Raw genomic sequence first — 115343 nt, 5'->3', positions numbered from 1 at the left:
CGACCACCGAGGTCTCGACCACCGCGGGATGGCCGGCGAGCAGATTCTCGACCTCCAGCGGGAAGACGTTCTCGCCACCGGAGACGATCATGTCGTCGTCGCGGCCGTCGACGAACCACAATCCGTTCTCGTCGAAGTGGCCGGTGTCCCCCGATGACAGCAATCCGTCGACGGACTCCTTGTGACCGCCGTCGGTGTAACCGGCGAAACTCAGTCCGCTGGAGACGAAAAGCGTTCCGCTACGACCGGGTTCGGTGATCCTGCGCCGCTGTTCGTCGTATGCGGCTAGGGTGCAGCCCACTGGCGGTCGGCCCACAGTACCTGGCGCGCTTCGTAATTCGCGCGGCGTGGCGACGGCCGCGACGGCGACCTCCGTCGAACCGTAGAGGTTGTAGAGCACCTCCCCGAAGGCGTCCATCGTGCGCCGGCACAGGTCCGGCGACAGCGCCGATCCCGCGGCGAACACGACGCGCAACGACGACGTGTCATAGCGCGCCAGGATCTCCGGACCGAGGTCCAGGATCCGGGTGAGCATTGTGGGGACGACGATGAGTGCACTCACGCGGTGCCGTTCGATTGCCGCGAGCGTCGCCTCCGGATCGAATCGCCGCGCGAGCACGACGCGGTTGCCGAGCGCCAAACCCAAAGAGCAGGTGGCCAATCCAGTGGCATGGAACATCGGCGCCGCGACGTAGTAGGCACCACGGGACGGCCACGGGATCCGGTCCAGCAGTTGCGCGGACTGCAGCGGGCTGACCTTGGCGCGTGGCGCACCCTTCGGCGTGCCCGTGGTGCCGCTGGTGAGCAGCACCATGCCGCCGACCGAGGCCGGCGCGGGCAACGCCGCCGTCGACCGGCCAACCGCCAGTCCACGGACGCCGGACCAGCCGACGATGCGGTCGACCTCGAACGGCAGCACGTCGATCAGTTCGGTGAACTCGTCATCGGCGATGACCGCGGTGACGTTCTCCCGACGGCACACGTCGGCGAGTTGCGGCGCCGCGAAACCGGTATTGAGCAATACGACTCGGGCGCCGACTTTTCCGGTCGCGAAGAGCGCCAGGAGCAGCGCGCGGTGGTTGCGCACGAGCAGGCCGATCACCGAACCCGCGCCGATCCCCCGGTCCGAGAGCCCCCGCGCCAGCGCGTTGGACAGCGCTTCCAGCTCGGCGAAGCTCAACGTCCCGTCCTCGTCGGTGAGTGCGGCCGCATCGCCGTAACGCGCCGCGACGTGCCCCACCAACCCGCCGAACGATCCGTAACGGCGCAAGCCCCGGGAAGCCGATATCGCGTCCAGTGGCCGACAGATGTCCACCAATCCCCGGCGATGCAACACGATTGCGGCCTCAACCACATCACGCAACTGCCTTATAGACGACATCACGCTGTCGCTCCGATCTTGACCACGATCTGGGCCACCGCGTCGGGATCGTCGAGTTGCGGGCAATGACCGGATCTAGGCAGCACGATCAGCTCACTTCCTGGAATTTGTTGATGCAGAATACGACTCGAATCCACCGGAATGATCCGGTCGCGGGCGCCGTGCACCACTGTGGTGGGGCAGCCGACGCTGACGCCACGATGCCCGCCCCGGGTTTCCCGTGCGTATTGGAAGGCGTAGCGGCCAAGCGAGGCCACCGCGGCCTGACTCTCGATGGCGTCCGTCCACTGCTCCAGCACCAGCGGGTCGGCGGTTGTCCGGCGGCCGTAGAGCAACCGGGTGACCCCTTGCCGCGCGACCCAACGTAACACGTTGTCAGGCATAGGAATACAGCCCACGCCGCGCCAGAAGCGGACTGGGATATCCCGCGACCTGACGAGGCGGGCCAGCCAATGACGAGCGTTGAGCGGATCGTCCAGCGCCACCAGCCCGGTGACCGATTCGGGATGGCGGGTAGCTGCGCGCACCGCGGTCGCCGAGCCAAGCGAGTTTCCCACCAGGATTACCGGTCCGTGCTCGGCGAGCAGCGCGTCGGCAAAGGCGTCGAACTGCGGCAGCAATGGACCGGGACGGCGCCGATCTGCCCGGCCGAAGCCGGGCAGATCGACCGCAAAGGCATTGCGTCCCATGGCCTCCAGTCGCGTGAGCACCTCACGCCAGGTATCGGCGCTGTCGGCGTAGCCGTGTAGCAGGACCACGGGAATCCCGTCGCCCGATACCGACAACACCCGGGTTTCCACGCCGTTGTAGGTAGCCCGGGTCTCGGCGATCATCCGGCGAGGAGTCCCTTCGCGATGTGGGTCACTTGGACCTCATTGCTGCCGGCATAGATCATCAGCGACTTGGCGTCCCGAGCGAGTTGTTCCACCCGGTATTCGGCCATGTAGCCGTTGCCGCCGAACAACTGCACCGCGTCCATGGCCACGTCGGTCGCGACCTCTGAGGAATACAGCTTCACCGCGGACGCCTCGGACAGCGATGGGATCTTTCCGGCCTGCACCTTCTCCAGCGTCTGGAACACCATGTTCTGCACGTTGATTCGCGCGATCTCCATCTTGGCCAGCTTGAGCTGGATCAATTGGAACTGGCCGATGTTCTGGCCCCACAGCGTGCGGGTCTTGGCGTAGTCGAGGCAACGCCGGTGACATTCGTTGATGATGCCCAGCGCCATCAGCGCCACTCCCAGCCGCTCGGCGGCGAAGTTCGCGCGGGCGCTTTCGCGACCGTCCCCGCCACCGTGATCTTCGGTCTCACCGAGCAATCGGTCCGGCGTGATGCGCACGTTGTCGAAGAACAGCTCACCCGTCGGCGAGGACATCATGCCCATCTTCTTGAAGGCCTTGCCCTGTGTGAGGCCCGGCATCCCGGCTTCGAGCACGAAGGTGAGTACTTTGCGGTTCCGGCGATCCGCATCGGGATGACCTTCATCCAACTTGGCGTAGACGATCAACACGTCAGCGTCGGGGCCGTTGGTGATGAAGGTCTTCTGGCCGTTGAGGATGTAGTCGGCACCGTCACGTTTGACGTAGGTCTTCATGCCGCCGAAGGCATCCGAACCCGCGTCGGGTTCGGTGATGGCCCAGCACGCGATCTTCTCGAGGGTTACCAGCTCGGGCAGCCACCGCTCCTTCTGTGCCAGCGTGCCGCGGCTGGCGATGGTGGCCGCACCCAGGCCGAGGCTGACGCCGAGGGTGCTCAGCAGCCCGATGCTGACGCCGGCCAGTTCGGACACCAGCACGGCGGCCATCGAAATCTGACCACCGAGATCGCCCATGCCGCCCGACGACCGCTCGCCCTTCTCCGGCTTCGGCTCGCCCGCGGCGAGAGCAGCCGCTTTGGCCCTTTCCTTCTCCAGCATGGTCTTGATGGCCTCGGCAGCCACCGCGTCAAGACCGAACTCGCTGAACAACTTTCGGGCGATCGGATACGGCGACACCTCGCCGCGCTCCAGGCCGTCGCGATGTGGCTCGAGGTACTTGTCGATGAACTCGCGGACGCTCTCGCGAATGAGCTCGTCGGATTCGGACCACTCGATCACGACAGCCTCCCCGCGATGTCGTCGATCTCCCACAAACCGTCGGTCTCGATGGTTGTCAGGTCGTGCCAGCCACCGAGCTCGGAGATCGCACCGCCCTGCACTGCGAAGACCTTGCCGGTCAGCGGGCACTTCTCCGTTGCCAGGTAGGCCACCAGCGGCGAGATGTTCGCCGGGCTGAACAGGTCGACCTCGCCGTCGTCGGGCTCCGCCATCAGGGCGCCCATGCCGGGGGTGGCCAAGGTGAGCCGGGTCCGGGCGATCGGTGCAATAGCGTTGGCTCGCACGCCATAGCGTTCCAGCTCCTCGGCGGCGACCAAGGTCATCGCCGCGATGCCGGCCTTGGCCGCACCGTAGTTCACCTGCCCGGCGTTCGGGACGGTGAGGCCCGATCCCGATGCCGTGTTGATCACCGCGGCGTTCGGCTGGTTGCCGGCCTTGCTCTGCGCCTTCCAGTACGCCGCGGCGTGCCGGAGCACCGAGAAGTGGCCTTTGAGATGAACCGAAACCACGGCGTCCCATTGGGATTCATCCATCGTCGGGATGAAACCATCACGCAAGATCCCGGCATTGTTCACCACCACGTCCAGACCGCCGAACTCACTGACTGCCTGTTCGATCAGGGCCGCTGCCCCATCCCAGGTGGCGATGTTGTCGGTATTCGCGACGGCCTTGCCGCCGGCGGCAACAATCTCGTCGACGACCTCTTGCGCCGGCCCCGCGTCTGCCCCCTCGCCGGTGTTGCTGCCACCGAGGTCGTTGACGACCACGCTGGCACCCTCCCGAGCGAACAGCAGCGCATGCTCGCGGCCGATGCCGCGCCCCGCGCCGGTGATGACGGCGATCCGTCCTGCCAAAGCTCCCATGTCTGAAGTCCTTTCAACTCAATTAGTCGGCGAATACGGCCAGGCCGTCGGTGATGGCGAATTCCTCACCGGCACTGCCGTTTCGGACGGTCTCGAACGCATATCTCGTCGTGTGGCTGCCGCGGCCGGCCTGCCAGATTCGGGTCTCCAGGTCATCGCCGGGAAACACCATCTTGGAGAACCGGACGGCAAATCTCTTGAGCCGGTTGACGTCTTCTCCGCCGACCTCGGTCAGCAAGGCCCACGACGTGAAGGCCATGGTGCACAGGCCGTGGGCGATGATGCCCGGCAACCCGGCATCCTTGGCCACCTCCTCATCGAGGTGGATCGGCATCGGATCCCCCGATGCCGGTGAGTAACGGAACGTCTGGTCGACATCGACGTGCTGGACGACCTTGGCCAACGGGGGCTCGTCGCGCAGTGCGGTGTCGAACTTGTGGCTCGGACCCAATTCGCCGATCTTCTTGCCGGCATTGAACCCACGGAAGAAGCAGGTCACGTACTGCTCGTTGACGAGGTCACCGTCGTCGGTCCGGCATTCCAGGTAGACCGATGCGCGCGTGCCGTTCTCGAGTCCTTCGTAACCGAGCATCATGCCGCGCGACACCAGCTTGTCACCGGGATAGATCGGCCGGTGGAAGTGAAAGTCCTGCTCCCCGTGCACCACCCGGGGAATCAACTCCACCGGTGCCACATCGACCGTCGGGGTCAGCAAGGATTCGAACACCGGCACGATCGCGAAGATCGGCGGGGCCACATCGCCGGCAAGGTGCGCCGGGATCGGATCGTTGGTGGCCTTCGCATAGTCGATCAGGTGCTCCCGGGTGACCTCGAAGTGGTCGTCGTCGGTCCACTTGTTGAGCCCGGCGTCATCGAAAACCAGTTCCTCGTCGGCCATTTCAGACCGCCGCCGCGGCCAGCGCGTCGAGCTGCTCGAGAGTCTTGTCGAGTTGCTTGGCGCCGTCCTTCTCCACCGCCTTGGCCAGTGCACCCTTGACCAGCGCGCCTTCGAAGTCCCCGGCCACGGTGAACTCCGAACCCTCACCCGACGGTGCGACGGTGAACTCGAAGAGTGCCTTCACTCCCGCCATGCCGGTGCCGGACAACGCGAAGGTGGTGGGCGCATCCATCTTCTCGATCTTCCATTCGATCTTGTTGGCCATGCCCAGCATGACGATCTTTGCGGTCAACGCAGTACCGGGCGTGATCGTGGGCGGCACGTCGCTCAGCCACTTCTCGTGGACGGTGAACCACTTGTCCCAAGTGGAGAGGTCCGAGACGATCGCCCAGATTGCTTCCGGCGAGGCCGACAGGGTCTTGGTGGCTTCGATGTGTCCCATGGTTGTACTCCTTGTTCCTGTTGATCGGTTGTGTTGTGTTCGTTGACGGTTCGGTTCAGCGTTCGGCGCGCTGGTAGGCGGTGACGACGGCGGCCCCACCCAGGCCGATGTTGTGCTGCAGGGCTGCGGTGACGTTTTCCACCTGACGCTTGTCGGCGGTGCCGCGCAGCTGCCAGGTCAGTTCGGCACATTGCGCCAGGCCGGTGGCGCCCAGTGGATGTCCTTTGGAGATGAGCCCGCCGGACGGGTTGACCACCCAGCGTCCGCCATAGGTGGTGTCGCCGTTGTCGATCAGTTTCGCGGCTTCACCTTCGCCGCACAGGCCCAGCGCTTCGTACAACAGCAGCTCGTTGGCACTGAAGCAGTCGTGCAATTCGATGACCTGGAAGTCTTCGGCACCGAGTCCCGACTGTTCGTAAACCTGCTGGGCAGCAGCGACATTCATGTGATGGCCGATCAGCGCCTTGCACGTGCCATCGAAGCTGTTCTCGAAATCGGTGGTCAGCACCTGCCCGACGATTTCCACCGCACGATCGGCCAGCCCGTGCCTGTCGACGAACGCCTCGCTGGCCAGGATCGCCGCGCCGGAGCCGTCCGACGTCGGCGAGCACTGCAACTTGGTCAGCGGGTCGTAGATCATCCGCGCGCCGAGGATGTCGTCCAGGGAATACTCGTCCTGGAACTGCGCATACGGGTTGTTCACCGAATGCTTGTGGTTCTTGTAGCCGATCTTGGCGAAATGCTCAGCGGTGGAACCGAATTGCTTCATGTGCTCGCGGCCGGCCGCACCGAACATCCATGGCGCCGGCGGAAACAGCACCTCCGAGATCTCGGCCAAAGCCAGGAAGTGCTTGGCCATCGGCTGCTCGCGATCGTCATACGTCGCGCCCAGCGAGCCCGGCTGCATCTTCTCGAACCCGAGCGCGAGCGCGCAGTCCGCCAGGCCACTGCGCACCGCCCGTGCGGCGAGATACAGCGCGGTGGAGCCGGTCGAACAGTTGTTGTTGACGTTGACCACCGGGATGCCCGTCATACCGAGCTCGTAGACCGCCCGCTGCCCTGACGTCGACTCGCCGTAGACATAGCCGACGTACGCCTCCTGGACTTCGCGGTAGTCGATCCCCGCATCCTGCAACGCCTTTGAGCCCGACTCGCGGGCCATGTCCGGGTAATCCCACGCCGATCCGTCCGCGTTGGTACGAGCGCCGGGCTTCTCGAACTTCGTCATCCCGACGCCGATCACGTACACCTTGTTGGGCATGAACCCTCTCTTTCTGTGCGATGCCAGAAACATACCAACCTGTTTGTATCTTAACAAGAGGGTAGCCAAAACCCAGTTGAGTCAGGACTGATCAATTGCCCGTAACGACCCGAAAAAGACTGGTCAGGAAGAGATTTCGGCGTTGATGGGATTGCCGTCGAGGGCTTCGACAAACATGCCACGAAGCTGCTTACACACCCGGTTCCAGCGCTTCTTGGCCAATTTCGTATCCCGGTCCACAAAGCTCAACAGGAGAATTCCGCGCAGTGCATCCATGGCGGTGAACGCCAGGTCGCGCAGGTCTTTTTGCGCGGCGCGATCCGGAATCAGCTGCGCCAGCGCGCCGATCAGCGCACCGGTGACGATGGGTTCGACCCGCTCGACATGCTCGGCCAGCACCGGGTCGGTGCGCGCTGCCACCCAGAGTTCGAGCGTCGCAACAAGAATCGGCCCCTGGTGCGATTCCCAGAGATAGTCCAGCATCGTCGACACCGGATCGGGTTTGGCCGCCGTCCGCCCGAGATCGCGGACCGCGGCCTGGACCCGCTGCTCGGCCAGGTGCTCGACTGCAGCCGCCACCAGGTCTTCCTTCGAGCGGAAATGGTGGACCTGGGCGCCGCGCGTGACACCGGCGATCTCGGCAACCTTCTGCGTCGTGGTTCCGGAGTAACCGTAGGTGACCAGGCATTCGACCGTGGCATCCAGCAGCCGAGTTCGCATGGCGGCGGTGCGCTCGGCCTGCGTACGCCGCCTGGCCCGCCCGTCCACACCTGCTGTCACCACCGTTGCATGGTACGTCGTCACATTGCGAAATCTGGAGACATACCGTTCCAATCGGTATGTAAATCGCCCGCCCGACGTTACGTCGGACAGCGCCTCACCACACCAGGCTGACCTGCTCGGCCCAGCCCAGTAGGTGCTGGACCGCCACGGTCCGTCCATCGTCGGTGCGAATGCGTCCGTCGTAGTGGCCGAAGCACTGATGGGTGCCGGGTGACGGATTGCGGTCGTGGAACGGCGTGAAGACCAGGTCCACCTCATCGGAGCCGGGTGTGCGAATCGACCACGGCGCGAGGTAGTCGCCGTAGGTCCAGTCCAGCTCCGTGCCGATCTTGGTGAGTCGGCCGTCGACGCAGAGGGCGTTCTCGGTCATGCCCGTGCCGACCGTCCACTTGCCGCCCAGTTGCAGGCCGACGACGTGGCCGTCGGTGTGGCCGGACGCCGCGCCCCAGTTCCATCGGACCAGCGCCGGCCAGCGGCCCCGGCCGTGGTCGAGGACGCCCCAGCCTCCCGTGAAGTCGTAGTTCTGTTCCCCGAGGCGCACCGTGCCCGTCGCCGGTCGCGCGGTGTGCTTGGCGGTGTACTGGAATTTGCGGTCGCTCCACGGCACGACGACCCCGAGCGTCTCGTGCCCTGGCGGCAGGGCCACTGTCAGGTCACCGGTCAGCGGGCCATCAGCAGTGTTGCAGGAGAACTGGATTCGGGTGCCGTCGGGACCATCGCTGAGATCGATGGTTACCGCGCCGCGCGCGCCGCTCGGGCCGTCGCCGAGGCTCGTCGGCAATGTCACCCCGTGAGCCAGCGGCAGCACGCTGTTGCGGTTGAACTCGCGCCCTCCGTATTCGAGAAAGTAGATGTTGTTGACGCCGACGTAGTCGAGGCTGGAGACGGTCACCGCGACCAGATGCGTCGGCGTCGTGACGCACCAGTACTCCCACCGCTTGGTGCGGCCCCAGCCGCGTAAGTTGCAGCGGTGCAACGGCGTTCGAGTCCAACCCACGGCATCCGGGTTGAGTCGGCCCGACGACGAGCACAGGTCGACGGGCTCGGTGATCTCGCGCTCACGGGTGGCCATGCGCCGTTACAGTGTCGCCGGACGCAGCACCACGACGCTGCTGGTGCGTTTGGGCCCGTCCTCCAACAGGGCGATCACGCGGCCATCGGCAGCGGTCGCGGCGTAGGTGCCCTCGATGCCGGCCGGCGCGAGGGCCCGGCCATGGCGCGTGTCCTCGGTCTCGGCGTCGGTCAGGTCCCTGCGCGGGAACCCCAGCAGGCAAGCCGCATCCAGCGAGTAGCTCAATTCGGCGGCGTCGGTCAGCTGCTCCAACGTTCGCGCTTCGTCCAAGCCGTAGCGACCAACCTTGGTGCGCCGCAATGCCGTCAGGTGCCCGCCGACACCGAGCGTCGCGCCGACGTCACGGGCCAGCGCCCGGATGTAGGTGCCCGACGAGCAGTCCACGGTCACGTCGACGTCGACGAATTCCTCGACGCGCCGCACCGCGTCAACAGTGAACCGAGAGATCCGCACCCGGCGCGCCGCCAGTTCCGGCGCCTTGCCTTCACGCACCAGCTTGTACGCCCGCTCGCCGTCGACCTTGATGGCACTGACCGCCGACGGCACCTGATCGATCTCGCCGCGCAACGCCGCCACCGCGTCCTCGATCTGCTCGTCGGTCACCTGCGCGGCGGAAACCGTCTGCAGCACTTCACCTTCGGCGTCCTCGGTCGACGTGGTCTGACCGAGCCGGATGGTCGCGATGTACGTCTTGTCGGTGGCCGTCAGCAGGCCCAGGATCTTGGTGGCCCGCTCGATGCCCACCACCAGGACACCGGTGGCCATGGGATCGAGCGTGCCGGCATGCCCGACCTTGCGGGTGCCGAACAGCCGCCGGCACCGGCCGACGACGTCGTGGCTCGTCATACCGGCAGGCTTGTCGACGATCACCAAGCCGGGTGGTGGGGCGGGCTTCGACGCCTTCACAACGAGATCGCCGTCAGCACAAGCCCGTTCGACACGGTGAAACGCCCGGGCAGTTCGATCAGCGGTGGCCCGGATTCGGCTGCTGGGTCGATGAGTATCCGGGACAGGAACGTGCCCGCACTGCCCGTCGAATCCAGCGTGAAGGTGATGTGCGCGTCCTCGAATCCCAGCCATCGGTGCGTCAGCGGGAACCAGGCCTTGTACGTCGCCTCCTTGGCGCAGAACAGGATTCGGTCCCAGTGCAGGTCGCCCTCCAGCGTCCCGATGGCGCTCTGCTCTTCCGGCAACGCCACAGCGCCGAGCACGCCCTTGGGCAGCACCCCGTGCGGTTCGGCGTCGATGCCGACAGACCGCACCTGTGTGGACCGCGCCACCACCGCGCCGCGAAAGCCCTCGCAGTGCGTCAGGCTGCCGACGATCCCGTCGGGCCAGCACGGTTCGCCCTTCTCGCCCTTGAGGATGGGGACCGGGCCCACATCGAGCTTGCCCAATGCCTCACGGGCGCAATGCCGGACGGTGATGAACTCGTTGCGGCGCTTGGCCACCGACCGGGCGATCAGCGGCTCCTCCTCGGGCAGCGGCACGAGATCGACTGCGTCGAAATACCTCTCGGCAGTGGCCACCACGTCGGGCAGCACCTGAGTCAGCAGGGCGTCGCTCACAGTGCCGCCCGGTTCTTCGCGCAAGCGCTCATCACAGTCGCCTCGAATTGATTCGGTCCTGCATCTTCTGTGCGTGCTCCCGCATTTCTTGGGTGATCTCGAAGTGGCCACCGAAGTCGTTGAGGTAGCCAGGTGGGTACTGGGGGTCCGGCAGGATTTGGCGCATCCACCGGTAGGGCTTGCGGCGCCGCCACTCTCGCGGGTAACCGACGGAGACTTCCTCGAACCGCACCCCGTCGTAGTAGGTGGTGCGCGGGATGTGCAGGTGGCCGTACACCGAGCAGATGGCGTTGTAGCGGGTGTGCCAGTCCTTGGTCGCGGTGGTGCCGCACCACAGCGAGAACTCCGGATAGAACATGGCGTCGCAAGGTTCACGCACCAGCGGGAAGTGGTTGACCAGAACCGTCGACTCCATCCAGTCCAGGTCGTCGAGCTTCTTACGGGTGATGTTCAGCCGGTCCCGGCACCACGCGTCCCGAGTGGCGTAGGGCTCGCTCGAGAGCAGGAACTCGTCGGTGCCGACGACGTTGCGTTCCTTGGCCAGCGCCAGGCCCTCGGCCTTGGTCGCGGTGCCGGCCGGCAGGAAGCTGTAGTCGTACAGCAGGAACATCGGCACGATCGTCGCCGCGCCGCCCGGGCCGGTCCACACCGGGAACGGATGCTCGGGGGTGACGATGCCCATCTGGTCACACATGTCGACCAGGTAGTCGTAACGGGACTTCCCGAAGATCTGCATCGGATCCCTGGCGGTGGTCCACAGTTCGTGGTTGCCCGGCACCCAGATGACCTTGGCGAAGCGCTTGCGCAGCAGGTCCAGTGACCACCGGATGTCGTCTGTGCGCTCGGCGACGTCGCCGGCGACGATCAGCCAATCGTCCGGCGAGGCCGGGTGCAGCGATTCGGTGACCGGCTTGTTTCCGGTGTGCCCGATGTGCAGGTCACTGATTGCCCAAAGGGTCGGCTGGGTCGACACAAAAATCCAGGGTACTTGGGTGGTAGCAACCCCCGCTGTCGTGCCAACCGTCCCGCGCAGTGGGAGAAACTAGAACAGGTTCTCCCATCCAGTCCGGTGTGACCCAGGCGACTTGTAGACTCCCCGCAGTATTGCTCAGAGTTAAGAGGGGTGTCATGGCAGCGATGGCCAGAAAACTGCGTCTGGTGTCAGCGCTGTGTGCGCTCGCGATAGCCGGCGTGGTGGTCACACAGACCAACCCCGTGACGCCCACCGGCGGCGACGCCGTCGAGCTGCGGTCCACTTCCGCTCCGATGAGCGTGACCAGCAGCATCAAGTCGCCCATCATCTCCACCACGAACCCGAGCCCGTTCGATCCGTGCGATCAGATCCCGCTCGACGCCATCAACGCCATGGGCCTTGGCTTCACCCCGCCCGACCATGAAGACGGCCTGCGTTGCCACTACGACGCCGGTAACTACCAAATGGCAGTCGAGCCCATTGTCTGGCGGACGTACGAGCAGACGCTGCCGGCCGACGCCGTCGAGCTGAACATCGGCGGCCACCGTGCCGCGCAGTACTGGATCATGAAGCCGACCGACTGGAATGACCGCTGGTGGGTGACCTGCATGATCACCTTCAAGACCAGCTACGGCCTGATCAACCAGTCGATGTTCTACTCGCCGATCGAGTCGCCGGACCGGCCGGACTGCCTGCAGACCAACCTGCAGCGCGCCAACCAGCTGGTGCCGTTCTACAAATTCTGATCGCGAGACGTCGGGCCGTGTGTAGCCACACCTAGCTGGACTCGAGTGCTGATCGGACACCCGTGTGCCCGAAGTCATCGCCCTTCCACAACAATGGCTCGCGACGGTCGATCGCCAGCGCATAAGCGAAGCAGTCACCGAAGTTGAGGCCCGCGGGGTGGCCACTGCCTTTCCCGAAGTCGCGATAGGCCTGGCGGGCCAAAAGCGCCTGACGCTCCGTGACCGGCTCGATGATGACCCCTGCGGTGCCCAGTAGCTCGTCCAGCTTGGAACTCAGCACAGGGTCTCGGTCCCGGTCCACGATGATGCCGCATTCAACGTAATTTCCGGCCGAGAGCCTTCGGGGCGCACCGGCCACGATCGCACGCGAGTACACGGCCGCGTCGTTCTCGTCGCGCAGGATGGCGATGATTGATGACGTATCGATGATCATCTGGGAAGTCCCAGTTCGTCATACAACAACTCCCCGTGGTCGATGAGCATTGTTTCCTGACTCATTCGACTGGCCGCGTCCCGGCCGATCGCCAGCAAGCGTTCGGCTAGATCATCGGCTTGCAGTCGTCGGAGTCGGTCGTTCACCGCTGCCGCCACGGCCTGCGCCTGCGACTCGCCGGTGATCCTCGCGATCTCCTTCACCGCCTCATGGACGGCCGGGTCTTTGATGTTCAGGGCCATGATTGGTACCTTTCTACCTCTTTGATGGTACCAATGAGCCAACACGACGGTCATGCCGTATTCGCCCGGCGCGGCCGCGCCCGGTCGTACGCTGCCGCAAACCGAGCCCATTGCGCCCCGCTCGGAGGGACAGCAGCGTAGCTGCGGTCCGTGCCACACGCCCTCTGGTGCAACCAATTCAGGACTTCGTCGAAATCTGCGTCCTCCAGCGCAGGGAGTCGCAGCATGCCCCCACACGCGGCGAGTTGCTCCTCGTAGCGGTCCTCCCAGCATTCGGTCCGCCAACCGCTCCACAATTTCGGCAGTGCCCGGAACACACCCATGACGTCGGCGGTGTTCCATACCCCGACCGCATTTCGCGGCACATCGATGTGCACTCCCCCTTCGGGGATCTTGTCGAGGCGCAGTTGCTGGACGCCTTCGCTAGGCAACTTGTCGAGCAGTGCCGGCCCGTGCCATGCCTTGCTGTCGCCCCACCACAACGGCCACATCCGCAATACCCCCACCTCATCAACGACGGAAACCAAGTGACACAAGGCGTTTCGCGATCTCGCCAGCTTTGGCGCAGAGAGGACATCTAGTGGCGGCAGGTCAAACTTCTTCCCGACGTAGCCGCCAATTTCGGCGGTGCCGTCATAGGCGTAGCGGATCTCATAGCCCGGCCACAGCTCGGCGAGCGCCGCCAGGATGGTGCGCCGGAACGGCATGTCCACCATGAGGTTGTCACCGAAGAAGACAACCCGCCGCCGATCGAAGTCGAAGACCGCACCACCGTCGCACCACAGCGGATCAGTCCACCAGTCGTGGGACTGCCGCCGCCCCAGCGATTCCAGGAATTGCAAGGCCAGGTCCGGCCCGCCGATTAGTAGGTCCACCATGCGGCAGCCCTCGCAATGCGAGTAAACGTACTGCCACTCTTGATCTTTCACGACAACAATGTTCGCTCGATTGCCCATCGAACAACCCCCAGCTCGTTGGGTGCGGACATGTGCCGCACCAGTTGCGTCCGGTCTACTCCGAGGGTCTGACAGATTTTTCGGTGCGCGCCGCCAGAGTCGGACACCATCGCGGCCGTCACGGTCCCCAGCAAGTCGGTACCCTTCGAAAACGTGAGCTCCCGAATCGCCCGTCTCGGCTCCCGGTTGCTGAGCCGCGTCCTCGACGTCCCGCCTCCGACGACGGACTACACCGTCAGCCGCGTCATCACCCCGATGCGTGACGGCGTCGACCTGGTCGGCAGCCACTACGCCCCCACCGGAACCGCCAAGGGCACCCTGCTGGTGCGGTGCCCCTACGGCCGCGGCTTCCCGTTCGGCCCGGTCTTCGGCGCGACGTACGCCCGCCGCGGCTACCACGTACTGCTGCAGAGCGTGCGCGGCACGTTCGGCTCCGGCGGCGACTTCGAACCGATGGTCAACGAGATCGCCGACGCCGTGGACACCGCCGCCTGGCTGCGGGACCAGCCGTGGTTCACCGGGTCGTTCGCCACGATGGGGTTGTCGTACCTGGGCTTCACCCAGTGGGCGCTGCTCACCGATCCCCCACCTGAGCTGAAGGCCGCGATCATCACCGTCGGCCCTCATGACTTCGCCGAATCAACCTGGGGCACAGGCGCATTCACGCTCGACAACTTCCTGGGCTGGAGCGACATGATGGCCCACCAGGAAGACGCGCGGTTGGCCGTCGGGGTCCGGCAATTCCGGGCACCGCGCCTGATCTCCCGCACCCACGGCCACGCGCCGGCCGGCGCCGCCGGACGTCAGCTGCTGGGTTCCGGAGCGACCTGGTACGAATCGTGGCTGAGCCACCCCGACGGCACCGATCCGTTCTGGGAGAACATGGCCCTCGCCGACACTCTCGACAAGGTCGACGTGCCGGTGCTGCTGATCGGCGGCTGGCAGGACCTGTTCCTCGAGCAGACCCTGGCCCAGTTTCAGCACCTGCACCAGCGTGGCGTGCCCACCGCAGTCACCATCGGGTCGTGGACCCACAGCCAGGTGATGACCCGCGGCGGCGCCATGGTGCTGCGCGAATCACTGGCCTGGCTCGACACCCATCTGACCGAGAAAACCCCCGCCCCTGAACGCCCCGCGGTGCGGGTCGAGGTCAACGGGCAGGGCTGGCTGGCCATGCCGGACTGGCCACCGGTCGCCACCGAACTCGAGTTGCACCTGCAGCCCGCGCATCGCCTCGGTGCCACCGCGCCCGCCGACACCGCGCCGCCGTCGCGATTCACGTTCGATCCCGCCGCGCCGACCCCCACGCTCGGCGGCCGGCTGCTGTCGTCGGCAGCGGGCTATCAGGAGGATTCCGCGCTGAGCCGGCGGCCCGACGTCGTCGACTTCACCGGTGAACCGCTGGCCGAGGACCTGTACCTGATCGGCAACCCGGTGATCGAACTGGCGCTGTCGTGCGACAACCCGAACCGGGATATCTTCGTCCGGCTCAGTGAGGTCGACGCACAAGGCAAGTCCCGCAACGTCAGCGACGGATTCCGCAGACTCGCAACACCTTTGGGTGAGCCTGAGACACTGCGGCTCGAGCTCGACGCCGTCGCGCACCGCATCCCGGCCGGGTCCCGGCTGCGAGTGATGGTCGCGGGCGGTTGCCACCCCCGGTACGACCGCAACCTCGGCACCGGCGAGCCAGTCGTCTCCGGTGAGCGCATGGTCCCGGCGACCCACACGGTGCATCACGGCGCGGGCGGACTGTCCCGGCTGCTGCTGCCGAAGGTGGCGCTGTCAGCCGACTGAGTCACGCACCCGTTGCGCGATGGCGGCCAGCGACGCGTCGTCGTACACCGACGGGCCCCACTCGGGAGTGACGGGCACGTCCACCCAGCTGCGGCAGCCCGCGTAGTCGGGGGTGCGGGGCAACCGAATTGGCGCCACAAGGGGTTTCGCCTGCACCACCAGCACCGTCAGCCGGTGCCGGGGCCGGAAATCCAGCCGGTCGTTCTGTACGGATTCAGCAGTCCAGATGTGCAGATCGGCGATGGCGTCCAGGTGCTCCGGGTGCTCTACCGCCACGGCGGCAACGACTTTCGCGCCGCCGCGCAGCAGGATGTCGGTATCGGTGCTGTCCCCCGCCGCCCGGTCCAGCAGGTCGCTGAACTCGGGCCGGACCCGTGCCGCGTGGCTGTGCTCGACCGTCGGGAAGAACACGAACTCCGGCGCCGATACCTCGAATCGCTTCTCCCCGATGCCGCCCTTGCGCAGCAGTACCGTCTGACGGCCGTCGAGCAGGGCCTGCACCGCCGCGCCCCACTCCTTGAGCGCGGGCGAATTCACTTGGCGGCCAACCTCGCTTGCACCTCGGGCCGCCGCAGCGGCGGCACCGTCTTGGGTGGCTGCCGACGGGCCGGCAGCTGGCTCAGCAGTTTCTCGGTGACGGCCGTGACCTCGGCGACCGCCGCTTCGAAGGCGTCGACGTTGGCGGCGGTGGGTCGGGTGATTCCGCTGACCTTGCGGATGTACTGACGCGCGGCGGCCTCGATCTCCTCGGCCGTGGCGGCCGGTTCCAGGCCACGCAGTTCGGTGATGTTGCGGCACATGGCCTCCACGATAAGCCCGTTCGGGCCGCAAGTTACGGTGTCGGTGGGTGACCGCCAAGCAAGGAGCCAACGTGACCGACGTTCTACTCATCGACACCACCGACCGGGTACGCACCCTGACGCTGAACCGGCCCAAGTCCCGGAACGCGCTGTCCTACGAGCTTCGCGATGCCTTCTATGGCGCGCTGCGCCAGGCCGAGGCCGATCCCGATGTCGACGTGGTGATCCTGACCGGCGCGGATCCGGTGTTCTGCGCCGGCCTCGACCTCAAGGAGCTCGGCGAGGGCGCGGACCTGCCGGACATCTCGCCGAAGTGGCCGAACATGACCAAACCCGTGATCGGCGCCATCAACGGCGCGGCCGTCACCGGTGGCCTGGAGCTGGCGCTGTACTGCGACATCCTGATCGCCTCGGAGAACGCCAAATTCGCCGACACCCACGCCCGCGTCGGGCTGCTGCCGACCTGGGGCCTGAGTGTGCGACTGCCGCAGAAGGCCGGCATCGGACTGGCCCGCCGGATGAGCTTGACCGGCGACTACCTGTCGGCTGCTGAGGCACTGCGGGCCGGGCTGGTCACCGAGGTGGTGCCGCACGACGAGCTGCTCCCGACCGCGCGCCGCGTCGCGGCCTCGATCGTCGGCAACAACCAGAACGCCGTGCGCGCGCTGCTGGATTCGTACCACCGCATCGACGGCTCGCAGACCGACGCCGGGCTGTGGATCGAAGCCGCATCGGCCCGCAAGTGGATGGACTCCTCCAGCGGCAACGACATCGCCGCCAACCGCGACGCCGTCATGCAGCGCGGCCGCACTCAGGTCTAAACCGCCGAAGGTGAAGTAGATCGCGAAGAATCTCAAGATCCTCGCGATCTACTTCACGTTGGGCTGGACTCGTACAGCCAACGGCCGGACAGGGCACGCCAGCCGACGAAGACCAGCCGCAGCACCAGGAAGGTGCTCAGCCCGGACCAGATGCCAGCCAGGCCCCAGCCGAAGGCCAGCGACAACCAGATCAGTGGCAGGAAGCCGACGAGCCCGCTGATCAGCGTGGCGTTGCGCATGAACTTCGCGTCGCCGGCGCCCAGCAGCACCCCGTCGAGCGCGAAAACGATTCCGGCGATGGGCAATTGGGCCACCATGAACCACCACGGAACGCCGATCTGAGCCCGCACGGCGTGGTCGGCGGTGAACACTGCGGGCAGCACGCCGGAGCCCAGCGCGAACACCGCAGCCAGCACCGCCGCGGCGGCTGCCGAATACACCGTCACGCGCCACGCCACCGTCTTGGCGTGACCCGGCTCCCCCGCCCCGAGAGCCGCGCCGACCAGCGACTGTGCCGCGATCGCCAACGAATCCAGTACCAGTGCAAGGAAATTCCACAGCTGCAGCACCACCTGATGCGCGGCGACGGCAGCCGCACCGAACCGGGCTGCGACCGCACCCGCGGACAGGAAGCACACCTGGAAGGCCAGGGACCGCAGCACGAGATCGCGACCCATGGTCAGTTGAGCGCGCAGCACGTCGGGCCGTAGCCGCAGCGAAACCCGTTCGGACAGCAGCGCATACCCGAACAACGCCGCGGCGATCCACTGCCCGATCAGGTTCGCCACCGCCGAGCCCGTCAGGCCGAGCCGCGGAAACCCGAGCCATCCGAAGACCAGCAGCGGACAGAGCACCGCTGAAATACCCACGCCGACAAGCACATACCGCAGTGGCCGGACCGTGTCCTGCACGCCGCGCAGCCAGCCGTTGCCGGCCAGAGACATCAGGATGGCCGGTACGGCCAGGATCGCGATGCGCAACCACGGCAGAGCCGTTTCGGCGATGCCGCCACCAGAGCCGGCAATGGCCGTCAGCAATACCGGCGCCAGCGCCTCCACCACAACCACGATGAGCACGCCGAGGGCCAGTGCCAGCCACGTGGCCTGAACACCCTCCCCGACCGCACCGGCGCGGTCACCCGCACCGAAGCTGCGGGCCGAACGCGACGTCGTGCCGTACGACAGGAATGTCAGCTGCGAACCGACCAGGCTCAGGATCAGCCCGCCCACCGCCAGGCCGGCCAGCGGCAGCGCGCCCAACCGGCCCACCACGGCGGTGTCCAGCAGGAGATAGATCGGCTCGGCGGCAAGCACCCCGAGCGCTGGAAAGGCCAGCCCCGCGATGCGCCGACCGGTGACCCCGGTGGTCATGACGCGCACACCCGTCGGCCGTGAGAGGCACATGAATGCACGCCAAACACGGCATGTCGCCGTACAAACACGGCCGCTCGCGGGGAGAGGGACAGCACTAACTCAGTGCGGCGATGAGGGCCGCGACGACGTCGTCGGCAGTTCCGGTCGGTGAGTAGCCTGCCGCGAATCGGTGGCCGCCGCCGCCGAACGAACTGGCCAGCACCGACACGTCGACCTCGGTCTTGGCGCGCAGGGACACCGACCAGCCGCCGGGCTCGATCTCTTTGAGCACCGCGGCCACTTCGGCCTCGGATGTGGTCCGCACGATGTCGACGATGCTCTCGACCTCTTCCGACCGCGCACCCGCGTACTCCTGGTGTGGCACAACGGCATACACCAGGCCCTTGCCGCCAGCGGCATCAGGGACGAGGCACGCCGACGACAGCACCCGGGACAGCATGGGCAGCCACGAATACGGATGGGTGTCCAGGAGCGCACGACTGATCGCGGCGTTGTCGACGCCGATGTCGAGCAGTCGCGCCGCGAGCCGGTACGCACGGGCACTGGCCCAGCGGAACGAACCCGTGTCGGTGGTCAGCCCGGCGTACAGGCAGTGCGCCACCGGCAGTTCGATCGGCTTGCCCCAGGCGTCCAGCAGCTCGGCCACCAGCATGGTGGTCGAATCTGCTGACGGGTCAACGTAATTCGCGGAGCCGAACAGCCGGTTCGAGGCGTGGTGATCGATCACCAGCACCTGCCGCCCGGGATCCGCCAGCTTGGCCAACGACCCCAGCCGGTTCACACTCGGGATGTCAACGGTGACCACCAGGTCGGCATCGGTGCGCATCTGGTCCGGCGGCACCAAGAGGTGCCCGCCGGGCAGGGTCTGCAACGAGTCCGGCACCGCCGCGGGTGCGGCGAAGCCGACCTGCACGTCTTTGCCACACTCGTTGAGGACCAATGCGAGCGCGAGGCCCGCCCCGATGGTGTCGGCGTCGGGGTACACGTGGGCGACCACGCTGACGCTGTCGACCGCACCGAGTAGATCGGCCGCACCGCGCGCGTCAACCCGCGCGCCCTGCGGCCGAATCTCAGTCGTCGGTTCGATCGCCGTCACCTACGTCCTCGGAATCGCTCTCCCCCACCACACGGTACGGATCGGCATCACCGGCGTGCGTGGCACCCTCGCGGATCCGCGCCACATCCTCGTCGGCGGCACGGGCCCGGGCCAGCAGCTCCTCCATTTTCAGAGCCGCATCGGGCACGGTGTCGCGCTCGAAAGTCAGTGTCGGGGTGAAGCGAACTCCGGTCCCCGCACCGACTCTCGTGCGCAACGCACCCTTGGCCTTCTCCAGGGCAGCCGCGACGCCGGCATAGTCCGGCTCCTCGTCGAGGCTGGTCCCGATGACGGTGTAGTACAGCGTGGCGTCGTGCAGATCACCGGTCATCTTGGCATCGGTGATCGTCACGCCGTCGAGCCGCGGATCCTTGATCTCGTACTCGATCGCCGAAGCGACGATCGTCGAGATGCGCTTGGCCAATCGCTTGGCGCGTGCTGGATCGGCCATCGCTTACGTACGAGCCTTCTCGACGAGTTCGTACGTCTCGATGACGTCGCCTTCCTTGATGTCGTTGTAGGTCAGCGTCAGACCGCATTCGTAACCTTCGCGCACCTCGGTGGCGTCGTCCTTCTCACGCTTGAGCGAGGACACCGTGAGGTTCTCGGCGATGACGATGTTGTCGCGCAGCAGGCGGGCCTTGGCGTTACGCCGCATGAGGCCCGACTGCACGAGGCAACCAGCGATGTTGCCGATCTTCGACGACCGGAAGATGGCGCGGATCTCGGCGCGGCCGAGCTCCTTCTCCTCGTAGACCGGCTTGAGCATGCCCTTGAGCGCGCTCTCGATCTCGTCGATGGCCTGGTAGATCACCGAGTAGTACCGGATCTCGACACCCTCGCGGTTCGCCAGCTCGGTCGCCTTGCCTTCGGCACGGACGTTGAAGCCGATGATGATCGCGTCCGAGGCCGAAGCCAGGTTGACGTTCGTCTCGGTGACGCCACCGACACCGCGGTCGATGACGCGCAGTTCCACCTCGTCGTCGATCTGGATGCCCATCAAGGCCTCCTCGAGCGCCTCGACGGTGCCCGAGTTGTCGCCCTTGAGGATCAGGTTCAGCTGGCTGGTTTCCTTCAGCGCCGAATCCAGGTCTTCCAGGCTGATGCGCTTGCGCGAACGTGCGGCCAGCGCGTTGCGCTTGCGCGCGCTGCGCCGGTCGGCGATCTGGCGGGCGATGCGGTCCTCGTCGACGACCAGCAGGTTGTCGCCGGCGCCGGGCACCGAGGTGAAGCCGATCACCTGGACCGGACGTGACGGCAGCGCCTCGTGGACGTCCTCACCGTGCTCGTCGACCATGCGACGGACGCGGCCGTAGGCGTCACCGGCGACGATCGAGTCACCGACCCGCAGCGTGCCGCGCTGGATCAGCACCGTGGCGACCGGACCGCGACCGCGGTCCAGGTGCGCCTCGATCGCCACACCCTGGGCTTCCATGTCGGGGTTGGCCCGCAGGTCAAGCGAGGCATCCGCGGTCAGCAGCACTGCTTCGAGCAGACCGTCGATGTTGGTGCCCTGCTTGGCCGAGATGTCCACGAACATGGTGTCGCCGCCGTACTCCTCGGCCACCAGGTTGTACTCGGTCAGCTGCGCCCGGATCTTCTGCGGATCCGCGCCTTCCTTGTCGATCTTGTTGACCGCCACCACGATCGGCACATCAGCGGCCTGAGCGTGGTTGATGGCCTCCACCGTCTGCGGCATGACGCCGTCGTCGGCGGCGACCACCAGGATCGCGATGTCGGTGGCCTTGGCACCACGGGCACGCATGGCGGTGAACGCCTCGTGACCCGGGGTGTCGATGAACGTCACCAGACGCTCGTTGCCATCCAGCTCGGTCAGCACCTGGTAGGCGCCGATGTGCTGGGTGATGCCGCCGGCTTCGCCCTCGCGGACGTTCGCCTTACGGATGGTGTCCAGCAGTCGGGTCTTACCGTGGTCGACGTGGCCCATGACGGTGACCACAGGCGGCCGGCTGGCCAGGTCGTCCTCGTCGCCGGCGTCCTCGCCGTAGGTGAGGTCGAACGACTCGAGCAGCTCGCGGTCCTCGTCCTCCGGGGACACGACCTGCACGACGTAGTTCATCTCGCCGCCCAGCAGCTCGAGGGTCTCATCGCCCACCGACTGGGTGGCGGTGACCATCTCGCCCAGGTTGAACAGCGCCTGCACCAGCGAAGCCGGGTTGGCGTTGATCTTCTCGGCGAAGTCGCTCAGCGACGCGCCGCGAGCGAGGCGGATGACCTCGCCGTTGCCGTGCGGCAACCGCACGCCACCGACGATCGGGGCCTGCATGTTCTCGTATTCGGCGCGTTTCGCGCGCTTCGACTTACGGCCACGACGGGGCGCGCCACCGGGACGCCCGAAGGCACCCGCGGCACCGCCGCGCTGACCGGGACGACCGCCGCCACCACCGGGGCCACCGCCACCGGGAGCGCCGCCGCCACCGGGGCGACCACGGAAGCCACCAGCAGCACCTGCGCCGGCACCAGCACCACCGCCGGCGCCACCGCCGCGGTAGTTACCGCCGCCACCGGCACCGCCGGGACGAGGGCCGCCTGCGCCGCCACCCGGACGGGGACCGCCACCGGGGCGCGGACCGCCCGGACGACCGACGGCACCCGGACGGGCACCCGGCGGACGCGGAGGCATGTTGCCCGGCGTGACACCGGGACGCGGGCCGCCACCCGGACGGGGGCCACCGGCGCCGGGGCCCGGACGCGGTCCACCGGGACCGGCCTGCGGACGCGGTGCCGGCCGGTCGACCGGCTGCTGGGAAGAGAAGGGGTTGTTGCCGACGCGCGGAGCCCGCGGGGCCGGCTTGGGTGCACCGGGTCGCGGACCCGGAGTGGCACCCGGGGTGGCCGGACGCGGCTGGGCCGGAGCCGCCGAAGCGGCGGGCGCTGCCGGCTCCGGCGCGGCCGGTGCCTGGGGCTGCGGAACAGCAGGCTTGGGCGCACCGGGCTTGGGTCCACCGGCGGCGGGTGCCGACGGTGCGACGACCTCTGCTGCCGGAGCTGCGGCCGGCGCTGCCGGTGCAGGTGCGGCGGGAGCCGCGACGGGTGCCGGCTTGGGTGCGCCGGGCTTCGGGCCACCCGACGGCCGGGCGGCCGCAGGCGCGGCCGGTGCCTCGGACTTGGCGGGCTTGCCGCCGCCGAACGCCTCACGCAACCGGCGTGCGACGGGCGCCTCCACAGTGGAGGACGCAGATTTGACGAATTCGCCCTGTTCGCTCAGCCGAGCGAGTACTTCCTTGCTGGTCACACCGAGTTCTTTGGCCAACTCGTGTACGCGTGCCTTACCTGCTGCCACTTCTCTCCTCATCGTGAGGCGTCAGCGGTAGTAGGCCGCGCCTCGGTTTAGCTATGACGCATGGTCATCGGGACTTCACGGTGTGCTCATGTTCTTCGCTACCTGTTCTGGTTGCTGTGGTGTTCAGGGCCCATCAGGCCGGTATGGCACTGAAGAACTCTTCGACCGCAGAGGTGTCCGGCGAACCGGTGATGCGCAACGCTCGGGCGAATGCTCGCCGCCGAACTGCCGCGTCGAGGCACTGCTGAACGGGGTGCAACCACGCACCCCGACCCGGCAGGTTACCCGCTGAATCGACCGAGACGGCGCATTTACCGTCCCCGTCGCGTACAGCTGCCACTCGAAGCAAGTCGACGGCCAGCTCTCGTTTCCGGCAGCCGATGCAGGTACGCACCGGGGCTGTCGGAGTCTCGCGCTGGATCACAGTGCAGTCTACCGTCTCGGGGCCCTTGAACTTCAATCGCGGTCGCGGCCCCGACACGCCGCCGGTAACTGCGGGTTCTCGCCTCAGCGGTCGCGGCCACCACCATGGCCTGCCGACCGGCCGCCGGCGTCCGCCTCCCGACCCCCCGCCGGCGCACCCGCACCGTCGGCGTCGCTGCGGATGTCGATACGCCAACCGGTGAGCCGCGCCGCCAGACGCGCGTTCTGGCCCTCCTTGCCGATCGCCAGCGACAGCTGGAAATCGGGCACCACGACCCGCGCCGCGCGCTGCAACTCGTCGATCACCGTCACCGACACGACCTTGGCCGGCGACAGGGCGTTGGCGACGAACTTCGCCGGGTCCTCGTCGTAGTCGATGATGTCGATCTTCTCGCCCGAGAGCTCGCTCATCACGTTGCGCACGCGCTGACCCATCGGTCCGATGCAGGCGCCCTTGGCGTTCAGCCCCGGCACCCGCGACGCGACGGCGATCTTGGACCGGTGTCCGGCCTCACGTGCGACGGCGACGATCTCCACCGACTCGTCGGCGATCTCGGGGACCTCCAGCGAGAAGAGCTTGCGCACCAGGTTCGGGTGGGTCCGCGACAGCGTGATGACGGGTTCGCGGGCGCCGCGGGCCACCCCGACGACGTAGCAGCGCACCCGGTCGCCGTGGACGTAGGTCTCCCCCGGCACCTGCTCGGCGGCCGGGATCACGCCCTCGGAGCCCTTGGCCTCGGTGCCGACCCGGACCACCACGAGGCCGCGGGCGTTGGCCCGGGCGTCGCGCTGGATCACGCCGGCGACGATGTCGCCCTCGCGGGCCGAGAACTCGCCGTAGTTCTTCTCGTTCTCGGCGTCGCGCAGCCGCTGCAGGATGACCTGCCGCGCGGTGGTCGCCGCGATCCGGCCGAATCCCTCTGGGGTGTCGTCCCACTCGTGGATGACGGTCCCGTCGGTGTCGGTCTGACGCGCGATCACCCGCACGATGCCCGACTTGCGGTCGATGTCGATGTACGCGTCGGGCTCGTGCCCTTCGGTGTGGCGGTAGGCAGTCAGCAGCGCCGTCTTGATGGTGTCGACGACGACGTCGACCGTGATTCCCTTGTCCGCCTCGATGGCATGTAGTGCCGCCATGTCGATGTTCATCCCTCGGCCCCCTCTCCGGTCATACCCGCCAGCTCCAGTTCCCGGCGATTGGGTGGTGAAAATTCAACCTGTACAACAGCTTTCGTAATATCCGCGAGCTCGACGGTGGTCACCGACAGCACGCCACGGTTGGCGACGACCAGTTGGATCGCGCTGCCGTCGTGCTCGCCCAGCCGGCCCGTCAGCGACTTGCCGTCGGCCAGGGTCAGCTCGACCTTGCGACCACGGGCGCGGCGGTAGTGCCGCTCCGCGGTCAGCGGACGCTCCACTCCGGGCGAGGTGACCTCCAGCACATAGGGCTCGGAATCGGCGGTCACCTGGTCCAGCAGCTCGGCTGCGACGCGCGACAGGTCGGCGACCGCATCCAGGTCCAGACCCGAGTCACCGTCGGCCACCACGACGATCCGCGGGGGGCGTGCGGCGGCGTCCACCCGCACGTCCTCGATGTCGTATCCGGCGTCCGCGAAAGCACTGCTGAGCAGCTCAAGCACCTGGCCTGTGGTCGGTAACCGACTGGGTAGCAGCGGTTGTTCCGGCGTGTCCCGGGCCACGGCGAGCTCCTCATCTTGAGTTGTGCGGACAGGGCCCCAGAAGGGTGAACCCGGTACCAACGATACGCCAGCAGCGCATGGCCGAATGGCAATCGCGGCTGCGGCGCCGGAGAACATCCAGCCGGACGGTGCCGGGCAGCCGGTATCGGCAATGGCAGGATGTGGCTGTGCCGCACACCGAAACCACCGTCAGCCGACGGCGTGTCCTGCTGGGCACGGCCGCACTGGCGCTGCTCGGCGGCGCAGTGTCGGCTTGCGGATCGGCACCGCAGCGCGATCCCGCCCTGGACATCCTGAACGCCGAGCTCGACCGGGCCCGCAAGGACAGTCAGCTGGCCACTTCCGCCACCACCGGCGTGCCGCCCCAGGTGGCTGCGGCGCTGACGGCTGTCGCGGCACTGCGGGACGCGCATGCCCGGGCACTGGCCGACGAACTCACCCGGATGGGTAGCCCGCCGCCGGCCGCACCGTCGTCCACCACCGAGACGTCGGCGACCCCGGCCGCGACCACCGGCGCCACGCCTCCACCGGCGCCCCCGACACCGCAGGAAGTCGTTGCGGCGCTGGAACAGGCGGCTGACAGCACGGGCCGTGCCGCGGCCGGTCAATCCGGTTACCGCGCCGGGTTGCTGGCCTCGATCGCCGCCGCCTGCACCGCGGCACACACCGTCACGCTCGCCGGGCAGGCGCCATGACCAGCCCGCAACCCACCCCCACTCGGCCCGGCAGCCCCGCCGACGCCGCGCTGTACGACGCGGTCGCGGCCGAGCACGGCACCATCTACGGCTACGGCCTGGTGTCGGCGCACACCACACCGGACGTCAATGATCTGGTCGCCCAGGCCATGGCCCAGCATCGGGCGAACCGCGAAGCCGCCATCACCGCACTGGCTGGACGATCGGTGCCGGCGCCACTGCCCGCCGCGGGTTATCAGCTCCCGATCGATGCCAACAACCCCGGCGACGCGGCCAAGCTGGCCCTGCAGATGGAAGAGGAGACCGCCGTCGCCTGGCGCGCGGTAGCCGAGCAGGCCACCACCACCGAAGACCGGACCCTGGCCGTCAAGGCCCTCACCGACAGCGCGGTGCTGGCCGCACGGTGGCGCGCGGTGCTCGGGGTGACGCCGGCCGTCGTGGCATTCCCCGGCGGCACCGAGTAGTCCACTCACTGCGCCGAGTGGCCAGTTATCGCACGGCTTTTCCGCAGAACGCGTGCAACAACTGGCCGTTCGGCGGTCGGGCTATCCGGCCAGTGCTGCCGTGATCGCGGCCGCGGCGCCGTCTGCCGGAACCTCGGTCTTCTCGCCGGTGTGCCGGTTCCGCAGCTCGACGGTGCCGTCGGCCCAGCCGCGGCCGACCACGACGATCCACGGCACACCCAGCAGCTCGGCGTCCTTGAACTTCACGCCCGGCGAGGCGGTGCGGTCGTCGAACAGCACGTCGAGGCCGAGCCGGTCGAGTTGGCCGGCCAGCTCGGTCGCGCCGGTGCGGGCTTCGGCGTCCTTGTTCGCGATGACCACGTGCACGTCAAAAGGCGCGACGGAACTCGGCCAGCGCAGCCCGAGCTCGTCGTGGTGCTGTTCGGCGATCACCGCGACCATGCGCGACACCCCGATGCCGTAGGAGCCCATGGTCAGCCGCACCGGCTTGCCGTTCTCGCCGAGCACGTCGGCGCTGAACGCGTCGGTGTACTTGCGGCCCAGCTGGAAGACGTGCCCGATCTCGATGCCGCGGGCCGACACCAGCGGCCCGGCACCGTCGGGTGACGGGTCGCCGTCGCGGACGTCGGCGGCCTCGATGGTGCCGTCGGCCACGAAGTCACGGCCCGCGACCATTCCGACGATGTGCTTGTTCGGCGCGTCGGCGCCGGTGATCCACGACGAGCCGTCGACGATCCGCGGGTCGACCAGGAAGCGAATGCCGTTGTCCAACAAGGCTTTCGGACCAACATAGCCCTTCACCAGGAACGGGTTGGCGGCGAAATCGGCGTCATCGAGCAGCGCGTACTCCGCGGGCTCGAGCGCCGCGCCGAGGCGCTTCTCGTCGATCTCGCGGTCACCCGGCACACCGATGCCGAGCAGTTCCCACTCGCCACCCGGCTGACGCACCTTCAGCAGCACGTTCTTCAAGGTGTCGGCGGCGGTGATCTCGCGGCCCAGACCGGCCGTGTTGGCCCAGTCCACCAGGGTGGCGATGGTCGGGGCGTCGGGAGTGTCGTGCACGACGGCCGCGGGCTGGCCGTCGATCGGCAGCGACTCGGGCACCGCGGTGACGACAGCTTCGACGTTGGCCGCGTAGCCGGACTGCACGCAACGCACGAAGGTGTCCTCGCCGACCTCGCTCTCGGCCAGGAACTCCTCGGAGGCACTGCCGCCCATGGCGCCCGACACCGCGGACACGATGACGTACTTGACCGCCAGCCGGTCGAAGATGCGCTGGTAGGCCTCGCGGTGCGCCTCGTAGGCGTCCTTGAGTCCACTGTCGTCGATGTCGAACGAGTACGAGTCCTTCATGATGAACTCGCGGCCGCGCAGGATGCCGGCGCGGGGACGCGCCTCGTCGCGGTACTTGGTCTGGATTTGGTACAGCCGCAGCGGGAAGTCCTTGTACGACGAGTACTCACCCTTGACCGTCAGGGTGAACATCTCCTCGTGGGTGGGTCCCAGCAGGTAGTCGTTCTTGCGGCGGTCCTGCAGACGGAACAGGTTGTCGCCGTACTCGGTCCATCGATCCGTGGTCTCGTAGGGCGCCCGCGGCAGCAGCGCCGGGAACAGAATCTCCTGGGCGCCGATGGCGTTCATCTCACTGCGGACGACGGCCTCGATCTTGCGCAGCACCTTCAGGCCGAGCGGCAGCCAGCTGTACAGGCCGGGCGCGATCGGGCGGACGTAGCCGGCCCGGATCAGCAGCTTGTGGCTCGGCACTTCGGCGTCGGCGGGGTCGTCGCGCAGGGTGCGCAGGAACAGCTCGGACATGCGGGTGATCACGGGAGGCCAGCCTAGTCGCGGCCCTGCCAGGTACAGACACACACCTCATTGCCTTCGGCGTCGGCGAGCACCCAGAAAGCGGGGGCCGCCCCGACACTGAGCAGCACACCGCCCGCGGCCAGCGCCGCCGCGATCCGCGCCGGGGCCTCGTCGTGCGGAACGTCGACGTCGAGATGGATCCGGTTGCGCTGCGGCCGCGGGACGTCCATCTGCTGGAACCACAGGGCCGGGCCGCGACCGGTCGGGTCGACGAGTCCCCCGCTCAGATCCGACGGACCCGCTTCGTCCACATAGCCGGTGACGGCCTGCCAGAACGGGCGGACCGCGGGGATGTCGAGGGCATCGATCGCGATCTCGAGGGCCTGCACCGATACCCCGCCCGGCGTGGTCGTTTCGCCGCGCGCGGCAAGGCACTCCGAGATGCGCCGCGCCAGCGCGATGTCGTGCTCCGTGACGCCCTCGGCCGAGCGCACTCGCAGCACGACGCGGTCGGCACGTACATCGATGGTCAAGTGCCCCTGCGACTCTGAGCCGGTTTCCTCGGCCACCGCCGCCGCCAGCGCCGCGGCAGCTGCCAGGCCGGACGTCAGCACCTCGGCGTACACCGCACCCAGCACCAAACGCCAGCCCAGCGGACTCACCGCATCGGAAATCTCTTGGCGCAGCATCATGATTCGGTCCCCGCGACCACGTCGCACCCCCTGGCAGTCATGCCTCCTGCATAGCACTGCGGTGCCGGGTGCCGGTCAGATTCGCGCGCTGTCGGCGGTCACTCTCAGAGCAGCGCCTGGTTCACCACGCGCTCGTAGGCACTCTTGTCCGCCGCGGTGACCGACGGGCCGAACTGCACCACGATGTTCATCGCCTCGAAGGTGCTCGGCGTGGCGCCGGAGTAGCTCGCGGCGGCGCCCGTGGTGGAGAACACCAGCACCGTGACCGTGTCCGTCTCGATGGCCTCGATGCATCTGATGTCTGGACATTTCTGCTTGGCCACGTCCCGCGGGTTGGGCACGGCCAGGCCCGCCGCGCCCATGTCCTTCACCACTTCCGCAGCGGTGACGGTGTTGAGCATCGGGGCCCCCGACAGCGCACCTGCCTGTGGGCCGGGAGCCGGTGGCCGCTGGCACGCGGTGACCGCAGTGGCGGCCAGCACAGTCGCGATGAGCATCGTCCGAGCGCCAGTAGCCGTCATACGCCATGTGTAGCAGCGGAACCTGGAGCCCCGACCACCGGGCGAGGATGACGACCGGCTAGAGCCTCGGAGCGGCGTGCGGGCCGGCCGCAGTCGTCGGGCCCGGGGTGTCGGGCCTCGCCGGCGTGCCGGGCGCACTCCCAGCCTTCGGCGTCCCGATCTTCCCCGCGACCCACGGCAGCGAATCAGCGAATGACTCGTTGGCGAAGCCCCAGTCGTGCAGTCCGAGGAGTGCCCGAACCTCGGCGTTGATCCCGTGCTGCTGGGCAATCTCGCAGAGAGTGCCCGCGGCGATGTCCTGGCCCTCGGGGTTCGCACGGGCATCACGCGGGACGCCGGGGCCGGGTGCATTGCACGCGGCGGCGGTGCCAGGGATCTCGAACAGGCCGGAGATGCCGTGGTAGCGGCCGTACTGTCGCATCACGGTGCTCGGATCGAACTCAGCCCATTTGGCTGCGTCGCCGCCATACAGCCGCGCGATGGTCTGGTCCTTGGTGCCGATGTTCGGGCTCAGATCGCCGGCGATGTCGACGAACGCGCTGAAAAGGTTGGGATGGCGCGTGGTCAGCTGCACCGCGCAGGTGCCGCCCATCGACCAGCCGACGATGCCCCAGTTCTCAGGCTTGGGGCTGACGCCGAAGTTCGAGATCAGGTAGGGCACCACCTCTTTGGTCAGGTGGACCGACGAGTTGCCGTGGCTGCCGTTGACGCATTCGGTGTCGTTGTTGAACGAACCGGTGGCGTCGGCGAAGACGAACACCGGCGCCTCACCGCCGTGCGCCGCCGCGTAGTTGTCGATCGTCGCCTTGGCGTTGCCCGCCCAGATCCAATCCGCCGGGGTGTTCAGCTGCGAGCCGATCATCATGACCGTCGGCAGCGGCGGAGGCGGATTGCTGGCGAACCACGCGGGCGGCAGGTAGACGAGTTCGGCGCGGTGCGTGAAATTCGATTCTTGCGAGCTGGTCGAGACCGGCACCATCACCCCGCGCGGCGGCCGGATGCCCTTGAGCTGCATGGCCGTCACCGTCCAGCGGTCGACCTCGTCGGGCACCTTGCCGACGGTGAACTTATGCCACGCCACGTACGCCGTCGGGAAGTAGCCGACCCACAGATTCAGCATCAGCAGCGCGCAGACGACGCACAGCGGCACGGCCACCAAGGCCATTCCGCGGCGCCGCCAGTGGGACCCGCGCCAGCCGAGGATGAGGACCGTGGCGGCGAACCCGCCGAGCGCCGTCCAGATCCACAGCCCCACCGGCGCCGGGTCACCGGCGATACCGAGCGAGGTGATGTACCAGTACAGGGCGCCGGCGGACGCGGCGCCGACGGCCAAGGCCACGGGCAGACGCCTGACGCGCCATTGCGGAGACCGTCGCCCGACCGCGCAGCACAGTGCCGCGAAAGTCAGCAGCTGGATGGTGAAAGGCAGCCACCCATGCGTCAGCGACGCATGGGTGACGAACGAAGGCACGCCGAAATTATCCAGGAAGAAACTGCGCGGGCTTAAAGCTCTCCCGCGTCCAGCGCTTCCTTGGTGTCCTGCGCCGCCGCGACTTCGTCGGCGGTGTAGGTGATGAACAGTGCCACCACACCGACGATCACTGCCACCGCGGCGACCCAGAGCAGGCCGTAGGTGTAACCGTGGTCGAGGGCGGTGTGCTGCGCCTCATTCATCTTGGCGACCGGACCGGTGGTCCCGCCCAGGTACAGGGTGCGCGAGGTGATGACGGCCTGGATGATGGCCAGCACCACCGGGCCACCGAGGTTCTGCAGCATCAGCGCGATGGCCGAGAGCGGGCCGATGTCGCTGAGCGCCACGCCGGCGATGGCCGACACGGTCAGCGGCACCACGATCATGCCGATGCCGAAGCCACCGACGGTGATCGGGATGACCAGGTTCGGGAAGTACGGGATGCCGCCGTTGAGGGTGGAGCCGTAGATCATCGCGGCGAGCACCATGACGCCACCGGCGATCACCAGCACTCGCGGCGAGAACATCGCCACCAGCTGCGAGGACAGACCCAGCCCGATGCCGAGGGCGATGACGAACGGGATGAAGCCGATGCCCGCCTTCAGCGCGCTGTAACCCATGATGTCCTGCACGTACAGGCCGATCAGCACGGTCAGCGTGAACATCACGCCACCGGCCAGGAAGACGGCCGCGAAGGTCGCCACGCGGTTGCGGTCCCGGAACAGGTTGAACGGAACAACCGGGTGCTCGGCGGTGCGCTCGACGAACAGGAACGCCAGGAACAGCACGGCAGCCGCGGCACCGGAGCCCAGCGTCAGCGGGGACATCCAGCCCTTCTCCGGGCCCATCGAGAAGCCGAACACCGCCGCGGTGCAGGCCAGGGTCGCCAGGATGGCGCCGGCCGCGTCCAGCTTCATGCGCTCGCGGTTGGTCTCGGTCAGGGTGGTGCGGGCCAGGTAGATCATGATGATGCCGATCGGCACGTTCACCAGGAATGCGTAGCGCCACGAGAAGACGGTGAGGGCACCGCCGACCACGAGTCCCATCACCGAGCCGACGCCGGTCATGGCCGCGAAGATCGCGGTCGCGGCGTTACGGGCCGGGCCCTTCGGGAACGTGGTGGCGACGAGCGCCAGGCCGGTCGGCGACGCGATGGCCGAACCGACACCCTGCAGCAGCCGGGCGGTGACCAGGGTGGTCTCGTCCCAGGCAACGCCGCAGAGGATGGAAGCGATGGTGAAGAGCGCGACACCGACGATGAAGGTGCGCTTGCGGCCGATGGTGTCACCGAGGCGCCCACCGAGCAGCATCAGACCACCGAAGGTCAGCACATACGCGGTGATCACCCAGCTGCGGCCGGCGTCGGAGAGGCCGAGCTCGTCCTGAATCTTAGGAAGGGCAACGATGGCGACAGTGCTGTCCATCGTGGCGAGCAGCTGCATGCCACCGATGGCAATGACTGCGGAAAGGAAGCGGGGCGACGGCAGCCAAGCTGGATACCAGCTCTTTCGCTCGTCCTCGGTTTGTCCCACGTGCATGGAGAGCGGTTCCCGGCGGCTGTTTGCCATGGCGGTTCGCTCAGCGTCGTTGAGAGCCGTCATGAAAAGCTACCTTACAGTAATCTTAAGATTTCTTTAACCCTGCGAACGCCGCGACGTCCCCGATCACGATGATTGCGGGAGGTCGGATGCCCTCCGAACGGATGTCTTCCGGCGCGTCGGCAAGCGTGGTCTGCAGCGTCTGCTGTGCCGCTGTCGTCCCGTGCTGGACCACGAGGACCGGTGTTTCCGCAGGTCGGCCGCCTTGCAGCAGCACCTTGGCGAAAAGTTCGATCCGCTCGACGGCCATCAGCAGCACGATGGTGCCGCGCATCGCGGCCAGTGCGTCCCAATTCACTAACGATTCCGGGTGTCCCGGCGCGACGTGGCCGCTGACCACCACAAATTCGTGCGTCACCGCCCGGTGGGTGACCGGAACGCCGGCCAGGGCCGGAACTGCTATGGCACTGGTCACACCGGGTACGACGGTCACCGGAATGCCCGCATCGGCGCATGCCAGCACCTCTTCATAGCCGCGCGCGAAGACGAACGGGTCGCCGCCTTTGAGCCGGACCACGAACTTGCCTTCCCTGGCCCGGTCGATCAGGACGGCGTTGATGGCGTCCTGGGCCATCGCCCGGCCGTAGGGAATCTTGGCGGCGTCGATCACCTCGACGTGCGGGCCGAGTTCGGCGAGCAGCTCCTGCGGGGCCAGCCGGTCGGCGACCACCACGTCGGCGTGGGCCAACAGCCGGCGGCCGCGGACGGTGATCAGCTCGGGGTCCCCCGGCCCGCCGCCGACCAGCGCCACTCCGCTGTAGCTGTCGGGTTCGGTGGCGTCGCCGATGGCGCCGCGCTGCAGGGCCTCGCGGATGGCGGTGCGCAGCGTCGCCGAGCGCCGGTGCTCGCCGCCGGCGAGCACGCCGACCGTCAGGCCGTCGTACTCGAAGGACGCCGGGGTCACCGCCGAGCCTTCCAGGCCGGCGTCGGCGCGGACGCAGAAGATGTGGCGCCGGTCGGCCTCGTCGGCCACCGCGGCGTTGACGGCCTCGTCGTCGGTCGCAGCGAGCACGTACCAGGCACCGTCGAGGTCGTCGTTCTGGAATTCCCGCGACGTGAGGGTGATGCCGGTGCCGTCGGGGTTGTCGACCAGCGCTTCGACCACCGGGGTGGCGACGGGCGCGACGACGTGCACGTCGGCGCCACTGGAGATCAGCAGCGGCAGGCGGCGCTGGGCGACGCTGCCGGCGCCCACGACCACGACCTTCTTACCGGTGAGGCGCAGGCCGACGAGGTAGGCGTTCTGAGTCACTCGGCGAGTTTAGTTGCCGCGGATACGAACCGACGCACCGAGTGCGGGTGCGCGGCCGGATGGGTGTGCAGGTAGCCGGCGTGCACGCCGCCGCGGACGGCCCCGTCGTGCACGGTGGTCTGTCCGGCGCCCCGGAAAACCCAGGCCGGCGGCTGCTCGGCGGTGAATTCGACTGTGGTGCGGTGAAATTCATGGCCGGTGACGCGTTCCCCAGCGGCGTGCATGCTGGAGTCCACCATCGCGACAGCGTCCCGGTAGCCCAGGGTGAGCCGCTCGGTGAAGCGCGCCGAGCCGGGCAGCACGCCACACATGGGGTGCCCGTCGAGGTCGTCGACCAGGTAGGTCAGCCCGGCGCACTCGGCGTGGACCGGTGCGCCCGCGGCGGCCAGCGCGGCAATCTGTTCCCGGACAACGGCATTGGCGGACAGTTCGGCGGTGAACTGCTCGGGGAAACCGCCGGGGATGACGAGCGCCCGAGTCCCGTCCGGCAGCGGGTCGGTCAGCGGGTCGAAGGCCGCGACCTCGGCACCGGCCATGCCGAGCAGCTCGGCGTGCTCGGCGTACCCGAAGCTGAAGGCCTTGCCGGCGGCCACAGCTACTGTCACAGCCGCGGTGGCGCTCGATGTCGGCTCCAGTTCAGGAACCCATGCCGGCGCCAACGCCCCGATGCCCGCGCACCCGACGATGGCTTCTATATCGACGTGGCGGGCGACGAGCTCGGTCATGACGTCGACGGCCTCGTGCGCCCGGCGGCCGTGCTCGACAGCGGTGACCAGCCCGAGGTGCCGGGACGGAATCTCCAGTCCGCTGTCGCGCGGGATCGCGCCGAACACCGGGACACCCGCCTGCTCACAGGCCTGACGCAGGACCTGTTCATGCCGCGGTGATCCCACCTTGTTGAGGATCACCCCGGCGATCCGCACCGCCCGGTCGAACGTCGAAAAGCCGTGCAGCAGAGCGGCAATGCTCTGGCTCTGGCCGCGCGCGTCGACGACCAGCACCACCGGCGCACCGAGCAGCCCGGCGACGTGGGCCGTCGATCCCGGCGCCGGGGACATCGGCTGATCGGTGATGCGCCCGTCGAACAGGCCCATGACGCCCTCGATGACGGCGATGTCGGCGCCCGCGCTGCCGTGCCGGTAGAGCGGGCCGATCAGGTCGTCACCGACGAGGACCGGGTCCAGGTTGCGGCCAGGCCGGCCGGTGGCCAGCGCGTGGTAACCGGGGTCGATGAAGTCCGGTCCGACCTTGGCTGCGCTGACCCGGTGCCCGCCGCGGCGCAGCGCACCCATCAGGCCGGTGGCCACAGTCGTCTTGCCGCTGCCCGACGCGGGCGCCGCGATCACCACTGCGGGTACGGGAGCGGTCACACCACACTCACCACTCGATGCCGCGCTGGCCCTTGCGGCCGGCGTCCATCGGGTGCTTGACCTTGGTCATCTCGGTCACCAGGTCGGCGGCGTCGAGGAGCTGCGGCGGGGCGTCGCGGCCGGTGATCACCACGTGCTGGGTGCCGGGGCGGGAGGTCAGCGTCGACACCACCTCGTCGATGTTCAACCAGCCCCACTTGAGCGGATAGGTGAACTCGTCGAGGACGTAGAAGTCGTGCTGCTCTGCAGCCAGCCGGCGTGAAATCTCGGCCCAGCCTTCGACGGCCGCGGCGGCGTGGTCCTCATCGGAGCCCTGCCTGCGGGTCCACGACCAGCCCGAGCCCATCTTGTGCCACTGCACTGCTCCCCCGACGCCCTGCTCGTCGTGCAGCCGGCCGAGCGCCTGGAACGCCGCTTCTTCCCCGACCTTCCATTTGGCGCTCTTGACGAACTGGAACACCGCGACGTCGAAGCCCTGGTTCCAGGCGCGCAGCGCCATGCCGAAGGCCGCGGTGGACTTCCCCTTGCCCGGGCCGGTGTGCACCGCCAGGATCGGCGCGTTGCGGCGCGCTTTGGTGGTCAGCCCGTCGTTGGGGACGGCCGACGGTTGTCCTTGTGGCATAGCGTTTCTTCCTGCCGAATTCTCTTACGCCGCGGCTTGCCCGGCCCGGACCACTCGGGCCAGGCTGTCGGCGCGCAACTGCTCCAGTTGCACGGCGGGCGCACCCAGTTGACCGGCCAGCTGCTGCGCCAATCCCAGTCGAATATAAGAGGTTTCGCAATCGACGACCACGGCGGCCGCCCCCTCCGCGACCAGGAGTCCGGCAGCGGTCCGGGTCCGGCCCAGCGGATCGGGTCCGCCCGTCGCCCGGCCGTCGGTCAGCACAACCACCAACGGCCGACGGGCACGGTCGCGGGTCTTCTCCCGCAACACCACGTCGCGTGCGGCCAGCAGTCCTTGGGCCAGTGGGGTTTTCCCGCCGGTGTCGAAACGGGCCAGGCGCCGGCTGGCGATGTGCACCGACGAGGTCGGCGGCAGCAGCAGCGCCGCCTCGGCCCCCCGGAAGGTGACGACGGCGACCTTGTCGCGGCGTTGATAGGCGTCACGCAGCAGCGACAGCGTCGCCCCGCTGACCGCTGACATGCGGTCCCGCGCCGCCATCGAGCCTGAGGCGTCGACGACGAAGATCACCAGATTGCCTTCGCGCCCTTCGCGAATCGCGTGCCGGACGTCGGTCGGCGCCACCTGCAGGCGGCCCGGCTGCGGACGACGGTCCGCCGCGGCCAGCAGGGTGCCGAAGACGTGGACACCGTGCCCGGCCTGGGCATCGTCGGTGGCCGAGATCGGGGTGCCCGTGCGGTTGCGGGCCCGGGACCGACGGCCCGGGGCGCCCTCCCCGACGCCGGGCACGACGAGCGCCCGGGTCCGGAACGTCGCCGACGGTGGGGCGCTGGGCCGCGACGCGCTGCCGGGTCCGGCCGAGTTTCCTTGCGGTGCGGCCTCTTCCGAGCCCTCCGCGGAGACCCCGCCACCCGGCGGATCGGGATCGGGATCGGGTTCGGTCTGCGCCTGCGCATCGGCCTGGGCCATCGCGTCGTCGAGCTGCTGCGGGTCCAGGCCCGGGTCGTCGAACGGATCGCGCCGGCGCCGGTGCGGCAGCGCGAGTTCGGCCGCGACCCGAATGTCTTCCTCGGTCACCTCGGCGGCACCGCGCCACGCGGCATGTGCGACGGCCGTGCGGGCCACCACCAGATCGGCGCGCATGCCGTCGACGTCGAACGCCGCACACAAGGCCGCGATCCGGCGCAACTCGTTGTCAGGCAACAACACTGCGGCCACCGCGGCGCGGGCCTTGGCGATCCGGCCGGCCAGCTCGACATCGTCGGCGGCGTACCGCTCGCTGAACCCGGCAGGGTCCGCTTCATAGGACATCCGGCGTCGGATCACCTCGACCCGGACGTCGACGTCCCGGGAGGCGTAGACGTCAACGGTCAACCCGAACCGGTCGAGCAACTGCGGACGCAGCTCGCCCTCTTCCGGATTCATGGTGCCCACCAACATGAATCGAGCCTCGTGCGAATGCGAAACACCGTCGCGCTCGATGTGGACCCGGCCCATGGCGGCGGCATCGAGCAGCACGTCGACCAGGTGGTCGTGCAGCAGGTTCACCTCATCGACGTAGAGAACGCCGCCGTGCGCGCGGGCCAGCAGGCCCGGCGAGAAGGCATGTTCGCCGTCGCGCAACACCTTCTGCAGATCGATCGAGCCGACCACGCGGTCCTCGGTCGCACCGATCGGCAACTCCACCAGGCGTGCATCGGCATCCACGGCCGCCAGCACCTCGGCGAGACCGCGCACCGCCGTCGATTTGGCCGTGCCCTTCTCGCCGCGGATCAGCACACCGCCGATGTCGGGGCGCACGGCGCACAACACCAGCGCGAGCCGCAGCCGGTCCTGCCCGACGAGGGCACTGAACGGGTACGGCGCCGTCACGGCACTCACCGACTCTCCGATCCGTGCCGGACCATCGGCACATGGGGAATACCGTCTTCGAGGAATTCCTCACCGTCGCGGACGAATCCGAGCCGGGTGTACATCTCCTCGAGATAGGTCTGGGCGTCGATTCGGCAGGGGTAGCTGCCGACCTCGGCGAGGGCCGCCTGCATCAGCCGGGTGGTGTGCCCCTGGCCGCGGGCGGTCCGTTTGGTGCACACCCGGCCGATCCGGAACACCTTCTCCCCGCCGGGATGCTCTTCCATCAGGCGCAGTGTCGAAATGACCTGCCCGTCAGGGCTTTCCAGCCAGAAGTGCCGGGTCTCGGCCAGCAGGTCGCGGCCGTCGAGTTCGGGGTACGGACAGGCCTGCTCCACCACGAAGACCTCGACCCGCAACTTCAGTAGCTCGTAAAGCGTTGCGGCATCGAGATCCTTGGCCCAGCTGCGCCTCGGCGCGACGCTCACGCGACCACCTGCGGATCAGGCCGGCTGGTCGAGTTTGAGTGCCTTGGTTCCCCAGTCCCACACCTCGCGGTACAACTTGGGTTCACCGGACAGGTCGACGCCCAACGAGGGCACCATCTCCTTGAGCTTGGGCAGCCAGGCCTGGTAGCGGTCACCGAAGCAACGCTCCAGCACCTCGATCATGGCCGGCACCGCGGTGGAGGCACCCGGCGACGCACCGAGCAGACCGGCGATGCGGCCGTCCTCCGCGGTCAGGACCGTGGTGCCGAACTCCAGCACGCCACCGATGCCCTTACGGCGGATCACCTGCACGCGCTGGCCCGCGACGTCCAGCTCCCAGTCGGAATCGACTGCGCTGGGGGCGAATTCACGCAGCGAATCCACCCGCTCGCCCTCGCTGAGGGCCAGCTGCTCGAGCAGATACTTCACCAGGCCCAGTTCGGTGACGCCGACGCCGAGCATCGACGCGAGGTTGTTGGGCTTGACCGACAGCGGCAGATCGGTAATCGAGCCCTGCTTGAGGAACTTCGGCGACCAGCCGGCGAACGGACCGAACAGCAGCCAGGACTGGCCGTTGATGATGCGAGTGTCCAAGTGCGGCACCGACATCGGCGGGGCACCGACCGACGCCTGGCCGTACACCTTGGCCTGGTGCGCCACCGTCAGGTCCTGGTTGTCGGTACGCAGGAAGGCGCCGCCGACCGGGAACCCGCCGAAGCCCTTGGCCTCCGGGATGCCGGCCTTCTGCAGCAGGTGCAGCGCGCCGCCACCGGCGCCGAGGAACACGAACTTGGCGTTGATCTTCTGCCGGTCGCCGCTGCGCCGGTTGACCACGTTGAGCTTCCAGCTGCCGTCGGACTGCTTGCTGAGGTTGGTCACCTCGTGCCCGAACATCGTGGTCATGCCCCGCTGTGCGGCGAACCCGATGAGCTGCTTGGACAGCGAACCGAAGTCGACGTCGGTGCCGTCGGTGGTCCAGTTCAGTGCGACCGGCTCGGCGAAGTCGCGCTGCTCGGCCATGAACGGCAGACGACGGGCGAACTCGTCCTTGTCGTCGATGTACTCCATGGTCGAGAACAGCGGGTTGGCGACCAGCGCCTCGCGACGCTGGCGCAGGTAGTCGAGGCTGTCGGCGCCGTGCACGAAGCTGACGTGCGGGATGGGGTTCAGGAAGCTCTTGACGTCCGGCAGCACACCGTTCTCGACGGCGTACGCCCAGAACTGCCGGGTCACCTGGAACTGCTCGTTGACGTGGACGGCCTTGGTGATGTCGATGGTGCCGTCGGCGTTCTGCGGCGTGTAGTTGAGCTCACACAGCGCCGAGTGGCCGGTGCCGGCGTTGTTCCACGGGTCGCTGCTCTCGGCGGCGGCGCCGTCGAGGCGCTCGATCATGGTGATGGACCACTCCGGCTCCAGCAGCCGGATCAGGGCACCGAGGGTGGCGCTCATGATTCCCGCGCCCACGAGGACGACGTCGGTCTGTGTGCTCCCAGCTACGTTTGCATTCGACACGTGATCGCTCGTCCTTCGCACTCGGGTTACCCGCCGGTATTAGCGGATGCTCGGTGCTCAAGGTTATCGCGACCGAGTTCGCCGCTGACGCGGTATCTCCTCCCATCGACCATGATGTTGGTCGCAGTTAGGGTTGAGCATGTGACGCCGCAGGAGCCACAGGGACAACCCGAGTGGCAGCTGGACGTGCTGCCCGGGTACTGGCAGCAGACCATCGCACTGGGTCCCGACCCCGACGGAGAGGGTGACCTGGTCGCCACCGTCGTGCGGCGCGGGCAACCCGGGCGGATCGCGCACGCGGTCTTGGTCATTCATGGCTATACCGACTACTTCTTCCACACTGAGCTCGCCGACCATTTCGCTGCCCGCGGAATCGCGTTCTACGCGATAGACCTGCACAAATGTGGACGGTCGCGGCGCCCCGGGCAGACCCCGCACTTCACCACGCACCTCGCGTCGTACTACGACGAGCTGCGGCGGGCGCTGCAGCTGATCGCCGCGGACACCGGCGGTGCCCGAGTGTGCCTGTACGGCCACTCCGCGGGCGGGTTGATCGCGACGTTGTTCGCCGATCAGCTACGCCGTGACGGCACGTTGCCGACCCACCACGTCACCGGTCTGATCCTCAACAGCCCGTTCTTCGATCTGCACGGGCCGGCGGCGCTGCGCTCGGCGGCGGTGTCGGCTGCACTGACGGCGATGGCCCGGTTCCGGAAGCTCGCGGTGATCCGCCAGCCGACCGAGGGCGGCTACGGCACGAGCCTGCACCGCGATCACGGCGGGGAATTCGACTACAACCTGGACTGGAAACCGTTGGGCGGCTTCCCGGTCACCATCGGCTGGATCAACGCCATCCGCCGGGGGCAGCTGCGGCTGCATCGCGGGCTCGACGTCGGGGTGCCGAACCTGATCCTGCGGTCCGACCACACGGTGGCCGAGACCACCACCGCCACCGGGATGGACCGCGGTGACGCGGTGCTCGACGTCGAGCAGATCGCCCGGTGGGCCGGCTGCGTCGGCAACCGCAGCACCATCGTCCCGGTCACCGACGCCAAACACGATGTGTTCCTGTCGCTGCCGGCGCCGCGCGCCGCCGCGTTCGACGAGCTGAACCACTGGCTGGACGGGTACCTCACCCGGTCGGGCTCCCCCACCACGCATCATGAACAGGCCTGACGTCATGCAGCATTACGACCTGACCATCATCGGAACCGGCTCCGGCAACAGCGTTCTCGACGAGCGGTACGACGACCTGAAAGTCGCGATCTGCGAGCAGGGCACGTTCGGCGGCACCTGCCTGAACGTCGGCTGCATCCCCACCAAGATGTTCGTCTACGCCGCCGACGTGGCCCAGACCATCCGGCACAGCGCCACCTACGGCGTCGACTCCCACATCGACGGCGTGCGTTGGCCGGACATCGTCAAGCGCGTCTTCGGCAGGATCGATCCGATCGCGTCGGGCGGCGAGGACTATCGCCGCAGCCTGCCGAACATCACGGTGTACGGCAGCCACACCCGCTTCGGGCCCACGCTGCCCGACGGCCGCTACACGCTGCGGACCGCCGCTGGCGACGAGTTCACCTCCGACCGGGTGGTCATCGCCGCGGGTTCGCGCAGTTCGGTTCCTCCGGCGATCGCCGACTCCGGCGCCCCGTACTTCACCAGCGACGACATCATGCGAATCCCGTCGCTGCCCGAACATCTCGTGATCATCGGCGGCGGCTTCATCTCCGTGGAGTTCGCGCACGTGTTCTCGGCGCTCGGGTCGAAAGTGACCATCGTGCTGCGCGGCGACCGGCTGCTCAAGCGCTGCGACGAGGAGATCTGCCGGCGCTTCGGCGCCGTCGTCGCGAAGAAATGGGACGTGCGCACCCATGAGAACGTGGTCGGCGCCCGCCAGGACGGCGACGTCGTCGTGCTGGAGTTCGACGACGGTGAGACCCTGACGGCCGATGCCCTGTTGGTCGCGACGGGCCGGGTGCCGAACGGCGACCTGCTCGATGTGCAGCTGGCCGGCGTAGAGCTGGACGACGACGGCTACGTCGTGGTCGACGAATACCAACGCACCACGGCGCGTGGGATTTTCGCCCTCGGTGACGTGTCGTCGCACCATCAGCTCAAGCACGTGGCCAACCATGAGGCCCGCATCGTGAAAGAGAATCTGCGGCACGACTGGGACGGCGAGCTGGTCGCCAGCGACCACCGGTTCGTGCCCGCCGCGGTGTTCACCGATCCCCAGGTCGCGATGGTCGGCCTGAACGAAGCCGAGGCGCGGGCAGCCGGTTTCGATGTTGTGGTCAAGCTGCAGGATTACGGCGACACGGCCTACGGCTGGGCCATGGAAGACACCACCGGCGTGGTCAAACTCATCGGCGAGCGCGGCACCGGCAAGATTCTGGGCGCAACCCTCATGGGCTATCAGGCCTCGTCGCTGATTCAGCCGCTGATCCAGGCCATGTCGTTCGGGCAGACCGCGCAGGACGTGGCCCGCGGCCAGTACTGGATTCATCCGGCGCTGTCCGAGGTGATCGAAAACGCGCTGCTGGGGCTGGTTTAGCCGTCTGCTGGGCTGAGCCGGGCCGTCCACTTCTCCTCGATGCGGCCCCACCGCCACACCAGCAGCGCCACCAACCAGGTGACGACGAACAGTCCGACGATCGCGAATCCGACGGTGTTCAGGTCGATTCCGCCGATCCAGTCCCAGACGCCACCGGACCAACCGAACTCCTCGGCCAGCAAGCCGAGCAGCTCGATGGTCCCGATCACCAGGGCCACCATGACCGACAGTCCGGTGATGGTGATGTTGTAGTACACCTTGCGCACCGGCCGGGCCAGCGCCCAGCCGTACGCGACGTTCATGAACGCGCCGTCGATGGTGTCCAGCAGGCTCATCCCGGCCGCGAAGAGCACCGGCAGACAAAGGATTGCGTACCACGGCAATCCGGCCGAGGCGCCGGTCCCGGCCAGCACCAGCAGCGCCACCTCGGTCGCGGTGTCGAAACCGAGGCCGAACAGCGCGCCGAGCGGATACATCTGCCAGGACTTGCTGATGGCACGGGTGAACCGGCGCAGGATGCGGTTCATGAAGCCGCGATTGTTGAGTTGATGTTCGAGTGCGGCCTCGTCGTACTCGCCGCGGCGCATCCGCATGAACACCTGCAGGATGCCGACCAGCACAACGACATTGATGGCGGCGATCAGGTACAGGAAGAAGCCCGAGACGCCGGCACCGATCAGCCCGGTGTACCGGTGCAGCATCGACGAATCGTCCTGCAGCGGGCCGACGAGCGACGTGATGCCCAGCGACAGCAGCAGAGCCAGGCCGAACACGATGGTCGAATGCCCAAGGGAGAAGAAGAATCCCACGCTGAGCGGCCGGTTGCTGCCGCGCCCGTGCCCGGCGACGGCGCTGTCGGCCATGAGCTTTCGGGTGGTGTTGTCGATGGCGGCGATGTGGTCGGCGTCGAACGCGTGCCGCAATCCCAGGGTGTAGGCGGTGAGGCCGATCCCGATGCCGAGCGCCGTCCCGCCGACGGTGTGATGCTCCGGCACGACGACCAGGATCAGGGTGCCCCAGCCGATGACGTGCAATGCGGCGATGACGCCGAACATCGCCGCCAGTCGCCCCCAATCCTGACCGGTCAACGAAAGCCGCATGCGGTTCAGTCTCCCTCAGCTGAGCAGTTCGCGAATGTCGGAGGCGGTGATGGCGGTGCCGAACATGTCGCCGTCGTCGATAACCGCCGCGAACAGGGCGCGTTTGCGCTCCTGCAGCGCGATCACTTTCTCCTCGATGGTGTTCTCGGACACCAGCCGATAGACGTTCACCGGGCGCTGCTGGCCGATGCGGTGCGCGCGGTCGACGGCCTGCGCTTCGGCCGCCGGGCTCCACCACGGGTCGCACAGGAAGCAGTAGTCGGCGGCGGTGAGGTTCAGCCCGAAGCCACCGGCCTTGAGGCTGATCAGGAAGACGTTCGTCCGGCCTGAGCTGAAGTCGTCGATGGCCTCCGCCCGCCTGCGCGCGTCCACCGACCCGTCCAGGTAGCTGTACGGGATGCCGGCGGCGTCCAGACGGTCGCGCAGCATCGCCAGAAATCCGGTGAACTGACTGAACACCAGCGCACTGTGGTCCTCGGCGACCAACTGGTCCAGTTGTTCGATGAGGAACTCGACCTTGGTGGAACCGGCCTCCATCGCGTCGGGGTCGACCAAACCGGGGTGCAGGCTGAGCTGGCGCAGCAGGGTGAGCGACCGGAAGATCTGGAAGCGGTTCTTCTCCCACTCCCCCAGCAGCCCGAGCACCTTCTGCCGCTCCCGCGCCAGCCGGGTGTCATAGATCTTCCGGTGCTTGGCCGACAGTTCGATGGCCAGCACCTGTTCCTGCTTGGGCGGCAGCTCCTTGACCACCTGATCCTTGGTGCGGCGCAACAACACTGGCTTGATCCGCTGCCGCAGTACCGCCAGGCGTCCCGGTTCGCCGTCGGACTCGATGGGCTTGCGGAAGTAGCGTTCGAAAATCTTGGGGCTGGGGAACAGCCCGGGCACCGTGATCGACAGCAGCGACCACAGTTCCATCAGATTGTTTTCCATCGGGGTGCCGGTGATGGCCAGCTTGAACGGCACATCGAGGCGACGCGCGCACTGGTGCGTCTTGCTGTGATGATTCTTGACGAATTGCGCCTCATCGAGAATCAATCCGGCCCAGGCGATTTCCCGATATCGGTCGTTGTCGATACGCAGCAGCGTGTAGGTCGTGACGACGATGTCGGCCGCGGCGACCTGCTCGGCGATGGGCACCGCACCGCGGGCCTCGGTGCTCGACACCACGACGGTGGTGAGGCCGGGCGCGAACTTCGCGCATTCGGCGGCCCAGTTGCCGGCCACACTGGTCGGCGCCACCACCAGGAACTTGCCCGCGCCCTGCTCCACCGCGCGGCTGATCAGAGCCAGGGTCTGGACCGTCTTGCCCAGACCCATGTCGTCACCCAGCACACCGCCGATCCCGTTGTCCCACAGGAACGCCAGCCAATTGAGCCCGTCGCGCTGGTAGTCGCGCAGCTCGGCCCGCAGTCCGGCAGGCGTGGGTACCGGAACGGGAGGCTGCGCCGCAGCCAGCCGGGCCATGTTGTCCCGCCACTGCGCGAGTTCACGGTCGACGACGCCGAGGCCCAACAGCTCGTCCCACAACGTCGCGTTCATGGACGACGCGTTCACCCGGTCGCCGTCGAGCTCCCCCAGCGCCTGGGCTTCTTCGATCAGGGCCCGCAGTTTCAGCAGTTCGGGGGTGTCGAGCCGGAAGTACACCCCGTTCGACAACAGCATGTGTGTTGCGCCCGACGCCAATTCGGCGATGACGGCAGACAGCGCCACCGGGTAGCCGTCGACATCGATGGCGATGTGCAGGTCGAACCAGTCCTGCGCCGGCGCCTCGTCGGAGGACGCGGTACCGAACCCCAGTTGCGCTCCGGCAACCGAGCGGCGGAACGTCGCGACCCGCTCGTCGATTTCGATGATCAGCTGTTCGTAATCGGCGAGCTGCGGCAGCACCTCGTGGCACAGCACCGCGATCTGGGTCAGGGACAGCCGGCGCGACAGCAGCAGCGAGGCCAGCGGGTCGTCCGCTGCGGACAGTCCGGACACCGCTTCCAGCGCCGGCGCGACCGCCCGCCACATCGCATCCTCGGCAGCGGTGTCCCGGATACCGCTCGTGCGTGTGACGCCCACGGCGTCGAACTCCTGACGCTGCCCGTTGACCTCGTACCGGGTCCGCCACTTCACGAGGCCATCGATCTCATCGGCCGTGATGGTCAGTACCGGGATCGGCCCCACGACGTCCGGCTCCGCGAACAGTCCCTCCACCATGTCGACGGCGACGGTCCGACGCAGCCGCGGCAACATGTCCACCGCGAAGTCGGACAGCGCCTCGGGCGGAATCTGCACTTTCTCGTCGTTCGCGATCAGCTTGAGCAGCGTGGGACCGGGCACCGGCGCGAAGGCCCCGAGATGCAGGATGCCGTCCACCAGTTGATGGATGCCATGCGGTGTGGGTGTGCCCACCAGCCCGACACCGTCGGGCGCCCGCGGTTCGCCGTCGACGACGAGCACCGCCGACATCTGGGCGCCACCGGTGTCGGAGACGGTGAAGTCCAGCCGCAACTGCACGTCCTTGGCGATCTGCACGGCCCTGATCCCGGCGCCGGGCAGCAAGGTGAGGCCCGCCGCCACCGCCAGGTCCAGGTCACCCCAAAAGCTCTGACCCACACCGGAAAGCACCAATTGGTCACTGCTGTAGGGGTAGTAGCCGGGCACGCCGAGGACGAGCGCTCGCAGCGCGCTGTACTGCCCTCGGTCGAACTCGCCCGGGTCAGCCGCATCGAACAGGCGCCGCCAGGTGATCCCGGTCTTGATCCAATTGCCGCGCTTGCCGACCGTCAACGGCCGCAGCGTCGCGATGGGCGTCGTGTGGTACCGACCGGCCGGCAGCATCCCGAACTCCAGGGCCAACGGATTGCCGGTGGTGTCGGTATCGGTGTCGGTCATCTCGTCCAGCAGCGAACCCAGCACCACTTGCCAGCGTTGCGGGGCCGCCCGGTCGGGTGCGCGCGGAATCGCCGCCAGCAACAGGGCAACGGCATGCTTGCAGTAGCGCCCCACCGGGCAGGTGCAGACCGCGTACTCGATCTCCAGGCTGGTGCGGGCACCGGACAGCGCCACTTCGACCTCGTAGTACTCGGATGTCGAGCCCAAGCAGGAGCCGGTGAGCGTCCCGTCGAGGGGGGCGTACCTGGCCGTGACGACGCGCCCCTGGTTCGCATAGGTCTCGCCGCGGGCCAGCGTCTGTGCGTTGAACGCACGAAGCAACTCGTGTGGCGCGAGCGCTAGCCCGGCTGTCGAGTCCGTGCCGTCCATCTCGTCACGATAACGGCCAGGACCGACAGGGGCCTCTCCCGTCGTTTCGCTCGCCCCGAGCGGCCCTTCACCAGGTGCTGCTGCGCAGCACGATCTCGTTGGCCACCTGCGCCGTGAACTCGTCGGCGCTGCGTCGGCCCACCAGCTCGGACAGCCGGAATTCGCCGTAGATGAAGCGCTGTCCGGCCTGTGCCCGCGCCCGCGCATCGGCACTGGTGACCACGACGGTGGTGTTGATCTCCACCGGCGGGCACACGTCGCCCGTCTCCTCGGTGGCTCGCGGATGGCTGCCGTCGATCGCGACCAGGGCGGTGAACCGGTCCAGTCGGGTGGCTGCCAGCCGCCAGGCCAGCTCGCCCGCGCCGCCGGCGGCGAACAGCAGGGCCCACTTCACCCCGAGCGTATCCAGAATGCCGACAACCGAATTCACGGTGAGCCGGTCGTCGGCCTCGATCACCACGGTGCGCAGTGACGCGGTGTGCAACAACTCGCAAAGGGCTCCGTGGCCGGCCGTTGCCTGCTTCGTGACGAGCATGACGACGGTCGTGGCGTTGTCGGGGCCGGACACGTCGACGGTGGCGCCGAAGCCGTCGACGGTCGGGATGATTGGCATGACGCCACCGTAGCGAACGCGGCGGGACCGCAGGTACCGATATTCAGCAGCCGCCTCCGCCACAGCCCCCGCCACCGCCGCAACCTCCACCACCACCGCAGCCGCTGGAGCCACCGCCATCCGAACATCCGGACCCACCGGCGCCCCAGCCGCCGTCACCGGAGCCGGCGTAGCCGTAGCCCGCGCCACCGGCCATCCCCGCTCGACGCCGCGTGCCCGCGCGACGGGCGGGCTGTCGCCGGCCCATCAGGATGGCCATTCCGACGATGATCCCCACGACCCCGAAGCACACGAGCATCGGAATCCAGGACGATTGCTCGCCGGCGTTGGCCGCCAATCCGGTCGCGTTGACCGCGAGTACAGCGTTCATGATCTGCTCCGTTCTCTCGTCTCTCTCGTCGCTCAGGCCGTCGGCCGCGAGGTCAGGTCCCGGTACGCCCGGCCGACCGTCGGCGCTGTCCCGTGCCGGTGCTGCCCGTCCTGGCACTGCGTGTGCGCCATCACGGCGACGTCGCAGGAATGGCCGGTCGCCACGGAGTCCGACGCAGGCATGAATTCAGTTGCGCTCCAGGAAGACCCGAGAGGGCCGAGAGCGACCACGGCGGCTGCCATAACGGAGACCGTCGCCCGGGTGAAATGGGTGTTCGGGTACATCGTGACCTCCTCAGTTGTGTTGATGAGCACATGTTTCCCTGCACCGAGCGGACGGGAATAGGGCTCGGCCCGCGCCGGGTCTTTCCTCGCACGATCCTCAGATTCATGGCGAAATCGGCAGTTCCCGGACATGGCCACCTACCATCAGGCGCATGCGCGTGCTGCTCGTCGAGGACGACCAGGGTGTCGCGGCTGCGCTCGTCGAGCTGCTGGAACAGACCGGGCTCACCGTCACGCACACCGCGCGCGGCGACGACGCCCTCAATCGCGTCAAGGGCTGTGACCTGGTGTTACTGGATCTGGGCCTGCCCGACATGGACGGGCTGGACGTGCTGCGCACGTTGCGCCGGGCTTCGACGGCGCCGGTGATCATCATGACGGCCCGCGACAGCGACGGCGCGGTGGTGCTGGGGCTGCGCGCCGGGGCCGACGACTACCTGGTCAAGCCGGTGCGCAAGGCGGTGCTCCTGGCGCGGATCGAGGCCGTCATGCGGCGGGTACAGCGCGGCGCCGGTCCGGTCGCCCACCCGTCCGTCGTTGCCGGGCCGGTGACGATCGACCGCGACCGCCACGAGGTCACCGTCGGGGGCCAGGTGCAGCCGCTGACCAAGACCGAGTACCAGATTCTGGCCACGCTGGCCGCCCGCCAGGGCGAGGCGGTCAGCCGCGAAGAGGTCATGCTCGAGTGCTGGGGCACCGCGGTGGTGGGCCGGTCGCGGTCGCTGGATTTCTTCGTCGGCCAGATTCGGGCCAAGTTGACCGGGATACCGCTGCACACCGTGCGCGGTTTCGGGTACCGGTTGGACCGCTGACGTGGGGCTGCGGGTTCGTGCGCTGCTGATGACGCTGCTGCTCATCGCGACGGCGGCGTTGGCGATCCCGCTGGCGCTGAGCCTGGCCGATCACCGCACCAACGTCCTGCACACCGAACGCGAGCGGCAACTGGCGACGCTGGCCGACATCGCCGCCACCGCGGACGCACCCGACACGGAGCTGGTGGACCGCTACCACCAGGTGTACGGCGAAGGCGCGTTGATCGTCGATGCGGACGGCCGCACGATGGCTGCCAGCGGGCTGACCGCCACTGATCCGGGGGTGACGACTGCCGCCGAGCGCGCGCTGTCCGACGCGCCCGACGCGCCCCGGGCGCGGATCATGCCGTGGGACCGGCGGTCGATGTTGGAAGCCAAGGGAATTCGGCGCAACGGTGAGCTGGTCGGCGCCGTGGTGCTGAACGTCGACCCGACCGTGGCCGCGCGCGACATCACCACCGACTGGTTGTGGATCGCGGCGGGCTGCATCGTGCTGCTCGGGCTGGCGGCCGTCGCCGCCCAGAGCCTGACCCGGTGGGTGCTGCGGCCGCTGGTCGGGCTCGAGCGCGCCGTCGAGGACATGGCCGGCGGCATCGCCGGCCAACCGGCTCAGGTGTCGGGACCGCCGGAGCTGCGCCGGTTCACGTCGGCGTTCAACGCGATGGCGCAGGCGGTGCACGCCTCCCTCGATCACCAACGCCGACTCATCGCCGACGCCTCCCACCAGTTGCGCAACCCGCTGGCCGCCATCCGCCTGCGCGCCGACACCCTCGAAGACCACGTCGCCGAATCCGGACGACCGACCTACGATTCGCTGTCGGCCGAGCTGGACCGTCTCGAGAATCTGCTGGCGCAGTTGCTCCGGCTGGCGCGCGCCGAGCAGGCCAGCCACAGCCACAAGTCCGGTCTGGTTGCGGCAGTTCATGATTCGACGGATCTGGACAGCGTCGCCGAGCAGCGACTGGACTTCTGGCAGGCCACCGCCGACCGCAATGATCAGCGGCTGCGCTTCGACCCGGCCCACCCGCATCTGGCGGTGCAGATGCCGCGCCACGATGTCGAACAACTGCTGGACATCGCACTGGACAACGCGCTGCGCTACTCCGGTACCGGCACCACCGTCACGGTGTCGACGGTCCCCACCGACAGCGGCATCGATCTCACCGTCAGCGACGACGGCCCGGGCCTGCCCGCCGACACCATCGCCAACGCCGCCACCCGGTTCTGGCGCGGGCACACCGACAGCCAGGGCACCGGATTGGGACTGGCCATCGCCACCGAGATCGCCGCCGCACACGGCGGACTGGCGTCGGTCACCCGGTCCCCCGACGGCGGCCTCGCGGTCCACTATCACCTGCCGGCGAGCGCATCATGATGCTGACCCGACGCGCATTCCTCGCCTCCGCGGCAGCGACCGTCGCGGCGGGCTGCCTGCCGAACAGCACGCAGGGCACCATCCGGCTGGCCGCGGGCGACCGGGGCGGACTGTATCTGGCGGTCAGCGAGTTGTTCGCCCAGCGCCTGCGGGTCCGCTATCCCGGCATCACGGTCACGGTGCAGTCCACCGCGGGCAGCGTCGACAACATCAATCGACTGAGGTCGGGCGAGGCCGATATGGGACTGGCCCAGGCCGACGTCGTCGAGCAATATCTGCGAGCCGAACCCCCCGCCGGCGCGCCGCTCGCGGTGGCCAGAGTCTACGAGAACTACGTGCAGCTGGTCGTGCCCGCAGACAGCCACGTTCGCCAGCTGAACGACCTTGCGGGACTGCGGGTTTCAACAGGACCGTCGGGTTCCGGTGTCGCGGTCGTGACCAAGGTGCTGTTCGACGCGGCGAAGTTGACCGACCGGATCCTCCGGGTCGATCTGCGACTGGGCGACGCCATCGCCGCACTGCGCAACCACAGCATCGACGCCATGGTCTGGTCGGGTGGGATACCCACGCCGGCCCTCGCCGAACTCAATGCCACGCTGCCGTTGCGCATCATCGACCTGACGCCGTGGGTCACCGCGATGTCGGAAATGGCGTCCTACCCGTATCTGCTGCAGCGCGCGCCCGCCGGCGCGTATGTGCCGGCCGATGTCAACACCATCGGCACGCCCGACCTGCTGCTGTGCCGACCCGACCTGCCGAACTCGTTGGCGGCCGCCGCAGTCGACGTATTGGCAACGGATGCAACGCAGCTCATGCCACCCGAAGTGCGTGGCCTGCAGTACCTGCAACCGCCGTCGATGGTCCAGACCGGCCGAATCCCGCTGCACCCCGGCGCGATCGAGGAATATCGCGTCCTGCACGGCTGAGCGCGCACCGCTGCGTCGTCGAATCGACCGCACCAGTTGGCCAGCGCGAACCCCGGAGGCAACCTATTGTTCTTCAGCATCCGGGGCGCCTAAGGAGGCCGCAGTGCCAGAAGGACACGAAGCACTTACCGAAGACGAGCTGCTACTCGCCAAGCTCGGCTACAGCCAGGAGCTGCAGCGCTCCTGGTCCGGTTTCAGCAATTTCGCCATCTCGTTCTCCATCATCTCCATCCTGTCGGGATGCTTCACCTCGTTCGGCCTGGGCTGGAACAACGGCGGACCCGCCGCCATCGCCTGGGGCTGGCCGATCGTTGCGACTTTCATCCTCGTCATCGGCCTCTGTATGTCCGAACTGGTGTCGGCCTTCCCGACCTCCGGCGGAATCTATTGGTGGGCAGCAAAACTCGGCGGAGCGAAGGCCGGCTTCTATGCGGGCTGGCTCAACCTGATCGGCCTGGTGGCCATCCTGGCATCCGTGGCCTACGGCTGCGCGACATTCATCGACCTCACCTTGGGCACCCTCAGCGCCGACTGGTTGGCCGGGTACAGCCTCACGCGGACGTTCGTCATCTTCGTGGGCATCCTGGGCATCTCGGCGCTGATCAACATCTTCTCCAGCCACCTGCTGGCGATCATCAACAACGTCTCGGTGTGGTGGCATGTCTTCGGCGCAGCCGCCGTCATCGGGATTCTGATCTTCGTGCCGAGCCACCACGCGAGTTTCTCGGACGTCTTCGCCAAGACCATCAACAACAGCGGCATGTTCGGCGGCGCCACCTCGGGCGCCGGCTGGCTGTTCGTCGTGCTGCCGATCTCGGTGATCCTCACGCAGTACACCATCACCGGCTACGACGCGTCGGCACACCTGTCAGAGGAGACCAAGAGCGCGGCCGGCGCAGCCGCCAAGGGTATCTGGCGGTCCATCTTCTACTCGGCCGTCGGCGGCTGGATTCTCTTGTTGGCCTTCCTGTTTGCGGTCCAGGATGCTGACGCGGTATCCAAGGGCGGCGGCGCCGTGGCCGCCATCTTCAACCAGGCGATGAGTTCCAAGTGGGCGGTGGTGGTGCTGTTCATCTCGACCGCCGGTCAGTTCTTCTGCGCCGTCGCCTGCCAGACCAGCGCGTCCCGGATGTTGTTCGCGTTCAGCCGGGACCGCGCGGTACCCGGCCATCGGTGGTGGTCTGAGGTCAACAAGCACCGGGTGCCGACGCACAGCGTCACCGTCACCGCCGTCGTGGCCGCCGCACTGACCCTGCCGGCCCTGGTCAAGGTCGACATCAACGGCACACCCACCCCGGTGGCGTTCTACGCCGTGGTCTCCATCGGAGTCGTCGGGGTGTACCTGTGCTTTGCGGTGCCGATCTACTACCGCTGGCGTGCCGGCGACGAATTCGAAACGGGCAGTTGGAATCTGCGCGGCCACCACCGGTGGATGGCACCTGTCGCACTGGCCGAGATCACGATCACCTCGATCATCGCGATGTTCCCGACGTCGCTGGGCGGGGTGCCGTGGGACCCGAGTTTCGAATGGAAGTTCGTCAACTACACACCGTTGCTGGTCGGTGGCGTCCTGCTGCTGTTGTACATCTACTGGCACGTGTCGGTGAAGAACTGGTTCACCGGCCCCATCAAGCAGGTCGAGGAGCCGGTGGCGTCAGTAGAGCCGGTGGCCGAGCCCGGCTGATCACGGCAGCAGGCTGTTGACGATGATCGGCCGCTGCGGCGCACCGGATTCGACGAGCTTCAGCACCGCGCCGACAAGCGCACGATGGCTAGACGACACCATTTCCCGCGCGCGAAGCCGACACAGTCTGCAGCGATGGCTCTTGAAGGAGCCAGTCGACAAATGTTAGGTGTCGGAATTCGTATGCCAAGCCATTCATTCGCAGTATGCCGGTTCCGTGGCACCAGTCCAGAAACGCTGCAGGCCGCGGTGAGAATCGGTTGTTCATTTTGAAATTCAACGAACCAATTATGTTGCGCCAGAACGACGATGAGGTTGCAAACAGGATGGCGACCATCGCACTGATGCCGTAGATCGTGGCGGTGACAAGTACGTAAGACAAGTCCACGTTCATTGCCCCCAGTGGCGCTGAGAACGTCTCGCCACCGCGACTCGCGGCGATGAATGGTCCCGCAAATCCGACGGATGCACAGAGGATCACCGCCAGTACGCGGTAAGCGCGACGCGACAGTCGATAGAGGCCAAACGCCAGAGGCATGAGCAGACCAGTGGTAACGGAACCCACAATCGAGTCTCTGATGGTTTCCGACAAGCTCGGTTTCGACATCTTGGCGGCATAGCCGTAGGGCTCCGGCGTTGGGATGCCATGGGGCCACCACCCTGGTCCGTGGGCACCAAATGACGATGCCGGCTGGTACCAAGAATTCGAGGCGACGAACGCCATCGTCACGCCAACAAGCATGGCTCCGAAAATGCAGTAAGTCAGGCCTGCGATCAGGTCATCAATGAGCAGGCGCTTGGCGGTACTGCCCGCCGCCAACCGCTCCGAGTAAGTAGTTCCGAATCGAGCTCTGACCCAAGCGAAGAGCGCAGCCACGGAGCCGAATGGGGTCCCGATACCCATCACTATCCCGACGGACGCGAAGAATGCGCCTACCGCGACAGCCCAACTGCGGAACGGCAGCGTCACGACTCCGACTGGCCAAAAGACCTTAACTACCAACAGGAGCCAACCGGCAAAGCCAAACACGGTACCCACGAGCCACAGCGCGCGCCGGGCGTGATCCAACCCACGACGACGCCTGACATCTTCCAGCTCGATCATCGGTAGTCGCCGCCATACCAGACCGGGTGAGAACGGAGAGGAAGCCCGTGGCTGCGCCAAACATAGAACTACGAACAGCACCATGCCGATCAGAGAAGGCACAGGCATCTGAGACCAGGCGTCGCCGAGAAAATTGATGAGCGGCGGACGCAGATCGATGAAGCGCGCGCCTATGTGACTGGTGAGCCAACCCAACAGATAGATGATTGCAAGCGCGAGAAACCAGTAGACAAAGTTGACGTACTTGGCGCCGGCCAACGTCCATATTCGATCCACTCCGATCGCGCCTTCTCCTGGCAGACGACGATCGCTGGAGTCGCTCCCAGTCGGATGCGGACGCACGACAGACGAAGCCAGGTTGCGCAGCCAGCCTTCGATCCGCGACGCATCGGCATCCCTGGGACGGTTTTTTGTTGCCGTCTCAGCCAGCGCCGCGGGTACGACGGAGCGGAACAGGTACTGCTCCACGGCGTTCACATCCGTACAGTTCGCTAGGTCCTCGGCGACGGAGGATCCACCGTCTGAATGAACCTGAGCGCCACCACGCAACGCTGCGATCGTCAACGTCACCATCCACGGAGTGGTTAGGGTGCGGCTGAGCACAGACGCCGGATCGCCAATCGAGTTGAGCACCGGCTCCCACGCCGACTCGTTCGTGTCAGGTGCTGCCCGCAGAGACTCATGCAGAAGAGTTGCGGTATCTGCCGGTGTCAATCGCTGGATTTCGATGACCTCGGAATTTCGAAGCCCACGTCCCGCGGCCTGCAGCTGCGCATATTCATCTGACCGGCATGTCATGGCCATTGGCTGCGTGTTCCATGGAGGTGATCCGTTGAGCAGTAGCAGTGCCGAACTTGCCCACGAATCATTTCCAGTTTGCCCAGATTCGGACCGGCTGAGCTCATCCAAACCGTCGATCAGCGGAAGTATCCACCCTCGGTCAATCAGGGCATTTCCGACACGGGGATGCACCTTATGTTCGACAGCCAGTCGGTAGACGATCCACTTCGTAATGTCCTGGGTGCCATCCCATCCCGAGGCGTTTATTCGCACTGGGATGGGTGTCACAACGGCTACATCCGCACGCCTTTGTACGTAGTACACGTTGTGCAGCTCATCCAAGATGAGTCGGATAGACAGAATCGTTTTCCCGGCACCTGGAGCACCCAAAATCACCAGCCGCTTGGTTCTCGTGCGTTCGATGTTTCGGAAGTACTCCCCGACCTCGCCCAAGTGATATTCGCGGCTCGAGTGTGATCCGCCATTCGATACAGGGACCATCTTGAAGACCGCTACGTGATCGACGACTGATTGGTCGGAGCCCAACTGGTAACCGCCAAGCTCGCGGAGAGCGCGCAACTCCCGTTGGCGCACTGAGTCGGCCAATGCATCCGCATTCGATAACAGCGTCCGTGGAGACACTGTCGGCCAAAACCAGCGCCACAGCGACCCAATAGCTTTAAATATCGACGTCAGATTGCGGGGTAACGACGACACGTGAACTGGCATATCTGTTCGGTTGGTCCTGTCTATCCTCCAGCCGAAGCAAATAGCGACCGGCGCAGCGGAGCGTATCTCGTTGCGATTCCGCGCGCTGGGCAAACTCATCGATCTCGTCGACGCGATTCGGACGAGCGCATCGTGCTGCAGGAAGCACGCAACGCCTACCCCATCGGCCATGTCGCCGCTACATGTGTTGATGCACGATCACAGGCCGCTGCGGCGCACCGGATTCGACGAGCTTCAGCACCGCGTCGATATCCACATGTGCGGCAAGCAGATCGGCCATCACGTCGAGCTGAGCATCGCGCAGCGCAGCGACGTTCACGTCGTCGGCCACCACGAAACCGTCCCTGCCGCAGCTCGCCGCCACCTCGGCGAGCCAGGTCCGGCGCACGGCGTCGTTGTCCAGCAGCCCGTGCCAATGGGTGCCGTACACCTGCCCCCGCCGGATGCCCACACCCAGCCAGTCCGGTTCCGCGCAACGCGCGACGCGACCGTGGTGAATCTCGTAGCCGTACAACGGGGCATCCCAGTGCTTCAGGGTCTTGTCGGCGTCGAACTCGATGTCCGCGTCGAGCAGGCCCAGCCCCGGTACCCGGCCCGCCCCTGATTCGACGGTGTCGTGGATCGTCGTGCACAGCATCTGGAATCCGCCACACACGCCGAGCACAGCCCGGCCGGACCGGGCATGTGCCGTGGCGGCCTCCGCCAGGCCGCGGTCGCGCAGCCAGTTCAGGTCGGAGACCGTTGCCTTGCTGCCGGGCAGCACGACCACGTCGGCGCCGGCCAACTCCGCCGCGGTGTCGACCCAGCGCACGTGCACGCCGGGCTCGCACGCCAAGGCCTCGACGTCGGTGGAGTTCGAGATCCGTGGCAGCCGTATCGCGGCGACGGTCAGCGCTTCAGCACCCCGCGGCGCCAGGGGCCGGCCCAGTTGTCCGCGCGGCGTCACCGACAGCGAGTCCTCGGCATCGAGCCACAGCTCGTCGCAGTACGGAATCACGCCGTAGGTCGGGCGTCCGGTCAGCGATTCCAGTTGCCGCAGACCGGGTTCCAGCAGCGCCGGGTCACCCCGGAACTTGTTGACCAGGAACCCGGCGATCAGTTTCTGATCCTCGGGCTCGAGCACCGCCACCGTGCCGTACAGGTGCGCCAGCAGCCCGCCGCGGTCGATGTCGCCGACCACGACCACCGGCAGATCCGCGGCCCGCGCCAGGCCCATGTTGGCCACGTCGGTGGCGCGGAGGTTGATCTCGGCGGGCGAGCCCGCGCCCTCACAGATCACCACGTCGAATTCGCTTCTCAATGAGGCCAATTCGTCGGCCACCACGCCGGCCAGCTGGGTCCGCCGGGTGAAGTAGTCCCCCGCCGCCACCGTGCCGGCGACGACGCCGCGCACCACGAGCTGCGAGGTCCGGTCCCCACCGGGTTTGAGCAGGATCGGGTTGAACCGCACACTCGGCGCCAACCCGGCCGCACGCGCCTGCATAGCCTGGGCCCGGCCGATCTCACCGCCTTCGACGGTGACGGCCGAGTTGTTTGACATGTTCTGCGCCTTGAACGGCGCTACCCGCACGCCCGTGCGCGCCAGCAGGCGGCACAGCCCGGCCGCCACCATCGACTTACCGGCGTCCGACGTGGTGCCCGCAACCAGCAGTGCGCCGGTCACGTCACGGCAGGGTCAGGATGTCGGCGCCGTCGTCGGTCACCACGAGGGTGTGCTCGAACTGCGCCGTCCACTTCTTGTCCACGGTCGCGACGGTCCAGTCGTCGTCCCAGATCTCGTAGTCCAGCGAACCGAGATTGATCATCGGCTCGATGGTGAAGGTCATGCCCGGCTCCAGCACGGTGTCGACCTCGGGCTTGTCGTAGTGCAGCACGATCAGGCCGTTGTGGAACGTCTCACCGATGCCGTGGCCGGTGAAGTCGCGAACCACGTTGTAGCCGAACCGGTTTGCGTACGACTCGATGACCCGGCCGACCACCGACAGCTGCCGCCCCGGCTTGACGGCCTTGATGGCCCGCATGGTGGCTTCGTGGGTGCGCTCGACCAGCAGCCGATGCTCTTCCGACACGTCGCCGGCCAGGAAGGTGGCGTTGGTGTCGCCGTGCACGCCGTCGATATAGGCGGTGACGTCGATGTTGACGATGTCACCGTCTTGGATCACCGTCGAGTCGGGGATGCCGTGGCAGATGATCTCGTTCAGCGAGGTGCAGCAGGACTTGGGAAATCCCTTGTAGCCCAGCGTCGACGGGTAGGCGCCGTGGTCGAGCATGTACTCGTGCGCCACCCGGTCCAGGTGGTCGGTGGTCACCCCTGGTGCGACGGCCTTGCCGGCCTCGGCGAGCGCCTGGGCCGCGATCCGGCCGGCGACCCGCATCTTCTCGATCACCTCAGGGGTCTGCACCCATGGCTCGCTGCCTTCGCGCACGGTCGGCTTCCACGCGTACTCCGGACGCGGGATCGACTTGGGCACCGGCAGAGTCGGAGACACCTCGCCGGGGCGAAGCGCGGTACGAACAGACATCGTCCCAGGGTAGCGGGCGCGGCTAGGTGCGGTCGCCGCGCCCGAACCACGTCCGGCGCGGTCCCCGGATGTCGACCGACCCGAAGACCACTCGCCCGGTCAGGATGACGTGCGGGGTCCCGTCGGCGGGCGCGTCCTTGCGATGGTCGGTGGCGCTGCCCACGGCCACCTCGACGTCGTCGATGGACGCGCTGGCGCCCTCCGGCAGCCGGAGGTCCAGGGAGCTGAACTTGAGATCGAGCTCGATGACCACGATGGGCCCACCGAACCGGGCGCGGGTCAGGTCCAGGTCGATCGAGCCGACGCGGCGGACCAGCGCCAGCCGGGTCGGCACGACCCATTCGCCCTGGCGCTTCAGCGACCCCATCACCCCGCGCAGCTCGACGCGATCCGCCGAGCCCGTGACGATGGCGTTGGGCGCGGGCAGGTCACCGACCAGCACCGCCAGCTCGCCCTGTTGCCGGGCCATCGCAACCAGCGCGGAACGCTCAGAGAACTCGTTCATGTCGATGAGCCCGAGCGCCACCGCGTTGTGCAGCCGCCGGAGCGTGCCGTTGCGGTCCGCGTCAGAGACGCGCAGGACCGCGATCTCGTCGCCGTTGGTCATCCAAACAGGCTACTCAGGCCGGGTTCGGTGGGCAGGAGCGGAGCGACCCGGGTCGGGCGAGGTTCGTTGGGCAGGAGCGGAGCGACCCGGGTCAGGCCAGATAATCGGGCGGCAGTCCCTTGAACATGTCGCGGCACATGCGGACCGCGGTCTCGGACCCGCCGCCGCCGACGATCAGGGCGGCGAAGGCCATGTCACCGCGGTAGCCGGCGAACCAGGCATGCGAGCCGCCGGAGAATTCGGCCTCGCCGGTCTTCCCGCGCACATCGCCGCTGCCCCGCAGGTCCTTGGCGGTGCCGTTCGTCACCACCAGCTGCATCATGGGCCGCAGGCCGTCGAGCATCTTCGGGCTGATCGCCCCGCTGTTGCCCGACACCGTGGTCGGGCGGCCCTCGATCAGCTGCGGCAGTGGGGTCTTCCCGGCCGCGACGGTCGCCGCCGCCAGTGCCATCCCGAACGGGCTGACCAGGACCTTGCCCTGGCCGAAGCCGTCCTCGGTGCGCTCGGCGAGGTTCACCGTGGGCGGCACCTTTCCGGTGACGGTATCGATCCCGGCGACCTGATAGTCGGCGCCGATGCCGTACTGCGCCGCGGCGTTGGTGAGGGCGCGCGGCGCCATGCGGCTGGCGAGCTCGGCGAACGTCGTGTTGCACGAGTTCGCAAAGGCCCTGGACATCGGGACCACGCCGAGGTCGAACCGGTCGTAGTTCGGGATGGTCCGCTGCCCGATGTCGATGGTGCCGGGGCAGCCCAGCAGCGTGTTGGGTCCGGCCATGTCCGATTCGATGGCGGCGCCTGCCGTGACCATCTTGAAGGTCGACCCCGGCGGGTACAGGCCCATGGTGGCGGTCGGGCCGTCGGTATCGGCGGCCGCGTTCTGCGCCACGGCCAGGATTTCCCCGGTGGACGGCTTGATCGCGACGATCATCGCCTTGCGGCCCACCATGTTCACCGCATCCTGGGCGGCGTTCTGCACGTTGCGGTCCAGGCTGATGGTGATCGACGGGGCCGGCTTGCCCTGAACCTCGTTCAGGATGTCGATGTCCGCGCCGTTCTGGTTGACGCTGACCACGCGCCAGCCGGATTGGCCGATCAGCTGGTCGGCCACCTGCTTCTTGACCTCGGTGACGATGGCCGGCGCGAACCGGGGATCGGTGGGCACCATCTCGGGCTGCGGGGTGATCACCACGCCGGGCAGGTGACCGAGGGCCCCCGACACCTTGTCGTTGTCCTCGCGGCGCAGGGTGATCAGGTTCAGCGGTCCGGTGGACGAGCTGGCCTGTTCGGCGAGCCGCTGGGCGTCCATGGTGTTGTCGAACTGCCGCAGCACGTCGGCGACCACGCGGGAGGTCCGCATGAGGTCACCGGCGGCGGAACGGGCATTGAGCGCATAGTTGTAGTGGTACCCAGGTACCAGAACGTTCGTGCCGCCGAGCTCGTTGACCGAGGCCCGGACGGGCTGGTCGGCGCGCAGCTGGAAGCTCTGGTGCTCCCCCAGGTTCGGATGCAGATCCGTGCTGCCCCAACGGACTTGCCAACGGCCGTCCTGCCGGATCATGTTGAGCTGCCCGGTGTAGGCCCAGGTGCGGTCCTTGGGCAGGTGCCAGGTGTACCGATAGGTGATCTTGCCGGTGTCCTGGGTGTACTTGGAGCCGAGCACCTGCGCGTCGAGCTTGGTCGCCTGCAGACCGGACCAGGCCTGGTTGATCGCGGTACGTGCGTCGTTGGGTTTGTCGGACAGGTCGGCGGCAGCACCGGTGTCCCCGCGGCCGAGGGCAGCGAAGAACGCCTGTGCGGTCGGCTCGGGGCCATTGGGCTTCGGGGTGCAGGCCGTCATCGCTCCTGCGACCGCCACGACCGACAACAACGCGGCCGAGCGTGAAACGGATGATGTGTGCGTTGCCATTGGGACTGATGTTAGAAGTGTGACAAGCCGGTCTCGGGGAGGCACACCGAGACGCAACCGTGACGTTTTTGTGAGAAAGCGGACGCCCGAACACTCGTGTGTGGCAACCCGCCCGGCTGAGGTCAGTCGAGCAAGACCGTGGCGTAGGTACCCAACTGGGTGAACCCGATGCGCCGGTAGATCGCGCGCGCCGGGCCGTTGAAATCGTTGACGTAGAGGCTGGCGGTCCGGCCGCTGCGCAGCACCGCGGACGCCAAGGTCGCGGTGCCCGCAGCACCCAGACCACGGCCACGCCAGTCCGGATGCACCCACACGCCCTGAATCTGACCAACCCGCGACGTCTGCGCCCCGATCTCGGCCTTGAACACCACCTGGCCGTCCTCGATCCGCGCCCACGCCCGGCCGGCGGCGATCAACCCCGCCAGCCGGCGACGATAGCCGCGGCCACCGTCGCCAAGACGCGGGTCCACACCGACCTCGCCGATGAACATGTCCACTGCCGCAACGACATACGCGTCCAACTCGTCCATCCGGACCGGACGCACCGCGGGATCGAGCGTGCACTGCGGGGCATCGGACAGCGTCAGCAGCGGCTGGCAGTCCCGGACCTCGCGGGCCGGGCCCCACACCTGCGCCAGTTGCTGCCACATCGGCAGCACCAACTCCGCGCGGCCCACCAACGACGAACACCGGCGCGGGGCACTCATCACCTTGTCGGCGAAGACCATCATGTCGGCCGCGGTCCCCCGCATGGGGATCAGATTCACCCCGGCGAAGCACAGCGACTCGGTGGCCTGGCTGCGGGTCCACAGCTCGCCGCCGATGGCCACCGGATCGAGACCGTGGTCAGCCACCCGGGCGGCCACCATGCAGGTGCCCACTGGATCCTCGTCGAAGACCTGCTGCACCTGGGCGACTTCGCGCACCACTGATATCCGGCGCGCATCTGCGATCCGGAAAAGTGGAGGTGCCGACATTCACCGACCTTCTTGCGAGTGTGACCTGATCTACTGGTGAGGCTTGCCCGTGACCGCGATCACAAGGCTGTGCTCAGCTTACGGTTACGACGGGCGAACCGCTCGCATCGGTGCCGGACTCGGCCGCGATTCGCATCGCCTCTTCGATCAGGGTCTCGACGATCTGAGATTCGGGGACCGTCTTGATCACCTGGCCGCGGACGAAAATCTGGCCCTTGCCGTTACCCGACGCCACCCCGAGGTCGGCCTCACGCGCCTCACCCGGGCCGTTCACCACACAGCCCATGACGGCGACGCGCAGCGGCACGTCGAGCCCGTCGAGCCCGGCCGACACCGCGTTCGCCAGCTTGTAGACGTCCACCTGGGCGCGGCCGCAGGACGGGCACGACACGATCTCCAGGCCGCGGGGCCGCAGATTCAGCGACTCCAGGATCTGGTTGCCGACCTTGACCTCTTCGACCGGCGGTGCGGACAGCGATACCCGGATGGTGTCGCCGATGCCCTCGCTCAGCAGCGCGCCGAACGCGACGGCGCTCTTGATGGTGCCCTGGAACGCCGGACCGGCCTCGGTCACGCCGAGGTGCAGCGGATAGTCGCACTTGGCGGCGAGCTGGCGGTAGGCCTCGACCATGATCACCGGGTCGTTGTGCTTGACGCTGATCTTGATGTCGCCGAAGCCGTGCTCCTCGAACAGCGAGGCCTCCCACAGCGCCGACTCGACGAGCGCCTCCGGCGTGGCCTTGCCGTACTTCTCGAGCAGTCGCGGGTCGAGCGAACCGGCGTTGACGCCGATGCGGATCGGGATGCCAGCGGCGCCGGCAGCCTTGGCAACTTCCTTGACCCGGCCGTCGAACTCCTTGATGTTGCCCGGATTCACGCGTACCGCGGCGCAGCCGGCGTCGATGGCCGCGAAGATGTACTTGGGCTGGAAGTGGATGTCGGCGATCACCGGGATCTGGCTGTGCCGGGCGATCTCGGCCAGCGCGTCGGCGTCTTCCTGCCGCGGACAGGCCACGCGGACGATGTTGCAGCCCGACGCCGTCAGCTCGGCGATCTGCTGCAGCGTGGAGTTCACGTCGTGCGTCTTGGTCGTGCACATCGACTGCACGGAGATGGGGAAGTCGCTGCCGACGCCTACGTCGCGCACCATCAGCTGTCGGGTCTGGCGACGCGGCGCCAGGGTTGGGACTGGTGGCGCCTCGCTGGCGCCATCTCCGATGCCCGGCATGCCCAAACCGATGGAGGTCATCACGGTCTCCTACTGGAAGATTCGAATGGGGTTCACAAGATCTGCCGTGACGGTCAGCAGCATGTAGCCGCCGATCACCACCAGGACCACATAGGTGGCCGGCATCAGCTTGAGGTAGTTCACCGGAGCCGCGGCGACTTTGCCGCGGGACGCGCGAATCATATTGCGGAGCTTCTCGAAGACCGCGACCGCAATGTGTCCGCCGTCGAACGGCAGCAGCGGCAGCAGGTTCACCGCGCCCAGGACGAAGTTCAGCTGCGCCAGGAAGAACCAGAACATCACCCACAACCCGTGGTCGACGGTGTCGCCGCCGATGATGCTCGCGCCCACCACGCTGATCGGGGTTTCCTTGTCGCGCTCGCCGCCGCCGATCGAGTGGATCAGCGCACCCACCTTGGTCGGGATCTTCGCCAGCGACTTGCCCAGTTCGACGGCCAGGTCACCGGTGAAGGTGAAGGTCGCGGGCACAGCGGTCAGTGCGTTGTACTGCGTCGGTCCGGGCTGCGCCGCCGCGGTGACGCCGATGGCGCCGACGGTCGCCGCGGTGTCGGAGTCCTTGACCGTGAATCGCTGGGTCTGCTCGACGTTGACGGTGGTGGTGAACGTCTGGCCGCCGCGTTGGTAGACGACCGGCACAGTGCCGCTGAAACCGCGGATGGCCTTCGCCATCTCCTCGAACGTGCTCACCGATTTGTCGCCGACCTTGACGACGGTGTCCCCGGCCTTCAAGCCGGCCGCGGCGGCGGGACCGGCCCCCGGATGCGGGCACGGACCGAACGGGTTGTCGCCCGTCTTGGCGATTTGCGGTGCCACACAAGCGGTCTCACCGATCACCGCGGTCGTCGTCTGGTGCAGATTCGGCAGGCCCCACGTCACCGCGATGCCGTAGATCAGCACCAGTCCGATGATGAAGTTCATCGCAGGTCCGGCGAACAGCACGGCGACGCGCTTCCACACCTTCTGCTTGTACATCGCGTACGGCTCATCCGCGGGCGCGATCTCGTCGACCGACGTCATGCCCGCGATATCGCAGAAGCCGCCCAGCGGCACAGCCTTGAGGCCGTATTCGGTGGTGCCGAGCCGGTTGGGCCGGTGCGTGGACCACAGCGTCGGGCCGAAGCCGACGAAGTACCGCCGCACCTTCATCCCGGTGGCCCGGGCCACCCACATGTGGCCGCACTCGTGCAGGGCCACCGACACCAGAATGGCCAGCGCAAAGAGCGCAATACCGATCACGAACATCATCGGGCGGGCACAACCTCCTGTGCGATGGTGCGCCGCGCCCGGTCCCGGGCCCAATCCTGCGCATCAAGTACGTCTTCCACGGTAGCGGGTTCGGCGGCCCATTGATCCGCAGCGCCCAGCACGTCGGACACGGTCCGCACGATCGCCGGGAACCCGATGCGCCCGTCGAGGAACGCTGCCGCTGCCTCTTCGTTGGCCGCGTTGTACACCGCGGTCAGGCAACCGCCGCGGGTTCCGGCCTCGCGGGCCAGCCGGACCGCCGGGAAGACGTCGTCGTCCAGTGGCTCGAACTCCCAGGTCGAGGCCTTGGTCCAGTCGCAGGCAAGGGCGGCGCCCGGGACGCGGGCCGGCCACCCCAGGGCCAGCGCGATGGGCAATTTCATGTCGGGCGGGCTGGCCTGCGCCAGCGTCGAACCGTCGGTGAACGTGACCATCGAGTGCACGATGGACTGCGGGTGCACCACGACGTCGATGCGGTCGTAGTCGATGCCGAACAGCAGGTGGGTCTCGATGAGTTCCAGCCCCTTGTTGACCAGCGACGCCGAGTTCAGGGTGTTCATCGGCCCCATCGACCACGTCGGGTGGGCACCGGCCTGCTCGGGGGTGACGTCCTCCAGGTCCTTGGCCGCCCAACCGCGGAACGGGCCGCCCGACGCGGTGAGCACCAGCCGGGCCACTTCGTCACCCGTGCCGCCGCGCAGGCACTGGGCCAGCGCCGAATGCTCGGAGTCGACGGGCACGATCTGCCCGGGCTGTGCGGCCTTGAGCACCAGCGGTCCACCGGCGACCAGCGACTCCTTGTTCGCCAGTGCGAGCCGGGCACCCGAATGCAGCGCGGCCAGCGTCGGCTTCAAACCCAGCGCCCCGACCAGCGAGTTCAGGACGACGTCGGCCTCGGTGTCCTCGACGAGCCGGGTGGCCGCGTCGGCGCCCGCGTAGGTGACGTCGCCGATGCGCTCAGCTGCGGCGACGTCGGCCACGGCGATATTGGTGACGCCCGTCTCGGCGCGCTGCCGAGCCAGCAGTTCGGCATTGCCGCCGCCGGCCGCCAGGCCGACGATCTCGAACCGGTCGGGGTTGGCGGCGATCACCTCCAGGGCCTGGGTACCGATCGACCCGGTACTGCCGAGCACCAGGACTCGTAGCCGCTCACTCACCTCTCTATTGTGCCGCCCCACCCGGCCTTCGGCGTCGGTGGTGGCACATCGGGATCAGCGGCGACGGAACCAGCCGGCGATCCGCGTCAGGCGGGCACTGCTGTGGCGCGCCGGATGGCGATGTCGCCCGAGGCGGTCCGGGCATGCACGGCCAACCGACGGTCGTCGCCTTCGGGGCCGGCGGCGGGGGTCAGATCGCTGTGCACCTTCCCGGACCGGCTGTCCAGATCGAGGTTCGCCGCGGTCCCCTCGGCGACGCCGACCTCGACGTAGCCACTGGCAGTGGCCACCGACACCGATCCCGATTCGGCGCCTGCCACTGTCAGCGATCCGGACGCCGTCCGGCTGTGCACGGCTCCGCGCAATGCCCCGACGGTGGCCGAGCCGCTGGCTGCCTGAAACTTCAGGTTGCCGTCCAGATCGTCGATCGACAGGTCTCCCGAGGCCGTGGATACCGTGGCGTGCCCCAGCACCCGGCGGGCCGCGATATCGCCGGATGCCGTGGCGGCCTTGATGTTTCCCTGTACCGAGTCGAGGACAGCGCTGCCGCTGGCGGCGTTGAACCGGCAGTCCGCGACCGCGCCGTCGACCTGTAGATCAGCTGACGCCACCGAGACCGAGAGCCTGGACAGTGCCGGCAACGCGATGTCGACGTTGACGGCACCGCGGGACAGCGACAGCAGCTTTCTGCCGACGATCACCGTCAGCGCACCGTTCGAGAAATCGATGTTTGCCTGCTCGGCCGCCCGGACGTCGGCGGCCCGCAGCGGGTCACGTGGCGTGACACGCACCTCGGTGTCGGTCCGGTCGGCGGCGGCGATGCGTACAGCGCCGGCCGCGAGTTCGATCGTGGCGGTGATGGGGTCTGGCGTCGGAAACGTTCGCATGGTGCTCTCCTGTCGGTGGGTGGGGTTTCTTGTCTGCTGTTTTCGTCAGCGGACCCAGCCGCTGATGGTGTTGCCGCGCTGTCGATCGCGTGGCGCCGGCCCGCCGAGCGCGGCACCGACGGCGCGAACCAACCAGGCGTTGACCGATAGCCCGTCGCGCCGCGCCGCGGCGTCCACACCGCCGCGCAGAGCCTCGGGCAACCGCAGGGTCACGCGCCAGGTGCCGCCGTCGTCGCCGGTCGGAGCGCTGACGGCGCCGTCGGCCAGGTCCGCATCGGCGGCGACCGGCGGTTCGGGATCCGCGTCGGCCGGGGTCCCGGTCACGACGAATTCCGGGTCGCGACCGCGCAATCGCACGTCGACCGACGCCGGCGCCAACTCACGCGTGATGTGTTCGGCTGCCTCGGAGAGCGACTCGAGCAACGCCAGGCGAAGTGCGGAGTCGAGCGGTGCGCTGAGTCGTTCGGCGAGTTCAGCCGCCTCGGCGCCACCGGCCGCGGCGGCGATCTCCAGCTCGATCCGAACTCCGTCGACGTAGGGTTGCAGGTCCATGACACCACTATGACATCACTTTGGTGTCACCGCAAGCGTCAAGATGACGCCACGCCATGTCGCCCACGCGCCACCTACCGCCCGTCGCGCGACTACGACCGACTTGTCGCACTCCTCAACGCGTCTCGTCCCTCGGCGCTAGATCGTCGCGCGACTACGACCGAGCGTCGTATGCAAGAATGACCGCAATCCATCGGATCGTTAAGGAGTAGCCGTGGCCACCACCGAGGTCGAACGAAGCACCGGCGTCGATGTCGAGGACGTCCCCTCGGCCGAGTGGGGCTGGTCCAAGATGAACCGCGGCGTGATTCAGGTCGGCGGCATCCTGTCCGCCCTCTTCCTGCTGGTGATGCTGCGCGGCAACCACGTCGGCCACGTCGAGGACGCCTGGCTGATCGGGTTCTCCATCCTGCTGTTCGTCATCGTGATCCGCGGCTGGTGGCTGCGCCGTCGCGGCTGGATCCGCTGACCTCAGTCCTAACGACAAAGGCCACGAACTCGTTCGAGTTCGTGGCCTTTGTCGTTGCCGGGTTTCAGGCGGTGGGCTCCCGGTGCCGCCGGTCCGAATGGAAGAACGTGACGAGTGTCGTTGCGCCGCAGATCAAACCGACCGTGCCGATGAGCTGCGGCCCGGTGATCCGGTCGGCCAGCCCACCACCCACGGCCGCGCCGATCATGAACGACGACAACAAGGCCAGGTAACCCAGCCAGTCGTAGACCGTGCCGCTGCCACAGATGTGGCGCTCCAGCCCCTGCCCCAGCTTGACGACCGTTCCGGTGACGTAGCTGAGCGGCACCGCCACTTCGCCGCGCTTGACGAAGCTGGTGTTCAGGGCACCCACCGCGAAACAGATGATCAGGATGCCGGTGAAGTTGACGTCCTCGTAGTACCAGCCGTCCTCGTACAGCTCGACCACGGACGCCACCAACAAGCCGATGGTGACCAGCGCGGTGGCACCGTGCGGATGGTTCTGCCAGTACCGGCGCCGCAGGAACGACGCCACGAAGACGCCCGCCAGGAAGCAGGCCATCAACGACAACGCCGCCAGCGGCCCCGCCCCGGACACCTTCTGACGTTCCGCGACATCGAACCAGCCGAGCACGGCCCGTTCGGTGTTGCCCGTCATGAAGGTGACGAAGTATCCGGCACTGTGCAGGAACGCGACCGCACCGATCATGCCGGCCAACCACGACAGCAGCCACGACAACCGCGCCTCCGGTCCGATGGCGTCTTCCTTGCTCACAACCCTGTCGGGTGACTGCTGATCCACCGGCACATTATGTACGGCGCGGATCGACGGACGGCTCAGATCAGTCCCGGCGCGGTCACCGGCCTTGCGGCCGGCAGGTGAAGCTGAGCCGGAACTTGCCGATCTGGATTTCGTCACCGCTGGTGAGTGGGAGCGACGGGACCTGGACTCCGTTCACAGACGTGCCGTTCAGGCTGCCGACGTCGACGATCCAGTATTCGCCATCGAGCCAACGGATTTCAGCGTGCTGACGACTGACGGTGATGTCGTCGAGAAACACGGCACTGTCAGGATGCCGGCCGGCGGCGACAACATCGTCGACCAGCAGGAACTGGCCGCCAGGACCGGGGCCGCCGGTGATCACCAGGACCCCCGAGCCCGGGTGTACCTCGGACACCCTCTGGTGCCCAGCATGCCCTGTGGCACCTTCGCTGATTACGCGGTGGATCGCGGTGGTGTGGACGGTGACGTCGTCGCCGAGGCGCGCGTGATCGGCCAGATTCATATCGGGTTTCCTTTGCCTGTCTGGGTTTTCGAAGCGCTACTTGATGGTGTGGCTGCGGGCATGGGCGATGGCATCGTCCAGCGTGTCGATGAGATGGTTCTCATGACGCAGGGATTCGATGATGCCGACGCCCGCGAGAAGGTCTCGGTGCTCGGGCCGGACACCTTTGATGATCACGGTGATGCCCCGCTCCTCCAGGTCTTCGACGATTTGCGTCAGCGTGTGCGCGCCGGTGGCGTCGAGCATGCCGAGTTGCGACAGCCTGATGATGACGACCGCAGTGTCGGGATGTTGGCCATCGGTGATCGCGGTCGAAATCCGTTCGGCCGCACCGAAAAACATCGCCCCGTCGAGCCGCAGCAGGGCGATACGTTCGTCGCCGGGCATATAGGGCCCCGGCAGATCCTCGCGTGTCACGCTGCTGCGCCGGGCCAGTGCGCGCAGCGCAAACAACGCCGTTGCCGCGATACCGATCTCGACGGCCTGGATCAGGTCGAAACAGACAGTGACAATTGCGGTCAGCAGAAAGGTCACCGCGTCCGAACGCGTGGATCGCAGAATCCGCGTGACCGTGTGCGGTGAGATCATCCGGAACGCCGTCACCATCAGCACCGCCGAGAGCGCCGCCAGCGGGATTGTCCCGACCAGTCCGCTGACCAGGTACACCACGGCCAGCAGCACCACCGAGTGGACGATCGCCGCGACGCGGGTCCGCGCGCCGGAGCGTACGTTGACCGCGGTGCGGGCAATGGCCCCGGTGGCCGGCATGCCGCCGAACATCCCGGAGGCGACCGAAGCCAGTCCCTGCCCAACCAGTTCCCGGTTCGGGTCGTAGGGCCCGGTCGGGGACATCGTCGCCGCGACCCGCGCCGACAGCAGTGACTCGATCGCAGCCAGTGCGGCGATCGCCAGTGCCGCACTGAACAGGGAGTGCAGCACCGCCAGATCAGCGTGTGGCCATACCGGTGTGGGCAATCGCGAAGGCAGCGCGCCGATCCGGGTCGCCGGCAATCCAGTGCCCACGACCATGGCCGTAGCCGCTACAACCGCCACCAACGACGCCGGCACGGCGGGGTGCAGCCTGGGCAGCACGATCATCAACACCGCCACCAGTGCCGTGACGACCAGCGCCGGCCGTGCCGCCCCCACGTCGAGGTGCGAGACGACCAGGCCTGCGGCCACCAGCGGGGGCCGCCCGGCTGGTGCCGCCTGGCCGAACGCGGCCGGCACCTGCTGCAGAAAAATGATGACGGCGATGCCGAGGGTGAATCCTTCGATGACCGGCCACGGAATGAAGGTCACCGCGCGCCCCACGCCGGTGATGCCGGCCACCACGACGATGACCCCGGCCAGGATGGTGACCGCGGCGACGCTGCCCAGTCCGTACTGGGCCACGATCGGCGCCAGTACCACCGTCATCGCCCCGGTCGGCCCCGATACCTGAACATGCGATCCGCCGAACACCGCGGCCACCAGCCCAGCCACGACTGCGGTGACCAGACCGGCCGCCGCGCCGACACCCGAACTGATTCCGAACGCCAGCGCGAGCGGCAACGCGACCACCCCGACCGTCACCCCGGCGAGGACGTCACGCCGCCACGAGTGCCTCAGGCCGGCATAGTCCTTGCGCGACGGCAGCAACCGGGCAATGCGATCGCCGGCGAATGTGGTCATCGGCTGGTGCCGATCGGCGGCAGTGAGCCGACGGCATCGAGCTGATCCCGTTGCGCGGCAAGGGTATCGGCGAGGAACGTCCGCGCGATGAGCAAGAGTTCGGCGATCTTCGGATGCGCCAACGTGTAGTACACCGCGTTGCCGGCCCGATACCCGCTGACCACGTGATGCCGTTTGAGCACGGCCAGATGCTGCGAGAGCAGCGTCGGTTCGATATCGCTGGCCGCGAGGATGTCGCTCACCGGCGTCGGGCCATCTGAAGTCGACAGGATCTCCAGCACCCTGATGCGGGCCGGATGCGCGAGTGCTTTGAAGAGGTTCGCCTTGATCTCGTACAGCGGTCGTTCGGGACCATCGAGCACGCTGTCGACCATCTGCCACACCCCTAATTGATGGATTGAGGAAATTCTCAATCCATCATAGCGCGCCGGGCTCGCCCGACAGATTCCCCAGATCAGCTTCTGCCAGACAACACACAGGCTCGCGAAGCGAAAGTTTGTGGGCTCGGTAACATTCGCGCCATGGCCGTAGCCGACAACACAATCGATCTGGGAGACCAAGCCTCCTTCACCGGCTTACGGGCGCTGGGCCGCGGCCCGCTCATCCAATACACCTGGATCTACGAACATCCTGTCGACCTCGATGGCCTGCGCCGCCTGCACCGCAATCTGGGTAGCGGCGGCCTGCTGGGCCGCCGGATCGAACGGTCGCCGCTGCCGTTCGGGCGGCACCGGTGGGTCCGCTCGACCGGACCGCTCGGCCTCGACATCGGCACCGGGACGCGGCCCGTCGCCGAGTTGAACGACTGGGTCAACGAACGCGGCTACATTCCGGTGGACCCGGAACATGGCCCGCCGTGGCACCTCGGCGTGCAGCAGCTCGAAGGCGGCGGTGCGGCCGTGTCGCTCGTGGTGTCGCACACCGTCGGGGACGGCCTGGCCATCGCCGAAGCCGTCGCCGACGCGGTCAACGGCGAACCCCGCGACCTCGGCTACCCGATACCCGCATCCCGGACCCGGCGCGAGGCCCTGCGCGAAGACCTCCGCCAGACATTGCGCTCGGTACCCAGTTGGTTCAAGGCCGTGGTCGGGGCCGCCAAGATCGCCCGCGATCAGAAGGGCGACCTGGCGGCGTCGGCCAAATCGGTGACGGCGGCGGTGTCCAGCGGGATCACCACGCCGGTGACGCCGCCGTTCGTCACCATCCACATCGACATCGACGAGTGGCACCAGCGCGCGAAAGCCCTTGGCGGGACCAGCAATGTGCTGTTCGCCGCCCTCGGCGCCCGGGTCGGCCAGGTGGTGGGACGGCTGGGCGACGACGGCCGGGCCATGCTCTCGTTCCCCGTCAACATCCGCACCGAGGGCGACACCCGGGGCAACGCGCTCAGCACCATCACCGTGATGGCGGACCCCGAGAAGGTCAGCACCGACCTCAGCGAACTGCGGGGCGAGATCAAGCACGAACTCGCCGGTGTCGACGAGTGGACCCGGATGATGCTCACGCCCCTTCCGCTCACTCCCCTGGTGCCGAAGTTCGCGGTGCGACGGCTGGAGAAGATGGTGCTCAAGGTCGGCAAGCCGATCGGCTGCTCGAACCTCGGCCAATTCCCGCCCGCGTTCAACCGGCCCGACGGGACCGACGCCGACAACTTCCACGCCCGCCTGGTCGAGCCGGGACTGACCCCGGTGGACCTCGAGCGACTCAACGGCCACCTGTTCCTCGTGTTGTGCCAGACCCCGACGTCGATGATCGTGACGGTCACCGCATGGGAACCGGGCGAGACGAACACCAAAGCGGCACTGGCAGATTCCACCCGCAAGGCGCTGGCCGAACTCGGGCTCACCGGAACCGTCGACTAAGTTACCGGGTAGTACCATCGGTATCGTGGACAGTACCGCGAGCCCCGAGGGCGGCTCCGTCGAGGACGCCTCGACCCCGAGCCGAATCCTGGTGGCGACCGCGGAAGTGCTTGCCCGTCAGGGACAAGCCAAACTCAGCCTGTCCGAGGTCGCGATGCAGGCGGGGGTCTCCCGCCCCACGCTGTACCGCTGGTTCGCTTCCAAGGAGGCGCTGCTCGAATCATTCGGGCGGTACGAACGCGAATTGTTCGTCGACGGCATGAGCGCGGCCACCGAAGGGCTGCGGGGCAACGAAAAGCTCGATGCCGCACTGCAATTCATCGTGCGGTACCAGAAGACCTATTCCGGTGTGCGAGTCATCGACATCGAACCCGAAGTCGTGCTCGCCCAGCTGCCGAACGTCCTCCCGATCATGCGGAACCGCCTGCAGAAACTGCTCTCCGGACCGAACGCCGAACTGAAGGCGGCCACCGCCATCCGGATCGCGATATCGCATTACCTGGTCCGCAGCGACGACACCGACCAGCTGCTGGCGCAACTGCGCCATGCCGTCGGCCTGCGCGAGCCGAGCAGCTAGCCATCAGCCGCCAATTGCCCACACGCAGCGGCGATTTCACGACCGCGGGTGTCGCGCACCGTGCACGACACACCGGCGGCCTGCACCCGGCGCACGAACTCCCGCTCGACGGGCTTCGGACTCGCGTCCCACTCGCTGCCCGGGGTCGGGTTCAAGGGGATCAGGTTCACGTGCACCAACGGGCCCAGCTTGTTACGCAGCTTCTTGCCCAAAAGGTCTGCCCGCCAAGGCTGATCGTTGACATCGCGGATCAGTGCGTACTCCACCGACACCCGGCGACCGGTCACGTCGGCGTAATACCGTGCGGCGTCGAGGACTTCGGAGACCTTCCACCGGTTGTTGACCGGCACCAAGGTGTCACGCAACTCGTCGTCGGGGGTGTGCAGTGACAGCGCCAACGTCACACCGAGCTTCTCGTCGGCGAGTTTGCGGATCGCCGGCGCCAGCCCGACGGTCGAGACCGTCACCGAGCGGGCACTGATACCGAAACCCTCCGGCGGTGCCGCGATGATCCGGCGGACGGCGGCCACCACCCGGTTGTAATTGGCCAGCGGCTCGCCCATGCCCATGAAGACGATGTTGGACAGCCGGCCGTCGTGCTCGTTACGCATCGCGGCCGACGCCGCGCGCACCTGCTCCAGGATTTCGGCGGTCGACAGGTTGCGCTGCAGACCGCCCTGTCCGGTGGCGCAGAACGGGCAGGCCATGCCACAGCCGGCCTGCGACGAGATGCAGACGGTGTTGCGCTGCGGGTAGCGCATCAGGACCGACTCGAACGTCGTGCCGTCGACGGCGCGCCACAGGGTCTTGCGCGTCTCCCCTGCGTCGCACTGGATCTGTTTCACCGGCGAGATGAGGTCGGGGAACAGCGCCGAGGCCACCTGATCGCGCACCGAGGCGGGCAGATCGGTCATCTCGTGCGGGTCGGCGATCAACCGGCCGTAGTACTGATTGGCCAGCTGCTTGGCCCGGAATTTCGGCAATCCCAGCTCGGCGACGGCCGAGGCGCGGCCGTCGGCGTCGAGGTCGGCAAGGTGCCGCGGCGGCATGCCGCGGCGCGGTGCTTCGAAAACCAGAGGAAGGGAAACGGCCATAACGGGCTTCAGTATCGCACCGACTCGCCCCTGCAGACGAAAATCATTGGACCTGGCGCCGCCGACCACCCACCATGGCCCCATGCCACCCCGCCCCGCGTCGCTTCTGGCCTTCGTCTACGCATTGGGTTATCCCATTGGTGCCCTTGCCGTTTCGGCCCTGACACCCATGGCGACGCTGGTCTTCCGGTTCGGCCTGGCGGCCGCGATCCTGACCACGTGGGCACTGGCGGCGCGTGTGAAATGGCCCACTGGTACCCGACTGGTGCACGTGGTGATCAGTGGTCTGCTCACCCAGGCCGTGCAATTCATCTGCCTGTACCTGGCGCTGATGCACGGCGCTCCCGCGGTGCTGGGCGCCGTGGTCATCTCGATGAACCCCGTCGCCACGGCCCTGCTCGCTGCCGTGTTCCTGGGCGAACGGCTGACGCCGATGCGCGTCGTCGCGCTGGTCCTGGGTGCGCTGGCGGTGCTCGCCGCGTGTGCCCAGCGGCTGCTGATGGTCGGCGGGGTCGACGCGGTGATCGTGCTGCTGGTCGTCTCGCTGCTGGCCCTGGCCGCGGGCGGCGTCTATCAGCAGCGGTTCTGCCGGGGCGTGGATTTCCGTGCCACCGCGGCGCTGCAGAACGCGGCGTCGTTGCTTCCCGTGGCGGTCCTGGCCGCCGTCATGCCGTGGACCGTGACCAACCTGCACACCGCCGTGCTCGCGGTCGGCGCGGTGGTGCTGTTCAACGCCACGTTGTGCATGACGCTGTACGTGCGGGCGATCGATCGCTACGGCGCCGCCGCGGTGGCCATGCTGTTCGCCGTCATCCCGGCGATCGCCGGCGTGCTGTCCTGGCTGCTGCTGGGCCAACGGCCCGACCTCGGTGTGGTGGTCGGCCTGGTGCTCGGCGCGCTGGCCTGCTGGCTCAATTCGCGCGCCGTGGCGCGGACTGTCAGGCCAGCAACTCCAGCACCAGCCACGCCGCCACTGCAGACGGCAGAATCGAGTCGATCCGGTCCATCAGACCGCCGTGACCAGGCAGCAGAGTGCCCATGTCCTTGATCCCGAGGTCCCGTTTGACCTGCGATTCGACCAGGTCGCCGAGGGTGCCGGTGATGACGAGCATGATGCCGAGAGGCACGCCGACCCACAGCGGCCGGTCGGCCAGATAGTGCACCGACAGCACCGAGACGACGATGCTGAACAGCAGTGATCCGCTGAAGCCCTCCCAGGACTTCTTCGGGCTGATCGCCGGCACCATCGGATGCTTGCCGAACAGCACGCCCGCGGTGTAGCCGCCGATATCGGAGGCCACGACGCCCAGCATCATGCAGAACACCTGCATGGCGCCTTCGTGGTAGCCGCCCTGGTGCGGGTAGATGAGCAGCGCCGTGAAGGCGCCGAACAGCGGCACCCAGGCGGCCAGGAAGATCGTCACCGAGACGTCGCGCGTGTAGTTGACCGGCGCGGCTTTCAGACCGCCCGACAGCAGCCGCCAGATCAGGCACAGCGCGACCGTGGCGCCGAACGCACCCAGCGCCCCGGCTTCCCGGAAGGGCACGGTCAGCCAGATCATCGCCTGGCCACCGATCAGCAGCGGAATCACCGGGACGGCGTAGCCGCCTTCGCGCAGCCGGCGCACCACCTCGTGGGTGGCCAGGGCGACGGCGAGCGCCACCAGTGCCACCCACAGCTGCGGGACGAACAGCAGGGTGGCGATGACGGTGCCGCCCAGGAGGGCGCCGACGGAGATGGCGGCGGGCAGGTTGCGCCCGGCGCGCGAGGACTTCTTGGGCTCCCCGGTGGGGGCGGTTTCGGTGGCCACGACTGTGTGGATGCGGACAGCTGGAAGGTCGTCAGACCTCCAGCAGCTCGCCTTCCTTGTGCTTGACCAACTCGTCGATCTGAGTCGTGTAGGTGGCGGTGGTCTTGTCCAGATCCTTTTCGGCGCGGGCGACTTCGTCCTCGCCGGCCTCGCCGTCCTTCTTGATCCGGGACAGCTCGTCCATCGCCTTACGACGGATGTTGCGCACAGACACCTTGGCGTCCTCGCCCTTGCCCTTGGCCTGCTTGACGAGTTCCTTGCGGCGTTCCTCGGTCAGCTGCGGGATGGAGATGCGGATGACGGTGCCGTCGTTGCTCGGGTTTACGCCGAGGTCCGAGTTCCGGATGGAGTCCTCGATGGCCCTGAGCTGGTTGGCCTCGTAGGGCTTGATGACCACCAAGCGCGCCTCGGGGACGTTGATGCTCGCCAGCTGGGTGATGGGCGTCATCGAGCCGTAGTACTCGATGTTGATCCGGTTGAACATGCCGGGGTTGGCCCGGCCGGTGCGGATCGACCCCAGGTCATCACGGGCCACCGCGACGGCCTTGTCCATCTTCTCTTCGGCATCGAAGAGGGTTTCCTCGATCACTTCATATTCTCCCGTCGCTCGCCCGGCCACCCAGCTCTAGCTGGAGACCAGCGTTCCGATCTTCTCACCCGCGACCGCGCGCGCGATGTTGCCTTCGGTCAGCAGATTGAAGACCAGCATCGGCATGCCATTGTCCATGCACAGGCTGAACGCGGTGGCATCGGCGACCTTGAGGTCGCGTTCCAACACCTCGCGATGGGTGATGCTGGTGATCATCTGGGCGTCGGGCACCTGGCGCGGGTCCGCGGTGAACACACCGTCGACGGCCTTGGCCATCAGGACGACCTCGGCACCGATCTCCAGCGCGCGCTGCGCGGCGGTGGTGTCGGTGGAGAAGTACGGCAGGCCCATGCCGGCGCCGAAGATGACCACGCGGCCCTTCTCCAGGTGCCGGCGTGCGCGCAGCGGGAGGTACGGCTCGGCGACCTGCCCCATGGTGATGGCGGTCTGCACGCGGGTGTCGATGCCTTCCTTCTGCAGGAAGTCTTGCAGCGCAAGGCTGTTCATCACGGTGCCGAGCATGCCCATGTAGTCGCTGCGGGTGCGCTCCATACCGCGCTGCTGCAACTGCGCACCGCGGAAGAAGTTGCCGCCACCGATGACGACCGCAACCTGGGCGCCGGCCCGCACCACCTCGGCGATCTGCCGGGCGACCAGAGCGACGACATCGGGGTCCAGACCCACCGCGCCGCCACCGAACATCTCGCCACCGAGCTTGAGCAGCACCCGCTGATAAGCCGGCCGGATCAAACCCTGGCCACCGTTGTCTGCCTCGGCCATCAGACTCCTTCGGTCCCCACATGTCACAGCTGCCCCGGCGATCGGCAGCGGCTCCATCCTGCCTCATGACGATCGGTCCGGCGGCAAGGAGGGTGGAACCCGCCGGCGTGCGGCCTAACCCAGGTGCGCCTGCAACAACCACGCGCGAACCGATTTGAGTCCGCTCGGCTCGTCCCTCACGTCGAGAGCGGCGAAGCCCGCGCCGGGTGCCGAGTCGGCGCCGGGCGCCGTGAAGCCCGCCGGCATGTTGCCGTGAATACGGGCCGGGGAGATGTCGTCGATCACCCAGTACTTGCCGACGACATCGCGCAGCTCGTCCTCGGTCACCGGGTTGGCCGGGCCGGCGGGCATGCCGCCGCGGTCGAAGACGAGGACGATGTAGGTGGCGCCAGGCGCGGCCGCCCGCACGATCGAGCGCTGGTAGCCGTCGCGGAGCTCGACGGGCATGGAGTGGAACAGCGTGCTGTCGATGATGGTGCCGAAGCGGCCGTCGTATCCGGTGAAGTCACTGATGTCGGCGACCTCGAAGCTGGCGCTGTGCGCGCCGCGCCGGGCGGCTTCGTCGCGGGCGAGTTCGATGGCGGTGGCCGACTGGTCCAGGCCGACCGTGGTGAAGCCGCGCTCGGCCAGATAGATCGCGGTGGCGGCCTCGCCGCAGCCGGCATCGAGCACTTCGCCGTGCACCTTGCCCGCTTCGATCAGCGCGGCGATCTCGGGCTGGGGCGTTCCGATGCTCCATGGTGGCCGGGCGCCCATCTCAGGAGCCTCGCCGCGGTACGCGCTTTCGAACATGGCATCAGTCGGTCTGGTCATACCTCCGGTCTATCAACGCTGTTGATATATGTCAATATAGTTGACATGTTCGAAGGTGAAGACGCTCCCCTGGGCTATCTGCTCAACCGCATCGCCACCGCGCTGCGCGCCAACATCACGGCCGATGTCCTTGAGCCACTGGACCTGACGTTCCCACAGTTCGTCTGTCTGCGCATCGTCGACAACCGGCCCGGCATGTCGAATGCCGAGATGGCGCGATTCATCGGGGTATCGCCACAGGCGATGAACATCGTGGTGCGCGCGCTTCAGGACCGCGAACTGATCACCCGGCCGTCGACCGTCGCCGCCGGACGGTCCCGGCCCACCGAACTGACCCGGGCCGGTCGCACCCTGCTGAGCAAGACCGTCGCCGGCATCCGCGCCGCCGACGACGCTCTGCTGGCCGGCCTGACCGCCGCCCAGCGCCGGGAGTTCCGCGAAACGCTGACCAGCCTGCTGCCGCCCGATTAGAGGCGACTAGAGAATCGCGGCAGCCACGATCAGGCCGAACGCCAGGTACGAGGCCGCCACATCGAGCACGATTGGTGAGAACTTCTCCTGCTCGAGCATCTCGCCGATGTCGAGGCCCTTGACGGCGCCGATCAGGCGCACCGAAAGTGCCTGCGCGGCAATGCCGACGAGGCCGAAGACCACGGTCTTGATCAGGCCGCTCGCCAGGTCACCCGACGAGCTGTAGATGGCGAGCACCACGATGAAGGCCATCGACACCACGCCGGAGGCGGCCACCGCCGCGGCGTTGGGCCGGCCGGTGCGCACCAGTTCACGCAGCGGCCCCGGCGTGGTCCAGTCGATCACGAAGAAGCCGAGGATCATCAGCGCACCGCCGACGATCGCGTACAGCGCGATCGCCGATGCGCCATGTCCGACGATCGACCAGTAGTCGTTGCCAAGTGCGGTGAGGGTCATGAAGTTCGTTTCCTTCCGGTCACTGCGGGATGCGATGGGGCACAAAGGCTGCGCCGTTGTCGGTGACCAGACCCGAGGTCTCTCGGATACCGAGTCCAGCCGATTCGTCGCCGACGATCCACGCGCCCAACGCGGGGCGCATGTCGTCGAATTGCGGTAGTGGGTCGAGCAACTGGTAGACGTAGCCCTCTTCGCCGTACACGCCGCCGGTCTGCGTTTCGTATCCGGCGCCGACGATCGTGACGTTCGCGCCCTCACGCCCCAGCTTGGGCTTGCGGACGTATTCGGTCAGCTCGTGCGGGTCATCGATGTACGCGGGCAACAGATTCGGGTGCCCCGGGTACATCTCCCACAACACCGCCAGGATGGCCTTGTTGCTCAGCAGCGACTTCCACAGCGGCTCGATCCACATGGTCTCGGGCAGGGATTCGGCTGCGTACTTGCCGAATTCGTCATCGAGGACCCATTCCCAGGGATAGAGCTTGAACAGCGTCGAGATCGGCGCCTCTTCCAGGTCGACGAACCGATTCAGATCCCGGTCCCAGCCCAGCTGCTCGATGGCCAGGCCCACGGTGTGCAGTCCGGCCTCGGCGGCGCACTCCTGCAGGTAGGCCAGCGTCACGTTGTCCTCGCCGCTGGTGTCGGCCGACGACCAGGTGAAGTGGGCTTCGTTGCCGGGCAACTGATCCTGGATCTCCTTCCACCGTTCCACCAGTTTCTCGTGCAGCGAGTTCCACTGGTCGTCGGCGGGAAAGACGTCGGTCTTCCAGTACCACTGCAGGATCGCGGCTTCGAGCAGCGACGTCGGGGTATCGGCGTTGTACTCCAGCAGCACCGGGGGCCGGCGGCCGTCGTAGCGCAAATCGAAGCGGCCGTACAGGTGCGGATCGCTACGCCGCCAAGACTTCTCGATGTGCGGCCAGCTCCACTCCGGGAGCCCGAAGTCGCGGTAGCGCTCGGTCAGCACCACGTTCTCGACGGCCTCCAGGCACATCGAATGCAGCACCTCGACCGAGGCCTCGATCGAGAGCACCTCGTCCATTTCGAACACATAGTGCACCGACTCGTCCCAATACGGGCGGGCATTGCCGTGCGCATCGGCGGCAGGGGTGTCGAAGCACATGCCCTGGCTGGCAATGATCTGCTGCCACCCCGGCCGCGGGGCGTGATGTTCGCGGCGCATCAGCTACCGGAGCTTCCGCTACTCGACGAGCCGAAGCCGCCGCGGGACACCGATGAGCCGCCCTTGGAAATCGAGGTACCGGATTTCGTTGTCGCCGTGGTGCCTTTCGGCAAAGTCAGGGTGCCGCCGCGCGCGATGCTGCCGACTCCTGTGTTGGAACCGCCGTAGTAATAGCGGTATGGCGACCCCATATACAAGAACGTGCTGCCGCCATGGCTGGTGCCGCTGCTGCAGTAACTGTCCGGCACCACTTCGTTGGAGCCGTCCTTGACGCACGAGGCGCTGACTCGCTCGTCACGGTGGAAGATCGCGTAGCCGGCGGCGACGACAGCCACCACACCGACGCCGACCGCCGAACCGATCAGGACTTTCTTGCCGGTGGCCGCGCGCTTGCGGGCCTTCTCGGCCTTCACCCGCTCGATCTCTTCTTCGGCTTCGCGCGCCTTCTGCGCCTTGTCCCGGGCCCGTGCCTCGCCGATGGTCGGCTGCCGCGGCTTGGCGGTGGCCGGGTCCTGCCAGCGGACCGAACCCTGGGGTTCTTCCGGTGGCGGACTCGGCTGAAATGCCGGAGTCGGATTCGGCGTGGGATCGGCCGGCGGCACCGGCGGCATGCTCGGTCCGGCCCCCGGGACGGGGTCGGGCCCAGTACCTGGCGCCGACGCTTTCCACGGCTGCCTCTGCGCCCCATCCTCGGGCCCGACAGTCATGCACACCCCCAATTGACGCAACCTGTGAGACAGCATAAGGCTGGCTGGCCGGCGAGGCGGCCGTTGGCGCTGCTTCCGTACTGCAAAAGTAGCCGCCGTCCGCCTCGCACGGTCACCGCGCCGCGAGCGACGGCCATCCGATCTCCCGCTCGAGCTCGAAAGCCAAGGCCAGCAGCGCGGCCTCCTGCCCCGCTGCCGCGCCGAACATCATGCCGACCGGCAATCCGGAGGCGGACTGGGTCAGTGGCAGCGAAACCGCCGGCGCTCCGCTGGCATTCTGCAGCGGCGTGAAGCCGACCCAGTCGATCAGCCGCGAGATGATCTGGTCGTAGTCGGCGGTCGGGTCCAGGTGTCCGATCGGCGGCGTGACCTCGCTGAGGGTCGGGGTCAGCACCACGTCGTAGTCGCGGGCCAGCCGCGCCGGGATGCGCCGCGACGCGGCCAGCCGGGCGATGGCGGCCGGCACCCGATGCAGGTTGCGAGCCGCCTTCCGTTCCAGCCCCAGGGTCAGGTTGTCCAGCTTGGCGCGGTCGAAGGTGGGCCCGAAGGTGTGTTTTCCGCCGCGGACCAGAGCGAATGCCAGGAAGGCCCAGTACAGCAGGAAGTCGTCGCGGAACCGCTCCGGCGCCGGGTTGCCGATCTCGGTGACCCGGTGGCCGAGCTGTTCCAACCGGGCCGCGGTCTGCATGGTCAGCTCCCGGATCTCGGGGCTGGCGTCGCGGCCGATCGAGCTGGTGCACACGGCGATGCGCAGCCGGCGCTGCCCGGGCGCGGTGACGTCGCCGATCGCCGGCAGTTTCGGGTTCCGGTAGACGCGCTCGGCCTCCCGGTAGAACGCCGCGGTGTCCCGGACACTGCGGGTCAGGACACCGTTGGCGACGATCTGCAGCGGCATCCGGGTCTCCCGGTCCAGTGGCAGCCGGCCACGCGTGGGCTTGAGACCGACCAATCCGTTGCAGGAAGCCGGAATTCGGATGGAACCGCCACCGTCGTTCGCGTGCGCGATGGGCACCACGCCGGCTGCGACGAAGGCGCCCGACCCGGACGACGACGCGCCCGCGGTCACCGTGGTGTCCCACGGATTGCGCACCGGGCCGAGACGAGGGTGCTCCGCCGAGGCGCTGAAGCCGAACTCGGACAACTGCGACTTGCCGAGCGCCACCAACCCTGTCGACAGATACAGGCGCGCCCATTCCCCGTCCGCCGGCATCGGCCTGGGCGCCCACGCGTCGGAGCCTTGCATGGTCGGCCAGCCGCGGACCGCGACGTTGTCCTTGATGAACGTCGGCACACCGTCGAAGAAGCCTCCGAACGGTCCTGGTGCGCTTGCCTTTTCGACCGCCTGCTCGAATGCTTCGTACGACATGCCACCCAGTTCGGGCTGCGCCTTCTCGGTACGGGCGATCGCCGCCTGCACCACCTCGACCGCCGACACCGCACCGCCGCGGATCGCGTCGGCGACACCGACCGCGTCGAGGTCACCGAGGGCGTCGTCACCGAATGTGCTGATGCGTGTCATGGCACCCACGGTACCAAGCAGTACCACCAATCTGCCTTACCCCCAGATTTCACATTGTGAGTCCGGACACCGACTTCGTGCACCATTGAACGTGCTGCGTAAACGCCTAGTTTCCCCGACGTAACTTTCCATTTGGACTAGTGCCATATGGAAGTAATTGGTGTTAGCTTTCGTCCGATCCGGCTGCTGCAGGTCGCGGACCGGTCCGGTCATCGGCGCCCGCATTCGACCTGCTTGCCTGATGCCTTGCAGCACTGGCGCTTACGACGGATTCGACAGGACATGCTTCATGACTACCGAGCAATCCATAGACGAGGTTAAGGACCATCCGATAGCCGGGGCGCGCGTCGGCCCGTGGTCCCGCTTCGCCACCTGGGCAAGCCAAGACAACATCGAGGACTTCTCACTTCGCTACGCGCCCAAGTCTTTTCGTAAATGGTCACCGATGGCGTGTGCCGTGGCCGCCCTGGGCGGCATCGCCTATCTCGCGGACTACTCCATCGGGGCCTCGATCGCCGTCACTCACGGTGCGGCCAACGCAGTCGTCGCGATCCTGGTTGCCGCCGTCACCATCTTTCTCACCGGCATCCCGATCGCCTATTACGCCGCAAAATACAACATCGACATGGATTTGCTCACTCGCGGAGCCGGTTTCGGGTACTTCGGTTCGACCCTGACCAGCCTCATCTACGCCAGCTTCTGCTTCATCTTCTTTGCGCTCGAAGGCGCGATCATGGCGCAGGCGATGAAGTTGGCGTTCGGCCTTCCACTGGCGGTCGGCTACATCGTCGGCTCGCTGATCATCATTCCGCTCGTGCTCTACGGCATGACAGCGCTGGCCAAGTTTCAAGTCTGGACCCAGCCGTTGTGGCTGATCCTGTTCGTCGCTCCGATCGCCTTCATCGCGACCGCGGATCCGGCAGGCTTCCACGGGTTCCTGAGCTGGGCAGGCAATGGCGGCAGTGAGCAGGTGACCGCTATCGGCGTCGGTGCGGGTGCCGGCGTGGCACTGTCGCTCATCGCCCAGATCGGTGAGCAGGTCGATTATCTGCGCTTCATGCCCGAGAAGTCGGAAACACCGCCACTGCGATGGTGGGGCGCGGTCCTCGCGGCCGGACCCGGCTGGGTGATCCTCGGCGCGGCCAAACAGATTTGCGGCGCCTTCCTGGCCTTCTACGTCGCGGGCAAGGTCGGTTTCGCCGCCGCGACAGAACCCATCGAGCAGTTCCTCGGCGGGTTCGGTTCGGTCATCCACAACGATGTCGCCGCCCTCGCACTGGCGACGCTGATGGTGTTGCTGTCCCAGGTGAAGATCAATGTCACCAACGCATACTCGGGCTCGTTGTCGTGGTCGAACTTCTTCAGCCGGGTTCTGCACGTGCACCCGGGCCGGGTGGTGTACCTCGGTCTGCACATCGCCATCGCGTTGGCGCTCATGCTCAGCGACATGTTCACCGTGCTCAACACCATCCTGGGGTTCTACTCCAACGTCGCGATCGCCTGGGTCGGCGCGATCGTCGCCGACCTGGTGATCAACAAGCCGCTGCTCAAGCTCAGCCCGTCCTACGTCGAATTCAAGCGGGCCTATCTCTACAGCATCAATCCGGTCGGATTCGTCTCCATGCTGGTGGGTTCGGTGTTCTCGATCATGGCCTTCTATCACGCTTTCGGCGATTTCCTCGCGGCCTGGTCGCCGTACCTGGCGCTGACGTTGGCGTTCGTGCTCTCCCCGGTGATCTGCATCGCGACCAAGGGCAAGTACTACCTGGCGCGGCGCAATCCGCTTCGCGAGGAGATCGAGAAGGAGCCGCTGTGGGCGGGTCAGACGCTGCTGGACGTCGTCGACCAGAAACGGTACGAGCTGCCGGATATGGTGCACGACTGCCCTTTTCATCACGGCACCGTGTCCTCGCTGACCTGCACCCTGACCAAGGACTGCCATGACATGTGCAAGAAGGAGGAATACGACGATTCGGTGAGCGTGGATCTACTGAAAACCGCGACGACACCGCAGTCGAGCTGATGAACCGTCATGACCCCGCCCGCTTGGCCGGACGGGGTCATGACCGTCGGTCATGGAGTCAGCTCGACGATCACGTCGAATTCGAGTTCGTCGGCGCTGGCGAGGTACACCGGTTGACGAGTATGAGCACCACGCATGACCACCTCGCCGCGCGGCCCCTGGTACGCGACATTGGAGCGCGCCCGGTCGATCGCGGCCACCTCAAGGCTGCGGGCCGTCTGCGCCAACGCCGTCAGCAACAACAGTCCCTCATAACAGGATTCACCGATGTTGTTCAACGCCGGGGCCGCGCCGCCGAATCGCTGCTGATAGTGCGAGCCGAACCCCATGTTCACCTCGGTGGGCAGGCTCTCGAAATAGCCGCATGCCGTGTACAGGCCGGTGGTCGCCCCACGTCCGCTGGCGCACAACACATCCTCACCGATCATCAACGACAGGCGCACGACACTCTGGTCCAGACCAGCTCTGGCGAACGCGCGATTGAATGCCGCGTTGTCCGCACCCACCATCAACACCAACACACCGTCGGCCTCCGAGCTGCGGATGACGTCGAGCATCGGCCGAAAATCCCGCCCACCCAAGGGAACGAAGGCTTCACCGACGAATTCGAAGCCCGATCGCCACATGTACTCCTTGGTCACTCGGGCCGTCTGCCGGGGCCAGATGTAGTCGTTTCCGACGATGCACCAGCGTTTCAGCCCAAGGTGCTCGCGCAACCACGTCAACGCCGGAAACAGTTGCTGCTCTGGGGTTTCCCCCACCATGTACACACCGTCGGTGCTCTCCCCGCCCTCATAGAAGGTGGTGTACACATAGGGCACCCGTCCGGCCGTCTGCGGGGTGATGACCCGCCGCGCATTCGACAGGTGCCAACCCACCACGGCGTCGATCCGCTCCTGGGCAACCAGGCGGCCCAGCTCGTCGGCCAGATCACTCAATGGCGCCCCGGCATCGACCGGATGAATCCGGACCGGCCGGTCCAGGATGCCGCCGGCCGCGTTGATGTCCTCAGCGGCCAGCTCGGCGCTGGCCTCGCACGATGGTCCGAACATCCCGGCGGGCCCGCTCAACGGCACCACGAGCGCGATATCGACCACATCCCGGTCGGCGCGCACGGGAATCGTCGCAAAACTCGGATCCACCATCACCTCACCTCGGGACACCGACCCAGCTACGCCACACCGATCGCGACGACCACGACGTCCATCGCCCGGGTGACCAGAATTCACTTGAACATACCTGCCGATCAGCGCTGTTTCACGGCGAGACGACAGCTCCGATCACGGTAGGCTGGGCGCCACCATGGACATCAAGCCCGGCGGCCGTGCCGACACCATCGAGGAACTCGCTCGATTGGTGAAGTCGGTCGCCTTCGAACTCGACCGCGTCGTGACCGAGCAGCTGGCCGGCTTGACGGTGCGTCAGTGGCACGTGCTGGCCGCGCTCGAGGGCGGTGTCGGAAAGCCGATGACCGCGCTGGCCGAGGCGACATTGTTGCCCGGGCCCAGTCTGACGCGGCTCGTCGACGGGATGGTCGACGACAATCTGGTGCTGCGCAAGGCCGATGTGGTGGATCGCCGACGGGTGCTGGTCTACCAGACCCGCCGCGGCGGTTCGTTGTACCGCCAGATCCGCGAGCGGCTGGGCAAGTCCGAGCAGCTGACCGCGCTGTGCAGTTCAAGCTCACTACCGGCAGACACACTGACCGAACTACTGAGCGCCCTACAGGTGCCGGCCACCCCGGCGGATCTCCGCGGCTGACTGAACCCGCCAAACGGCCAGTCCCCCAAGGAAATCGAGGAACTGGCCGTCGGCTGCGGGATCAGAAACTGGCGTGCGGCGCGCCCATGCCGGGATCGATCTGGTACGGCCCGGACGCCGACGGCGCCACCGGGAAGTCGAAGATCGCCGTCGGGATGTACACCGTCGCACAGGAATTCGGGATGTCCACCACTCCGGAGAGCCGCCCCTCGATGGGTGCGGACCCGAGCAGCAGGTAGGCCTGCTCCGGGCTGTACCCGAATTTCGTGAGGTAGTCGATCGCATGCAGACATGCGCGCTGGTAGGCCAGATCCGAGTCGAGGTACTTCTGCTCGCCGTCGAGTGTCACCGAGGTGCCCGAGAAGGCGAGCCATTCCGAGTACTGCGGGTCGGTGTTGCCCGGCATGAATATGGCGTTCTCATGCACGCCGTAGGTGTCCATGCCGCCCTTGATCAGATCCACGTGCAGGTCCATGAATCCGCCCATCTCGATGGCCCCGCAGAACGTGATCTCGCCGTCGCCCTGCGAGAAGTGCAGATCGCCGAACGACAGGTTCGCACCGGGGACGAACACCGGATAGAACACCCGGCTGCCCTTGGTGAGGTTCTTGATGTCCTGGTTGCCGCCGTTTTCGCGCGGTGGCGCGGTCCGGGCCGCCTCGGCGGCCGCTTTGGCGAAGGCGTCGCCCTGCAACGAACCGAGGATCGCGTCCTGCGGCTCGGGTGGCAATGCCAGCGGCGGCACGCGGTCGGGATCGGTGGCGATCAGCGCACCCTCGCGGGCATTCCACTTGGCCAGCAGGGCCGCCGACGGTGCGGTGCCCATCAGGCCGGGATGCACGATGCCGGTGTACTTCACCCGGGGCACGTGCCGTGACGTCGCAGTCTGGCCGGAGAAGTCCCAAATCGCCTTGTAGGCATCGGGGAACTGATCTGTGAGGAATCCGCCACCGTTCTGCTTGGCGAAGATGCCGGTGTATCCCCAGCCCTGTCCCGCCAGCGGCCCCGAGTCTTCCTGCGGAATCGGGCCGACGTCGAGGATGTCGACGATCAGCAGGTCACCTGGTTCGGCCCCCTCGATCGCGAACGGTCCGGACAGGCAGTGCACGCCCTTGAGCGGGGCGTTGAGGATGTCCTCAGCAGAGTCGTCATTGCGGATGGCGCCGTCGAACCACTCCCGGCAATGCGCCCGGAAGCTGTCCCCCGGCTTGACGGTGACCGCCGGCGGGATGTCCGGGTGCCATCGGTTGTGGCCGACGATCTGTTGGTCGGTGAACTTCTTCGTTGAATCCAAGGGGAACAGCAGTTCCGGCACGGTGACCCTCCTAGCGACACAAACACTTGCTTCCGAATGGAAGTATTCAATAGTGAAGGTGTCTCGTCTGCGGTTCGGGCAAGTTACATCCGGATGACGTTGACGCAGAGGGCTTATGGTGTCGTTGTGCCTACCTACGTATTCCGGTGTGGACAGGGTTGCCCGGACTTCACCGAACAGCATTCGATGGCCGTCGTGCCCGACGACGTCCCCTGCCCGAGCTGCCGCAGCCAGGCCAAACGCCGAATCGGAGCGCCGGCGCTAGGTGCCGGCAGCTCGTCGGGGATGCGGATCCAGGACGCCACCCGCGCCACGGCCGACCGCCCCGATGTCGTCGGAAGCCTGCCTGCGAGCCGCCGCCGCGCGCCGGTGACCGCGAATCCGTTGCATCGCAAGCTCCCCCGGCCCTGACCCGGACAAAGCAAAACCCCGCGCACTCCGGGATCGCCGGGTTTGTGCGCGGGGTTTTGTCAGTGAGCAGCGGGTGGGCTGCTCAAGTTCTTACTGCTGGCCGACCTCGAACCGCACGAAGCGGGTCACGGTGACGCCGGCCTCGTCCAGCAGCGCCTTCACGGTCTTCTTGTTGTCGGACACCGACGGCTGGTCCAGCAGCACGACGTCCTTGTAGAAGCCGGTGACGCGGCCTTCGACGATCTTCGACAGCGCGGCCTCGGGCTTGCCCTCTTCCTTGGCGGTCTCCTCGGCGATGCGACGCTCGTTGGCGACCAGGTCGGCGGGCACGTCCTCACGAGTGAGGTACTTGGCCTTCAGCGCGGCGATCTGCAACGCGACCGCGTGAGCGGCCTCTTCCGAAGCACCGTTGTACTCGACCAGCACGCCCACGGCCGGCGGCAGATCCGCGGCACGCTTGTGCAGGTAGGTCTCGACGGTGCCGTCGAAGTAGGCAGCACGACGCAGTTCGAGCTTCTCGCCGATCTTCGCGGACAGGTCCGCGACCAGCTGCTCGACGGTGGTGCCGTCGACGGTGGCGGCCTTGAGGGTCTCCACGTCGTTGGCCTTGGCCGCGACAGCAGCGGTGAGGATCTGATCCGCGAGATCCTGGAATTCGGCGTTCTTGGCGACGAAGTCAGTCTCGGAGTTCAGCTCGATCAGGGCGCCGTCCTTGGCGGCGACCAGGCCCTCGGCGGTGGCGCGCTCAGCGCGCTTGCCGACGTCCTTGGCACCCTTGATGCGCAGCACCTCGACGGCCTTGTCGAAGTCACCCTCGGTCTCAACCAGTGCGTTCTTGCAGTCGAGCATGCCGGAGCCGGTGAGCTCCCGCAGTCGCTTTACGTCAGCAGCGGTGTAGTTAGCCATCTCAGCTTTCTGTGGTGGTGGTTTCGGTGGCGGCTTCGGCCTCGGTGCTGGTGGTCGCACCGGCGAGCAGTTCCTGCTCCCACTCGGCGAGCGGCTCGGCGCCTTCGGCCTCGGTCTTGGCACCCGAGCGGGCCTGCAGACCCTCGGCAACCGCGGAAGCGATCACCTTGGTCAGCAGCGCGGCGCTGCGGATGGCGTCGTCGTTACCCGGGATCGGGTAGTTGACCTGGTCGGGGTCGCAGTTGGTGTCCAGGATCGCGAGGACCGGGATACCGAGCTTGATGGCCTCAGAAACGGCCAGGTGCTCCTTGTTGGTGTCGACGACCCAGATGGCCGACGGAACCTTCTGCATATCCCGGATACCGCCGAGGCTGCGCTCGAGCTTGTTCTTCTCACGCGTCAGCATGAGGATTTCCTTCTTGGTGCGACCCTCGAAGCCACCGGTCTGCTCCATCGACTCGAGTTCCTTCAGGCGCTGCAGGCGCTTGTGGACGGTCGAGAAGTTGGTGAGCATGCCGCCCAGCCAGCGCTGGTTCACGTAGGGCATGCCGACGCGGGTGGCCTCGTCAGCGATGGACTCCTGGGCCTGCTTCTTGGTACCGACGAAGAGCACGGTGCCGCCGTGGGCAACGGTCTCCTTGACGAACTCGTACGCCTTGTCGATGTAGGTCAGCGTCTGCTGCAGGTCGATGATGTAGATGCCGTTGCGGTCGGTGAAGATGAACCGCTTCATCTTGGGGTTCCAGCGTCGGGTCTGGTGCCCGAAGTGCGCGCCGCTATCCAGCAGCTGCCGCATGGTCACTACGGCCATGGTTGTGCCTCACTTGTTTCGGTTGTCGTCCGGTATCGGGTGATGCCGGACCCTGACGCCTGCTGCGTGCCGGACCCAACTCGGTTGTCCGAGGTGGGACCGCCCGGCATGCGATTGCGACCCGAGATCGAGCCGCTGTGCAGGCGCGCGAAGTCAACCCACGAATGCGGATTGCAGGGGGAAGTTTACACGCTTTGCAGGGTGCTCTTGTCCACAGAGCGTTGGTTATCCACAGATCCGGGTTCTCGGGCTACCGAAGCCGACGCCGAGGCGCTGAACTGGGGTGATGCGCATCGGCCTGCTGGTGGGGATCGCCGCGGTCTGCTCGACCGGCGTGGCGCACGCCGCTGACGGCCGGCTGGACTGGCCGTTGCGGCCGCGGCCGGCCGTCGTGCGCACGTTCGACGCACCGCAACCCAATTGGCAGCGCGGGCATCGCGGCGTCGACCTGGCTGGGTCGGTGGGTCAGACGGTGTACGCGGCGGCTCCGGGCACGGTGGTGTTCGCCGGGGAGCTCGCGGGCCGGCCGGTGGTGTCGGTCGCGCATCCCGGCGGGCTGCGCACCAGCTATGAGCCGGTGCGTGCAGCGGTACGTCCCGGCGCCGTCGTCGCCGCCGGTAGTGCCCTCGGCACGCTGGTGCCCGGGCATCCCGGCTGCGGCAGCTGCCTGCACTGGGGCGCGATGTGGGGTGCGTCGTCCGATGCCGACTACGTCGATCCCCTCGGCCTGCTCACCACCACCCCGATCCGCCTCAAGCCCCTCACCTCACCCCGAACGTGAGCTTGTGTGCCAAAAATCGCGCAAAGTTCGCACACAAGCTCAGCTTCGGCGGGGAGTTACGCCCGGGGATGGGCCTGGTCGTGCACGGCACGCAGCCGAGCCACCGTCACGTGCGTGTAGAGCTGAGTGGTCGCGAGCGACGAATGCCCCAGCAGCTCCTGGACCACGCGCAGATCGGCGCCGCCCTCGAGCAGATGGGTGGCCGCGCTGTGACGCAGGCCGTGCGGCCCGATGTCGGGGGCGCCGTCCACTGCCGAGATCGTCTGGTGCACGACGGTCCGCGCCTGGCGAGGGTCGAGGCGACGCCCCCGCGCCCCGAGCAGCAGCGCCGGGCCGGAGGTCGCGACCGCCAGCGCGGGGCGACCGTCGGACAGCCACGCCCGCAGCGCATGAAAGGCCGGCTCACCGAAAGGCACGGTGCGCTGCTTGTCGCCTTTACCCAGGACGCGCAGCACGTGGCGGCTCTGGTCGACGTCGTCGATGTCCAGGCCGCACAGCTCGCTGACGCGGATACCGGTGGCGTACAGCATCTCGACGATCAGCCGGTCCCGCAGGGCCATCGGATCACCTTGCTCCGCACCGGAACTCGCGGCGGACATGGCGTCGACGGCCTGGTCTTGACGGAGGACGGCGGGCAGGGAACGACGGGCCTTGGGGGTTTGCAGCCGCACCGCCGGGTCGGTCTCGAGCAGGCCGCGTCGCACCGCCCAGGCGGTGAAGGTCTTCACCGCCGATGTGCGACGGGACAGCGTGGTCCGGGCCGCGCCATTGCCGGCCTGTTCGGCGAGCCAGGACCGCAGTGTCATCAGGTCCAGGTCGCCGAGGGCCGCGTCGTCGCCGAGGAATTCCCCCAGTGACCGCAGGTCGCCGAGGTAGGCGCGGCGGGTGTGCTCGGAACGTCCGCATTCGAGTTCGAGGTACTGATCGAACTCCGAGAGGACCGCCTGGTGCACTCCCCTACGGTCCCAGAACCGCCACCCCAGCGCCTGTCGCGCCACCCGTCAGTGGCCGAGCTGTGACCTCAGACGTCGAGACGCCTCCCGGCACGCTCGGCAAACGCATCTAGTGCGGCCAGAACTTCTGGTGATCGCCACACGCGATTGCGGCGCCCAGCGGTCGTCTCGATGATCACGCCCGCCTCCACCAATGGACTCAGCACTCGCTGGGCGTGCGCGCTCTGGGCAACAATGCCCGTGCCAACCAGCAGTGCGGCGTTGATCACCGGGCGGCTGGTCAGTAGATCGGCCACCTTCCACGCGCCTGAATCCGTGCGCGCGGTGATCCTGTCGCCCCAGCTGGCGCGGATGGCGCGCAGGTCCGTCACCAGCTGCCGTCCGTTTACCGTCGCACGCACGCTTGCCTCGGCAAATCGCTCCACTATGGGCGCCGCGCTGCCCTCTCGGTATGCAGTAAGTGCGGCGATGTATCCGCCGGTATCCGCCAGCAATCCCGCCGACACAGGCACGGTGATCTGACGGGTCAGTGCCTTATTGCGCAGCATTGCCTGTACCAGCGCACGCCCGGTACGCCCGTTGCCGTCGGTGAACGGGTGCAGCGTCTCGAACTGAGCGTGGGCCACAGCGATGAGCGGCAGCACTGGCGCGTCGGTGCGCTTCGTGAATGCGATGAGGTCGTCAACGGCGGCGGGAATGAGTTCATGTCGCGGCCCGACGAACGTCGCTCCGATCGGTGTCGAGCCACGACCGATCCACACCGGCTCGGTGCGCCACTGCCCCGGGGTGTGTCGCGGCTGGTTGACCATGAGCGCGGCGTGCATTTCCAGGATCGCTGCGGCGTTGACAGTGCCGGAGAGAGCCAACGCAGCCTGCATTGCGGCAGTGTTGGCGACAATGTCTGCGGCGTTGCGCTTGCCCGTGCCGCCGACGAGCTCCTCCTCGGCGATAGATCGTGCCGATGCCGAGAGATTCTCGATCTGCGAGCTGGCGGCGGACTCTGACCGCAGCAGGACCGAAGCGAACGGTGCGATCTCGCCGCCTAGTTCGGCGTCGAAGCGGGCAATCTCCCGGCTCGCCGCTTCAGCCTTGGCCAATACCGCGTCGGGCAGCGCCAGGTCGAGTTCGGCAATACTTGCTGGTACGGCGGGGTGGTAGGTGCCGTACTTAGGCGGCATACCTGCGTAGCGAACTTGCGGTTCCCAGCGCACATCCTCGTAGGTGACCGCACTAAGTGGATGCACATCCCAACCTTACATCCATTTACTACTTAAGTGGATGTAATGGAAATCCTTGCATCCACTTATCAAGAAAGACGCGCGTCAACGCGCCTCGACGCGGCGCAGCGCGTCCGGGGTCAAGTCCGCCAGTGAGCGGTAGCCGTCGATGGCCATGGTGAGGTCGGTCTCGGCCAGCAAGGACCGCAGCACGTGCACGACGCCGGCCGTGCCGGCCAGTGCCATGCCGTACGCGTACGGCCGGCCGATGCCGACAGCCGTTGCCCCCAGCGCCAGGGCCTTGACCACGTCGGCGCCGCTGCGGACGCCGGAGTCGAACAGCACGGGCAGGCCGTCGGCTGCCGCGACCACGCCTGGCAGGCAGTCGATGGCCGGAATCCCACCGTTGGCCTGCCGGCCGCCGTGATTGGAGCAGTAGATGCCGTCGACCCCGGCGTCCCGCACGCGCCGCGCATCGTCGGGATGACAGATGCCCTTGACCAACAGCGGAAGCTTCGTCAGCGACCGCAGCCAGGCCAGGTCGTCCCAGGTCAGGGAGTTGCCGAAATCCTGCACCCACTGCATCACCACGCCCTGCGGATTCTGCTCGGGCGGCGCGGGCAGCTTGGCCCGGAAGACCGGGTCACTGGTGTAGTTGGACAGGCAGTGGCCACGCAACTGCGGGAAGTTGGCCGTCGACAGGTCGCGGGGGCGCCACCCGGGCACCCAGGTGTCGAGGGTGACGACGATGCCCTGGTACCCGGCAGCTTCGGCCCGGCTGATGAGGCTGGCCGCCAGGTCCCGGTCTTTCGGGGTGTACAGCTGGAAAAAGCCTGGGGTGTCACCGAATTCGGCGGCGACACCCTCCAACGGATCGCTGGTGAGCGTCGAGACCATCATCGGGACGCCGGTCTGGGCGGCGGCCCGCGCGGCGTGCAGGTCACCGTGGCCGTCGCGGGCACAGATGCCCATGACGCCGATCGGCGCGAGGAACAGCGGCGAGGGCAGCTTCAGGCCGAACAGATCGACCGTCAGGTCGCGCTCGGTGGCCCCGACCAGCATGCGCGGCATGAGGCCCCAGCGGTCGAAGGCGCTGACGTTGACGCGCTGCGTCCGCTCGTCACCGGCGCCGCCTGCCACGTACGACCAGATCGATGGCGGCATCGCGGCCTGGGCGCGCTCCTCGAGTTCCGTGAACGAGATCGGCAGCGTTGGGACGACACCGCCCAGACCTTGCAGGTAGATCTCGAGTTGGTAGTCACCGAACGCCATCGGGCCCGCCCTTCTGTTGCAACTTCGGCTGAGATTCGCACATTAGCGTCGGCCCGCGCCTCGGCTTTCGGCTATGCCTCGGCTTCGGCCTTGGCCAATTCAGCCTTCCACTGCCGGAACGTCTCTTCGGTGCGACCCCGGCGCCAGTAACCGGAGATGGATGCCCATTCGGCGCCGACGCCGCGCTCCTTGCGCAGGTACGGCCGCAGGTTGTGCATGACGGCCTGCGCCTCGCCGTGGACGAACACCTGGACCTGGCCGGGCAGCCAGTCAGCCGCCCGCACCGCTGCGACGAGTGGCGCGTTGTCGCCTGCCTGGTCGTCGGACACCAGGTCGGCGCGGCCGCCGCGATGGATCCACTGGATCTTCACGCCCGCGGGCGCGGTCAGGTCGAGCTCGTCGTCGGGTCCGTCGACCTCGATGAAGGCCTGGCCGATCGCGCTCGGCGGCAACGCTTCCAACGCCGTGGTCAGTGCCGGCAACCCGGCTTCGTCGCCGGCCAGCAGGTGCCAGTCGGCGGCCGGGTTCGGCGAGTAGGCCCCGTTGGGCCCCATGAGATACGCCGGGTCGCCGGGCGCCAACGACGCCGCCCACGGTCCAGCGACTCCGGTATCGCCGTGCACGACGAAGTCGACGGTGAGTTCGCGCTGCTCCACGTCGACGCGCCGCACGGTGTAGGTCCGCACGGTCGGGCGCTGGTCCGCCGGCAGCTCCTCGAAGCTGTCCAGGGTCAGCGGCTGCGCCAGGCCAGCCACCTGTACGCCCGCGGGCACGATGGCGAACTTGACGTAGGAATCGGTGAATTCCTTCGGACTGAAAGTGTCGAACCCGTTGCCGCCGAACACAACACGAATCATGTGCGGGGTCAGGCGCTGGGTGCGGAGAACTTCGAACGTATGAATCGGACGGCCTGCCACGCCTCGACTATACGAGCGGCGCGCCCGCCGTGGTGGGCTACCGGGCCAGCACCGCCGCGGTGAACTTGGGCTTCCAGTCCGAGGTCAGCAACGCGCCGAAGTTGGATTCGAGGTCGTCGCGTTTGGTGGTGTCGGTGTCGCGGACCGCGAAGATGAACGCCGGTCCGCTCCAACCGGCCCCCGCCACGCCGGCCAGCACCTGCAGAATCTGACGCGCCTGTTCGTCCTGGCTGACGCCGCGGGCCTGCGGTGCGCACGTGGAGGCGCCGAGTTCGGTCATCCACACCTTCTTGTCGCCGTCGCCGTTGACGGTCATCAAGTCGTGCACGCGCACCAGATCCGACCAGCCGTTGTCGCCGTCCTCGGCGATGCCGCCCGGGAACACGTACGGATGCATCGCGGTGGCATCGAAGAACTTCCGTGCGCCACTGGCGTACATGTCGGCGAGGAATTTCGTCGGTGCGTCCGGGCCGGTGGCGCGACTCAGTCCGGCGGCGATGACGGTGGCGTCGGGTTGAACAGCCTTGATCGCGGGATAGGCCGCCTTGAGCAACTCGGTGTAGACGGCGGCCCGGTTGGTGGTGAACCCGAAGAACAGCGGCAGGTTCGGCTCGTTCCAGATCTCCCAGTTGGCGACCCGGTCGCCGTAGCGCTGCACGACGGCGGTGACGAAGGCAGCGTAGTCCGCCGGATTCACCGGTGGCGCACTGAAATACGAACCCGGAGCCCGCGCCCAGGTGGGACTGTAGGCGATCAGCCCGAGTACCTTCAGCCCCCGCTTCGTGGAGCCGTTCACCCAGTGATCGACGTAGTGCCAGTTGTATTGACCCTTGACGGGTTCGACGATGTGCCAGTCGATCAGCACCCGCATCCACTCCGCTCGGGTGCGGGCCACGGCGTCGAGTTCGCGGTCGGCGTCTGCGTCGGTCATCCAGGACTGAGGCGCGCCGACGCTGAAACCGTAACCGCCCTCCGGCACCACCGGCGTCGCTTGCGGCGATGGACGCACCCAGAGACAGCCGCCCGCCGTCAGCGCACCAGCCAGCCCGAAGACAACTGCGAGCCGACGAAATCGGCTGGTCACACGGCGGGCCATGACAGCAAACGTACCTGGCGAAATTCCTGACACCGCCGATGTGCGGCACCCGACCAGGCCCTGCCGGTCATCAGCTCTTGCCGTGAGCGACCTTTGTCGAATCGGCCTTGGCCTTCTTGTCAGCCGAAGCCGTCGTTGGCTTGATCCTGTTCTCGCGATGAGTGGACGTCGCCGACTTGGCGTCTACCGTGGCATCGGGCCGTGAAGCATTGTTGGCGAGGGTCTTTGGCGATTCTGCCGTCGGGCCGTCCGCGGCAGCTTGAGAAGAACCGTCGACCGCGACTTTCACCGCGTCCGGCTCGATCGGGTGCGCGGGTGTTTTGGCGGCGCCGGCCGTGACTGTCCCCAAAGGTGTTGCGCGGGAAGCCGATGCACTCTTGGGTGCCGTCGGCGCGAGACGCGCAGCCGCCTTCACCGACGCTGCGCCGACAGCAGCCGTGGAGGTGATGCCCGGGGGTTCGGTGGTCACGCCGCTAGATCCGGGCGGCACGCTGATCGGATCGGCTTTTGCGGGCGGTCCTCCGAAGTTGCTTGCGATAGCACCGACCAGGTTGTTGACGGCGCCGACCGGGATGTTGACCAGGCCTGGAACGACATACCGAAGCGCGGCCACCGGACCTCCGGACTGGTACGCGTTGGATAGCCCTGTCACGAAGCGTTGGATCAAAGGAAATTCCAGTGTGAAACCTGTGCGAGTGAGTACGGAGTGGGTAACCAGCCACTGGCCGTTCACTTTTTCATAGTTGTCGGCGTAGTGGCCGTAACCGTGGATCGTGACAAGGCCGGCGATGGACAGCCTGTCCTGCATTGTCCAGACGGCACTGGCAGTTGTATCGGACGTCAGGTCGATCTGCGGGTCATAACCTTGGTGGCGGGTGTTGATCGCACTGAGCGTGAGTGCGGTGAAGACGATGAACGAATCCCGATTGGGGAACAAGGGCCCGAGCGAGCCAGTGGTGTCCACCACCGCATCGGGGGCGAAGAGTTGACGCAGCGCAGCCCAGTTCTTTGTGTCGACATCATTGAAGTACGTCGCCTTGAGCAACTCCACTGCTGCCGTCTCAGCGGCCGGATCGGTAACGCCTGCGAGCGGCGATACCGTCGACGCGGATGACGGCGCCGGACCCGCTGACGCGGCGTGGGCAATCGGGGCGCCCGCAGCACTGAGTGCAACGGCAGCTCCGAGCGCGATAGCGGCGCGCAACATCCGCCGTTCCCCCACCATGGCGCGGCAGCGTCCGGCCTGTTCGTCTTCGCGCATCGTTCGCTCTCCTTTGTGGGTAGAAACTCACCGACCGAACCGAGACCGGACCAACTCAAGTCCGCGCAGCTGAACCAAACTCGTTCTTTCCCAGTGCAGTTGCGGCCGAGGACAGGTCGATCCCAGAAGCCAATAACATTCGACTATTCGACCAATGAGTTTGATTATACGAAATATAGGCGAATCGACAGTGGACGTCAACGGCCGCCGGACCGCCCCTCACGGGGACACGAACGGTCAAGGAGGTTGCTTGACCGCGAACCACCCGCTCTTTAGTGTGTTGATTATACGGGCCTCAAGACACCGACTATTCGATGATATTGAGCCTGGTCGATAAGTTGGGCGAACGCAGGGAGCGCGCATGAACAACGTTGTCTCATCTTTATTCTGTTGCCGCGCAGGGCAATCCACGAGCGAGGCGTCGATGCCAGCACGTACCCTCGTCGTCACCAACACCTACGGACAGATGACGAGCGATAAACAGTGAACAGCGGCTCGTCGCAGAAAGTTCTGGTTATCGGCGCCAGTGGTTTTCTCGGATCACACGTCACCAGGGCCGCGGCGGCCAGCGGAGCTGACGTGCGGGTCATGCTGCGCCCTTCAAGCCTGACCCGTGGCATCGATGACATCGACGTCGAACTTCGTTATGGCGACATCTTCGACGATGTCGCGCTACGCGCCGCCATGTCCGACCGCGACGTCGTCTACTACTGCGTTGTCGATGCCAGGATGTGGTTACGCGATCCAGCGCCGTTGTATCGCACCAACGTCGACGGACTCCGCCACGTCCTTGACGCTGCCGCCGAAGCCGAGTTGCGGAAGTTCGTATTCACCAGTACCACAGGAACATTGGCGGTCAGCTCGAATACCCTGGTTACCGAGGACGATCCGCACAACTGGACCGCAGGCGGCGCCTATCTCGAATCACGGCTGGCCGCGGAGCAACTCGTCTTCGACTACGCAAAGAACAGAGGGCTGCCGGCCGTAGCGATGTGCATCTCCACAACCTACGGACCTGGTGATTGGCAGCCAACGCCACATGGCTCATTGATCGCCCGGGTTGCCGCGGGTGCTTTCCCCTTCTACTTCGACTTCGCCTCGGAGGTGGTCGGGATCGAGGACGCGGCACGCGCCATGCTGCTCGCCGCGGACCATGGCCGTGTCGGCCAGCGCTACATCGTCTCCGACCGTTACCTGCACACCCGCGATGTCCATCGAATCGCCGCAGAGGCCGTCAACGCCAGGGTCCCGCGCATCAAACTCTCATTGCCCCTGCTGTACGCCGCCGCCCACGCCAACGACCTCGCCGCGAACCTGTTGCGACGCGACCTTCCCTTCGCCGTGGCCGGAATACGGATGGCCGAATTCATGTCGCCGCTGGACCACGAAAAGGCCGAGCGTGAACTCGGCTGGACGCCACGGCCAGTCGAAGAGTCCATTGCCGCGGCGGCCCGCTTCTTTCGCGGCGCACGCTGAGCGGCCGAACCAATCCGGCGACGCCCGTCCAATTTTCGTCAAGCGCGTTCGATCCCACCCACGAAGGAGAAAGACATGTATGTAGCTTCCTGCCGTTGGAGCCCGCCCGGTTCCGCGCGGCACCGAGTCTTGCGCGCAGCGCTCGGTTTCGGAACCGCGACAACGATGTTGTGCTGTGTGGACATGACGAACGCCAACGCCGACCCCTTGCCGCTCCCGAGTCTGTGCACCTACTCGACCCCCCAGTCGGACTCAGGCCCCGAGATCGATGCGATCAAGCAACTCAAGACAAACTATTTCGCCAATGTCGACGCCAAGAACTGGGATGCCTTGCGTAACCTGCTCGCTCCCAACGTCACAGTGGACACCCTGTGCAGCGCCGGGCCCGTCTTCGCCGACAGAGACTCGTTCATCTCTTTCCTGAAGCTCACGCTGGGAGGCGCGAAGACTCACCACCAAGGTTCCGAACCGAGCATCCACCTGACCTCCCCGACGACCGCCGAGGGCCTGTGGACTTTGCAGGATGTGTTGATCTTCAGCGACACAGTGGGCGTGCATGGATACGGCCACTACAACGATAAGTACCAGAAGGTCAACGGCCAGTGGGTCGAAACGTACTCCAAGCTGACCCGCACCCGCATCGATCTGATCAAGCCCGACGGCACCGTGATCCAGGCAAACGCTCCACTCGACCAGGTCGCGACGTTGGTCAAATCAGCTCTGGGGCAATAGCTTCGAGAAATTTGCTTCGGTGAGTGGGCCCGGCCTGATTGTTGGCGCCCCAGCTCTGGGTGGGGCCCACTCATTTCGGTCTTACGCAGTGTGTGCACCGATGGTCGCAGCAGCCCGGCAAATCCTGCGACCTACTTGTTCAATCTTTCGCGACGTGAGATTGGTGAACGGGTGCACGGAGATGCTGTGCGTGACCCGATCCGAGTGGTCGAACACCGGCACGGAGATGGCACCAACATAGTTGCGCTGACCACGCGGTTTCGCCGGATTCGTTGCCGCACCGGTCATTTCGAGTAGCACACTGTCAATATTGTCGCGCATCGAATCCGACAGCGCTTCGGTCTGAAGCTTCGTCATCACCGGGACTGCCGAGACCATTTCGGGGCTCATGCTTTCTACGCTGAAGCCCTGGCGCGCGGTGTCGTCGAGGAACTGTTCGAGGTGGACTCGAAACGCCCGACTGGCCACGCCACTGCGCTCAATCCAGGCGAGGCGCTCCTCGCGAGGTTCCCAGGCGGCGTAGGCCGGCCCGAATGGCGCCGCAAACGGCAGCCGATCGCCAACCGCGGCGTGCCACTGGTCGTCATGCCCGGTCGGTGCAGCGATGAAGGCCGTAATGGCAAGCTGATGTCCCATTCGCTCAGACACTGAGACGGCGTATCCGTACTCATCCGCCAGGGCTTGAGCAACGGCATGCGCAGCGTGCACGACGGACTGCGAATGATCGATCTGCTCGGCCAGCCTGGCGAGTGCCCCACCAACCGAAAATGTCTTGTCCACCGGGTCCCGGGTAACCCAACCGGCGGCGACGAGCTCTTTCATGATCATGTGTGCGGTCGCCTGATTGAGGCCCAGTGCATTCACGATGTCGCTCAGCCGAGCAGGCACGTCACCGCGTTCGACGAGTAGTTCGACGATCTCGACGACCCGGCGGGTGGGTGGAGAGGAACCCGGCACGACACGCACTCCCTGACTTGGAAAGTTGACTATGCGAATCCTAGCCGTCGGATATCCCGGCAGACCGTCAGTCCGCGAAGGTCACGCCGAAGGCGGTAGCGCGGGCAGCGATGCCACGCTGACGGCACCAAATTCACTCAGGCGACTGCGCCATCAAGACCAGGAAGCGGTCGCTGACAGATCTGATGCGCTTCGTCGGCGGGCAACCCGAACAGTCGTAATACGTCTTCGGTGACCCGATCTGCCGCCGCAGCGTCGTCGCGTTCGGGCTCCTGTTGCAGAAGCTTGCCGAGCCCGAGGAGTGCCCCGGCGGCGACGGCCAAGGCCAATTTTGGATCGTCGACGGCGAATCGGCCGGCGGCGACGGCGGCCGTGATGTCCCGTAATGCGCGTGGGCCCAGGCCGCGGTCCGAGCCCATGAGACTGAGGCCATTGACCAGCAGTATCTGACTCTCCTGCGGGCGACGCCGGAACATTCGGCCGGTGAGCCGAAAGCTGAAGGCAAACGCTTCGGCCGGGTCGTCGATCGACGCGGTGAGTCCATCGAGCAGCGCGCCATGGTTGTCGAGCACGTCGGCCACCGCCGCCTCGAACAGCGCTTCCTTGCTGTCGAAGTGGTTGTAGAACGAACCCATTCCGACGTCTGCCGCCTGCGTGATTTCCAGAACCGGCACGTTGATCTTGCCCTCGGCGATCAGCGTCTGCGCGGCCTGGATGAGGGCCGCACGGGTGCGCTGTTTCCGCCGTTCCAGGCGGTTGGCCGGCTCGTCCTGCAATGCACTCACCGCCTCAGAATAGCAGCATCTATCAGTTTTGAGGATTTCGTCAGAACCTATTGACTGAGCATCGCGTCGTATGTGACGATTTCGTCAGAACGAAAGGGGTCAGGGATGAACGACCTGGTCGGCGCACACAACGAGCTCCACAGCGAGCAGGGCGCCTTGAAAGGCGAGCATTGCGGGCGTTCACGCAACCCCGTAATCAAGGTGGCTGACATCGCCTGGCTCGAATTCGAGAAACCGGACCTTCAGCGGGCCGAGGCATTCGCGCTCGCATTCGGTTTCACCACCTCCCTGCGCACCGACGAGGAACTGCATCTGCGCGGCAGCGATTCGACCGCTCCGTGCGTGATCGTGCGCCGCGGAAGCCGCAGCAGGTTTCTCGGCGTCGCGTTCACCGCGGCCGACGAGGCGGACCTACTGCGGCTAGCCACCGCGACCGGTGCGCGGGCCAGACCATTACCCACAGCCATCGGCGGCATGGCGGTTGATCTGATCGACCCGAGCGGTGTGCCGGTGCGTGTGGTGGCGGGAATGCACTCCCTCGACGCGTTGCCGTCGCAGACTCCGCACCGCTACAACATGGGACACGAAATTCGCCGGATCAACGCCACCCAACGCCCGCCTCGCGAGGCGACCACGGTGCAACGGCTCGGTCACCTCGTCATGCAGTCGACGAGATACCTCGAGACGCTTAACTGGTATCTCGACACGCTCGGCATGATCGTCAGTGACTTCCTCTATTTCCCGGGCCAGCGCAGCCGGGGACCGACGATGAGCTTCATTCGATGCGACCGTGGGTCGACGCCCGCTGATCACCACACGCTGGCGCTGGCCCTCGGACCACAGAACCGCTATGTGCACTCGGCCTATCAGGTATGCGATCTCGATGCGCTGGCCGCCGGCGGCGAATACCTCACGGAGCGAGGCTATTTCCGATCCTGGGGCATTGGGCGACACATCCAGGGCAGTCAGCTCTTCGACTACTGGCGTGACCCCGATGGCTTCATGGTTGAGCACTTCACCGATGGCGATCTGTTCGACTCGACCCTGCAACCGGGTTGGGCACCGTTCACCGCCTCGGGCCTGGCTCAATGGGGACCACCCGCGAGCAAGGATTTCCTCGGCACCAACCCGAAATCCCTACCGCACGAAGCACAGTCGATCTTCGCAGCCCTGCGAGGCGACAACGAATTCGATATCAACCGCCTCGTCGGCCTGCTGAAAGTAGCGAACTCATGACCATCTCCGTCCTGCGCACCGCCGACGCCTGGTGGGTGCACACCGCCACCGGTGCCGCCAAGATCGCCACCGACGCCGCCACGACCGGCGCGCTGCTGGCCGACCGCGCCGCCATCGAGGCCGCCGTCTCCGACAGCGCCGCGGTGCCTGTCGACAGCCTCGATCTGCTCTCCCCCGTGACCGCACCCTGCCGCGTGGTGGCCCAGATGACCAACTTCGCCTCGCATGTCAAAGACTCCGGCATGGACCCAAAGACCATCCCGCTCACCTTCTTTCGCAAAACATCGGGTTCCATCAGTGGGCCGTTCAACGACATCGTCAAGCCGCAGCACGTCAAGTTTCTCGACTACGAGGTGGAGATCGGTCTGGTCATCGGACGCGAGCTTCCTGTCGGCACCGAGGTCACCGAGGCCAACCTCGCCGACTATGTCGCCGGCCTGGTCGTCACCAACGATGTCTCCGCCCGGGACATCCAGCTCCCGCAAACGCAGTTCTACGAAGCCAAGTCGTACCCGACGTTCACGCCGGTCGGCCCGGCGCTGGTCCTGTTGACCGCTGACGAGCTAAAGCGGTTCGGCGACCTGCGCCTGGAACTGCGGGTGAGCGGCGAGGTTCGCCAGAACATGCTGGTCGAGGGCGACATGATCTACAAACCCTTACAGGCACTGCAGTCCTTGACCCGGTTCCAGCACCTCGACGCCGGAGACCTCGTCTTGACCGGCACTCCTGTGGGTACGGCTTTGAGCGCGCCGCCCAAGCCCATCGAGATCATCGGATCGCTACTGCCGCCGGCCATCAAATGGAAGGCGTTCTTCTCGCGCCAGGCCGCCAATCCCAAGTATCTGCAGCACGGCGATGTCGTGGAACTGACGGTGGCCACCGACGACGGCGCCATCGATCTCGGCGCCCAGCGCACCCCGGTGCGGTACGCATGAACGCGGACCTGCTGTGGCCGCGCTATGCCACACCCGGCGACCTCGAGGCCATCGAACGCATTCCGCTGGCCGATCGGGGCCTGCCGAACTCCACATATGCGGTGCTGCAACGGGCAGCCGCGCTGTGGCCCGACCGTGCCGCGATCACCGTCATGCCCGATGCCGGTCGATGGCAGCAGGCCAGCACGCGGACTTTCAGCGAGCTGTTGGCAGACGTGCACCGAGCCGCGAATATGTTGCGCCAGAAGGGCGTTCAGCGGACCACCCCGGTCGCACTGATCAGTCCCAACTGCGATGAGCTGATCACCGCCACGCTGGCCGCACAACTGGCGGGCATCGCCGCGCCGGTCAACGGCGCACTGTCGAGCGACCACATCGCCCATCTGGTGGAACGCTCGGGGGCCCGGACACTGGTGGCGGCCGGTCCCGAACTGGACGAGGCGAGCTGGCGGGCCGCCGAGCATCTGGCGGCTGCAGGGGTGATCGACACCGTCCTCGTGCTGCGCCCCACCGGAGGTCGGGATGCGTCCGCGACGGTGCCCGCGATCAAGGGCGCCACAGTGCGCCACTTCAGCGACTTCCCGCCCGGAGATAACGGTTCGATCTTCGACGGCGAAGCCCCGACGTCCACGGATCTGGCGGCCCTGTTCCACACTGGCGGAACAACCGGCAAGCCGAAACCGGCCGCCCATACCCATGCCAACGAAGTCACCGACTCCTGGATGATCGCCGCCAACACCGTGCTCGACCAGGATTCCGTCTTGTTCGCCGGCCTACCGCTGTTCCATGTGAACGCACTCGTGGTGACATTGCTGGCGCCGATGCTGCGCGGCCAGCACGCGGTGTGGGCCGGCCCGCTCGGATATCGCGACCCGGCGCTGTACGCGAACTTCTGGAAAATCGTTGCGCACCATGGCATCAGTGCAATGAGCGCGGTGCCGACCGTCTACGCGGTGCTGTCGCAATGCCCCGTGGACGCCGACATCTCCAGCCTGCGCTACGCGTTGGTGGGTGCCGCAGCGCTGCCGGCGGCGGTTCGCGCCGACTTCGAATCACACACCGGGGTGCCGCTCATCGAAGGCTACGGATTGACCGAAGGGACGTGTGCCAGTGTGCGCAGTTTTCCCGATCACCCTCGTCCCGGCTCGGTGGGCCAGCGGTTGCCCTATCAGCAGGTAAAGACGGTCAAGATCGACGACGACGGCCGATGGCACGACCTGCCGGCCGGCGCGGTGGGAAACCTTGCGATCAGCGGGCCCACAGTCTTTCCCGGTTACGTCACCGCCCGCACCAGCAACGGCCATGTACTCGATGGGCTCGGAAAGCTGAACGGCGGCTGGTTGGACACCGGCGACCTGGCCTGGATTGACGGTGACGGCTTCGTCCATCTGACCGGTCGGGCCAAAGATCTCATCATCCGCGGCGGGCACAACATCGACCCGGCGATGATCGAAGACGCCCTCTTCGCCCACCCCGACGTCACGGGCGCCGCGGCGGTCGGTCGTCCTGACGTCCATGCCGGTGAGGTGCCAGTGGCCTATGTGACACTTCGTCCCGACGCCGACATCACTCCGGAATCGTTGCGGCAGTGGGCCGTTGGGCACGTCAGCGAGAGCGCGGCCGCGCCGAAATCCGTGATCGTCATCGACACCATCCCGGTCACGGCAGTCGGCAAGCCCTACAAGCCCGCCCTGCGCGCCGACGCCACCCGCAGCGCGGTCCGTGACGCACTGGTCGCTGTGCCCGGCGTCGCCGACGTGGATGCAGCCGTCGACGACGGTTCCATCGTGGTGACCGTAGTCGTCGACGCCGGCGCCGATACCGACGCCATTGCCGCGACCCTGGGTCGCTACGCGCTCGCGTGGGACATCAAGGAACAATCATGACCGATCCGTCCTCGACGGTATCTGCGCTCAAATCCGTCATGCGTGTGGCTGTGCCGAGTCTGCTGCGGTGGTACCACCGCCACGAAATCCACATCGACGCCGAGATTCCCGAACCCGCATTGCTCGTCGCCAATCACGGCTTCGGCGGCCTCGTGGACCTGAACGTTCTCGCCATGATCGCCGTGCGCGAGAAAGCGGCGCTGCAACGGCCGACCACCGCGCTCGTTCACCAGGTGGCGTGGACGGTCGGCGCCGGCCGCATTGCCGAGTTTCTCGACGGCCGGCCCGCAAGCCAGGAATCGGCAAACGCCGCCTTCGCCGCCGGGCACAACGTCCTGGTGTTTCCCGGTGGCGACGTCGACGCCGGGAAGTCCTGGTGGGACCGCAATCAGGTGCATTTCGATGAGCGCTGCGGGTTTGCGCGACTGGCCATGAGCCATGGCGTACCAGTCGTCCCCGTCGTGACGGCAGGTGCCGGTGACTCGTTGTTCGTCGTGTCCGACGGTCGACGGCTCGCGCGACAGCTGGGCCTGCACCGGCGCCTGCGCATGAAGACACTGCCCATCAGCGTCACCATTCCGTGGGGACTGAACATCGGTGTCGCAGGCATGCTCCCCTACGTCGCATTGCCGACCAAACTGGTGACCGCGGTCCTGCCCCCGATGACCGCGAATCCCGGGGAAACCGCCGAGGACTTCGCGTCCAGAATCGAGGCCGCCATGCAGACGCGCCTCGACACTCTCGTCGCCAACCGCAAGCCGATCATCGGCTGACCCGAGTTGAGGACCGAAATGCCTGACCCTGTAACACAATCCGTTCCTGTTGTCGTCGTCGGAGCGGGGCCGACCGGTGTCACTGCCGCGACGTTGCTCGCCGACCACGGCGTGTCGACGCTGGTTCTGGACCGCTGGGAATCGGTCTATCCCCAGCCACGGGCAGTCCACCTCGACGACGAGATTCATCGCATCGTCGCCCGCCTCGGCGTGGCCGAAGAGTTCGCCGCGATTTCCCGGCCAGCGCTCGGGTTGCGGCTACTCGACCAGAACCACCACACGCTCGCACAGTTCGACCGCGACCCCGCCCGCAGCCGGCACGGCTTTCCTCAGGCCAACATGTTCGACCAACCCGAACTGGAACAGCTGCTACGCGCCAACCTGGCCAATCGCCCAAATGTGCAGCTGCGCGGCAATTCCGAGGTCACCGGCATCACCCAGCACGAGCCCGGCCGCGTGCGGGTGACCTACTCCGACCGAGCCACCGGCACCGAGCACGTCGTCGAAACCAGCTACGTACTGGGCTGCGACGGGGCCAACAGCATCGTGCGAGCCTCCATCGGCGCAGCCATGGACGACCTGCGTTTCGAGCAGCGCTGGCTGGTGGCCGACGTCGTCACCGACGCCGAGCTCGACCAATGGGATGGCGTGCACCAGGTATGCGATCCCGTTCGGGCAGCGACGTACATGCGGATCGGACCCAACCGCTACCGCTGGGAATTTCGGCTGCTGCCTTCGGAAACCGCGGCCGACTTCAACACGATGGCAACCCTTCGACCCCTGGTCTCCCCATGGATCGGCGATGTCACCGACGAGCAACTCGACCTCGTGCGCGTCACCGAGTACACGTTTCGCGCACAGATCGCCGATAGCTGGCGCGAACGCAATGTGTTCCTCCTCGGCGATGCCGCCCACCTCACACCGCCCTTCATCGGGCAGGGCATGGGGGCGGGGCTGCGCGATGCGATGAACCTGGCGTGGAAAGTAGCCGGCGTGCTCAACGGAGAGCTACCCGAGGCACTGCTGGTGACCTACGAGCAGGAACGGAAACCACACGCGCGCAGCATGATCGGCTTGGCATTGGCCATGGGGTGGGCAATGACGGCCGGTGGCCATGTGGGAAACATGGTGCGGCGCACCGTCGCACCCCGGCTGCGGTTGATCCCCGGCCTTCGCGACAAGCTCACCAACGGCACCACCCCCCGGCTACACGATTCTGCATTCGTCATCAAAAGCCGGAGACCCCGCCACCTTGCCGGAACCTTGTGCCCCAACCCGGTACTGGGCGATGGCCAACGCCTGGACACGTTGTTGGGCAACAGCTTTGCGCTCGTCACCACGACGCATCCGCTGGCGTTCCACTGCGCCGAGCTCGCTGAGCACGGCATCGTCGTTCATGTCGCCGAGCCCGGGGGCGAGTTGGCACGGTGGTTGCGCCGCGGCCACGCCACCGCCGCTGTCGTCCGGCCTGATCGCACGGTCATGTGCGCGGGCCACGACGCGTGGAAACTGTGTGCGGCCATACCGGGATTTTCGGCACCCGGTCGGCGTGCTTGGGCGCGCGCCACCCACCCGCCCGCATCCCGCACGGACACCGAACTGCAGCTGCGCGGTGCCGATCCCGGAATGCACAGCTGAGACGCCCCGCACTCAATCGTCCACAGCCAGAGGCATGAGAGGAACATCAATGCGACGCCCACCCGCCGGCCTGCCCAGCTACGAGCCCGACATCTACGCTGTCGACGCCATCACCGACCCCTATCCCCACTACCAGAGGATGCGTGACCTCGGTCCGGTGGTATGGCTGACGAAGCAGCGGGCATATGCGTTGCCGCGCTATGCCGAGTGCAAATCGGTACTACGTGACGACAAGACCTTTCTGTCGGGTCAGGGTGTGGCGCTCAACCCGATCACCAACCGTATGTCGCACGGCACCACACTCAACAGCGACGGCGTCGAGCACGAACAACGCCGCAAGCGGGTCGCGCACCGCATGCTGCCACGTGCTCTGCGCGCCATCAGTGACACCGTCGACGACACGGCCCGCAGCGTCGTCGAGGCAGCGCTCGGCAATGGCGATGTCGACGGTGTCAACGACCTCGCGGCCGCACTACCGCTGGCGGTCGTGCCCGACCTCATCGGCTGGCCGCGCGATCAACGCGGTCACCTGATTACCTGGGCCGGAGCGACATTCGATGTACTCGGCCCGCTCAACTGGCAGGCGATCAAAGCGGTACCCAACACCCTGCTCATGCTGCGCTTCGCTCGGCGCGTGGTTCGCGAGCGGAACGTCATCGAGGGCAGCATGGCCGATGAGCTACTCGCCGCGGCGGACGAAGGCCAACTGGCGTACGACGAATGCCCGCCGTTGCTCGTCGACTACATCGCCCCGTCGATCGATACCACCATGAGCGCCATCTCCAACGCGTTGTATCTCTTCGCCAGTCACCCCGACCAGTGGCAACTACTCAAGGATGAGCCCGGCCTCATGGCGAACGCCGTCAATGAGATCGTCCGCTACGAGCCACCGCTGCGGGCCTTCGCGCGGTGCACGGCGCAGCAGACCGAAATCGCCGGAGTGTCAATCCCTTCTGGTGCACGAGTCCTGGTGATCTATGCCTCCGCCAACCGCGACGAACGCGAATGGGAAAACCCGGCGGTCTTCGACATCCGACGTGACGCCGGCCGCCACGTCGGTTTCGGACAGGGTGCGCACGCGTGCGCCGGGCAGGCCCTGGCCCGCTTGGAAACAACGGCGATGTTGCGGGCGCTGCTCGAGCGCGTGGAGCGGATAGAGCTCACCGGCACACCCAAATGGGCGGTCAACAACATCATCCGCCGCCATGAACGATTGCCTCTCAAGCTGATTGCCACCTAGCCGCGCGTAACCGCTTCAGCGGACTGCCTTGGCGTTGCCGCCGGTGTCCCTCCTGATCCGCCACCGCCCGTCCTGCTTCTCGACCAGACCACTGATCTCCAGCAGTGCCAGTGGCCCGAGCACGCGTTCGGGAGGTAGCGCCGCGCCGATCGAGATCTGTTCCAGGCTGCGGAATCCGCGCGCCGGCAGCGCCTCGTAGACCTGGAGCTGGTCAGGCGTCAGATCGTCCAGCGGCGTCTCTGGGTGCTCGGGTTCGTCGGCGAGTTCGCCCATCCGGCCGATCAATTCGACGATCTGCTCCGCCCGGTCGACCAAGGTCGCACCGCTACGCAGCAAGACGTGACACCCCGCCGAGGCGGCCGAGGTCACCGGGCCTGGCACCGCACACACCTCGCGGCCCATCGCGCGCGCCCAGGCTGCCGTGTTGGCCGCGCCACTGCGCAGCCCCGCCTCCACCACCACCGTGGCACCAGACAGGGCCGCCACCAACCGGTTACGGGTCAGGAACCGGTACCGCGTCGGCCGCTCCCCCGGCGGATACTCACTGAGCAGCAGCCCGGACGTGGCGACGCGGTGCAGCAGCGCGGAATGCCCGGAGGGGTACGGCACATCGACACCACCGGCCAACACCGCCACGGTGACGCCGTCTGATGCCAGTGCGGCTCGGTGCGCCGCTCCGTCGATGCCATAGGCCCCGCCGGACACCACCGCGGCGTCGCGTTCGACGAGTCCCGCCGCGATCTCGGCGGTGACATGCTCACCGTACGACGTGCACGCCCGGGTGCCGACGATCGCCGCCGCACGTTCGGCGACATCATCCAACCGGGCCGGACCCAGAGCCCACAGCACCATGGGCGGATAGCCGGATGGCCGCTCCATCACCGCTTGGTTCGCGAAACCGACGAACGACAGGTACGGCCACTCATCGTCATCGGGTGTGATCAGCCGCCCACCCCGACGGTCCAGAATCTCCAAATCCCGAGCGGCACAATCGACCTCTCGCCGGGCGGCCACACTCCCCGTGAGGTCCTTGTCCTCCTGTCCGCGACGGATCATGTCCGCCGCCTCGACAGGACCACAGTCGGCCACCAGCGTCGTCAACCGAGGGCACGGTGGCTCGGCGACCCGCGACAGGTACGCCCACGCCCGTCGTTCCGCATCGTCGGCGCTCATCGCGCATCTCCCTCGCGGAAACTCAATGCCGTACTGACGTCCTCGAGGTTCGGTGAATCTCGGCCGGCCAGATCCGCCAACGACCACGCGACCCGCAGGGTGCGATCGACGCCGCGGATACTCAGCCGCCCGGAATCGAGTGACTTGCGCAGCGGCGCCATGGCGTCCCGGCTCGGACGGAATCTGCGGCGCAGCAGCGGCCCCGGCACCTCCGCGTTGGTCCGCACCCCGACGTCACGCCAGCGCTCGGCCGCAGCCGCGCGGGCCGCCGCGACGCGAGCACGGACATCACTGGTGGATTCCGCGGCGTGGTCGCCGAACGCCCCGGCGAGTACCGGATGCATGTCGACCCGCAGATCGACCCGGTCCATCAACGGCCCGGAGAGTTTGCCCAGATACCGGCGACGATCGGCCGACGGGCACACGCAATCTCTCGGGTTCGGCGGCGCGCACGGGCACGGGTTCGCCGCGAGCACCAGCTGGAAACGGGCCGGATAGCACGCCACGCCGTCGCGTCGGGCCAGCCGAATCTGTCCTTCCTCCAACGGCGTTCGCAAGGCTTCGAGCACGCTGACCCCGATCTCGGCGCATTCGTCCAGGAACAGGACGCCGCGGTGTGACCGGCTGATCGCGCCGGGCCGCGCCATCCCCGAACCACCGCCGACCAACGCCGAGACACTTGACGTGTGGTGCGGCGCGACAAACGGCGGACGGGTGATCAGCGGCGTATCGCCGGTGAGCAGACCCACCACCGAATGGATGGCGGTGACCTCCAACGCCTCGTCGTCGGTCAGGTCGGGCAGCAACCCCGGAAGCCGTTGAGCCAGCATCGTCTTCCCGATCCCGGGCGGCCCGGTAAGCATCAGGTGGTGGGCGCCCGCGGCGGCGATCTCGACCGCCCACCGGGCCTGGGTCTGCCCCACCACGTCCGCGAGGTCGACGCTGTCGTCGGCGGCCGGCGCCGTTGTGTCGACCCGCTCGTCCAGGCCCGCCTTCCCGTTGAGCCAGGCCTGCATCTGCCCGAGTGTGCGGACGCCCCACACCTCGATGCCGTCGACCAGACTGGCTTCGGCCAGATTCTCGGCGGGCACCACCACTGATGGCCACCCCTCACGCTTGGCAGCCATGACGGCCGGTAGTACCCCCTTGACCGGGCGCACCCGACCGTCGAGCGCCAATTCGCCCAGCAGGACCGTCTTTTCGAGCCGTGCCCAGTGCATCTTCAAATGCGCCGACAGCACCGAGGCCGCGATGGCCAGGTCGTACATCGACCCGCCTTTCGGCAAGGTGGCCGGCGACAGCCCGAGAGTGAGCCGTGACATCGGCCAGCTGTTGCCGCAGTTGGTGATCGCCGCCCGGACCCGATCCCGCGACTCCTGCAACGCCGCATCGGGCAAGCCGACCAGATGCACCCCCGGCAGCCCCGAGGTGATGTCCGCTTCGATTTCGACCATGACGCCGTCGAGCCCGCGGATGGCCACCGAGTAGGCCCGTCCGAGCGCCATCAGCCGATGCCCTTCAGGTGCACCAGCTCCGGCTCCCGGCCGCCGAGGCGCACGCCGACCACATCGATCCGAATGTCAGGCCAGTGGGCGTTCTGCTCGGCGAGCCACACACTGGCCAGCCGGCGCAGGCGACGGGCCTTCTCGGGCGTCACCGCTTCCTCTATACCGCCGAACTCCGTGGTGGTGCGGGTCTTCACCTCGACGAAAACCACCGCACTGTGGCCCTTTTCGGTGGCAATGATGTCGAGTTCACCCCACCGGCAGCGCCAGTTGCGGGCCAGGACCGTCATCCCGAGTGAGATCAGGTGGTCGACCGCGAGTTGTTCGCCGAACGCGCCGATCTCAGCCCGGGTCATGCGTGGTGGTGTGTTCATGTCGCCACCGTGGCCAAGGACACCGACAGAACGAGGCGCCCTACACCCCGGATCCGGCGCCCGACAGCCAGTTGTCCACAGTGCGTGATTCATCCACAGGGCGTGTTACCGACTGATTACTGCCGCGAAACGATCAATTGCTGCCAACACCCCATCTGCAGAAATACCCCCGCCCCCCGTCCCGTTGAACCAGGCATCAAAGCTTCAGATACAAGGAGTTGGGGACAATGAAGAAGCTCGGACTGGCCGCACTGGTGGCAAACGGAATGGTGGCTGCGGTGCTCGGACTGGCCGCGCCCGCATCGGCGGACTACTCGCACCACGACTGGGTCAACGACATCCACCCGCGGGCCGAGGCGCCGCAGGTCGACAGCAGCGTGCACCAGAGCCGCTGACTGGCAACAAGATTCGGGGCGCCCCACTCGGGGCGCCCCGTTTTTTGTGTCCGGTGTGTCCGACTCGTGGTTGAACAGCCGCACCAGCTGATGCGGTGAGGCCGAACGGTATTGACGAGTGAAATGCCGATTCGTTGGTTACCGTGATGAAGTGCTCACTGCCCTCAACGAACTAGTCGAGGGGGTCGCCCATACCCTGATGGCCGCTGACGCGGGCAACTACGTCGCGGCCAGCGAGCAAGCCCTGGCTGACGTGGCGGCGCATTTCGGGCTGGACGTCGCGTTTCTGCGGCACAACGACCACACCATTCGCGCCACGATCCTGGTCGCTCAATGGCCGATCAGGACGTACGTCCCGGACCCTGATCCGATCGGAACGGTGTACTTCGAGGACGCCGATCCCGTCTTCGCGATGGCCGAGCACGTCGAAGAACCCGTGATCCTGCGGCCCGCGGCCGAGCCCGACGAATTCCAGCAGCGCATCGAAGAAGGCACCGCCGTCCCCGTCATCTCGATGGCCGCCGTGCCGATGAACGTCGCCGACACGACCACGGGCCCCTCGGGCTTCATCACCACGGGCACACTGGGCTTCATCAAGTATGGCGACCGGCAATGGCTGGACGAGGAGATCACCGCGCTCAAAGTCATCGCCACCATGTTCGCTCACGTGAAAGCGCGGGTTGAAGCACAAGAATCCATCAGACACCTCGCCGAGCACGACGACCTGACCGGCTTGCGCAATCGCCGAAGTCTGCTCGAGCACCTGGAGCATCGGCTTGCGGCAGGCCAGCCTGCCCCTGTCGCGGCGCTCTACATCGATCCCGATCAACTCAAAGCGGTCAACGATCTGCTCGGTCACGAGACCGGGGACCAGGTTCTGGTCGAACTCACGCAGCGGCTACGCGAACACGCCGGCAGCGCGGCCTTTCTGGCTCGCCTCGGTGGGGACGAGATCGTGGCGGTCCTCAACGTGCCCACCGCACTCGCCGACGCCTACAAGTACGCCGAACAGCTGCGTGAGACGTTGGCAGAGCGGCTGATGCTGGGCTCGTCCTACATCAGGCACAGAGTGAGCATCGGCGTTGCCGTAGGGATTCCAGGGACCGACTCGGTGTCTGACCTGCTCAGGTACGCCGAGCATGCGCTGACCGCCGCCAAGGCCGCCGGCGGCAACGCGGTGGTCGCGTTCAGCGACGAGCTGGCGGCGCAGTACTCGCTCCAGACCGACATCGAAGTGCACCTCCAAGACTGCATCGAGAGCGGTGCGCTATTCCTCCAATATCAGCCCGAGGTCGATCTGCGCACTGGCAGGCTTGCCGCGATGGAGGCTATGGTCCGGTGGCACCACCCCACCCGCGGACTCCTACTCCGCGAGGAGTTCATGCCGATCGCCGAGGCCGCCAATTTCGGCGGCGCCGTGGGCCGCGAGGTCATGCGGCTGGCCTGCGCGCAGTTCCAGCGCTGGCGCCGGGCTGGATTGGCACACGACGTGATGCTGCGGGTGAAGCTGTCCCCCGCCCAGGTCGTGACCGACGGGTTCACCGAGCACCTCACCGCGACCCTTACCCGGTTCGACATTCCAGCGGCCGCGCTGTGTTTGGAACTACCCGAAAACCTGCTGGTCACCGAAGCGCAACGCTGTGGCCAAATTCTGCTGGCGCTCAAGAACATCGGGGTGCACCTCGCGTTGGACAACTTCGGCACGGGATACAGCTTCCTGCCCAGTTTGAAAGAGCTGCCCATCGATTCGTTGAAAGTCGGCCGCGCGTTTGTCCAGACGCTCGACCGCGACGGCGAGAATGAGTTGTTCGTCCAGTCGATCGCAGCACTGGCCGACGCGTTCGACCTCGAACTGACCGCGGACGGGCTGGAGACCGAGTCCGCGGCAGAACGCCTCGTCGCAATGGGTTACCGCCGCGCACAAGGACTTCTGGTCTCAGGTCCGGTGGACGCGACCGGCATGGAGGAGCTCCTGAAGGCGCCGGCACTGCGCGCCCGCGCCACCTGAAAAGGCCGCTCAGACCTTCCGCGCGGTGAGCAGCAGGGCCGGCAGCTGAACGCGGCCCACCTCGTCCACCGGGAAGTTGTGCGGCGGCAATCCCGGGATGTCGGGGAGTTTGACGGCCACGAACGAGGGCTGCGTCGTCACCTCGGCCCAGTGCCGAGCAACAGCGTCGCGGACTTCGGCTTCGGTCACCTGGTTGGGGATCGGGCAAGGCGAATCGGCCGGCAATGCGTCCTTGGTGAACACGAGCAGGTAGAGCGCCGCACCGTCGGCCGCGGCGTCGTGGATGCCGCGCAGGTAGTCATCGCGCGCGTCGATCGGCAACGAGTGAAACAGGGTGCAGTCGATGACGGTGTTGAACTTCTCGGTCAGTCCGAGCTCGCCGAGGTGACGGATGTCGCCTTGCCGGAATCGGGCCGTGGTCAGGCCCTGATCGGATGCCGCAGCCGCAGCTTGCTCGATGGCGACAGTCGACAGGTCGACACCGGTGACGTCGTAACCACGCTCAGCCAACGCCAGCGCGACATCGCCGACACCGCACCCAGCGTCCAGCACGGGACCGGTGACCTTCCCGGCCTCGATGAGCGCGAGGATTTCCGGCTGGGCCGCACCGATGTTCCAGGGCGGTGGCCCCATGAAGATCTCGTGGCGGTAGGCGGCATCCCAGTCCATCACTTCGCTCATGGCGACCAGGCTAGTGCGATGTGCACGAGTACTCGCGGGCTACTGGTGTAGCCGGACCCGGTCGGCGCTGCGCCGGCTGGTTACCGCAGCCGGCGCAGCGGTGGTGAGCCGCAGGATCAACGCGATCCTTTCGCCCCCACCGATGCCGGCCAGGTCGAGAAACTCGCGTTGCAGGGTGCCGAGATGGTCGGCGAAGCGCGCCGAGAGTTTGGTGAGGTCGGCAGTGTCCTGCGCAAACAACCAAACCGGCGAGATCGGTTGTACGGCCAGGCCGCGCTGCTGCGCGTGTACCCAGACCGACTCGGCGGCCGATCCACCGACGGCATAGTCCCGCAGCGAGCCGCCGGTGACGGTGACAACGGCCAGTGCCGAGCTGCCGGTGACGCTACTGCGCATCTCATCGCCGAGCGCGTCGCCGGCATTCCAGTCGGCCAGCTGGGCCATCACTTCAGGCCGGCGCAGCAGTTCGAGCATGACCAGACCGCCATCGTCGAAGCCGAGGCTGTGCACATCGATCCCGGCGTCCGGATCGGGATCGCCGGGCCAGCGCAGCTCGGCGATCATCTCTTGATGCAGGTGCGGGGTGAGGAAGCGGATGCGGTCGGAGGCACCCAGAATCTCTGCGGCCGAAGCCAAATCGGCGGAGTCAGTGATGAGCCGCAGGTGCCCACCCTCGCGGTCGGCGGCGGCAGTCAAAGCCCCAGCCACGTCGTCGGTGATCGGCGTGGGAATGCCCTTGCCCCGATTCGTCTCGCGGACCAGCACCGCCTCATACAGATCCGCGAGGTCCTGCGAGCCGCCGGCGCCGTACCAGAGTGTCGCGTGCAGCGGTGACCACGACCCGCTGTGGTGCTCGTCGACGGTCACGGGTCCAAGGATGCCGTGGTGGGCGGCGGCCACCCGCGCGTTGAAAACCGCCGCGCCCACGGCGACAGCGCTGCCCCGGAACCCGACGTCGATTGTCGGACTGTACTGCGGGGCAAGGCAAATGGCGATCTCGTCCTCGCCGGCTTCGATCAACCACGGCTGAACGTTGCCGCCCGACGGGGCGCGCATCGCGGCGACCGCGACCAGACCTGTGACGCTGGAGGCGACGAGTGGTTGTTCCGGCGGCGAGACGGGTCGGGGTGCGGCCATGGCCGGTTCTGCCAACTGGTCGAGGCACGACCCGATGTCGATGCGGCACCGCCCCGAGCGCAGCTCCTCACCAAGCCCGATGCGGCGCACGGCTTCACTGACCGCTGACGCGCCGATGATCACCTCGGAGGCCACCTGCGGCCACGTAGCCAGCGTGCGTTCGAGCTCGATCAGCGAGGCCGCTGTGCGCGGCGAGAGCTTTTCGGCTTCCAGGTGACGCAGGATGTGCGGAATCTTGTCCTTGCTGCTCATGCCCGGCAGTAGGCCGATATCGAGCGGCCCCAAGAGGCCGTGCAGGATCGGGCGGTCGGGCTCGTCGTCGAACCTCTCGACGTC

General features: G+C 67.0%; 111 protein-coding genes (2 of these 111 cut by a window edge). 30 read left to right on the top strand and 81 right to left on the bottom strand.

What is annotated here, in order from left to right; all coding sequences use genetic code 11:
• From AC1U2B_RS02470 to AC1U2B_RS02415, 12 genes are all read right to left on the bottom strand, one after another.
• Positions 1–1381, bottom strand: the 5' portion of a protein-coding gene (locus AC1U2B_RS02470; protein WP_480215540.1) for an acyl-CoA synthetase. 209 nt of this gene lie to the left of the window's left edge; only the first 1381 of its 1590 coding nucleotides appear in the window; it begins with the start codon at positions 1379–1381; the stop codon falls past the left edge of the window.
• Entirely contained in the window at positions 1381–2214 is an 834-nt protein-coding gene (locus tag AC1U2B_RS02465) for an alpha/beta fold hydrolase (protein WP_480215539.1), read from the bottom strand. Before AC1U2B_RS02465 ends, AC1U2B_RS02470 begins: the two co-directional genes overlap by 1 nt.
• Positions 2211–3479 carry an acyl-CoA dehydrogenase family protein gene (locus AC1U2B_RS02460; RefSeq protein ID WP_480215538.1) on the bottom strand — a complete coding sequence of 423 codons (1269 nt, stop codon included), beginning with the start codon at positions 3477–3479 and terminating at the stop codon, positions 2211–2213. Before AC1U2B_RS02460 ends, AC1U2B_RS02465 begins: the two co-directional genes overlap by 4 nt.
• Positions 3476–4342 (bottom strand): SDR family oxidoreductase, encoded by an 867-nt coding sequence (locus tag AC1U2B_RS02455; protein ID WP_480215537.1) that lies wholly within the window; start codon positions 4340–4342, stop codon positions 3476–3478. The genes AC1U2B_RS02460 and AC1U2B_RS02455 overlap by 4 nt, the downstream gene beginning before the upstream one ends.
• Positions 4343–4364: 22 nt before the next feature.
• Positions 4365–5240, bottom strand: coding sequence for a MaoC/PaaZ C-terminal domain-containing protein (locus tag AC1U2B_RS02450; RefSeq protein ID WP_480215536.1), 876 nt, complete (start codon positions 5238–5240; stop codon positions 4365–4367).
• Position 5241: 1 nt separating this feature from the next.
• The gene (locus AC1U2B_RS02445; RefSeq protein ID WP_480215535.1) at positions 5242–5682 is read right to left on the bottom strand and encodes a type II toxin-antitoxin system Rv0910 family toxin; all 441 of its coding nucleotides are present in this window, start codon (positions 5680–5682) and stop codon (positions 5242–5244) included.
• Between the two features lie 55 nt (positions 5683–5737).
• Complete coding sequence (locus tag AC1U2B_RS02440) at positions 5738–6943, bottom strand: lipid-transfer protein (RefSeq protein ID WP_480215534.1); 1206 nt, start codon at positions 6941–6943, stop codon at positions 5738–5740.
• A gap of 123 nt (positions 6944–7066) precedes the next feature.
• Positions 7067–7723, bottom strand: a complete 657-nt coding sequence (locus AC1U2B_RS02435) for a TetR/AcrR family transcriptional regulator (RefSeq protein WP_480215748.1) — start codon at positions 7721–7723, stop codon at positions 7067–7069.
• 97 nt (positions 7724–7820) lie between these two features.
• Positions 7821–8798 (bottom strand): DUF2804 domain-containing protein, encoded by a 978-nt coding sequence (locus AC1U2B_RS02430; RefSeq protein ID WP_480215533.1) that lies wholly within the window; start codon positions 8796–8798, stop codon positions 7821–7823.
• Positions 8799–8804: 6 nt separating this feature from the next.
• Positions 8805–9704, bottom strand: coding sequence for a tRNA pseudouridine(55) synthase TruB (truB, locus tag AC1U2B_RS02425; RefSeq protein ID WP_480215532.1), 900 nt, complete (start codon positions 9702–9704; stop codon positions 8805–8807).
• Complete coding sequence (pptT, locus tag AC1U2B_RS02420; RefSeq protein ID WP_480215747.1) at positions 9701–10366, bottom strand: 4'-phosphopantetheinyl transferase PptT; 666 nt, start codon at positions 10364–10366, stop codon at positions 9701–9703. The genes truB and pptT overlap by 4 nt, the downstream gene beginning before the upstream one ends.
• A gap of 31 nt (positions 10367–10397) precedes the next feature.
• Positions 10398–11339 (bottom strand): ACP phosphodiesterase PptH, encoded by a 942-nt coding sequence (locus AC1U2B_RS02415; RefSeq protein ID WP_043393728.1) that lies wholly within the window; start codon positions 11337–11339, stop codon positions 10398–10400.
• A gap of 164 nt (positions 11340–11503) precedes the next feature.
• Between AC1U2B_RS02415 and AC1U2B_RS02410 the strand changes: the two genes are divergently transcribed.
• On the top strand, positions 11504–12085 hold the full coding sequence (locus tag AC1U2B_RS02410) for a DUF3558 domain-containing protein (RefSeq protein ID WP_480215531.1): 582 nt from the start codon (positions 11504–11506) through the stop codon (positions 12083–12085).
• 31 nt (positions 12086–12116) lie between these two features.
• On the opposite strand, the gene AC1U2B_RS02405 is transcribed toward AC1U2B_RS02410, so the two are convergent.
• From AC1U2B_RS02405 to AC1U2B_RS02395, 3 genes are read right to left on the bottom strand one after another with little or no spacing between them, the layout of a single operon-like run.
• Complete coding sequence (locus AC1U2B_RS02405; protein WP_480215530.1) at positions 12117–12518, bottom strand: type II toxin-antitoxin system VapC family toxin; 402 nt, start codon at positions 12516–12518, stop codon at positions 12117–12119.
• Positions 12515–12760, bottom strand: coding sequence for a type II toxin-antitoxin system VapB family antitoxin (locus AC1U2B_RS02400; RefSeq protein ID WP_480215529.1), 246 nt, complete (start codon positions 12758–12760; stop codon positions 12515–12517). The genes AC1U2B_RS02405 and AC1U2B_RS02400 overlap by 4 nt, the downstream gene beginning before the upstream one ends.
• Before the next feature lie 50 nt (positions 12761–12810).
• Positions 12811–13716: a hypothetical protein gene (locus tag AC1U2B_RS02395; RefSeq protein ID WP_480215528.1), complete on the bottom strand. Its 906-nt coding sequence runs from the start codon at positions 13714–13716 to the stop codon at positions 12811–12813.
• Between the two features lie 153 nt (positions 13717–13869).
• Between AC1U2B_RS02395 and AC1U2B_RS02390 the strand changes: the two genes are divergently transcribed.
• The gene (locus tag AC1U2B_RS02390; RefSeq protein WP_480215527.1) at positions 13870–15513 is read left to right on the top strand and encodes a CocE/NonD family hydrolase; all 1644 of its coding nucleotides are present in this window, start codon (positions 13870–13872) and stop codon (positions 15511–15513) included.
• On the opposite strand, the gene AC1U2B_RS02385 is transcribed toward AC1U2B_RS02390, so the two are convergent.
• Together AC1U2B_RS02385 and AC1U2B_RS02380 are read right to left on the bottom strand one after the other, a co-directional pair.
• Entirely contained in the window at positions 15502–16050 is a 549-nt protein-coding gene (locus AC1U2B_RS02385; protein ID WP_480215526.1) for a DUF1802 family protein, read from the bottom strand. The two genes, AC1U2B_RS02390 and AC1U2B_RS02385, sit on opposite strands and share 12 nt — an antisense overlap.
• The gene (locus tag AC1U2B_RS02380; protein WP_418002273.1) at positions 16047–16313 is read right to left on the bottom strand and encodes a DUF2277 domain-containing protein; all 267 of its coding nucleotides are present in this window, start codon (positions 16311–16313) and stop codon (positions 16047–16049) included. Before AC1U2B_RS02380 ends, AC1U2B_RS02385 begins: the two co-directional genes overlap by 4 nt.
• A gap of 71 nt (positions 16314–16384) precedes the next feature.
• Here AC1U2B_RS02380 and AC1U2B_RS02375 point away from each other — a divergent pair, with 71 nt between their 5' ends.
• Entirely contained in the window at positions 16385–17134 is a 750-nt protein-coding gene (locus AC1U2B_RS02375) for an enoyl-CoA hydratase (RefSeq protein WP_043393984.1), read from the top strand.
• A gap of 53 nt (positions 17135–17187) precedes the next feature.
• On the opposite strand, the gene AC1U2B_RS02370 is transcribed toward AC1U2B_RS02375, so the two are convergent.
• From AC1U2B_RS02370 to rimP, 7 genes are all read right to left on the bottom strand, one after another.
• Positions 17188–18504, bottom strand: a complete 1317-nt coding sequence (locus tag AC1U2B_RS02370; protein ID WP_480215525.1) for an MATE family efflux transporter — start codon at positions 18502–18504, stop codon at positions 17188–17190.
• A gap of 97 nt (positions 18505–18601) precedes the next feature.
• Positions 18602–19603 (bottom strand): DHH family phosphoesterase, encoded by a 1002-nt coding sequence (locus AC1U2B_RS02365; RefSeq protein WP_480215524.1) that lies wholly within the window; start codon positions 19601–19603, stop codon positions 18602–18604.
• On the bottom strand, positions 19578–20054 hold the full coding sequence (gene rbfA, locus AC1U2B_RS02360) for a 30S ribosome-binding factor RbfA (protein ID WP_071285192.1): 477 nt from the start codon (positions 20052–20054) through the stop codon (positions 19578–19580). Before rbfA ends, AC1U2B_RS02365 begins: the two co-directional genes overlap by 26 nt.
• A gap of 3 nt (positions 20055–20057) precedes the next feature.
• Positions 20058–22907 carry a translation initiation factor IF-2 gene (infB, locus tag AC1U2B_RS02355; RefSeq protein WP_197063759.1) on the bottom strand — a complete coding sequence of 950 codons (2850 nt, stop codon included), beginning with the start codon at positions 22905–22907 and terminating at the stop codon, positions 20058–20060.
• Between the two features lie 133 nt (positions 22908–23040).
• Positions 23041–23247 carry a DUF448 domain-containing protein gene (locus AC1U2B_RS02350; RefSeq protein WP_413784737.1) on the bottom strand — a complete coding sequence of 69 codons (207 nt, stop codon included), beginning with the start codon at positions 23245–23247 and terminating at the stop codon, positions 23041–23043.
• Positions 23248–23414: 167 nt separating this feature from the next.
• On the bottom strand, positions 23415–24479 hold the full coding sequence (gene nusA / locus AC1U2B_RS02345) for a transcription termination factor NusA (protein ID WP_260939556.1): 1065 nt from the start codon (positions 24477–24479) through the stop codon (positions 23415–23417).
• Entirely contained in the window at positions 24476–25030 is a 555-nt protein-coding gene (gene rimP / locus AC1U2B_RS02340; RefSeq protein ID WP_480215523.1) for a ribosome maturation factor RimP, read from the bottom strand. The genes nusA and rimP overlap by 4 nt, the downstream gene beginning before the upstream one ends.
• Positions 25031–25197: 167 nt before the next feature.
• On the opposite strand from rimP, the gene AC1U2B_RS02335 reads away from it, so the two are divergent.
• Together AC1U2B_RS02335 and AC1U2B_RS02330 are read left to right on the top strand one after the other, a co-directional pair.
• The gene (locus AC1U2B_RS02335; RefSeq protein WP_480215746.1) at positions 25198–25725 is read left to right on the top strand and encodes a hypothetical protein; all 528 of its coding nucleotides are present in this window, start codon (positions 25198–25200) and stop codon (positions 25723–25725) included.
• Entirely contained in the window at positions 25722–26189 is a 468-nt protein-coding gene (locus AC1U2B_RS02330; RefSeq protein ID WP_480215522.1) for a ferritin-like domain-containing protein, read from the top strand. Before AC1U2B_RS02335 ends, AC1U2B_RS02330 begins: the two co-directional genes overlap by 4 nt.
• A gap of 81 nt (positions 26190–26270) precedes the next feature.
• Here AC1U2B_RS02330 and AC1U2B_RS02325 read toward each other — a convergent pair whose 3' ends face one another.
• The 11 genes from AC1U2B_RS02325 to mqo all read right to left on the bottom strand — a co-directional run bounded on the left by AC1U2B_RS02325 (position 26271) and on the right by mqo (position 39372).
• Complete coding sequence (locus AC1U2B_RS02325) at positions 26271–28016, bottom strand: proline--tRNA ligase (RefSeq protein ID WP_043393715.1); 1746 nt, start codon at positions 28014–28016, stop codon at positions 26271–26273.
• Positions 28017–28027: 11 nt separating this feature from the next.
• The gene (locus tag AC1U2B_RS02320; RefSeq protein ID WP_480215745.1) at positions 28028–28684 is read right to left on the bottom strand and encodes a 4a-hydroxytetrahydrobiopterin dehydratase family protein; all 657 of its coding nucleotides are present in this window, start codon (positions 28682–28684) and stop codon (positions 28028–28030) included.
• Between the two features lie 107 nt (positions 28685–28791).
• Positions 28792–29208, bottom strand: a complete 417-nt coding sequence (locus AC1U2B_RS02315; protein ID WP_480215521.1) for a hypothetical protein — start codon at positions 29206–29208, stop codon at positions 28792–28794.
• Positions 29209–29266: 58 nt separating this feature from the next.
• A complete protein-coding gene (locus AC1U2B_RS02310; RefSeq protein ID WP_480215520.1) occupies positions 29267–30679 on the bottom strand; it encodes an alpha/beta hydrolase in 1413 nt (470 codons plus the stop codon).
• Between the two features lie 32 nt (positions 30680–30711).
• Complete coding sequence (locus AC1U2B_RS02305) at positions 30712–32247, bottom strand: MFS transporter (RefSeq protein WP_480215744.1); 1536 nt, start codon at positions 32245–32247, stop codon at positions 30712–30714.
• A gap of 55 nt (positions 32248–32302) precedes the next feature.
• The gene (cobA, locus tag AC1U2B_RS02300; RefSeq protein WP_480215519.1) at positions 32303–33529 is read right to left on the bottom strand and encodes a uroporphyrinogen-III C-methyltransferase; all 1227 of its coding nucleotides are present in this window, start codon (positions 33527–33529) and stop codon (positions 32303–32305) included.
• Complete coding sequence (locus AC1U2B_RS02295) at positions 33526–34899, bottom strand: cobyrinic acid a,c-diamide synthase CobB (protein WP_480215518.1); 1374 nt, start codon at positions 34897–34899, stop codon at positions 33526–33528. Before AC1U2B_RS02295 ends, cobA begins: the two co-directional genes overlap by 4 nt.
• A 7-nt stretch (positions 34900–34906) precedes the next feature.
• Positions 34907–35521, bottom strand: coding sequence for a cob(I)yrinic acid a,c-diamide adenosyltransferase (gene cobO, locus AC1U2B_RS02290; protein WP_480215517.1), 615 nt, complete (start codon positions 35519–35521; stop codon positions 34907–34909).
• A 24-nt stretch (positions 35522–35545) separates the two neighbouring features.
• Positions 35546–37393, bottom strand: coding sequence for a magnesium chelatase subunit D family protein (locus AC1U2B_RS02285; protein ID WP_480215743.1), 1848 nt, complete (start codon positions 37391–37393; stop codon positions 35546–35548).
• Between the two features lie 5 nt (positions 37394–37398).
• The gene (locus AC1U2B_RS02280; RefSeq protein WP_043393698.1) at positions 37399–37860 is read right to left on the bottom strand and encodes a GNAT family N-acetyltransferase; all 462 of its coding nucleotides are present in this window, start codon (positions 37858–37860) and stop codon (positions 37399–37401) included.
• Between the two features lie 15 nt (positions 37861–37875).
• Positions 37876–39372 carry a malate dehydrogenase (quinone) gene (gene mqo / locus AC1U2B_RS02275; protein ID WP_480215516.1) on the bottom strand — a complete coding sequence of 499 codons (1497 nt, stop codon included), beginning with the start codon at positions 39370–39372 and terminating at the stop codon, positions 37876–37878.
• 141 nt (positions 39373–39513) lie between these two features.
• Here mqo and AC1U2B_RS02270 point away from each other — a divergent pair, with 141 nt between their 5' ends.
• Positions 39514–40548, top strand: coding sequence for an alpha/beta hydrolase (locus AC1U2B_RS02270; RefSeq protein WP_480215515.1), 1035 nt, complete (start codon positions 39514–39516; stop codon positions 40546–40548).
• Between the two features lie 4 nt (positions 40549–40552).
• Positions 40553–41929, top strand: coding sequence for a mycothione reductase (gene mtr / locus AC1U2B_RS02265; protein ID WP_480215742.1), 1377 nt, complete (start codon positions 40553–40555; stop codon positions 41927–41929).
• Here the strand turns inward: mtr and nicT are convergent.
• From nicT to AC1U2B_RS02240, 5 genes are all read right to left on the bottom strand, one after another.
• Positions 41926–43029 carry a Nickel transporter NicT gene (gene nicT, locus AC1U2B_RS02260; RefSeq protein ID WP_480215514.1) on the bottom strand — a complete coding sequence of 368 codons (1104 nt, stop codon included), beginning with the start codon at positions 43027–43029 and terminating at the stop codon, positions 41926–41928. The genes mtr and nicT overlap by 4 nt on opposite strands.
• 15 nt (positions 43030–43044) lie before the next feature.
• Positions 43045–46281: a DEAD/DEAH box helicase gene (locus AC1U2B_RS02255; protein ID WP_480215513.1), complete on the bottom strand. Its 3237-nt coding sequence runs from the start codon at positions 46279–46281 to the stop codon at positions 43045–43047.
• A gap of 67 nt (positions 46282–46348) precedes the next feature.
• Complete coding sequence (locus AC1U2B_RS02250; protein WP_043393970.1) at positions 46349–46894, bottom strand: alpha/beta hydrolase; 546 nt, start codon at positions 46892–46894, stop codon at positions 46349–46351.
• Between the two features lie 43 nt (positions 46895–46937).
• Complete coding sequence (locus tag AC1U2B_RS02245) at positions 46938–47264, bottom strand: hypothetical protein (protein ID WP_480215512.1); 327 nt, start codon at positions 47262–47264, stop codon at positions 46938–46940.
• Between the two features lie 32 nt (positions 47265–47296).
• Entirely contained in the window at positions 47297–47548 is a 252-nt protein-coding gene (locus AC1U2B_RS02240) for a hypothetical protein (protein WP_480215511.1), read from the bottom strand.
• A 152-nt stretch (positions 47549–47700) separates the two neighbouring features.
• Here AC1U2B_RS02240 and AC1U2B_RS02235 point away from each other — a divergent pair, with 152 nt between their 5' ends.
• The 4 genes from AC1U2B_RS02235 (at position 47701) to AC1U2B_RS02220 (ending at position 52345) form a co-directional block, all read left to right on the top strand.
• Positions 47701–48360 carry a response regulator transcription factor gene (locus AC1U2B_RS02235; RefSeq protein ID WP_480215510.1) on the top strand — a complete coding sequence of 220 codons (660 nt, stop codon included), beginning with the start codon at positions 47701–47703 and terminating at the stop codon, positions 48358–48360.
• 1 nt (position 48361) lies between these two features.
• A complete protein-coding gene (locus AC1U2B_RS02230; RefSeq protein ID WP_480215509.1) occupies positions 48362–49735 on the top strand; it encodes a sensor histidine kinase in 1374 nt (457 codons plus the stop codon).
• A complete protein-coding gene (locus AC1U2B_RS02225; RefSeq protein WP_260972830.1) occupies positions 49732–50661 on the top strand; it encodes a TAXI family TRAP transporter solute-binding subunit in 930 nt (309 codons plus the stop codon). The genes AC1U2B_RS02230 and AC1U2B_RS02225 overlap by 4 nt, the downstream gene beginning before the upstream one ends.
• A 103-nt stretch (positions 50662–50764) precedes the next feature.
• Positions 50765–52345, top strand: a complete 1581-nt coding sequence (locus AC1U2B_RS02220; RefSeq protein WP_480215508.1) for an amino acid permease — start codon at positions 50765–50767, stop codon at positions 52343–52345.
• An 88-nt stretch (positions 52346–52433) separates the two neighbouring features.
• Here the strand turns inward: AC1U2B_RS02220 and AC1U2B_RS02215 are convergent, their stop codons facing one another.
• From AC1U2B_RS02215 to AC1U2B_RS02165, 11 genes are all read right to left on the bottom strand, one after another.
• Positions 52434–55058, bottom strand: a complete 2625-nt coding sequence (locus tag AC1U2B_RS02215) for an NACHT domain-containing protein (protein WP_480215507.1) — start codon at positions 55056–55058, stop codon at positions 52434–52436.
• A gap of 79 nt (positions 55059–55137) precedes the next feature.
• Positions 55138–56622, bottom strand: coding sequence for a cobyric acid synthase (locus tag AC1U2B_RS02210; RefSeq protein ID WP_480215506.1), 1485 nt, complete (start codon positions 56620–56622; stop codon positions 55138–55140).
• 1 nt (position 56623) lies between these two features.
• Positions 56624–57481: a type I methionyl aminopeptidase gene (gene map / locus AC1U2B_RS02205; protein WP_260939606.1), complete on the bottom strand. Its 858-nt coding sequence runs from the start codon at positions 57479–57481 to the stop codon at positions 56624–56626.
• 22 nt (positions 57482–57503) lie between these two features.
• A complete protein-coding gene (locus AC1U2B_RS02200; RefSeq protein WP_480215505.1) occupies positions 57504–58088 on the bottom strand; it encodes a DUF1707 SHOCT-like domain-containing protein in 585 nt (194 codons plus the stop codon).
• A 91-nt stretch (positions 58089–58179) separates the two neighbouring features.
• On the bottom strand, positions 58180–59994 hold the full coding sequence (locus AC1U2B_RS02195) for a penicillin-binding transpeptidase domain-containing protein (RefSeq protein ID WP_043986188.1): 1815 nt from the start codon (positions 59992–59994) through the stop codon (positions 58180–58182).
• Positions 59995–60116: 122 nt separating this feature from the next.
• On the bottom strand, positions 60117–60971 hold the full coding sequence (locus tag AC1U2B_RS02190) for a GNAT family N-acetyltransferase (RefSeq protein WP_480215504.1): 855 nt from the start codon (positions 60969–60971) through the stop codon (positions 60117–60119).
• 73 nt (positions 60972–61044) lie between these two features.
• On the bottom strand, positions 61045–62220 hold the full coding sequence (gene ispG / locus AC1U2B_RS02185; RefSeq protein WP_377042148.1) for a flavodoxin-dependent (E)-4-hydroxy-3-methylbut-2-enyl-diphosphate synthase: 1176 nt from the start codon (positions 62218–62220) through the stop codon (positions 61045–61047).
• Positions 62221–62229: 9 nt separating this feature from the next.
• Positions 62230–63465: a M50 family metallopeptidase gene (locus AC1U2B_RS02180; RefSeq protein ID WP_480215503.1), complete on the bottom strand. Its 1236-nt coding sequence runs from the start codon at positions 63463–63465 to the stop codon at positions 62230–62232.
• Positions 63462–64622 carry a 1-deoxy-D-xylulose-5-phosphate reductoisomerase gene (gene dxr, locus AC1U2B_RS02175; RefSeq protein WP_480215502.1) on the bottom strand — a complete coding sequence of 387 codons (1161 nt, stop codon included), beginning with the start codon at positions 64620–64622 and terminating at the stop codon, positions 63462–63464. The genes AC1U2B_RS02180 and dxr overlap by 4 nt, the downstream gene beginning before the upstream one ends.
• Positions 64623–64708: 86 nt before the next feature.
• Positions 64709–65509, bottom strand: coding sequence for a DUF4097 family beta strand repeat-containing protein (locus AC1U2B_RS02170; protein WP_480215501.1), 801 nt, complete (start codon positions 65507–65509; stop codon positions 64709–64711).
• 45 nt (positions 65510–65554) lie between these two features.
• Positions 65555–66061 carry a histidine kinase gene (locus AC1U2B_RS02165; RefSeq protein ID WP_480215500.1) on the bottom strand — a complete coding sequence of 169 codons (507 nt, stop codon included), beginning with the start codon at positions 66059–66061 and terminating at the stop codon, positions 65555–65557.
• A 214-nt stretch (positions 66062–66275) separates the two neighbouring features.
• On the opposite strand from AC1U2B_RS02165, the gene AC1U2B_RS02160 reads away from it, so the two are divergent.
• A complete protein-coding gene (locus tag AC1U2B_RS02160) occupies positions 66276–66530 on the top strand; it encodes a DUF2631 domain-containing protein (protein WP_260939617.1) in 255 nt (84 codons plus the stop codon).
• Positions 66531–66594: 64 nt separating this feature from the next.
• Here AC1U2B_RS02160 and AC1U2B_RS02155 read toward each other — a convergent pair whose 3' ends face one another.
• From AC1U2B_RS02155 to AC1U2B_RS02140, 4 genes are read right to left on the bottom strand one after another with little or no spacing between them, the layout of a single operon-like run.
• Entirely contained in the window at positions 66595–67332 is a 738-nt protein-coding gene (locus AC1U2B_RS02155) for a YoaK family protein (protein WP_480215499.1), read from the bottom strand.
• Between the two features lie 55 nt (positions 67333–67387).
• Positions 67388–67816 (bottom strand): FHA domain-containing protein, encoded by a 429-nt coding sequence (locus tag AC1U2B_RS02150; protein WP_480215498.1) that lies wholly within the window; start codon positions 67814–67816, stop codon positions 67388–67390.
• Between the two features lie 36 nt (positions 67817–67852).
• Positions 67853–69490, bottom strand: a complete 1638-nt coding sequence (locus AC1U2B_RS02145; RefSeq protein WP_480215497.1) for a SulP family inorganic anion transporter — start codon at positions 69488–69490, stop codon at positions 67853–67855.
• On the bottom strand, positions 69487–69864 hold the full coding sequence (locus tag AC1U2B_RS02140; RefSeq protein ID WP_135356334.1) for an ArsR/SmtB family transcription factor: 378 nt from the start codon (positions 69862–69864) through the stop codon (positions 69487–69489). The genes AC1U2B_RS02145 and AC1U2B_RS02140 overlap by 4 nt, the downstream gene beginning before the upstream one ends.
• Positions 69865–70011: 147 nt before the next feature.
• On the opposite strand from AC1U2B_RS02140, the gene AC1U2B_RS02135 reads away from it, so the two are divergent.
• Positions 70012–71352 carry a condensation domain-containing protein gene (locus AC1U2B_RS02135; protein WP_480215496.1) on the top strand — a complete coding sequence of 447 codons (1341 nt, stop codon included), beginning with the start codon at positions 70012–70014 and terminating at the stop codon, positions 71350–71352.
• Between the two features lie 25 nt (positions 71353–71377).
• The gene (locus AC1U2B_RS02130; protein ID WP_480215495.1) at positions 71378–71929 is read left to right on the top strand and encodes a TetR/AcrR family transcriptional regulator; all 552 of its coding nucleotides are present in this window, start codon (positions 71378–71380) and stop codon (positions 71927–71929) included.
• Here AC1U2B_RS02130 and rlmN read toward each other — a convergent pair.
• Complete coding sequence (rlmN, locus tag AC1U2B_RS02125; RefSeq protein ID WP_480215494.1) at positions 71926–73023, bottom strand: dual-specificity RNA methyltransferase RlmN; 1098 nt, start codon at positions 73021–73023, stop codon at positions 71926–71928. The two genes, AC1U2B_RS02130 and rlmN, sit on opposite strands and share 4 nt — an antisense overlap.
• Positions 73024–73105: 82 nt before the next feature.
• Between rlmN and AC1U2B_RS02120 the strand changes: the two genes are divergently transcribed.
• On the top strand, positions 73106–74071 hold the full coding sequence (locus tag AC1U2B_RS02120) for a DMT family transporter (RefSeq protein ID WP_260939626.1): 966 nt from the start codon (positions 73106–73108) through the stop codon (positions 74069–74071).
• On the opposite strand, the gene AC1U2B_RS02115 is transcribed toward AC1U2B_RS02120, so the two are convergent.
• The 4 genes from AC1U2B_RS02115 to AC1U2B_RS02100 all read right to left on the bottom strand — a co-directional run bounded on the left by AC1U2B_RS02115 (position 73962) and on the right by AC1U2B_RS02100 (position 77016).
• Positions 73962–74834, bottom strand: coding sequence for a phosphatidate cytidylyltransferase (locus AC1U2B_RS02115; protein ID WP_260939627.1), 873 nt, complete (start codon positions 74832–74834; stop codon positions 73962–73964). The genes AC1U2B_RS02120 and AC1U2B_RS02115 overlap by 110 nt on opposite strands.
• Positions 74835–74865: 31 nt before the next feature.
• The gene (gene frr / locus AC1U2B_RS02110) at positions 74866–75423 is read right to left on the bottom strand and encodes a ribosome recycling factor (protein WP_260939628.1); all 558 of its coding nucleotides are present in this window, start codon (positions 75421–75423) and stop codon (positions 74866–74868) included.
• 36 nt (positions 75424–75459) lie between these two features.
• The gene (gene pyrH, locus AC1U2B_RS02105) at positions 75460–76203 is read right to left on the bottom strand and encodes a UMP kinase (RefSeq protein WP_480215493.1); all 744 of its coding nucleotides are present in this window, start codon (positions 76201–76203) and stop codon (positions 75460–75462) included.
• Between the two features lie 114 nt (positions 76204–76317).
• Positions 76318–77016, bottom strand: coding sequence for a class I SAM-dependent methyltransferase (locus tag AC1U2B_RS02100; RefSeq protein WP_260939631.1), 699 nt, complete (start codon positions 77014–77016; stop codon positions 76318–76320).
• A gap of 45 nt (positions 77017–77061) precedes the next feature.
• On the opposite strand from AC1U2B_RS02100, the gene AC1U2B_RS02095 reads away from it, so the two are divergent.
• On the top strand, positions 77062–77487 hold the full coding sequence (locus AC1U2B_RS02095; RefSeq protein ID WP_260939632.1) for a MarR family winged helix-turn-helix transcriptional regulator: 426 nt from the start codon (positions 77062–77064) through the stop codon (positions 77485–77487).
• A 6-nt stretch (positions 77488–77493) separates the two neighbouring features.
• On the opposite strand, the gene AC1U2B_RS02090 is transcribed toward AC1U2B_RS02095, so the two are convergent.
• From AC1U2B_RS02090 to AC1U2B_RS02075, 4 genes are all read right to left on the bottom strand, one after another.
• Positions 77494–77943 (bottom strand): DUF350 domain-containing protein, encoded by a 450-nt coding sequence (locus tag AC1U2B_RS02090; protein WP_043393626.1) that lies wholly within the window; start codon positions 77941–77943, stop codon positions 77494–77496.
• A 19-nt stretch (positions 77944–77962) separates the two neighbouring features.
• On the bottom strand, positions 77963–79126 hold the full coding sequence (locus AC1U2B_RS02085; protein WP_480215492.1) for a glutathionylspermidine synthase family protein: 1164 nt from the start codon (positions 79124–79126) through the stop codon (positions 77963–77965).
• Positions 79126–79737: a hypothetical protein gene (locus AC1U2B_RS02080; protein ID WP_480215491.1), complete on the bottom strand. Its 612-nt coding sequence runs from the start codon at positions 79735–79737 to the stop codon at positions 79126–79128. The genes AC1U2B_RS02085 and AC1U2B_RS02080 overlap by 1 nt, the downstream gene beginning before the upstream one ends.
• A 208-nt stretch (positions 79738–79945) precedes the next feature.
• Positions 79946–81352, bottom strand: a complete 1407-nt coding sequence (locus AC1U2B_RS02075) for an amidase (RefSeq protein ID WP_480215490.1) — start codon at positions 81350–81352, stop codon at positions 79946–79948.
• Positions 81353–81641: 289 nt separating this feature from the next.
• On the opposite strand from AC1U2B_RS02075, the gene AC1U2B_RS02070 reads away from it, so the two are divergent.
• Positions 81642–83375: a purine-cytosine permease family protein gene (locus AC1U2B_RS02070; RefSeq protein WP_480215489.1), complete on the top strand. Its 1734-nt coding sequence runs from the start codon at positions 81642–81644 to the stop codon at positions 83373–83375.
• A 50-nt stretch (positions 83376–83425) separates the two neighbouring features.
• Here the strand turns inward: AC1U2B_RS02070 and AC1U2B_RS02065 are convergent, their stop codons facing one another.
• Positions 83426–84520, bottom strand: coding sequence for a substrate-binding domain-containing protein (locus AC1U2B_RS02065; protein WP_480215488.1), 1095 nt, complete (start codon positions 84518–84520; stop codon positions 83426–83428).
• Positions 84521–84677: 157 nt separating this feature from the next.
• Here AC1U2B_RS02065 and AC1U2B_RS02060 point away from each other — a divergent pair, with 157 nt between their 5' ends.
• Positions 84678–85136: a MarR family winged helix-turn-helix transcriptional regulator gene (locus AC1U2B_RS02060; RefSeq protein ID WP_043393613.1), complete on the top strand. Its 459-nt coding sequence runs from the start codon at positions 84678–84680 to the stop codon at positions 85134–85136.
• Between the two features lie 61 nt (positions 85137–85197).
• Here AC1U2B_RS02060 and fmdA read toward each other — a convergent pair whose 3' ends face one another.
• The gene (fmdA, locus tag AC1U2B_RS02055; protein WP_480215487.1) at positions 85198–86451 is read right to left on the bottom strand and encodes a formamidase; all 1254 of its coding nucleotides are present in this window, start codon (positions 86449–86451) and stop codon (positions 85198–85200) included.
• A gap of 126 nt (positions 86452–86577) precedes the next feature.
• On the opposite strand from fmdA, the gene AC1U2B_RS02050 reads away from it, so the two are divergent.
• Positions 86578–86862, top strand: a complete 285-nt coding sequence (locus AC1U2B_RS02050; protein ID WP_480215486.1) for an FmdB family zinc ribbon protein — start codon at positions 86578–86580, stop codon at positions 86860–86862.
• A gap of 90 nt (positions 86863–86952) precedes the next feature.
• On the opposite strand, the gene tsf is transcribed toward AC1U2B_RS02050, so the two are convergent.
• Both tsf and rpsB read right to left on the bottom strand, forming a co-directional pair.
• Positions 86953–87768 (bottom strand): translation elongation factor Ts, encoded by an 816-nt coding sequence (tsf, locus tag AC1U2B_RS02045; protein ID WP_480215485.1) that lies wholly within the window; start codon positions 87766–87768, stop codon positions 86953–86955.
• 1 nt (position 87769) lies between these two features.
• Positions 87770–88579 carry a 30S ribosomal protein S2 gene (gene rpsB / locus AC1U2B_RS02040; RefSeq protein ID WP_043393605.1) on the bottom strand — a complete coding sequence of 270 codons (810 nt, stop codon included), beginning with the start codon at positions 88577–88579 and terminating at the stop codon, positions 87770–87772.
• Positions 88580–88865: 286 nt separating this feature from the next.
• On the opposite strand from rpsB, the gene AC1U2B_RS02035 reads away from it, so the two are divergent.
• Positions 88866–89360, top strand: coding sequence for a M23 family metallopeptidase (locus AC1U2B_RS02035; protein WP_480215484.1), 495 nt, complete (start codon positions 88866–88868; stop codon positions 89358–89360).
• Between the two features lie 56 nt (positions 89361–89416).
• Here the strand turns inward: AC1U2B_RS02035 and AC1U2B_RS02030 are convergent, their stop codons facing one another.
• The 6 genes from AC1U2B_RS02030 to AC1U2B_RS02005 form a co-directional block, all read right to left on the bottom strand.
• Positions 89417–90313: a tyrosine recombinase XerC gene (locus AC1U2B_RS02030; protein WP_480215483.1), complete on the bottom strand. Its 897-nt coding sequence runs from the start codon at positions 90311–90313 to the stop codon at positions 89417–89419.
• Between the two features lie 68 nt (positions 90314–90381).
• Positions 90382–91491 carry a Fic family protein gene (locus tag AC1U2B_RS02025; RefSeq protein WP_480215741.1) on the bottom strand — a complete coding sequence of 370 codons (1110 nt, stop codon included), beginning with the start codon at positions 91489–91491 and terminating at the stop codon, positions 90382–90384.
• Positions 91492–91635: 144 nt separating this feature from the next.
• Entirely contained in the window at positions 91636–92802 is a 1167-nt protein-coding gene (locus AC1U2B_RS02020) for a lactate 2-monooxygenase (protein ID WP_480215482.1), read from the bottom strand.
• Between the two features lie 71 nt (positions 92803–92873).
• The gene (locus tag AC1U2B_RS02015) at positions 92874–93719 is read right to left on the bottom strand and encodes a siderophore-interacting protein (RefSeq protein ID WP_480215481.1); all 846 of its coding nucleotides are present in this window, start codon (positions 93717–93719) and stop codon (positions 92874–92876) included.
• Between the two features lie 37 nt (positions 93720–93756).
• Positions 93757–94815: a cellulase family glycosylhydrolase gene (locus tag AC1U2B_RS02010; protein ID WP_480215480.1), complete on the bottom strand. Its 1059-nt coding sequence runs from the start codon at positions 94813–94815 to the stop codon at positions 93757–93759.
• A gap of 70 nt (positions 94816–94885) precedes the next feature.
• Entirely contained in the window at positions 94886–96076 is a 1191-nt protein-coding gene (locus tag AC1U2B_RS02005; protein WP_480215479.1) for a nuclear transport factor 2 family protein, read from the bottom strand.
• Positions 96077–96559: 483 nt separating this feature from the next.
• On the opposite strand from AC1U2B_RS02005, the gene AC1U2B_RS02000 reads away from it, so the two are divergent.
• Positions 96560–97552, top strand: a complete 993-nt coding sequence (locus AC1U2B_RS02000) for an NAD-dependent epimerase/dehydratase family protein (RefSeq protein ID WP_480215478.1) — start codon at positions 96560–96562, stop codon at positions 97550–97552.
• 183 nt (positions 97553–97735) lie between these two features.
• Positions 97736–98284 (top strand): nuclear transport factor 2 family protein, encoded by a 549-nt coding sequence (locus AC1U2B_RS01995; protein WP_480215477.1) that lies wholly within the window; start codon positions 97736–97738, stop codon positions 98282–98284.
• An 81-nt stretch (positions 98285–98365) separates the two neighbouring features.
• Here AC1U2B_RS01995 and AC1U2B_RS01990 read toward each other — a convergent pair whose 3' ends face one another.
• Together AC1U2B_RS01990 and AC1U2B_RS01985 are read right to left on the bottom strand one after the other, a co-directional pair.
• Positions 98366–99241 carry a helix-turn-helix domain-containing protein gene (locus AC1U2B_RS01990; RefSeq protein WP_480215476.1) on the bottom strand — a complete coding sequence of 292 codons (876 nt, stop codon included), beginning with the start codon at positions 99239–99241 and terminating at the stop codon, positions 98366–98368.
• Positions 99242–99378: 137 nt separating this feature from the next.
• Complete coding sequence (locus AC1U2B_RS01985; RefSeq protein WP_480215475.1) at positions 99379–100026, bottom strand: TetR/AcrR family transcriptional regulator; 648 nt, start codon at positions 100024–100026, stop codon at positions 99379–99381.
• 105 nt (positions 100027–100131) lie between these two features.
• On the opposite strand from AC1U2B_RS01985, the gene AC1U2B_RS01980 reads away from it, so the two are divergent.
• Genes AC1U2B_RS01980 through AC1U2B_RS01955 form a run of 6 tightly spaced genes read left to right on the top strand, consistent with a single transcriptional unit; the run spans position 100132 to position 107734 of the window.
• A complete protein-coding gene (locus AC1U2B_RS01980) occupies positions 100132–101262 on the top strand; it encodes a VOC family protein (protein WP_480215474.1) in 1131 nt (376 codons plus the stop codon).
• A complete protein-coding gene (locus tag AC1U2B_RS01975) occupies positions 101259–102197 on the top strand; it encodes a fumarylacetoacetate hydrolase family protein (RefSeq protein WP_480215473.1) in 939 nt (312 codons plus the stop codon). Before AC1U2B_RS01980 ends, AC1U2B_RS01975 begins: the two co-directional genes overlap by 4 nt.
• A complete protein-coding gene (locus AC1U2B_RS01970) occupies positions 102194–104083 on the top strand; it encodes an acyl-CoA synthetase (protein ID WP_480215472.1) in 1890 nt (629 codons plus the stop codon). Before AC1U2B_RS01975 ends, AC1U2B_RS01970 begins: the two co-directional genes overlap by 4 nt.
• Positions 104080–104856 (top strand): 1-acyl-sn-glycerol-3-phosphate acyltransferase, encoded by a 777-nt coding sequence (locus AC1U2B_RS01965; protein ID WP_480215471.1) that lies wholly within the window; start codon positions 104080–104082, stop codon positions 104854–104856. The genes AC1U2B_RS01970 and AC1U2B_RS01965 overlap by 4 nt, the downstream gene beginning before the upstream one ends.
• Positions 104857–104874: 18 nt before the next feature.
• The gene (gene mhpA / locus AC1U2B_RS01960) at positions 104875–106494 is read left to right on the top strand and encodes a bifunctional 3-(3-hydroxy-phenyl)propionate/3-hydroxycinnamic acid hydroxylase MhpA (RefSeq protein WP_480215470.1); all 1620 of its coding nucleotides are present in this window, start codon (positions 104875–104877) and stop codon (positions 106492–106494) included.
• Positions 106495–106543: 49 nt separating this feature from the next.
• On the top strand, positions 106544–107734 hold the full coding sequence (locus tag AC1U2B_RS01955) for a cytochrome P450 (RefSeq protein ID WP_480215469.1): 1191 nt from the start codon (positions 106544–106546) through the stop codon (positions 107732–107734).
• A gap of 15 nt (positions 107735–107749) precedes the next feature.
• On the opposite strand, the gene dprA is transcribed toward AC1U2B_RS01955, so the two are convergent.
• Genes dprA through AC1U2B_RS01940 form a run of 3 tightly spaced genes read right to left on the bottom strand, consistent with a single transcriptional unit; the run spans position 107750 to position 110768 of the window.
• Entirely contained in the window at positions 107750–108907 is a 1158-nt protein-coding gene (gene dprA, locus AC1U2B_RS01950; protein WP_480215468.1) for a DNA-processing protein DprA, read from the bottom strand.
• Positions 108904–110412, bottom strand: coding sequence for a YifB family Mg chelatase-like AAA ATPase (locus AC1U2B_RS01945; RefSeq protein WP_480215467.1), 1509 nt, complete (start codon positions 110410–110412; stop codon positions 108904–108906). Before AC1U2B_RS01945 ends, dprA begins: the two co-directional genes overlap by 4 nt.
• Positions 110412–110768 carry a YraN family protein gene (locus AC1U2B_RS01940; protein WP_480215740.1) on the bottom strand — a complete coding sequence of 119 codons (357 nt, stop codon included), beginning with the start codon at positions 110766–110768 and terminating at the stop codon, positions 110412–110414. The genes AC1U2B_RS01945 and AC1U2B_RS01940 overlap by 1 nt, the downstream gene beginning before the upstream one ends.
• A gap of 245 nt (positions 110769–111013) precedes the next feature.
• On the opposite strand from AC1U2B_RS01940, the gene AC1U2B_RS01935 reads away from it, so the two are divergent.
• Both AC1U2B_RS01935 and AC1U2B_RS01930 read left to right on the top strand, forming a co-directional pair.
• Entirely contained in the window at positions 111014–111181 is a 168-nt protein-coding gene (locus AC1U2B_RS01935) for a hypothetical protein (protein ID WP_197063757.1), read from the top strand.
• A 151-nt stretch (positions 111182–111332) separates the two neighbouring features.
• Positions 111333–113189, top strand: a complete 1857-nt coding sequence (locus tag AC1U2B_RS01930) for a putative bifunctional diguanylate cyclase/phosphodiesterase (RefSeq protein WP_480215466.1) — start codon at positions 111333–111335, stop codon at positions 113187–113189.
• Between the two features lie 9 nt (positions 113190–113198).
• Here AC1U2B_RS01930 and AC1U2B_RS01925 read toward each other — a convergent pair whose 3' ends face one another.
• Entirely contained in the window at positions 113199–113870 is a 672-nt protein-coding gene (locus AC1U2B_RS01925) for a class I SAM-dependent methyltransferase (protein WP_480215465.1), read from the bottom strand.
• A 39-nt stretch (positions 113871–113909) separates the two neighbouring features.
• Positions 113910–115343 carry the 3' portion of an Rv1355c family protein gene (locus tag AC1U2B_RS01920; RefSeq protein ID WP_480215464.1) on the bottom strand. It continues 696 nt past the right edge of the window, so the window shows 1434 of its 2130 coding nt (coding positions 697–2130); the start codon falls outside the window, past its right edge — the gene reads right to left on this strand; it ends in the stop codon at positions 113910–113912.

This window comes from Mycolicibacterium sp. P4_G11 (genome assembly GCF_056555145.1).
Note: the sequence above shows the minus strand (reverse complement) of the source record. Positions and strands in the feature narration are given on the sequence as shown.

Bases quoted from the DNA above. Each gene is read 5' to 3' on its own strand.
- AC1U2B_RS02250 (WP_043393970.1), bottom strand. From the start codon at position 46,894: ATGCCAATCATCCCGACCGTCGACGGCTTCGGCGCCACCGTCGACGTG.
- AC1U2B_RS02245 (WP_480215512.1), bottom strand. From the start codon at position 47,264: ATGAACGCTGTACTCGCGGTCAACGCGACCGGATTGGCGGCCAACGCC.
- tsf (WP_480215485.1), bottom strand. From the start codon at position 87,768: ATGGCTAACTACACCGCTGCTGACGTAAAGCGACTGCGGGAGCTCACC.
- AC1U2B_RS01940 (WP_480215740.1), bottom strand. From the start codon at position 110,768: ATGACCCGGGCTGAGATCGGCGCGTTCGGCGAACAACTCGCGGTCGAC.
- AC1U2B_RS02405 (WP_480215530.1), bottom strand. From the start codon at position 12,518: ATGATCATCGATACGTCATCAATCATCGCCATCCTGCGCGACGAGAAC.
- AC1U2B_RS01965 (WP_480215471.1), top strand. From the start codon at position 104,080: ATGACCGATCCGTCCTCGACGGTATCTGCGCTCAAATCCGTCATGCGT.
- rlmN (WP_480215494.1), bottom strand. From the start codon at position 73,023: ATGGCCGTTTCCCTTCCTCTGGTTTTCGAAGCACCGCGCCGCGGCATG.
- AC1U2B_RS02330 (WP_480215522.1), top strand. From the start codon at position 25,722: ATGACCAGCCCGCAACCCACCCCCACTCGGCCCGGCAGCCCCGCCGAC.
- AC1U2B_RS02195 (WP_043986188.1), bottom strand. From the start codon at position 59,994: ATGGCAACGCACACATCATCCGTTTCACGCTCGGCCGCGTTGTTGTCG.
- mtr (WP_480215742.1), top strand. From the start codon at position 40,553: ATGCAGCATTACGACCTGACCATCATCGGAACCGGCTCCGGCAACAGC.
- AC1U2B_RS02445 (WP_480215535.1), bottom strand. From the start codon at position 5,682: ATGGGACACATCGAAGCCACCAAGACCCTGTCGGCCTCGCCGGAAGCA.
- map (WP_260939606.1), bottom strand. From the start codon at position 57,481: ATGTCTGTTCGTACCGCGCTTCGCCCCGGCGAGGTGTCTCCGACTCTG.
- AC1U2B_RS02395 (WP_480215528.1), bottom strand. From the start codon at position 13,716: ATGGGCAATCGAGCGAACATTGTTGTCGTGAAAGATCAAGAGTGGCAG.
- AC1U2B_RS02090 (WP_043393626.1), bottom strand. From the start codon at position 77,943: ATGACCCTCACCGCACTTGGCAACGACTACTGGTCGATCGTCGGACAT.
- rpsB (WP_043393605.1), bottom strand. From the start codon at position 88,579: ATGGCCGTAGTGACCATGCGGCAGCTGCTGGATAGCGGCGCGCACTTC.
- AC1U2B_RS01995 (WP_480215477.1), top strand. From the start codon at position 97,736: ATGACGAACGCCAACGCCGACCCCTTGCCGCTCCCGAGTCTGTGCACC.
- AC1U2B_RS02465 (WP_480215539.1), bottom strand. From the start codon at position 2,214: ATGATCGCCGAGACCCGGGCTACCTACAACGGCGTGGAAACCCGGGTG.
- AC1U2B_RS02215 (WP_480215507.1), bottom strand. From the start codon at position 55,058: ATGAGTTTGCCCAGCGCGCGGAATCGCAACGAGATACGCTCCGCTGCG.
- AC1U2B_RS02145 (WP_480215497.1), bottom strand. From the start codon at position 69,490: ATGACCACATTCGCCGGCGATCGCATTGCCCGGTTGCTGCCGTCGCGC.
- AC1U2B_RS02140 (WP_135356334.1), bottom strand. From the start codon at position 69,864: ATGGTCGACAGCGTGCTCGATGGTCCCGAACGACCGCTGTACGAGATC.
- AC1U2B_RS02400 (WP_480215529.1), bottom strand. From the start codon at position 12,760: ATGGCCCTGAACATCAAAGACCCGGCCGTCCATGAGGCGGTGAAGGAG.
- AC1U2B_RS01945 (WP_480215467.1), bottom strand. From the start codon at position 110,412: ATGGCGCTCGGACGGGCCTACTCGGTGGCCATCCGCGGGCTCGACGGC.
- AC1U2B_RS02305 (WP_480215744.1), bottom strand. From the start codon at position 32,247: ATGGCAAACAGCCGCCGGGAACCGCTCTCCATGCACGTGGGACAAACC.
- pyrH (WP_480215493.1), bottom strand. From the start codon at position 76,203: ATGGCCGAGGCAGACAACGGTGGCCAGGGTTTGATCCGGCCGGCTTAT.
- AC1U2B_RS02315 (WP_480215521.1), bottom strand. From the start codon at position 29,208: ATGACGGCTACTGGCGCTCGGACGATGCTCATCGCGACTGTGCTGGCC.
- AC1U2B_RS02455 (WP_480215537.1), bottom strand. From the start codon at position 4,342: ATGGGAGCTTTGGCAGGACGGATCGCCGTCATCACCGGCGCGGGGCGC.
- AC1U2B_RS02410 (WP_480215531.1), top strand. From the start codon at position 11,504: ATGGCCAGAAAACTGCGTCTGGTGTCAGCGCTGTGTGCGCTCGCGATA.
- AC1U2B_RS02190 (WP_480215504.1), bottom strand. From the start codon at position 60,971: ATGTCGGCACCTCCACTTTTCCGGATCGCAGATGCGCGCCGGATATCA.
- AC1U2B_RS02100 (WP_260939631.1), bottom strand. From the start codon at position 77,016: ATGACCAGACCGACTGATGCCATGTTCGAAAGCGCGTACCGCGGCGAG.
- AC1U2B_RS02005 (WP_480215479.1), bottom strand. From the start codon at position 96,076: ATGCGCGAAGACGAACAGGCCGGACGCTGCCGCGCCATGGTGGGGGAA.
- AC1U2B_RS01975 (WP_480215473.1), top strand. From the start codon at position 101,259: ATGACCATCTCCGTCCTGCGCACCGCCGACGCCTGGTGGGTGCACACC.
- AC1U2B_RS02165 (WP_480215500.1), bottom strand. From the start codon at position 66,061: ATGGACCTGCAACCCTACGTCGACGGAGTTCGGATCGAGCTGGAGATC.
- cobO (WP_480215517.1), bottom strand. From the start codon at position 35,521: ATGCCACAAGGACAACCGTCGGCCGTCCCCAACGACGGGCTGACCACC.
- mhpA (WP_480215470.1), top strand. From the start codon at position 104,875: ATGCCTGACCCTGTAACACAATCCGTTCCTGTTGTCGTCGTCGGAGCG.
- AC1U2B_RS02065 (WP_480215488.1), bottom strand. From the start codon at position 84,520: ATGGTGGATCCGAGTTTTGCGACGATTCCCGTGCGCGCCGACCGGGAT.
- AC1U2B_RS02080 (WP_480215491.1), bottom strand. From the start codon at position 79,737: ATGCCGCCGGTGCCGCCGGCCGATCCCACGCCGAATCCGACTCCGGCA.
- AC1U2B_RS02200 (WP_480215505.1), bottom strand. From the start codon at position 58,088: ATGACCAACGGCGACGAGATCGCGGTCCTGCGCGTCTCTGACGCGGAC.
- rbfA (WP_071285192.1), bottom strand. From the start codon at position 20,054: ATGGCCGATCCAGCACGCGCCAAGCGATTGGCCAAGCGCATCTCGACG.
- AC1U2B_RS02060 (WP_043393613.1), top strand. From the start codon at position 84,678: ATGGACATCAAGCCCGGCGGCCGTGCCGACACCATCGAGGAACTCGCT.
- AC1U2B_RS01955 (WP_480215469.1), top strand. From the start codon at position 106,544: ATGCGACGCCCACCCGCCGGCCTGCCCAGCTACGAGCCCGACATCTAC.
- AC1U2B_RS02095 (WP_260939632.1), top strand. From the start codon at position 77,062: ATGTTCGAAGGTGAAGACGCTCCCCTGGGCTATCTGCTCAACCGCATC.
- AC1U2B_RS02440 (WP_480215534.1), bottom strand. From the start codon at position 6,943: ATGCCCAACAAGGTGTACGTGATCGGCGTCGGGATGACGAAGTTCGAG.
- AC1U2B_RS02035 (WP_480215484.1), top strand. From the start codon at position 88,866: ATGCGCATCGGCCTGCTGGTGGGGATCGCCGCGGTCTGCTCGACCGGC.
- AC1U2B_RS02430 (WP_480215533.1), bottom strand. From the start codon at position 8,798: ATGGCCACCCGTGAGCGCGAGATCACCGAGCCCGTCGACCTGTGCTCG.
- AC1U2B_RS02120 (WP_260939626.1), top strand. From the start codon at position 73,106: ATGCCACCCCGCCCCGCGTCGCTTCTGGCCTTCGTCTACGCATTGGGT.
- AC1U2B_RS01925 (WP_480215465.1), bottom strand. From the start codon at position 113,870: ATGAGCGAAGTGATGGACTGGGATGCCGCCTACCGCCACGAGATCTTC.
- AC1U2B_RS01980 (WP_480215474.1), top strand. From the start codon at position 100,132: ATGAACGACCTGGTCGGCGCACACAACGAGCTCCACAGCGAGCAGGGC.
- AC1U2B_RS02225 (WP_260972830.1), top strand. From the start codon at position 49,732: ATGATGCTGACCCGACGCGCATTCCTCGCCTCCGCGGCAGCGACCGTC.
- AC1U2B_RS02150 (WP_480215498.1), bottom strand. From the start codon at position 67,816: ATGAATCTGGCCGATCACGCGCGCCTCGGCGACGACGTCACCGTCCAC.
- AC1U2B_RS01935 (WP_197063757.1), top strand. From the start codon at position 111,014: ATGAAGAAGCTCGGACTGGCCGCACTGGTGGCAAACGGAATGGTGGCT.
- AC1U2B_RS02240 (WP_480215511.1), bottom strand. From the start codon at position 47,548: ATGTACCCGAACACCCATTTCACCCGGGCGACGGTCTCCGTTATGGCA.
- AC1U2B_RS02170 (WP_480215501.1), bottom strand. From the start codon at position 65,509: ATGCGAACGTTTCCGACGCCAGACCCCATCACCGCCACGATCGAACTC.
- AC1U2B_RS01970 (WP_480215472.1), top strand. From the start codon at position 102,194: ATGAACGCGGACCTGCTGTGGCCGCGCTATGCCACACCCGGCGACCTC.
- AC1U2B_RS02235 (WP_480215510.1), top strand. From the start codon at position 47,701: ATGCGCGTGCTGCTCGTCGAGGACGACCAGGGTGTCGCGGCTGCGCTC.
- AC1U2B_RS02025 (WP_480215741.1), bottom strand. From the start codon at position 91,491: ATGCCGCCTAAGTACGGCACCTACCACCCCGCCGTACCAGCAAGTATT.
- AC1U2B_RS02180 (WP_480215503.1), bottom strand. From the start codon at position 63,465: ATGATGTTCGTGATCGGTATTGCGCTCTTTGCGCTGGCCATTCTGGTG.
- AC1U2B_RS02450 (WP_480215536.1), bottom strand. From the start codon at position 5,240: ATGGCCGACGAGGAACTGGTTTTCGATGACGCCGGGCTCAACAAGTGG.
- nicT (WP_480215514.1), bottom strand. From the start codon at position 43,029: ATGCGGCTTTCGTTGACCGGTCAGGATTGGGGGCGACTGGCGGCGATG.
- AC1U2B_RS02320 (WP_480215745.1), bottom strand. From the start codon at position 28,684: ATGCTGCGCCAAGAGATTTCCGATGCGGTGAGTCCGCTGGGCTGGCGT.
- nusA (WP_260939556.1), bottom strand. From the start codon at position 24,479: ATGAACATCGACATGGCGGCACTACATGCCATCGAGGCGGACAAGGGA.
- AC1U2B_RS02255 (WP_480215513.1), bottom strand. From the start codon at position 46,281: ATGGACGGCACGGACTCGACAGCCGGGCTAGCGCTCGCGCCACACGAG.
- AC1U2B_RS02085 (WP_480215492.1), bottom strand. From the start codon at position 79,126: ATGCGCCGCGAACATCACGCCCCGCGGCCGGGGTGGCAGCAGATCATT.
- AC1U2B_RS02070 (WP_480215489.1), top strand. From the start codon at position 81,642: ATGACTACCGAGCAATCCATAGACGAGGTTAAGGACCATCCGATAGCC.
- dprA (WP_480215468.1), bottom strand. From the start codon at position 108,907: ATGAGCGCCGACGATGCGGAACGACGGGCGTGGGCGTACCTGTCGCGG.
- AC1U2B_RS02010 (WP_480215480.1), bottom strand. From the start codon at position 94,815: ATGGCCCGCCGTGTGACCAGCCGATTTCGTCGGCTCGCAGTTGTCTTC.
- ispG (WP_377042148.1), bottom strand. From the start codon at position 62,220: ATGACCTCCATCGGTTTGGGCATGCCGGGCATCGGAGATGGCGCCAGC.
- AC1U2B_RS02135 (WP_480215496.1), top strand. From the start codon at position 70,012: ATGGCCGTAGCCGACAACACAATCGATCTGGGAGACCAAGCCTCCTTC.
- AC1U2B_RS02370 (WP_480215525.1), bottom strand. From the start codon at position 18,504: ATGACCACCGGGGTCACCGGTCGGCGCATCGCGGGGCTGGCCTTTCCA.
- AC1U2B_RS02380 (WP_418002273.1), bottom strand. From the start codon at position 16,313: ATGTGCCGCAACATCACCGAACTGCGTGGCCTGGAACCGGCCGCCACG.
- AC1U2B_RS02075 (WP_480215490.1), bottom strand. From the start codon at position 81,352: ATGACACGCATCAGCACATTCGGTGACGACGCCCTCGGTGACCTCGAC.
- AC1U2B_RS02020 (WP_480215482.1), bottom strand. From the start codon at position 92,802: ATGGCGTTCGGTGACTACCAACTCGAGATCTACCTGCAAGGTCTGGGC.